Origin of the sequence: Hydrogenophaga sp. T2 (genome assembly GCF_049843535.1) — a bacterium.
Classification (GTDB): Bacteria; Pseudomonadota; Gammaproteobacteria; order Burkholderiales; family Burkholderiaceae_C; genus Hydrogenophaga; species Hydrogenophaga crocea.
This window is the reverse complement of the sequence record NZ_JBBHZJ010000004.1, coordinates 439,674-546,796: the sequence shown is the minus strand read 5'-3', so window position 1 is coordinate 546,796 and position 107,123 is coordinate 439,674. Positions and strand designations below refer to the sequence as shown.

General features: G+C 68.9%; 103 protein-coding genes, 1 tRNA gene and 3 riboswitches (1 of these 107 only partly in view). Of the genes, 51 read left to right on the top strand and 53 right to left on the bottom strand.

The annotated features are described in order from the left end of the window. The 11 genes from WDZ95_RS12835 to WDZ95_RS12785 all read left to right on the top strand — a co-directional run. Positions 1 to 380: DnaB-like helicase C-terminal domain-containing protein (locus tag WDZ95_RS12835; protein WP_425778958.1), on the top strand; the 380-nt coding region annotated here is incomplete at its 5' end. Beyond that, entirely contained in the window at positions 377 to 589 is a 213-nt protein-coding gene (locus WDZ95_RS12830) for a hypothetical protein (protein WP_425778956.1), read from the top strand. The genes WDZ95_RS12835 and WDZ95_RS12830, both read left to right, overlap by 4 nt. Before the next feature lie 14 nt (positions 590 to 603). Beyond that, positions 604 to 1,281, top strand: a complete 678-nt coding sequence (locus WDZ95_RS12825) for a terminase small subunit (RefSeq protein ID WP_425778954.1) — start codon at positions 604 to 606, stop codon at positions 1,279 to 1,281. Next, positions 1,278 to 1,646: a hypothetical protein gene (locus tag WDZ95_RS12820; protein WP_425778952.1), complete on the top strand. Its 369-nt coding sequence runs from the start codon at positions 1,278 to 1,280 to the stop codon at positions 1,644 to 1,646. Before WDZ95_RS12825 ends, WDZ95_RS12820 begins: the two co-directional genes overlap by 4 nt. A gap of 87 nt (positions 1,647 to 1,733) precedes the next feature. After that, positions 1,734 to 4,946, top strand: a complete 3,213-nt coding sequence (locus WDZ95_RS12815) for a helicase-related protein (protein WP_425778950.1) — start codon at positions 1,734 to 1,736, stop codon at positions 4,944 to 4,946. A gap of 20 nt (positions 4,947 to 4,966) precedes the next feature. Next, entirely contained in the window at positions 4,967 to 7,636 is a 2,670-nt protein-coding gene (locus WDZ95_RS12810; RefSeq protein ID WP_425778948.1) for an ATP-binding domain-containing protein, read from the top strand. 32 nt (positions 7,637 to 7,668) lie between these two features. Then, positions 7,669 to 9,456, top strand: coding sequence for a GmrSD restriction endonuclease domain-containing protein (locus WDZ95_RS12805; protein ID WP_425778946.1), 1,788 nt, complete (start codon positions 7,669 to 7,671; stop codon positions 9,454 to 9,456). 5 nt (positions 9,457 to 9,461) lie between these two features. Then, complete coding sequence (locus WDZ95_RS12800) at positions 9,462 to 10,292, top strand: DUF4391 domain-containing protein (RefSeq protein ID WP_425778944.1); 831 nt, start codon at positions 9,462 to 9,464, stop codon at positions 10,290 to 10,292. A 46-nt stretch (positions 10,293 to 10,338) separates the two neighbouring features. Then, positions 10,339 to 12,339, top strand: coding sequence for a site-specific DNA-methyltransferase (locus tag WDZ95_RS12795; RefSeq protein WP_425778942.1), 2,001 nt, complete (start codon positions 10,339 to 10,341; stop codon positions 12,337 to 12,339). Positions 12,340 to 12,349: 10 nt separating this feature from the next. Then, a complete protein-coding gene (locus tag WDZ95_RS12790; protein ID WP_425778940.1) occupies positions 12,350 to 15,358 on the top strand; it encodes a type III restriction-modification system endonuclease in 3,009 nt (1,002 codons plus the stop codon). 270 nt (positions 15,359 to 15,628) lie between these two features. Beyond that, positions 15,629 to 16,372 carry a 16S rRNA pseudouridine(516) synthase gene (locus tag WDZ95_RS12785; RefSeq protein WP_287468306.1) on the top strand — a complete coding sequence of 248 codons (744 nt, stop codon included), beginning with the start codon at positions 15,629 to 15,631 and terminating at the stop codon, positions 16,370 to 16,372. A gap of 21 nt (positions 16,373 to 16,393) precedes the next feature. Here the strand turns inward: WDZ95_RS12785 and WDZ95_RS12780 are convergent, their stop codons facing one another. Next, a complete protein-coding gene (locus WDZ95_RS12780) occupies positions 16,394 to 17,134 on the bottom strand; it encodes a DUF2726 domain-containing protein (RefSeq protein WP_166224869.1) in 741 nt (246 codons plus the stop codon). Between the two features lie 221 nt (positions 17,135 to 17,355). Continuing rightward, positions 17,356 to 18,180, bottom strand: coding sequence for an alpha/beta fold hydrolase (locus WDZ95_RS12775; protein WP_425778937.1), 825 nt, complete (start codon positions 18,178 to 18,180; stop codon positions 17,356 to 17,358). A 62-nt stretch (positions 18,181 to 18,242) separates the two neighbouring features. On the opposite strand from WDZ95_RS12775, the gene WDZ95_RS12770 reads away from it, so the two are divergent. The 6 genes from WDZ95_RS12770 (at position 18,243) to ntrC (ending at position 25,068) form a co-directional block, all read left to right on the top strand. Next, the gene (locus tag WDZ95_RS12770; protein ID WP_425778935.1) at positions 18,243 to 19,157 is read left to right on the top strand and encodes an EI24 domain-containing protein; all 915 of its coding nucleotides are present in this window, start codon (positions 18,243 to 18,245) and stop codon (positions 19,155 to 19,157) included. After that, positions 19,154 to 19,966 carry a competence/damage-inducible protein A gene (locus WDZ95_RS12765; RefSeq protein ID WP_425778934.1) on the top strand — a complete coding sequence of 271 codons (813 nt, stop codon included), beginning with the start codon at positions 19,154 to 19,156 and terminating at the stop codon, positions 19,964 to 19,966. Before WDZ95_RS12770 ends, WDZ95_RS12765 begins: the two co-directional genes overlap by 4 nt. Before the next feature lie 258 nt (positions 19,967 to 20,224). After that, positions 20,225 to 21,640, top strand: a complete 1,416-nt coding sequence (gene glnA, locus WDZ95_RS12760) for a type I glutamate--ammonia ligase (RefSeq protein ID WP_425778932.1) — start codon at positions 20,225 to 20,227, stop codon at positions 21,638 to 21,640. A gap of 201 nt (positions 21,641 to 21,841) precedes the next feature. Further along, the gene (locus WDZ95_RS12755; RefSeq protein ID WP_425778974.1) at positions 21,842 to 22,300 is read left to right on the top strand and encodes a hypothetical protein; all 459 of its coding nucleotides are present in this window, start codon (positions 21,842 to 21,844) and stop codon (positions 22,298 to 22,300) included. A gap of 54 nt (positions 22,301 to 22,354) precedes the next feature. Continuing rightward, positions 22,355 to 23,458 carry a nitrogen regulation protein NR(II) gene (gene glnL / locus WDZ95_RS12750; protein ID WP_425778972.1) on the top strand — a complete coding sequence of 368 codons (1,104 nt, stop codon included), beginning with the start codon at positions 22,355 to 22,357 and terminating at the stop codon, positions 23,456 to 23,458. A 47-nt stretch (positions 23,459 to 23,505) separates the two neighbouring features. Next, on the top strand, positions 23,506 to 25,068 hold the full coding sequence (ntrC, locus tag WDZ95_RS12745) for a nitrogen regulation protein NR(I) (RefSeq protein WP_425778930.1): 1,563 nt from the start codon (positions 23,506 to 23,508) through the stop codon (positions 25,066 to 25,068). 15 nt (positions 25,069 to 25,083) lie between these two features. Here the strand turns inward: ntrC and xth are convergent, their stop codons facing one another. From xth to WDZ95_RS12715, 6 genes are read right to left on the bottom strand one after another with little or no spacing between them, the layout of a single operon-like run. Then, entirely contained in the window at positions 25,084 to 25,848 is a 765-nt protein-coding gene (gene xth, locus WDZ95_RS12740) for an exodeoxyribonuclease III (RefSeq protein ID WP_425778928.1), read from the bottom strand. A 3-nt stretch (positions 25,849 to 25,851) separates the two neighbouring features. Beyond that, positions 25,852 to 26,343: a dihydrofolate reductase gene (locus WDZ95_RS12735; protein WP_425778926.1), complete on the bottom strand. Its 492-nt coding sequence runs from the start codon at positions 26,341 to 26,343 to the stop codon at positions 25,852 to 25,854. Between the two features lie 13 nt (positions 26,344 to 26,356). Then, positions 26,357 to 27,172, bottom strand: a complete 816-nt coding sequence (locus WDZ95_RS12730; protein WP_425778924.1) for a thymidylate synthase — start codon at positions 27,170 to 27,172, stop codon at positions 26,357 to 26,359. Positions 27,173 to 27,223: 51 nt separating this feature from the next. After that, entirely contained in the window at positions 27,224 to 28,174 is a 951-nt protein-coding gene (locus tag WDZ95_RS12725) for a transglycosylase SLT domain-containing protein (RefSeq protein ID WP_425778922.1), read from the bottom strand. Then, positions 28,171 to 29,592, bottom strand: a complete 1,422-nt coding sequence (locus WDZ95_RS12720; protein WP_425778920.1) for an FAD-binding oxidoreductase — start codon at positions 29,590 to 29,592, stop codon at positions 28,171 to 28,173. The genes WDZ95_RS12725 and WDZ95_RS12720 overlap by 4 nt, the downstream gene beginning before the upstream one ends. A gap of 16 nt (positions 29,593 to 29,608) precedes the next feature. Then, a complete protein-coding gene (locus WDZ95_RS12715) occupies positions 29,609 to 30,055 on the bottom strand; it encodes a DUF2069 domain-containing protein (protein ID WP_425778918.1) in 447 nt (148 codons plus the stop codon). A gap of 39 nt (positions 30,056 to 30,094) precedes the next feature. Here WDZ95_RS12715 and WDZ95_RS12710 point away from each other — a divergent pair, with 39 nt between their 5' ends. Next, positions 30,095 to 31,336 (top strand): YihY family inner membrane protein, encoded by a 1,242-nt coding sequence (locus tag WDZ95_RS12710; protein ID WP_425778916.1) that lies wholly within the window; start codon positions 30,095 to 30,097, stop codon positions 31,334 to 31,336. Here WDZ95_RS12710 and WDZ95_RS12705 read toward each other — a convergent pair. From WDZ95_RS12705 to WDZ95_RS12695, 3 genes are read right to left on the bottom strand one after another with little or no spacing between them, the layout of a single operon-like run. After that, a complete protein-coding gene (locus tag WDZ95_RS12705) occupies positions 31,323 to 32,597 on the bottom strand; it encodes a cytochrome P450 (RefSeq protein ID WP_425778914.1) in 1,275 nt (424 codons plus the stop codon). The two genes, WDZ95_RS12710 and WDZ95_RS12705, sit on opposite strands and share 14 nt — an antisense overlap. Further along, positions 32,594 to 33,412 carry an alpha/beta fold hydrolase gene (locus WDZ95_RS12700; protein ID WP_425778913.1) on the bottom strand — a complete coding sequence of 273 codons (819 nt, stop codon included), beginning with the start codon at positions 33,410 to 33,412 and terminating at the stop codon, positions 32,594 to 32,596. The genes WDZ95_RS12705 and WDZ95_RS12700 overlap by 4 nt, the downstream gene beginning before the upstream one ends. Next, complete coding sequence (locus tag WDZ95_RS12695; RefSeq protein ID WP_425778911.1) at positions 33,412 to 34,719, bottom strand: O-acetylhomoserine aminocarboxypropyltransferase; 1,308 nt, start codon at positions 34,717 to 34,719, stop codon at positions 33,412 to 33,414. The genes WDZ95_RS12700 and WDZ95_RS12695 overlap by 1 nt, the downstream gene beginning before the upstream one ends. Before the next feature lie 89 nt (positions 34,720 to 34,808). Here WDZ95_RS12695 and WDZ95_RS12690 point away from each other — a divergent pair, with 89 nt between their 5' ends. Then, the gene (locus WDZ95_RS12690; protein ID WP_425778909.1) at positions 34,809 to 35,273 is read left to right on the top strand and encodes a CBS domain-containing protein; all 465 of its coding nucleotides are present in this window, start codon (positions 34,809 to 34,811) and stop codon (positions 35,271 to 35,273) included. A 9-nt stretch (positions 35,274 to 35,282) separates the two neighbouring features. On the opposite strand, the gene WDZ95_RS12685 is transcribed toward WDZ95_RS12690, so the two are convergent. Beyond that, positions 35,283 to 36,494 (bottom strand): polyhydroxyalkanoate depolymerase, encoded by a 1,212-nt coding sequence (locus WDZ95_RS12685; RefSeq protein WP_425778970.1) that lies wholly within the window; start codon positions 36,492 to 36,494, stop codon positions 35,283 to 35,285. Positions 36,495 to 36,633: 139 nt separating this feature from the next. Here WDZ95_RS12685 and WDZ95_RS12680 point away from each other — a divergent pair, with 139 nt between their 5' ends. Then, positions 36,634 to 37,290, top strand: a complete 657-nt coding sequence (locus tag WDZ95_RS12680) for a glutathione S-transferase (RefSeq protein WP_425778907.1) — start codon at positions 36,634 to 36,636, stop codon at positions 37,288 to 37,290. A gap of 30 nt (positions 37,291 to 37,320) precedes the next feature. Here the strand turns inward: WDZ95_RS12680 and WDZ95_RS12675 are convergent, their stop codons facing one another. Further along, positions 37,321 to 37,746, bottom strand: a complete 426-nt coding sequence (locus tag WDZ95_RS12675) for a cupin domain-containing protein (protein ID WP_425778905.1) — start codon at positions 37,744 to 37,746, stop codon at positions 37,321 to 37,323. 120 nt (positions 37,747 to 37,866) lie between these two features. Between WDZ95_RS12675 and aroC the strand changes: the two genes are divergently transcribed. Then, positions 37,867 to 38,967, top strand: a complete 1,101-nt coding sequence (aroC, locus tag WDZ95_RS12670; RefSeq protein WP_425778903.1) for a chorismate synthase — start codon at positions 37,867 to 37,869, stop codon at positions 38,965 to 38,967. Positions 38,968 to 38,970: 3 nt separating this feature from the next. After that, positions 38,971 to 40,176, top strand: coding sequence for an MFS transporter (locus tag WDZ95_RS12665; protein ID WP_425778901.1), 1,206 nt, complete (start codon positions 38,971 to 38,973; stop codon positions 40,174 to 40,176). Here the strand turns inward: WDZ95_RS12665 and WDZ95_RS12660 are convergent. Genes WDZ95_RS12660 through aroE form a run of 3 tightly spaced genes read right to left on the bottom strand, consistent with a single transcriptional unit; the run spans position 40,133 to position 42,356 of the window. Further along, positions 40,133 to 41,023: a DMT family transporter gene (locus WDZ95_RS12660; RefSeq protein ID WP_425778899.1), complete on the bottom strand. Its 891-nt coding sequence runs from the start codon at positions 41,021 to 41,023 to the stop codon at positions 40,133 to 40,135. The genes WDZ95_RS12665 and WDZ95_RS12660 overlap by 44 nt on opposite strands. Then, on the bottom strand, positions 41,020 to 41,478 hold the full coding sequence (gene aroQ / locus WDZ95_RS12655) for a type II 3-dehydroquinate dehydratase (protein ID WP_425778897.1): 459 nt from the start codon (positions 41,476 to 41,478) through the stop codon (positions 41,020 to 41,022). The genes WDZ95_RS12660 and aroQ overlap by 4 nt, the downstream gene beginning before the upstream one ends. 56 nt (positions 41,479 to 41,534) lie before the next feature. Beyond that, complete coding sequence (gene aroE / locus WDZ95_RS12650; RefSeq protein ID WP_425778895.1) at positions 41,535 to 42,356, bottom strand: shikimate dehydrogenase; 822 nt, start codon at positions 42,354 to 42,356, stop codon at positions 41,535 to 41,537. Between the two features lie 73 nt (positions 42,357 to 42,429). Here aroE and WDZ95_RS12645 point away from each other — a divergent pair, with 73 nt between their 5' ends. Continuing rightward, positions 42,430 to 43,095, top strand: coding sequence for a DsbA family oxidoreductase (locus WDZ95_RS12645; RefSeq protein ID WP_425778893.1), 666 nt, complete (start codon positions 42,430 to 42,432; stop codon positions 43,093 to 43,095). A 6-nt stretch (positions 43,096 to 43,101) separates the two neighbouring features. Here the strand turns inward: WDZ95_RS12645 and WDZ95_RS12640 are convergent, their stop codons facing one another. Next, positions 43,102 to 43,344 (bottom strand): glutaredoxin domain-containing protein, encoded by a 243-nt coding sequence (locus WDZ95_RS12640; RefSeq protein ID WP_425778891.1) that lies wholly within the window; start codon positions 43,342 to 43,344, stop codon positions 43,102 to 43,104. Positions 43,345 to 43,440: 96 nt separating this feature from the next. Between WDZ95_RS12640 and WDZ95_RS12635 the strand changes: the two genes are divergently transcribed. After that, on the top strand, positions 43,441 to 43,731 hold the full coding sequence (locus WDZ95_RS12635) for a hypothetical protein (RefSeq protein ID WP_425778889.1): 291 nt from the start codon (positions 43,441 to 43,443) through the stop codon (positions 43,729 to 43,731). Positions 43,732 to 43,741: 10 nt separating this feature from the next. Here WDZ95_RS12635 and WDZ95_RS12630 read toward each other — a convergent pair whose 3' ends face one another. The 6 genes from WDZ95_RS12630 to WDZ95_RS12605 form a co-directional block, all read right to left on the bottom strand. After that, positions 43,742 to 45,685: a B12-binding domain-containing radical SAM protein gene (locus WDZ95_RS12630; RefSeq protein ID WP_425778887.1), complete on the bottom strand. Its 1,944-nt coding sequence runs from the start codon at positions 45,683 to 45,685 to the stop codon at positions 43,742 to 43,744. A 58-nt stretch (positions 45,686 to 45,743) separates the two neighbouring features. Next, positions 45,744 to 48,653: an aminomethyl-transferring glycine dehydrogenase gene (gene gcvP / locus WDZ95_RS12625; protein WP_425778885.1), complete on the bottom strand. Its 2,910-nt coding sequence runs from the start codon at positions 48,651 to 48,653 to the stop codon at positions 45,744 to 45,746. 28 nt (positions 48,654 to 48,681) lie between these two features. After that, the gene (gene gcvH, locus WDZ95_RS12620) at positions 48,682 to 49,053 is read right to left on the bottom strand and encodes a glycine cleavage system protein GcvH (protein WP_166224955.1); all 372 of its coding nucleotides are present in this window, start codon (positions 49,051 to 49,053) and stop codon (positions 48,682 to 48,684) included. A 31-nt stretch (positions 49,054 to 49,084) separates the two neighbouring features. Further along, a complete protein-coding gene (gcvT, locus tag WDZ95_RS12615) occupies positions 49,085 to 50,209 on the bottom strand; it encodes a glycine cleavage system aminomethyltransferase GcvT (protein WP_425778883.1) in 1,125 nt (374 codons plus the stop codon). A gap of 54 nt (positions 50,210 to 50,263) precedes the next feature. Next, positions 50,264 to 50,367, bottom strand: a riboswitch (glycine riboswitch). A 13-nt stretch (positions 50,368 to 50,380) separates the two neighbouring features. Beyond that, positions 50,381 to 50,476: riboswitch (glycine riboswitch) on the bottom strand. Positions 50,477 to 50,510: 34 nt separating this feature from the next. Then, positions 50,511 to 51,017, bottom strand: a complete 507-nt coding sequence (locus WDZ95_RS12610; protein ID WP_425778881.1) for a hypothetical protein — start codon at positions 51,015 to 51,017, stop codon at positions 50,511 to 50,513. 143 nt (positions 51,018 to 51,160) lie between these two features. Then, positions 51,161 to 52,846: an FAD-dependent oxidoreductase gene (locus WDZ95_RS12605; RefSeq protein ID WP_425778879.1), complete on the bottom strand. Its 1,686-nt coding sequence runs from the start codon at positions 52,844 to 52,846 to the stop codon at positions 51,161 to 51,163. Between the two features lie 136 nt (positions 52,847 to 52,982). Between WDZ95_RS12605 and WDZ95_RS12600 the strand changes: the two genes are divergently transcribed. Genes WDZ95_RS12600 through WDZ95_RS12590 form a run of 3 tightly spaced genes read left to right on the top strand, consistent with a single transcriptional unit; the run spans position 52,983 to position 55,126 of the window. Next, positions 52,983 to 53,765 (top strand): SDR family oxidoreductase, encoded by a 783-nt coding sequence (locus WDZ95_RS12600; protein ID WP_425778877.1) that lies wholly within the window; start codon positions 52,983 to 52,985, stop codon positions 53,763 to 53,765. Next, the gene (locus WDZ95_RS12595; protein ID WP_425778875.1) at positions 53,766 to 54,707 is read left to right on the top strand and encodes an EamA family transporter; all 942 of its coding nucleotides are present in this window, start codon (positions 53,766 to 53,768) and stop codon (positions 54,705 to 54,707) included. After that, entirely contained in the window at positions 54,704 to 55,126 is a 423-nt protein-coding gene (locus WDZ95_RS12590) for an acyl-CoA thioesterase (protein WP_425778873.1), read from the top strand. The genes WDZ95_RS12595 and WDZ95_RS12590 overlap by 4 nt, the downstream gene beginning before the upstream one ends. A gap of 9 nt (positions 55,127 to 55,135) precedes the next feature. Here WDZ95_RS12590 and WDZ95_RS12585 read toward each other — a convergent pair whose 3' ends face one another. Further along, the gene (locus tag WDZ95_RS12585; protein WP_425778871.1) at positions 55,136 to 55,888 is read right to left on the bottom strand and encodes an IclR family transcriptional regulator; all 753 of its coding nucleotides are present in this window, start codon (positions 55,886 to 55,888) and stop codon (positions 55,136 to 55,138) included. Between the two features lie 107 nt (positions 55,889 to 55,995). On the opposite strand from WDZ95_RS12585, the gene WDZ95_RS12580 reads away from it, so the two are divergent. From WDZ95_RS12580 to WDZ95_RS12540, 9 genes are read left to right on the top strand one after another with little or no spacing between them, the layout of a single operon-like run. Then, positions 55,996 to 56,967 carry a Bug family tripartite tricarboxylate transporter substrate binding protein gene (locus WDZ95_RS12580; RefSeq protein WP_420810307.1) on the top strand — a complete coding sequence of 324 codons (972 nt, stop codon included), beginning with the start codon at positions 55,996 to 55,998 and terminating at the stop codon, positions 56,965 to 56,967. Between the two features lie 44 nt (positions 56,968 to 57,011). Then, the gene (locus tag WDZ95_RS12575) at positions 57,012 to 57,695 is read left to right on the top strand and encodes an RraA family protein (protein ID WP_425778868.1); all 684 of its coding nucleotides are present in this window, start codon (positions 57,012 to 57,014) and stop codon (positions 57,693 to 57,695) included. Then, positions 57,692 to 58,624 (top strand): NAD(P)-dependent oxidoreductase, encoded by a 933-nt coding sequence (locus tag WDZ95_RS12570; protein WP_425778866.1) that lies wholly within the window; start codon positions 57,692 to 57,694, stop codon positions 58,622 to 58,624. The genes WDZ95_RS12575 and WDZ95_RS12570 overlap by 4 nt, the downstream gene beginning before the upstream one ends. 6 nt (positions 58,625 to 58,630) lie before the next feature. Continuing rightward, positions 58,631 to 59,704, top strand: coding sequence for a cyclase family protein (locus tag WDZ95_RS12565; RefSeq protein ID WP_425778864.1), 1,074 nt, complete (start codon positions 58,631 to 58,633; stop codon positions 59,702 to 59,704). A gap of 39 nt (positions 59,705 to 59,743) precedes the next feature. After that, positions 59,744 to 60,715 carry a Bug family tripartite tricarboxylate transporter substrate binding protein gene (locus WDZ95_RS12560; RefSeq protein WP_425778862.1) on the top strand — a complete coding sequence of 324 codons (972 nt, stop codon included), beginning with the start codon at positions 59,744 to 59,746 and terminating at the stop codon, positions 60,713 to 60,715. A gap of 23 nt (positions 60,716 to 60,738) precedes the next feature. Beyond that, complete coding sequence (locus tag WDZ95_RS12555) at positions 60,739 to 61,704, top strand: Bug family tripartite tricarboxylate transporter substrate binding protein (RefSeq protein WP_425778860.1); 966 nt, start codon at positions 60,739 to 60,741, stop codon at positions 61,702 to 61,704. Between the two features lie 48 nt (positions 61,705 to 61,752). After that, on the top strand, positions 61,753 to 62,742 hold the full coding sequence (locus tag WDZ95_RS12550) for a Bug family tripartite tricarboxylate transporter substrate binding protein (RefSeq protein WP_425778858.1): 990 nt from the start codon (positions 61,753 to 61,755) through the stop codon (positions 62,740 to 62,742). Between the two features lie 33 nt (positions 62,743 to 62,775). Then, positions 62,776 to 63,777, top strand: coding sequence for an amidohydrolase family protein (locus WDZ95_RS12545; protein ID WP_425778856.1), 1,002 nt, complete (start codon positions 62,776 to 62,778; stop codon positions 63,775 to 63,777). Positions 63,778 to 63,785: 8 nt separating this feature from the next. Continuing rightward, positions 63,786 to 64,706, top strand: a complete 921-nt coding sequence (locus WDZ95_RS12540) for an SMP-30/gluconolactonase/LRE family protein (RefSeq protein ID WP_425778854.1) — start codon at positions 63,786 to 63,788, stop codon at positions 64,704 to 64,706. 21 nt (positions 64,707 to 64,727) lie between these two features. On the opposite strand, the gene WDZ95_RS12535 is transcribed toward WDZ95_RS12540, so the two are convergent. After that, complete coding sequence (locus WDZ95_RS12535) at positions 64,728 to 65,318, bottom strand: peroxidase-related enzyme (RefSeq protein ID WP_425778852.1); 591 nt, start codon at positions 65,316 to 65,318, stop codon at positions 64,728 to 64,730. Positions 65,319 to 65,408: 90 nt separating this feature from the next. Between WDZ95_RS12535 and WDZ95_RS12530 the strand changes: the two genes are divergently transcribed. Continuing rightward, a complete protein-coding gene (locus tag WDZ95_RS12530; RefSeq protein ID WP_166225001.1) occupies positions 65,409 to 65,795 on the top strand; it encodes a carboxymuconolactone decarboxylase family protein in 387 nt (128 codons plus the stop codon). A 37-nt stretch (positions 65,796 to 65,832) separates the two neighbouring features. Beyond that, complete coding sequence (locus tag WDZ95_RS12525; protein WP_425778968.1) at positions 65,833 to 66,801, top strand: Bug family tripartite tricarboxylate transporter substrate binding protein; 969 nt, start codon at positions 65,833 to 65,835, stop codon at positions 66,799 to 66,801. Positions 66,802 to 66,813: 12 nt separating this feature from the next. Here WDZ95_RS12525 and WDZ95_RS12520 read toward each other — a convergent pair whose 3' ends face one another. Then, positions 66,814 to 67,368: a PAS and helix-turn-helix domain-containing protein gene (locus WDZ95_RS12520; RefSeq protein ID WP_166225007.1), complete on the bottom strand. Its 555-nt coding sequence runs from the start codon at positions 67,366 to 67,368 to the stop codon at positions 66,814 to 66,816. An 81-nt stretch (positions 67,369 to 67,449) separates the two neighbouring features. Between WDZ95_RS12520 and WDZ95_RS12515 the strand changes: the two genes are divergently transcribed. The 3 genes from WDZ95_RS12515 to WDZ95_RS12505 all read left to right on the top strand — a co-directional run bounded on the left by WDZ95_RS12515 (position 67,450) and on the right by WDZ95_RS12505 (position 69,577). Continuing rightward, entirely contained in the window at positions 67,450 to 68,157 is a 708-nt protein-coding gene (locus WDZ95_RS12515) for a CoA transferase subunit A (RefSeq protein ID WP_166225010.1), read from the top strand. 2 nt (positions 68,158 to 68,159) lie between these two features. Beyond that, the gene (locus WDZ95_RS12510; RefSeq protein ID WP_425778849.1) at positions 68,160 to 68,798 is read left to right on the top strand and encodes a CoA transferase subunit B; all 639 of its coding nucleotides are present in this window, start codon (positions 68,160 to 68,162) and stop codon (positions 68,796 to 68,798) included. Between the two features lie 29 nt (positions 68,799 to 68,827). Further along, positions 68,828 to 69,006: riboswitch (yybP-ykoY riboswitch) on the top strand. Positions 69,007 to 69,010: 4 nt separating this feature from the next. After that, the gene (locus WDZ95_RS12505; protein ID WP_425778847.1) at positions 69,011 to 69,577 is read left to right on the top strand and encodes a TMEM165/GDT1 family protein; all 567 of its coding nucleotides are present in this window, start codon (positions 69,011 to 69,013) and stop codon (positions 69,575 to 69,577) included. Between the two features lie 37 nt (positions 69,578 to 69,614). On the opposite strand, the gene WDZ95_RS12500 is transcribed toward WDZ95_RS12505, so the two are convergent. Beyond that, positions 69,615 to 69,688 (bottom strand) — tRNA-Gly (locus WDZ95_RS12500). Between the two features lie 38 nt (positions 69,689 to 69,726). Between WDZ95_RS12500 and WDZ95_RS12495 the strand changes: the two genes are divergently transcribed. Further along, on the top strand, positions 69,727 to 71,034 hold the full coding sequence (locus WDZ95_RS12495; RefSeq protein WP_425778845.1) for an Hsp70 family protein: 1,308 nt from the start codon (positions 69,727 to 69,729) through the stop codon (positions 71,032 to 71,034). A gap of 34 nt (positions 71,035 to 71,068) precedes the next feature. Here WDZ95_RS12495 and WDZ95_RS12490 read toward each other — a convergent pair whose 3' ends face one another. Together WDZ95_RS12490 and WDZ95_RS12485 are read right to left on the bottom strand one after the other, a co-directional pair. Then, complete coding sequence (locus WDZ95_RS12490) at positions 71,069 to 72,673, bottom strand: gamma-glutamyltransferase family protein (protein WP_425778843.1); 1,605 nt, start codon at positions 72,671 to 72,673, stop codon at positions 71,069 to 71,071. A gap of 7 nt (positions 72,674 to 72,680) precedes the next feature. Continuing rightward, positions 72,681 to 74,159: an NAD-dependent succinate-semialdehyde dehydrogenase gene (locus WDZ95_RS12485; RefSeq protein ID WP_425778841.1), complete on the bottom strand. Its 1,479-nt coding sequence runs from the start codon at positions 74,157 to 74,159 to the stop codon at positions 72,681 to 72,683. A gap of 249 nt (positions 74,160 to 74,408) precedes the next feature. Here WDZ95_RS12485 and alaS point away from each other — a divergent pair, with 249 nt between their 5' ends. After that, complete coding sequence (alaS, locus tag WDZ95_RS12480; protein WP_425778839.1) at positions 74,409 to 77,087, top strand: alanine--tRNA ligase; 2,679 nt, start codon at positions 74,409 to 74,411, stop codon at positions 77,085 to 77,087. 22 nt (positions 77,088 to 77,109) lie between these two features. On the opposite strand, the gene WDZ95_RS12475 is transcribed toward alaS, so the two are convergent. After that, a complete protein-coding gene (locus tag WDZ95_RS12475; protein ID WP_425778837.1) occupies positions 77,110 to 78,015 on the bottom strand; it encodes a hypothetical protein in 906 nt (301 codons plus the stop codon). Positions 78,016 to 78,246: 231 nt separating this feature from the next. Between WDZ95_RS12475 and WDZ95_RS12470 the strand changes: the two genes are divergently transcribed. Next, complete coding sequence (locus tag WDZ95_RS12470) at positions 78,247 to 79,206, top strand: hypothetical protein (RefSeq protein ID WP_425778835.1); 960 nt, start codon at positions 78,247 to 78,249, stop codon at positions 79,204 to 79,206. Here WDZ95_RS12470 and WDZ95_RS12465 read toward each other — a convergent pair. From WDZ95_RS12465 to WDZ95_RS12445, 5 genes are all read right to left on the bottom strand, one after another. Beyond that, positions 79,152 to 80,102 carry a pseudouridine synthase gene (locus tag WDZ95_RS12465; RefSeq protein ID WP_425778833.1) on the bottom strand — a complete coding sequence of 317 codons (951 nt, stop codon included), beginning with the start codon at positions 80,100 to 80,102 and terminating at the stop codon, positions 79,152 to 79,154. The genes WDZ95_RS12470 and WDZ95_RS12465 overlap by 55 nt on opposite strands. Further along, the gene (trmB, locus tag WDZ95_RS12460; RefSeq protein ID WP_425778831.1) at positions 80,075 to 80,818 is read right to left on the bottom strand and encodes a tRNA (guanosine(46)-N7)-methyltransferase TrmB; all 744 of its coding nucleotides are present in this window, start codon (positions 80,816 to 80,818) and stop codon (positions 80,075 to 80,077) included. Before trmB ends, WDZ95_RS12465 begins: the two co-directional genes overlap by 28 nt. A gap of 28 nt (positions 80,819 to 80,846) precedes the next feature. Further along, the gene (gene gluQRS / locus WDZ95_RS12455; RefSeq protein ID WP_425778829.1) at positions 80,847 to 81,740 is read right to left on the bottom strand and encodes a tRNA glutamyl-Q(34) synthetase GluQRS; all 894 of its coding nucleotides are present in this window, start codon (positions 81,738 to 81,740) and stop codon (positions 80,847 to 80,849) included. A 1-nt stretch (position 81,741) separates the two neighbouring features. Then, entirely contained in the window at positions 81,742 to 82,845 is a 1,104-nt protein-coding gene (locus WDZ95_RS12450) for an NAD(P)/FAD-dependent oxidoreductase (RefSeq protein ID WP_166225045.1), read from the bottom strand. Between the two features lie 64 nt (positions 82,846 to 82,909). After that, complete coding sequence (locus WDZ95_RS12445; RefSeq protein WP_425778827.1) at positions 82,910 to 83,863, bottom strand: LysR family transcriptional regulator; 954 nt, start codon at positions 83,861 to 83,863, stop codon at positions 82,910 to 82,912. Positions 83,864 to 83,999: 136 nt separating this feature from the next. Between WDZ95_RS12445 and WDZ95_RS12440 the strand changes: the two genes are divergently transcribed. From WDZ95_RS12440 to WDZ95_RS12410, 7 genes are all read left to right on the top strand, one after another. Continuing rightward, a complete protein-coding gene (locus WDZ95_RS12440; RefSeq protein WP_166225050.1) occupies positions 84,000 to 84,701 on the top strand; it encodes a pirin family protein in 702 nt (233 codons plus the stop codon). Between the two features lie 53 nt (positions 84,702 to 84,754). Beyond that, the gene (locus WDZ95_RS12435; protein WP_425778825.1) at positions 84,755 to 85,162 is read left to right on the top strand and encodes a DoxX family protein; all 408 of its coding nucleotides are present in this window, start codon (positions 84,755 to 84,757) and stop codon (positions 85,160 to 85,162) included. A 25-nt stretch (positions 85,163 to 85,187) separates the two neighbouring features. Then, positions 85,188 to 85,742 (top strand): flavodoxin family protein, encoded by a 555-nt coding sequence (locus WDZ95_RS12430; protein WP_425778823.1) that lies wholly within the window; start codon positions 85,188 to 85,190, stop codon positions 85,740 to 85,742. Positions 85,743 to 85,865: 123 nt separating this feature from the next. Continuing rightward, positions 85,866 to 86,561, top strand: a complete 696-nt coding sequence (locus WDZ95_RS12425; RefSeq protein ID WP_425778821.1) for a DUF599 domain-containing protein — start codon at positions 85,866 to 85,868, stop codon at positions 86,559 to 86,561. Positions 86,562 to 86,607: 46 nt separating this feature from the next. Continuing rightward, positions 86,608 to 90,189, top strand: a complete 3,582-nt coding sequence (dnaE, locus tag WDZ95_RS12420) for a DNA polymerase III subunit alpha (protein ID WP_425778819.1) — start codon at positions 86,608 to 86,610, stop codon at positions 90,187 to 90,189. Positions 90,190 to 90,244: 55 nt separating this feature from the next. Continuing rightward, positions 90,245 to 90,469 carry an AbrB/MazE/SpoVT family DNA-binding domain-containing protein gene (locus WDZ95_RS12415; protein ID WP_425778817.1) on the top strand — a complete coding sequence of 75 codons (225 nt, stop codon included), beginning with the start codon at positions 90,245 to 90,247 and terminating at the stop codon, positions 90,467 to 90,469. Beyond that, positions 90,466 to 90,870 (top strand): type II toxin-antitoxin system death-on-curing family toxin, encoded by a 405-nt coding sequence (locus WDZ95_RS12410; protein WP_425778815.1) that lies wholly within the window; start codon positions 90,466 to 90,468, stop codon positions 90,868 to 90,870. The genes WDZ95_RS12415 and WDZ95_RS12410 overlap by 4 nt, the downstream gene beginning before the upstream one ends. On the opposite strand, the gene tolA is transcribed toward WDZ95_RS12410, so the two are convergent. The 18 genes from tolA to glyA form a co-directional block, all read right to left on the bottom strand. Further along, positions 90,871 to 91,839, bottom strand: coding sequence for a cell envelope integrity protein TolA (gene tolA, locus WDZ95_RS12405; protein ID WP_425778813.1), 969 nt, complete (start codon positions 91,837 to 91,839; stop codon positions 90,871 to 90,873). Between the two features lie 21 nt (positions 91,840 to 91,860). Further along, positions 91,861 to 92,301, bottom strand: coding sequence for an ExbD/TolR family protein (locus tag WDZ95_RS12400; RefSeq protein ID WP_425778811.1), 441 nt, complete (start codon positions 92,299 to 92,301; stop codon positions 91,861 to 91,863). A 7-nt stretch (positions 92,302 to 92,308) separates the two neighbouring features. Then, entirely contained in the window at positions 92,309 to 93,019 is a 711-nt protein-coding gene (gene tolQ, locus WDZ95_RS12395) for a protein TolQ (protein WP_166225075.1), read from the bottom strand. 78 nt (positions 93,020 to 93,097) lie between these two features. Next, positions 93,098 to 93,541, bottom strand: coding sequence for a tol-pal system-associated acyl-CoA thioesterase (gene ybgC, locus WDZ95_RS12390; protein WP_425778809.1), 444 nt, complete (start codon positions 93,539 to 93,541; stop codon positions 93,098 to 93,100). Then, entirely contained in the window at positions 93,538 to 94,749 is a 1,212-nt protein-coding gene (locus tag WDZ95_RS12385) for a pyridoxal phosphate-dependent aminotransferase (RefSeq protein ID WP_425778807.1), read from the bottom strand. Before WDZ95_RS12385 ends, ybgC begins: the two co-directional genes overlap by 4 nt. Continuing rightward, on the bottom strand, positions 94,746 to 95,231 hold the full coding sequence (gene nusB, locus WDZ95_RS12380; protein WP_166225081.1) for a transcription antitermination factor NusB: 486 nt from the start codon (positions 95,229 to 95,231) through the stop codon (positions 94,746 to 94,748). The genes WDZ95_RS12385 and nusB overlap by 4 nt, the downstream gene beginning before the upstream one ends. A gap of 2 nt (positions 95,232 to 95,233) precedes the next feature. Further along, positions 95,234 to 95,698: a 6,7-dimethyl-8-ribityllumazine synthase gene (ribH, locus tag WDZ95_RS12375; protein ID WP_166225084.1), complete on the bottom strand. Its 465-nt coding sequence runs from the start codon at positions 95,696 to 95,698 to the stop codon at positions 95,234 to 95,236. Positions 95,699 to 95,723: 25 nt separating this feature from the next. After that, positions 95,724 to 96,857 carry a bifunctional 3,4-dihydroxy-2-butanone-4-phosphate synthase/GTP cyclohydrolase II gene (gene ribBA / locus WDZ95_RS12370; protein ID WP_425778804.1) on the bottom strand — a complete coding sequence of 378 codons (1,134 nt, stop codon included), beginning with the start codon at positions 96,855 to 96,857 and terminating at the stop codon, positions 95,724 to 95,726. Then, complete coding sequence (locus tag WDZ95_RS12365) at positions 96,854 to 97,501, bottom strand: riboflavin synthase (RefSeq protein ID WP_425778802.1); 648 nt, start codon at positions 97,499 to 97,501, stop codon at positions 96,854 to 96,856. The genes ribBA and WDZ95_RS12365 overlap by 4 nt, the downstream gene beginning before the upstream one ends. Before the next feature lie 68 nt (positions 97,502 to 97,569). Further along, positions 97,570 to 98,034 carry a type IV pilin protein gene (locus tag WDZ95_RS12360; RefSeq protein ID WP_425778800.1) on the bottom strand — a complete coding sequence of 155 codons (465 nt, stop codon included), beginning with the start codon at positions 98,032 to 98,034 and terminating at the stop codon, positions 97,570 to 97,572. Then, on the bottom strand, positions 98,031 to 101,969 hold the full coding sequence (locus WDZ95_RS12355; RefSeq protein WP_425778798.1) for a pilus assembly protein: 3,939 nt from the start codon (positions 101,967 to 101,969) through the stop codon (positions 98,031 to 98,033). Before WDZ95_RS12355 ends, WDZ95_RS12360 begins: the two co-directional genes overlap by 4 nt. Next, positions 101,962 to 102,570, bottom strand: a complete 609-nt coding sequence (locus tag WDZ95_RS12350) for a pilus assembly PilX family protein (RefSeq protein ID WP_425778796.1) — start codon at positions 102,568 to 102,570, stop codon at positions 101,962 to 101,964. Before WDZ95_RS12350 ends, WDZ95_RS12355 begins: the two co-directional genes overlap by 8 nt. Next, a complete protein-coding gene (locus WDZ95_RS12345) occupies positions 102,567 to 103,523 on the bottom strand; it encodes a PilW family protein (protein WP_425778794.1) in 957 nt (318 codons plus the stop codon). The genes WDZ95_RS12350 and WDZ95_RS12345 overlap by 4 nt, the downstream gene beginning before the upstream one ends. Then, positions 103,520 to 104,086, bottom strand: coding sequence for a type IV pilus modification PilV family protein (locus WDZ95_RS12340; RefSeq protein ID WP_425778792.1), 567 nt, complete (start codon positions 104,084 to 104,086; stop codon positions 103,520 to 103,522). Before WDZ95_RS12340 ends, WDZ95_RS12345 begins: the two co-directional genes overlap by 4 nt. Beyond that, on the bottom strand, positions 104,067 to 104,639 hold the full coding sequence (locus WDZ95_RS12335; protein WP_425778790.1) for a GspH/FimT family protein: 573 nt from the start codon (positions 104,637 to 104,639) through the stop codon (positions 104,067 to 104,069). The genes WDZ95_RS12340 and WDZ95_RS12335 overlap by 20 nt, the downstream gene beginning before the upstream one ends. 110 nt (positions 104,640 to 104,749) lie before the next feature. Next, positions 104,750 to 105,910 (bottom strand): bifunctional diaminohydroxyphosphoribosylaminopyrimidine deaminase/5-amino-6-(5-phosphoribosylamino)uracil reductase RibD, encoded by a 1,161-nt coding sequence (gene ribD / locus WDZ95_RS12330; protein ID WP_425778788.1) that lies wholly within the window; start codon positions 105,908 to 105,910, stop codon positions 104,750 to 104,752. A gap of 9 nt (positions 105,911 to 105,919) precedes the next feature. Next, complete coding sequence (gene nrdR, locus WDZ95_RS12325) at positions 105,920 to 106,369, bottom strand: transcriptional regulator NrdR (RefSeq protein ID WP_166225110.1); 450 nt, start codon at positions 106,367 to 106,369, stop codon at positions 105,920 to 105,922. Between the two features lie 6 nt (positions 106,370 to 106,375). After that, positions 106,376 to 107,123: the 3' portion of a serine hydroxymethyltransferase gene (gene glyA, locus WDZ95_RS12320; protein WP_425778786.1), read on the bottom strand. The gene runs 497 nt beyond the window's last position; only the last 748 of its 1,245 coding nucleotides appear in the window; the start codon falls outside the window, past its right edge; it ends in the stop codon at positions 106,376 to 106,378.

The following is a 107,123-nucleotide window of genomic DNA, read 5'->3' as shown; positions in this document are numbered from 1 at the left end:
GTCACCATCAACTTGAAGAGCTTTCCCGTGGGCTCAAGGCCCTGGCCAAGCAGCTTAACCTCACGGTGATCCTGTTGAGCCAGCTCAACCGGGAGGTCGAAAGGCGGCCTGGATGCAGGCCTGTGTTGGCCGACTTGAAGGAGTCCGGTGCGATCGAGGAAGACGCCGACGTGGTGATGCTGCTGAGCAAGGACGGTGACTTGCCTGACGGCTGCTCGCTGATCCATGCCGAGCTCGCGAAGAATCGCGGCGGCAAACGAGGCGTATTCGTGAAATTTGCGTTCAACGGCGCGCACCAAACCTGGGTCGAAACTGATGAAAGAGCCAGACCTGCATCACCGCAAAGACATGCTGCCAAGCATTTCACTGACGACGTATGACCGAGAAGAACGATCTCCGTGGGGGTGCTTTTGCGCAGCGTTTCGCAACAGATGAAGAATCGCGCGCCACTGAACGACCTTTCCCGCGTGCCGCCGTGAGCGGGGAGCCCCTCTGTCTGTTCTGCCAGGGTCTTGTGAAAACCGTCGCTCATCCGATGATCATGCTGCGCAGCAAGGTGTATCCGGTCCAGAAGGGGTCAGTAAATTGAGCAGACCCGACGGCTTGAACGCCAAACAGACTGCCTTTGTGCATGAGTACCTGGTGGACAAAAACGCGACGCAGGCAGCGATACGCGCCGGGTACTCGGTCAAGACTGCTGCATCCCTGGGCGAACGGCTGTTGAGAAATGTTGAGATCCGTGCGGCCATCGACGAGGGATTGCAGGATCTGGCCAGAAGGGTCGGGCTCACGGCGGAAATGGTGTTGCGTGAGCGCAAGCGTCTCGCCTTTTTCGATCCGCGCAAGTTGTTGGACCGAGAGGGCAACCCATTGCCTTTGCAGGATCTGGACGACGACACGGCCGCAGCGATTGCTGGGCTGGATGTGCTGCAGATGATTGGAGAAGGCCACACATCTGGGATCACCAGCTTCGTCAAGAAGTACAAGCTGGCAGCCAAGGACACCAGCTTGATGGCATTGGAGAAGTACCTTGGACTCAACGAGAAGCGGATCCGTTTCGCCTTGCCCAAGATCGAATGCGCAGACGACTGCACCAAGGCGCACGGCGAGGTGCTGGATGCAGTGGCCGCAGGCCGGCTGGGTGCAAGCGAGGCCAAGCTGATGGCCGATCTCATTGACGGTCAGCGTCGCACGCTGGAGACAAATGAGTTGATGAAGCGCATAGAGGCCATGGAACAGGCCATTGAAGCCTTGATCACCAAAAACGCTAAACGAGCATGAGCGCAGTGTTGAAACGGCGAATCCGGCGGCTTGAGAAGATGGTCAAGGAGGCGGCTTCGCCGGCGCAGCCGCGCACTGTTGTCGTGCTTAACGCACCAGAGGATGAGGCACCGGCGGCTGGGAAAGCCGAGTTCGCAGCGCAGCAGGATGCAGCAATCCGGCAAGGCACTTCTGTCATCGTCATAGTTGGTCCGAACGCGAAGGCGGCCAAGTTGCACCCTAAGGCAATCGCAGCGGACAGCGAGGTGGACGCCATGGGTAGGCGCCTGGCGCTGTTTCCGTCCTCAGATGGTATGCACCGGAACGCACTCCAACAGGTGTTGGGGAGCCTTAGCGGGAACGTGATCGGGGTCGTCGCGCAGTAGCCCCTAGGCATTTTGCCAAGAGACTTGCTGTGGTGACCGATCAGTCGGTTACATTTTTGATTAGTACGTTCTTCCAGGTGAGGCCAAGTGCGTCTGCTAACGAATAGCGGCACAGACCGCGTCATTGATCTGGTGCAGCCGCACCTCAAGCCCGGCAGCCAGTTCGGTTGCGTCACCCCTTCGTTTTCGCTGTTCGCCTTTGCCGAGGTGCGCGATGCCTTGGCCAAGTTGGAACGCGTTCAGCTCATCTTGCCGCCAGAGGATGACACCCTGAACTTCCTCGGTGGAGATGGCGACCGGGCCAATCGCAACAAGCTGCAGGCGCGCTGGCTGGCCAACCAGTGCGCCCAATTGCTGGCGGGCAAAGTAGATCTTCGGCGAGCTCAGGGTCGTGTCCCCCAGGGCGCTGTGGTCATGCGTGACTCTCAAGGTTCACCACAGCAGGTGGTGCTGGGGTCGTTCGCTTTCAGCACGGACGGTTTGGGCCTGACCCCCGGAAACCCGATGAACCTGATCCAGGCTTCCGAATCGGCGGCGGAGGCTGCGCAGCTCGCCCAGTGGTTCGACCACCAGTGGGCCAACCTACGGGCTCAGCCGGAACGGAGGGAGGAACTGATTTCCACCCTGCGGCGGATTGGCGAACACAAAGCCCCGATCACCGTGTACGCGTTGATCCTGAACCACTTGCTCGGTGGGCGGGACGACGCCCTGGACGAGGAGCGCATCGTCCGGTCGGCCACCGGAATCCGCAACACCGTCATCTGGAGGAAGCTGTTCAAGTTCCAGCGCGATGGCGTAGTGGGCGCCATCGATAAGCTGGCCCGTTTCGGCGGCTGCATCATCGCTGACAGCGTCGGACTGGGTAAGACCTTCGAGGCACTGGCCGTCATCAAGTACCATGAACTGCGCAACGACCGGGTGCTGGTGCTGGCACCCAAACGGCTGCGCGACAACTGGACGCTCTACAAGGCCAACGACAAGCGAAACGCCCTGGCGGCTGACCGGTTCAACTACGACGTCCTGAACCACACCGACCTCTCCCGTGACGGTGGCAACTCCGGCGATATTGATCTGAGCCACGTGAACTGGGGCAACTACGACTTGGTGGTCATCGACGAAAGCCACAACTTCCGTAACAAGGCGTCGAACAAGGGCAAGGAAACCCGTTACGACCGCCTCATGCGCAAGATCATCAAGGAGGGTGTCAAGACCCGCGTTTTGATGCTTTCGGCCACACCGGTCAACAACCGGCTCGCTGACCTCAAGAACCAGATCGCCTTCGTCACCGAGGGCGACGACACAGCACTGCTTGAACAGGGTATCGACAGCATCGAACAAACCACGCGCAAGGCGCAGATTCAGTTCAACCGCTGGCTGGATATGCCCGAGGCCGAGCGCACGCCAGGCCACCTAGTGGAGATGCTGGGCTTTGACTACTTCACCCTGCTGGACCACCTCACGATTGCGCGCTCACGCCGGCACATTGAGCGGTACTACGGCACCGACGAAACTGGCAAATTCCCAGGCCGGTTGTCCCCGATCAACATCAAGGCCGATGTGGACCTGGCCGGCCAGTTCCGCGCCATCAAAGAAATAAACCTGGAAATCCGGCGTCTGAACCTGGCCAGCTACGCGCCCCTGCGCTACCTGCTGGCGCACAAGCAGGCCGCCTACGATGCCAAGTACAGCACCGAGATTCGAGGTGGCGAGAGCTTTTTCCGGCAAGCAGATCGTGAGGAGAGTTTGATCCACCTGCTGCGGGTCAACGTGCTCAAGCGCATGGAGAGTGCTGTTTCGTCCTTCTCGCTGACCGTGCACCGTCAGCTCAAGGACGTCGAGGCCGTACTCGCTCACATTGAGGCATTTGCCGCTGGGGCGGCGGGCAGCGAAGGCATGGAGGAGATCGACATCGCCGATGTCGACGTGGACGACCCGGCGTTCGAGACCCTGTTGGTCGGGCGCAAAGTCAAGGTGCTGCTGAGCGATGTGGACCTCATCCGCTGGAAGCAAGACCTCATTGAAGACCGCAACCGCCTCGCTACGCTGTTGGCGGCTGCGCAGCAAGTGGACGCTGCGCGTGACGCCAAGCTGGCCAAGCTGCGGGAAATGATCGAGCAGAAGTGCCGCAACCCCATCAACGCCGGTAACCGCAAAATCATCGTCTTCACCGCGTTTTCAGATACGGCGCAGTACCTGTACTCCAACTTGGCGGAATGGGCCAAAGCCAGCCTGGGCGTCAATGCTGCGCTGGTGACGGGCGGCGCCGGTATCCAGTCCACCTTGCCAGGCTTGCGCAAGAGCATGAGCAGCGTTCTGTCCGCCTTTGCGCCTCGCGCAAAGGAACGACCCGCCGACCTGGCCAGCGAGGGCGAAATCGACCTGCTGATTGCCACCGACTGCATTTCCGAGGGGCAGAACCTTCAGGACTGCGACTGGCTCATCAATTACGACATTCACTGGAACCCAGTTCGCATCATTCAGCGCTTCGGACGTATCGACCGTATCGGCTCACCCAACCAGCACATCCAGTTGGTCAACTTCTGGCCCAACATGGAACTGGAGGAGTACATCGGTCTGGAGCAGCGCGTGAGCGGGCGCATGGTCCTGCTTGATGTCTCGGCCACTGGGGAAGAAAACCTGATCGAGCAACAGTCGGGCAACCCGATGAACGACCTGGAGTACCGCCGCAAGCAGCTGCTCAAGCTGCAGGATCAGGTCATCGACATGGAAGACCTCTCCAGCGGCGTGTCCATTACCGATCTAACCCTGACCGACTTCCGCATTGACCTGGCCCAGTACCTCAAGGAACACCCTGGCCAGCTTGAGGCGCTACCGCTGGGTACGCATGCCGTCACCACCAGCATCGACGCCGACATAGAGCCTGGCGTAATCTTTTGCCTGCGAGCTGAGGGCGCTGTCGCGGTCAAAGGTCAAAAGTCCGATTACCCGCTCGCCCCCATCTACCTGGCCCACGTTGGGGAGGATGGCACCGTGCTGCTTCCGTACCCCCAGGCCAAGCGCATTCTGGACCGCCTCAAGCGCCTGGCCCTTGGGCGGGACCTACCCGATGACGGTGCCTGTGCCAAGTTCGACAAAGCCACCCGCCATGGCGAGGATATGCGTCAAGCGCAGAAGTTACTGGCTGCGGCAGTGGCATCTGTGGTTGGCAAGAACGAAGAGCGCGCTGTCGCCAGCCTCTTTTCGCCTGGCGGAACCCACGCCATGAAGGGCGAGTTCGCGGGTAGCAGTGACTTCGAGGTGCTGGCCTTCATGGTTGTGCTTGCCGATCAAAAAATCTGAACCTGATACGGGAGGAAAGCTTGAACAGTGCAGATCAAAACGCCCTGGCACCGATTGCCGAAGAGGTGCTCGGAAAGCTCCAAGAAGTCGCCACAGCCGCGCGTGCCTGGCTTCAGGACCCGAGAGGCCCCAGTGTTGACACGCTGGTGCCTGGCTCTGTTTCAGACGCTGCACTGCGCAACCTGGATCAAGTCAACCAGCAGAACCGTGCGGCCTACCAGCGGTTGAGCAAGGAGCCAGTGGTCTCCCGTGTCGTTGCTGAAGATGAGAAGGGTGTCCTGCATACCCGTTTCTTTTGCCGTGCTGACCAGGGAATGGCCAAACGTGGGGTCATCAGCTACCTGACGAAATGGGGCCGTCTGGCTTCGATGCCAGTCGGAGATGAGTACATCACTCCCGATCGTGAAACCTGGATCGTCGTCTCTAAAACAGGCCTTCGTCCCGAGGAGGTCAACGGACAATGGGATGCTTTCTCGGTTGTGCAGCGCGAGAACCTGCCCAGCGTCACGATTGATTCACTTCGCGCCCTTTTGCGGGCGGAGCGTCCGATACTCAGCGCACGCAACTTGTTGGAAGAGATCCTCGCTGAAGAAGCCAAGAAGGCGACTGTTGAGGAAGGTATCCGCCGGAGTGTTATCACAAGAATGGGGCTCCGGGATCAACCCATCTTGGACAAGTTTCAGGACGAGGTTTTTCGTCTTCCGCTGTCGCATCAGATCGTTCTGCTGGGGCCACCAGGCACGGGAAAAACCACGACCCTGATTCGTCGCCTCGCTCAAAAGCTGGACCTCCAGTATCTCGATGAAGACGAGCAACGCGTTGTGCAGGAAGTAGCACTCGCTCAAGGGTTGTCACATGAGCGCAGTTGGCTGATGTTCACGCCCACGGAACTGCTCAAGCAGTACTTGAAAGAAGCATTCAACCGCGAGTTGGTACCGGCCTCCGATCAGAACCTTCGGACCTGGGACGACCATCGACGAGAGCTGTGCAGGCAGACCTTCGGCATTCTCAGGACGGCCACCGGTGGCGGTACCTTCGTCCAAAAGGTAGGCCTGAGCAGCTTGCTCGACACCACGATCAGGAACCAAGTCGAATGGTTCACAGACTTTGATGCTTGGCAGGGGCAGAGCTACCTGCAGGAGCTGATAGCTGCCGCCCAGGTCCTCCAGCAATCGAATGTCAGGCAGGCAGGCGAGTTGGGCAAGGTGTTGGCCTTGGTGCTGGGCGAACACCAAAGTTGGCCAGCCACTTTGAGCCAGTTGGCAGAGGAGTTGCCTCGGGTTCAGTCCTTTGTTGCTCAGTTCAGGGAAGAGATTGGCGCGCGACTCGAAGCCGCGTTGATTGCACAGTTGCAAACGAATCGCAACTTCGTGGCCGAGTTCGCCACGTTTCTGGAAACTTTGCAGCAAGCCGAGGCGGACGAGGCCGACGAAGCAGAGGTGGACGACGACGAAGACGCACAAGCGCCGAAGGTGGGCGCACAGGCTGCAACCAACGAGTATTACCAAGCGCTCAGGTCCCTGGCGCGCAGCGCTGCCACCAAGCGTGCCGTGAACAAGGCCAGCCGCAGCGGGAAGATCATCGAATGGTTGGGTGACCGCGTGCTCCCCCAGAGTGACCTCATCGACATCGGGAGCAAGCTGATTCTGCAGTCAGCAGCTCGGCGCTTCGTTACGCCCGTCAGGGGTTACATCAGTGGTATGGGCAAACGCTATCGCGCGTTTCGCCGTGAGCGACAGGGCGACGGCACCTGGTACCAGCCAGTAACGTTTGATCAACGTGACGTTCACCCGCTGGAGCTGGATGCCATCTTGCTGGCTACCCTCAAAGCAGGTAACCAGTTGATTGAACGTCGGAACATCCAGCGCGCCATCGACAGCCCGCAATGGGCTCCATTGAGGAGCGTCATGAGCTGTCACCGACACCAGATTCTGGTGGACGAGGCCACCGACTTTTCGCCACTGCAGCTGGCCTGCATGAATGCGCTGGCTCACCCGAGGACGCGATCAGTTTTCGCGTGTGGTGACTTTAACCAGCGACTGACCACTTGGGGTGTTCGCAGTCCCGAGGCGCTGTCCTGGAGCTTGCCAGGCGTGGAGGTCCGTGAAATCACGGTCGCCTACCGCCAGTCCAGGCAACTCAATGACCTCGCGAAAGACATCATCCGTGCCGTTGGTGGTTCTGAGCCGAACGTCAGCTTGCCTGCAGAAGTGAACAACGAAGTGGCTTCTCCAGTGCTGCTGGAAAACAGCTCTGCACCGCAGACCGTTCAATGGCTTGCAGACCGCATCGTTGACATTGAGCGGTTTGTCGTGCAACAGCTCCCATCCATTGCCGTTTTCGTCAACGGCGAAGAGGAGGTCGAGCCAACAGCAAAGGCACTGGACGCCCTGCTGAGCGAGCACAACATTCCGGTGATGGCATGTCGTGAAGGGCAGGCTGTTGGCCAAGAGAGCAGTGTGCGGGTGTTCGACATCCAGCACATCAAGGGGCTGGAGTTCGAGGCGGTTTTCTTCTTGGGCGTCGACCGCCTGGCAGAACTCCAGCCCGAGCTGTTCGACAAGTACATCTATGTCGGTACCACTCGTGCAGCGGCCTACTTGGGCCTGGCTTGCGAAGGTGGATTGCCAGCCCAGCTGGTACCTGTGCGACATCACTTCGCTGACCATTGGGACAACGTGCGTCAGTAGCCAGTAACAAGGATCCGTTAAAGGCCAATTTCATGAGCTTTCGTACCGCAGAGCCCGCACTGAAGGACGTTCTCGATGGCATTGCCGTTGGGCAGATTCAGCTCCCTGACTTCCAGCGCGGCTGGGTCTGGGACGACAACCACATCCGCTCGTTGATCGCGAGCCTTTCCTTGTCGTACCCAATCGGCGCAGTGATGTTCTTGGAGGCCGGCGGCGTACCGTTCAAGCCGCGGCTATTCGCGGGCGTGCAGCTTCAGCCGGCGCCCAAGCCCAAGATCTTGGTCTTGGATGGCCAGCAGCGCCTGACCTCGATGTACCTGTCGTTGCGTAGCGGCCAACCCGTGTCCACGCGTACCGAGAAGGGGGCGGACATCCGCCGCCTGTACTTCCTGGACATGGCCAAGTGCCTGGACCCGGAGGCTGACCGCGAAGAGGCTGTCATCTCAGTGCCCGAGTCGCTGCAGGTCACCTCGGACTTCGGTCGCAAGATCGACCTCGACGTGAGCACCCCTGAACTGCAGTACGCCCAACGCTTGTTCCCGGTGGCGCTGTTGTTCGACATCCAGGGCTTCATGACCTGGGAGAGTGGTTTCAGTGCCTACCACCAGTTCGGGGCCGACGCCATGCAGTTCATGCAGAAGTTCCGTAACGAGATCTGGCTGCGCTTCCAGCAGTTCAAGGTGCCGGCCATCGAACTGACCCAGGACACGCCGCGTGAGGCGGTGTGCCAGGTCTTCGAGAAGGTCAACACCGGCGGCGTGACGCTGACCGTGTTCGAGCTGATGACCGCCACCTTTGCAGCGGACGAGTTCAATCTGCGCGATGACTGGGACGCCCGGCGCGAACGGTTGACCGCCAAGCACGACGTGCTGGAGGCCGTGGACGGCACGAGCTTCCTGACGGCCGTCACCCTGCTGGCCAGCTACCGGCGGCACCTGACTCAGAAGACAGCAGTGAGCTGCAAGCGTGCCGACGTGCTGAAGCTGGATCTGGCCGACTTCAAGGCGCTGGAGACGGCCCTGGAACAGGGCTTCAAGCGCGCGGCCGAGTTGCTGGCCGAGGAGAAGATCTTCGACGAGCGTAGCCTGCCCTATGCCACGCAGATGATTCCGCTGGCCGCGATCTGCGCCCACCTGGGCGAACGGACAACCCTGCACGGCATCAAGCAGAGCCTGTTGCGTTGGTACTGGAGCGGCGTGCTGGGTGAGCTGTACGGCGGCGCCAACGAAACGCGCTTCGCGATGGACATGCAGGACGTGGTGGCTTGGGTGGACGGCGGCAGCGAACCGCGCACGGTGCGCGACGCCAACTTCGCGCCCACCCGCCTGCTGTCGCTGCAAAGCCGCCTGGCAGCGGCCTACAAGGGCCTGGCGGCCCTGCTGATGAAGCACGGCGGGCGCGACTTCGTCAGCGGCACGCCCATCGACCTGAACTCCTACTTCAACAACGCCATCGACATCCACCACATCTTCCCGCGTGCGTGGTGCGAGAAGCAGAAGCTGCCCAAGGACAAGTGGAACAGCGTGATCAACAAGGCGCCGCTGGCCGCCGGCACCAACCGCTTCATCAGCGGTGACGCCCCCAGCGTCTACCTGGGCCGGATCCAGAAGGCCAAGCAGGTGCCGCAGAGTAGCCTGGACGAGTTCCTGACCTCGCACGTCATCCCCGTGGCCGTACTGCGTGCAGACGACTTTGACGCCTTCATCCGCCTGCGTGCCGGCGCATTGCTGACCCTCATCGAGGCTGCCACCGGCAAGACCGTGTCGGGCCGCGACAGCGAGGACACCGTCAAGGCCTTCGGAGCTGCGCTGACCCCATGACGGCGATGCACCACCTCACCGCCGACGACGTGGTCAAGGCGCTGGCCTTGCCCGAGCGCGCACGGGTGGACCAGCGCGTGCCCAAGAAGATGCTGGCCGAGCACGGCGCGCCGACGGCGGCCGACCGGCGCCTGCTGACCGACGGCATCGAGGAGCTGCAGTGGATCGCTGCGCTGAAGCCCGGCACCGTGGCCGTCCCGGAGCACCGTGCCGACGGGCGCGAGTACCTGGAAGTGGCCGTGCTCAGCGTGCAGGTGCGTGCCACGCATGGCAAGGCATCGCAGTGGATGCGGTTGGCCGAGCTGGTGCACCGGGCGGTGCCCTACCCCGTGCTGCTGATCCAGGCGCTGACGCCGGGCGCCGCAGCAGCGGCCGAGCCCTCGACACCGACGCCGCCGACCCAGCTCGCCCTCAGCCTGGCCCACAAGCGCGCTGCACAGAACGAGGCGGGCAAGACGGTGCTCGATGGTGAGCTGGTCCGCTCCGAGCTGATTGGCCCAGACACCGGCAACGCATCCGTGGCGGGCCCGCTGCTGGAGGCGATGGCCCTTGACCGCCAGCCGCATCAAGACCTGATGGCCCTGTACCAGGGCTGGATGGACTGCCTCACCGCTGCGGATGCCGCCCGTCTGACCGGGAACTTCCGCCTGCCCAGCGACCCCACCGCAGCCGCCGCACAGCGAGAAGCGCTGCGCGCCTACCAACGACTGGAACAAGAAACGGCGCGCCTGCGCGGCCTTGCTTCCAAGGAACGACAGATTGCCAAGCAGGTGGACCTGAACCTGGCGCTGCAGCGCCTGCAGGCCGACCTGAACGAGGCCCGTGCGCGGCTGTGACGCGCGCAACCCGACAAGCAAGAACGACCGAATGAAAGACCCGAAGATGAAGAAGATCGAAGCGGCGAGCCCGGAGGCCCAATCCGCCAACCTGGTGGCCGCCAGCGTGGCCCAGCTGAAGGCCCTGTTCCCGGAGCTGATGACCGAAGGACCGAACGGCCCGGCCGTCAACCTGGACGTGCTGAAGGCACTGGTGGGCGACGCCACGGTGACCGACGCCGAAGAGAAGTACGGCCTGAACTGGCACGGCAAACGCGCTGCGCGGCAATTGGCCTTGACGCCCAGCACCGGCACGCTGCGCCCATGCCCGGACGAAAGCGTGGACTGGGACATCACCAAGAACCTCATGATCGAGGGCGACAACCTCGAAGTGCTGAAGCTGCTGCAGAAGAGCTACGCCGGCAAGGTGAAGCTGATCTACATCGACCCCCCGTACAACACGGGCAAAGACTTCGTGTATCCAGACCGGTTTCAGGACAGCATCACCAACTATCTGGAGTTGACTGGCCAAAGGGAAGGCGGGGCAAGGATCTCAAGCAATAGCGAGACCAGCGGCCGGTTCCACACGGATTGGCTGAACATGATGTTCCCTCGCTTGAAGCTGGCAAGAGACCTGCTCAGGGCGGACGGCACCGTGTTCATTAGCATCGATGACAAGGAGGTTGCCAACCTGCGTTGCCTCTGCGATGAGGTGTTTGGAGCCGAGAACCTAGTCGCCCAGATGGTTTGGGAAGGCGCCAACAAGAACGATGCGAAGCAGATCGGCACGTGTCACGAGTACGTCCTGGTCTACGCGCGAAATCGGGATGCTGTGCCGCGAGAGTGGGGACTCAAGAAGGACGGAGTCGAGCCCGTCCTCAAAGAGGCCAAGCGTCTGCGCGAGGTTCACGGTAGCGACTTCGACGCAGCTTCTGAAGCGCTAGCGGGCTGGTTCCGTGCCATGAAGGCCACTGAGTCGTTCGCGCATAGGCGCTACCGCTTCATCGACGCTCGCGGCGTCTACAAGGAAGAGAACCCGACCGCACCCGGCGGCCGAAAATTCCAGCTCATCGACCCAAGAAACGGGAACAAGATTCGTCTGCGTGAGGGTCGAGGCTGGGCGTTCGATCAAGACCAGTTCAACAAGCTAGTTGAAGAAGGCCGAATCACCTTCGTCACGGATACCAGCATCATGCTCAGGCTCTACCTGCATGAGACGGATTCGATGACGCCGCCGAGCGTGTTCTACCAACCCGCCCGATCTGCCTCTGAGCGACTGTCGAAGCTGATGGGACAGGAGGTCTTCGACTTCCCAAAGGACGAACTGGTTCTGCAGAAGTTCGTCGAGATGGCCACCAGCAAGGACGATCACGACTGCATCGTGATGGACTTCTTCGCTGGCTCAGGAACTACTGCGCATGCTGTGCTGTTGCAGAACGCAACCGACAGCGGTCAACGCAGATTCGTCCTTGTGCAACTACCTGAACCACTTGACCCGAGTTCCAGTGAGCAACGTGATGCAGCTGCGTACTGTGACAAGCTCGGGAAGCCTCGGAACATCGCCGAGTTGACCAAAGAGCGTGTTCGACGCGCAGCCGGTGCGATAAGGGCCGACAACCCTCTGTTTGGCGGTGATTGCGGCTTCCGGGTTCTCAAGCTCGACTCGTCCAATATCCGCGCATGGAATCCGACATCGGAAGCGATGAAGGAGACGCTCTTCAACCACGCCGAGCACCTGCTGTCTGACCGGACCGACGACGACCTACTTACCGAACTGATGCTGAAGCTCGGACTGGACCTTTGTGTTCCGACACAGACCAGAAGTGTCGTTGGCAAGCAGCTGCGCAGCATCGCAGGTGGCGTGCTGATTGCCTGCCTGGATCGCCAGGTTCAACTACAGGACGTTGAGTCGCTAGCTCAGGGCATCGTTGCCTGGCACAAGGAGTTGTCTCCGGCCGGTGATACCACCTGCGTGTTCCGCGACAGTGCCTTCGCCGACGACGTAGCCAAGACCAACATGGCCGCGATCCTGGAGCAGAACGGCATCGCCAACGTGCGCAGTCTGTGAGGCCGATGCGATGAAGCTTCACTTCGAGCCCAACCTGGACTACCAGCTCCAGGCCATTGAGTCGGTCTGCGACCTGTTCCGAGGTCAAGAGATCTGCCGCACCGAGTTCACCGTCACCATGAAGCTGCCCGACCAGCAGCTGACGCTGGGCGTGGCCGACACGGACAAGGGCCTGGGCAACCGCCTGACCCTGGTGGACGACCAACTGCTGGACAACCTGCGCAGCGTGCAGCTGCGCAACGGCCTGGCGCCGTCCAGCACGCTGGCGTCGGGCGACTTCACGGTGGAGATGGAGACCGGCACCGGCAAGACCTACGTCTACCTGCGCACGATCTTCGAGCTGAACAAGCGCTACGGCTTCACCAAGTTCGTCATCGTGGTGCCGTCGGTGGCCATCAAGGAAGGCGTCTACAAGTCGCTGCAGATCACCGAGGAGCACTTCAAGAGCATGTATGCCGGCGTGCCGGTGGACTTCTTCCTGTACGACTCCAGCAAGCTGGGCCAGGTGCGTAACTTCGCCACCAGCGCCACGATCCAAATCATGGTCATGACGGTCCAGTCCATCGTTCGGAAGGACTACGCCGTGGTCTACAAGGACTCTGAGAAGACCGGTGGCGAGAAGCCTATCGACCTCATTCGCGCGACCCGCCCCATCATCATCGTGGACGAGCCTCAGAGCGTGGACGGTGGAGACGACGGGAAGGGTAGGAAGGCGTTGGCCGAGATGCACCCGCTGTGCACCCTGCGCTACTCGGCCACCCACGCCAACAAGCACCACATGGTGTACCGGCTGGATGCCGTGGACGCCTACGAGCGTAAGCTGGTCAAGCAGATCGAGGTGGCAGCGGCCACCATCGAAGACGCCTTCAACAAGCCGTACGTGCGCCTGCTGGAGGTGAGCAACAAAAAGGGCATCTCGGCCAAGGTGGAACTGCACGTGCAGACGGCCACCGGCGCCAAGCCGCAGGTACTGACCGTCAACGACGGTGACGACCTGGAGCAGCTCGCCAAGCGGGCGGTGTACGCCGACTTCCGTGTCGGCGAGATCAACACCGCCAAGGGCGAAGAGTTTATGGAGCTGCGCTACCCCGGCGGCGAGGTCTACCTGGCCCTGGGGCAGGCCCACGGCGAGGTGGATGCCCTGGCCGTGCAGCGCGAGATGATCAGGCGGACCATCAAGGAGCACCTGGAGAAGGAGAAGCTGCTGCGGCCCAAGGGCATCAAGGTGCTGTCGCTGTTCTTCATCGAGTCGGTGGCGCGCTACCGCCAGTACGACAAGGACGGCAACCCGGTGAAGGGCGACTACGCCCGCATTTTCGAGGAAGAGTACCGGCGTGCGGCCAAGCTGCCGGCGTTTCAGAGCCTGTTCGGCGAGGTGGATCTGGCGCAGCAAGCCGCCGCCGTACACGACGGCTACTTCTCCATCGACAAGAAGGGCCGCTGGGCCGATCCCGAACTGGACAAGGAAGGCGGCCTGAAGAACGAGACCAGCCGCGCCGACGCCGAGCGCGGCTACAACCTCATCATGAAGGAGAAGGAGAAGCTGCTCAGCTTCGGCACGCCGCTGAAGTTCATCTTCTCCCACTCGGCCCTGAAGGAGGGCTGGGACAACCCCAACGTCTTCCAGATCTGCGCCCTGCGCGAGATGGGCAGCGAGCGCGAGCGGCGCCAGACCCTGGGCCGGGGACTTCGCCTGTGCGTCAACCAGGACGGGCAGCGCGTCTATGGCCACGACGTGAACCGGCTGACGGTGATTGCCACCGAGTCGTACCAGGAGTTCGCCGACCAGCTGCAGAAGGAGATCGAGGCGGACACAGGCATCCGCTTCGGCATCGTCGAGCAGCACCAGTTCGCCACCATCGCCATCACCACGCCCGACGGCAAGGTGGCTCCGCTGGGCGTGGACCAGTCCAAGGCCCTGTGGGACCACCTGCGCGCTGCCGGACACATCGACGCCAAGGGCAAGGTGCAGGACTCGCTGAAGATCGCGCTGAAGGACGGCAAGCTAGCCCTGCCCGAGGCCTTTGAGCCCTACCGGGGCCAGGTGGCTGAGCTGCTGCGCAAGGTGACCGGCCGCGTGGAGGTGAAGAACCGCGACGACCGCGAGACCGTACCGCTGCGCAAGGGTGCCGACGGCAAGGCCGTGACGCTGAGCGAGGACTTCAAGGCGCTGTGGGACCGCATCAAGCACAAGACCACGTACCGGGTGCAGTTCGACAACGACAAGCTCATCCGCGACTGCACAGCCGCGCTGACCCGTGACCTGCACATCGCCCGCGCCCGGCTGCAATGGCGCAAGGCGGAGATCGGCATCGGCAAGGCCGGTGTGGAGGCACGCGAGAAGGAAGGCGCCTACACCGTGACGCTGGACGAGGCCGACATCCAGTTGCCCGACCTGCTGACCGACCTGCAGGACCGCACGCAGCTGACGCGGCGCACGCTGGTCAAGATCCTGACCGAGTGCGAGCGCCTGGACGACTTCAAGCGCAACCCGCAGCAGTTCATCGAGCAGGCAGCCGAAATCATCAACCGCTGCAAGCGCATGGCCCTGGTGGACGGCATCTGCTACCAGCGCCTGGGCGACGACGCCGTCTGGGCCCAGGAGCTGTTCGAGACCGAGGAACTGACCGGCTACCTGACCAACATGCTGCGCGACACCAAGCGCTCGATCTACGAGCACGTGGTCTACGACTCAGCCACCGAGCGCGACTTCGCCGACGCGCTGGAGAAGGACGACGACGTGGTGCTATACGCCAAGTTGCCCGGCTGGTTCAAGGTGCCCACCCCGCTGGGCAACTACAACCCCGACTGGGCCGTGCTGGTGAACAAGGACGGCACCCGGCGCCTGTACTTCGTGGTCGAGACCAAGAGCAGCCTCTTCACCGACGACCTGCGCAACAAGGAGAGCGCCAAGATCGAGTGTGGCAAGGCGCACTTCAAGGCGCTGGCGGTCGGCGAAAACCCGGCTCAGTACGTTGTGGCCACATCATTTCAGGATGTGCTCAAGACGATGGACTGATGGTCGGCACTTGGTACCAGAATGGCAAGAGGCGCCACTTTTCTCGGCAGTGCCACTGTCGAAGTGATCTCAAAATATTGCGGACGCTGGATCAGACTCTGTAACAGCCACATCTGGACCGGGTAACAATCCGGGTAACTCATTGAGTGAAGACCATCGAAAATTAGGTTTTATGAGGCTTCTCGGCCACTGTTCAACAGACCCCAGCCCACCACATTTTTCTTGCACGAATCCGAAGGCGTCGGGGCCTTCGCGATTCGTTTTGCACCGATGAGGCCTCTCGAAGACCTGTTGTTCTCCCAAGGCTTCGGCACCCGCCGTGTCTGCCGTGGCCTCGTGCAGCAAGGTCGCGTGGCGGTGGGGGATCCGCCGCAACCCTGCCTGGACCCCGATCAGGCTTTCGAAGCAGAAGGCTTGCGTTTCTCGGTCGAGGGCGTGCCCTGGGAGTGGCACGAGCGTGCTTACCTCATGCTTCACAAGCCGGCGGGCTACGAATGCTCGCAGCGCCCGTCGGCACACCCGAGCGTGTACACGCTGTTGCCGGCCCCGCTGCGCCAGCGCGGCGGCGGTGCAGCGGCTGGCGTGCAAGCCGTGGGGCGGCTCGACCAGGACACCACTGGCCTTCTGCTGTTGTCCGATGACGGGGCCTTCATTCACAAGATGACTTCGCCCAAGCACCACGTGCCCAAGGTCTACGAGATCACGTTGCGGCACGCCATGGAGGCCGGCGCCGTTCAGCGCCTGTGCGATGGCGTGGTGCTCGACGACGATCCGAAGCCGGTGCGCGCGCTGGCCGCGGAACTCGTGGCGCCGCTGCACCTGCGGCTCGTGCTGGGAGAGGGCAAATACCACCAGGTCAAACGGATGGTGGCGGCGGTGGGCAATCGGGTGGAGGCCCTGCACCGGTCGGCCTTCGGCGAGCTGCGCTTGCCGCCCGATCTGGCGCCCGGTGGCTGGCGCTGGCTCACACCCCAAGAGGTGCAGGGGTTGCGCGACTTCCGCGCGCGCCGATGACGGGCAATCGCCCGTGCGGCGTCAGAGCAGATCACCCTTGCGGCTGTCCAGCGGCATCAGGAACGAGTTGTTGTCCTGCCACTGCGAGTTGAAATCGCTGCTGCGCGCGTCGGCCGGCACGCTGTTCTGCCAGTTCGACGACAGTGGGTTGAAGTCGCTGTGCGGGCGGCTGCTGCGCTGGCGGTTGATGGCACTGCGCAGGTTGGTCTGGGCCGCGATGATCGCGCGCTCTTCCATCTCGCGCTCGCGCATCGCACGGTTGAATTCGGACTCGCCCAGGAATTCGGCGCGGATCTCGGCCACCGTGGGAAGGCTGTTGGACCGAACCACCCAATAAGGCAGGCCGATCTGGCTGAGCAGCGAATGCTTGAGCGCCCGCGTGCTGCGAGGAATGCCTGCGGGGCCGGGAACGTCGAGGCAGCCCACCACACGCCCGTCGGACTTGCAGATCGTGAAAGTGCAGTACACGCCACCCAGCAGCTTGTACCAGTCCACCCCTTCTTCACGCTGCCGCGGCAGCGTGAAGCGCGTGACCGGCAGCTTGATCATCACGTGGTGGTCGTAGAAGGCGCGCGCGAGCCAGTGCCATACGCGCGCTTCTTCGCTGTTGGCCAGGGGGCGCGCTGCCAGCGGCCAGTGCTTGGGCAGGCGACGCCGCTTCTTGGCCTGGCGTTCCACCCAGATGCGGTGCAGCAACGCACCCACCGCCAGCAGGGCGGGGGTGAGAGCGGCGAGCAGCCAGGGTTGGTTCCAGTCGATCATGGATTCGGGCAGGTGGCCAGATTTGTATCAAAGTGTATAGAAGCCGCCACCGATCCGATGAGGCGTCAAGCCGAAAGCCGGCGAGGTCGTGATTTCCTTGGGATTCGCGCCGGCCGCCTGTGGCGGCCGCACCGCGTTGCCGCGAAATGCTTCTCGGGCTGGACCCGGATTGTCCGCGCGCCGTTCCCCCGAGCCCATCCCTCAATTGCAGGAATGCGTGATCAGACACGCGGATTTGTCACGAACTGCTGCAATAGGCGCGTCAATGCCTCGGGTTGGTCGCGGTGCGGGCTGTGGCCGCAGGCGGGCAGGGCGTGAAGGCCGGCGTGGGGCGCAGCACGGCGGATCGCTTCCAGCTGGTCGAGCGTGCCGTACTCGTCGTTTTCGCCCTGCACCAGCAGCAGCGGGCTGCCGATGCGGCGGCATTCCTCTTCGATGTTGTAGCCGCGGAAGGCCGGGCTGAGCCAGACGTCGTTCCATTGCCAGAAAGCGTTGTCGACGTCGCGGTGGTGCCGGGCCAGCCGCTGGCGGAGGCTGCCGGGGGCGTCCGGGTCTTTCAGGTAGGCGTCGCGCGCCTGGGCGATGGCCTGCACCGATACGTCTTCCACGAACACATGGGGCGCCAGCACCGCACACGCCTCCACGGGGTGGGCGCTCGCGTGGAGCAGGGCGATGGTCGCGCCGTCCGAGTGCCCGACCAGCACGGGCCGCTCGATGCCCAGCTTCGCGAGCAGCGCGGGCAGCACGTCCATCGCTTCGCGGTGCATGTAGTCGGGCTCATGGCGACCGACATGCCAGAAACCCTCGATGCGGGGCTCGCCCCGCACGTCGTCGACCGGGTCTGATTGCCCATAGCCGCGCCGCGAATACAGCCAGCCTGCGCGGCCGGTGGCGCGGCACAGGATTTCGGGCCAGCACTGGCCCCGCTGTGTCCAGAGGGAAACGCTGCCCAGGCCTTCGTGCAGGAACACCAGGGGCGCGCGCGTGTTGTCTCCCGGGATGTGCGCCACTTCCAGCCGCACCCCGTGCACGTCGATATGGGTCATGCGCCGATCGTAGCGGCGTCGCCGGATGCGCGCCGGGTGCGCGGACGGGTATTCTTCGCGCCATGCGATCCATGTTCGATGCTTTCTGGCGCTCGGTCGCCTACTGCCTGCACCCGCGCGTGATCGCGCTCTCCTTCCTGCCGCTGGTGCTGATGGTGGTGCTCTCGTTCGCGCTCGGCTACTTCTTCTGGGACACGGCCGTCAGCGAGGTCGCCGCCTGGTTCGAAGCCTTTGACCTCGTGCAGGCCTTTCTCAGCTGGCTCGAGCGCATGGGGCTCGCTTCCTTGCGTGCGGTGTTCGCGCCGATGGTGGTGCTGGTGCTGGCCACGCCCGTCATCGTGCTGGTCTGCCTGCTCCTGGTGGCCTTGTTCATGACGCCCGCGATGGTGGATCTGGTCGGGCAGCGGCGCTTTGCGCGTCTGGACAAGCGCCACGGCGGCTCCTGGGTGCTCGGCCTGTTCTGGTCGCTCGGCTCCACGCTGGTTGCCGTGCTGGCGCTGCTGCTGTCCATGCCGCTGTGGCTGGTCCCGCCCCTGGTGCTGATCCTGCCGCCGCTGATCTGGGGCTGGCTGACCTACCGCGTGTTCGCCTTCGATGCGCTGGCCACCCACGCCAGTGCCGACGAGCGCCGCCAGCTCATGCGCGAGCACCGCAGCGTGCTGCTGGTGATGGGCGTGCTCAGCGGCTACCTGGGCGCAGCGCCCAGCCTGCTCTGGGCCTCGGGGGCCATGTTCATCGCCCTGGCGCCGCTGCTGGTGCCGGTCGCGATCTGGATCTACACCCTGGTCTTCGCGTTCGCCTCGCTCTGGTTCGCCCACTACCTGCTTGCCGCGCTCGAGCGTTTGCGCGCCACGGCCGCGGTCGAGGTGGTGGACCCGGCCCCTGCGACGCCGGTGTCCGAAGCCTCGGTCACCCCCCCGAATGGCCTGCCGCCGGCCGACCCGCTTCCTCTGCCCCCCGGACCGCACCAACCATGAGCCCTGCTTTCGGCCTGATCATCGTCGGCGACGAAATCCTCTCCGGCAAACGCCAGGACAAGCACCTGCCCAAAGTGGCCGAGCTCCTGGGCGCGCGCGGCCTGTCGCTGGCCTGGGCGCGCGTGGTGGGCGACGACCGCGAGCGCATCACCGACGCCTTGCGCAGCGCGTTCGCCGGCCGCGACGTGGTGTTCTGCTGCGGCGGCATCGGCGCCACGCCCGACGACCACACGCGCCAGTGCGCCGCGGCTGCCCTGGGCGTGGAACTGCAGTTGCACCCCGAGGCCGCCCGCCTCATCGAGGAGCGCATGCGCGACGTGGCGGCCGAGCAGGGCCTTCCCTTCGACCCGCAGCGGCCCGACAACGTGCACCGCTACAACATGGGGGTGTTCCCTGCCGGCGCGCGTATCGTGCCCAACCCGTACAACAAGATCCCCGGCTTCTCGTGCATCGGGCCCGGGGGCGCGGAGCTGCATTTCGTGCCGGGCTTTCCCGTCATGGCCTGGCCGATGATCGAGAACCTGCTCGATCAGCGCTACGCCCATCTGCACCGCGCGAACGCCTGGCAGGAGCGCTCGGTGATCGTCATGGGGGCCATGGAGGCCGCCCTCACCCCGCTCATGGAACGCATCGAAGCCGGCCACCCCGTGAAGGTGTTCAGCCTGCCCAGCGTGGACCACCCGACCTACGGGCGGCACATCGAACTGGGCGTCAAGGGCGCGGTGGAGGCCGTGGCGGCGGCGTTCACCGATCTGCTCGCGGGCCTGCAGGCCCAGGGGGCCGAGCTGGGCCCCGAAGTGGTGCGCTGACCGTTTGCACTGTGTTGGTGCCTTAATGTCTTCTTGTGGTGCATCGGCGGTGTTGGACTGCCGCTTACCCGCGCAAAGGCGCCAGGAGCCGGCGCCATGCCCCGACATGGAACCGTTCTGGCGCACCGGCCGCGGGCCATAATCGCCGCTTCGCCCCACGGATGAGCTCGGGCGACATGCCCAGTGGCATGGAACCTGCATACCCCCCAGCCGTCGCTTTTCTTTTTCCCACCCCTTCCAGAGACACAGGAGCATTTGATGGCCAAGACCGTCGCAGACGTGATGCAGATGGTGAAGGACAACGAAGTCAAGTTCGTTGATTTCCGTTTCACCGACACCCGCGGCAAAGAGCAGCACGTCACCGTGCCGATTTCGGCGTTCGACGAAGACAAGTTTTCTTCGGGCCATGCTTTCGACGGCTCGTCGATCGCTGGCTGGAAGGGCATCGAGGCCTCGGACATGCAACTCATGCCCGACCCGAACACCGCCAACATCGACCCGTTCTTCGAAGAAACCACGCTGTTCCTGCAGTGCGACGTGGTCGAGCCCAGCGACGGCAAGGCCTATGACCGCGACCCGCGCTCGATCGCCAAGCGCGCCGAGGCCTACCTGAAGGCGTCCGGCCTGGGCGACACCGCCTACTTCGGACCGGAACCCGAGTTCTTCATCTTCGACGGCGTTCGCTACAGCAACGAACCCGGTCGCGTGTTCTTCGAGATCGAAGAGTACGAAGCCCCCTGGAACAGCGGCGCCAAGCTCGAAGGCGGCAACCGCGGTCACCGTCCCACCGTCAAGGGCGGCTACTTCCCCGTGCCCCCGGTCGACAGCACGCAAGACATGCGCGCCGAGATGTCTCTGATCCTCGAATCGCTGGGCATCCCCGTCGAGGTGTTCCACCACGAAGTGGCGGGTGCCGGCCAGAACGAGATCGGCACCAAGTTCTCCACCTTGGTGGAGCGCGCCGACTGGACCCAGGTGCTCAAGTACGTGGTGTGGAACGTGGCCAATGCCTACGGCAAGACCGCCACCTTCATGCCCAAGCCCTACGCCGGCGACAACGGCTCGGGCATGCACGTGCACCAGTCGATCTGGAAAGACGGCAAGAACCTGTTCGCCGGTGACGGCTACGCCGGCCTGAGCGACTTCGCGCTGTACTACATCGGCGGCATCATCAAGCATGCCCGCGCGCTCAACGCCATCACCAACCCCGGCACCAACAGCTACAAGCGCCTGGTGCCCGGCTTCGAAGCGCCCGTGAAGCTGGCCTACAGTTCGCGCAACCGCTCGGCGTCGATCCGCATCCCGCACGTGGCGAACCCCAAGGGCCGCCGCATCGAGGCGCGCTTCCCCGATCCTTCGGCCAACCCCTACCTGGCCTTCTCGGCCCTGATGATGGCGGGTCTGGACGGCGTGGAAAACAAGATCCATCCGGGCGAAGCCGCCACCAAAGACCTGTACCACCTGCCGCCCGAAGAGGACAAGCTGGTCCCCACCGTGTGCAGCAGCCTCGACCAGGCCCTCGAGTACCTCGACAAGGACCGCGCCTTCCTGACCAAGGGCGGCGTGTTCACCGACTCGATGCTCGACGCCTACATCGAGCTCAAGATGGGCGAGGTGACGCGCTTCCGCATGGCGCCGCACCCCGTCGAGTACGAGATGTACTACAGCCTGTGATCCGGCACCCGCTTGCGCGGGTACGGTGAATGCAGAGGGACGGCTCCGGCCGTCCCTTTTTCTTGGGCGAACGTCTCCGCAGGGTTCGCCTGAGGCACTTTCGCCGGGCAATTCGGTCATACTGCCCGCCGAAAAAACCGCCTTGGAGTGCCTGTGTCCGTTGCCCTGTCCTTTCCGGTTCGTCGCCTGCTGCCCCTGCTCATGCTGACGGGCGCCTTGCCGGTGTTCGCCCAGGACACCATCTACCGCTGCGGCAACGAGTACATCAACAACGCGGCGATCGCCAAGCAACGCGGCTGCGTGCCGCTGCAGGGCGGCAACGTCACGGTCATCGAAGGCACCCGCCCTTCGCCCGCAAGCACCGCCCCGGCGCCGCGCGGAAACGGCGCGGTTCAGGGCAGCGGCCCGCGCGTGGACAGCGCGGCCCAGCGCCAGCGCGACGCCGACGCCCGCGCCACGCTCGAGGCCGAGCTGCGCAAGGCCGAAGAGCGGCTGGCCGAGGCGCAGAAGGCCTATGCCAACGGCGAGCCCGAAAAGCAGGGCATCGAAGGCCGCAACCACCAGCGCTACCTCGACCGCGTGGCCAGCCTCAAGGACGCCGTGACCCGCGCCGAGAACGATGTCGCCAGCATCCGCCGCGAACTGCAGCGCCTGAACTGAGCCTGTCGCACAATCGGCGGCTTGAACAAGTCAGACGCCCTCTCCCTCTTCAAACTGGTCACGCGGCGCGGCGGTGAACGCGATGCCGCGCGGCCCAACGCCGCCGCCGCTTCGCGGTTCCAGGCCCTCGACCTGCTCGCCACGCTCGTGGCAGTGGTCGACACCGAAGGCCAGGTGCTCTACGCGAACGCCGCGCTCGAAGACGCGCTGGGCATCTCCCGGCGCAGCATCGCGGCCGTGCGGCTGCAAGACTGCTTCACCGAGCCCGTGCTGCTCGACAACGCCTTGCAGGGCGCGCGCAGCAACGAGTTCGCGGCGCTGCGCTACGACGCCTTCCTGCACCGCCTCAACCACGAGCCGATGCCGGTGCACGTGGTGGTGGCGCAAACCGAGCAGACCGGCGAGGTGGTGGTGGAGATGCTGCCGCAGGAACAGCAGACCCGGCAGGAGCGCGAAGAGCGCCTGCTCGACCAGGCGCAGGCCAACAAGGAGCTGATCCGCAACCTCGCGCACGAGATCAAGAACCCGCTGGGCGGCATCCGCGGTGCGGCGCAACTGCTGCAGATGGAGCTGCAGAGCAAAGAGCTCATCGAGTACACGCAGGTGATCGTGCACGAGGCCGACCGCCTGCAATCGCTGGTCGACCGCCTGCTCGCACCGCACCGCCGGCCGCACGTGGTGGGCGATGTGAACATCCACGAGGTCTGCGAGCGCGTGCGCTCGCTCATCGTGGTCGAGTTCCCCAAGGGGCTGAAGGTCGTGCGCGACTACGACACCTCCATCCCCGAGTTCCGTGGCGACCGCGAGCAACTGATCCAGGCGCTGCTCAACATCGTTCACAACGCGGCGCTGGCGCTCAGCGAGCGCATCGAAGCGGGCGATGCGCGCATCACCCTCAAGACGCGGGTGGGCCGTCAGGTGACCTTCGGCAAACAGCGCTATCGGCTGGCACTGGAATTGCATGTCATCGACAACGGGCCCGGCGTGCCGGACTCGATCAAGGACCGCATCTTCTTTCCCCTGGTCTCGGGGCGCGACGGTGGGTCCGGCCTGGGGCTGACGCTGGCGCAAACCTTCGTGCAGCAACACCATGGCCTGATCGAGTGCGAGAGCGAGCCGGGCCGGACGGACTTCAAGATCCTGATTCCGTTGCCTTGACCATCACGCACCACGCTCGCCGAGCCACCTGAAGGGACGACCGATAAATGAAGCCGATCTGGATAGTGGATGACGACCAGTCCATCCGCTTCGTGCTCGAGAAGGCTTTGCTCCGCGAAAACCTGCCCACGCGCAGCTTCACCAACGCCACCGAAGTCCTCAAGGCCCTGAGCGACACCCCCGAGAGCGAGGGCCCGCAAATCCTCGTGAGCGACATCCGCATGCCTGGCGGTTCGGGCCTGGACCTGCTCGAGAAGGTCAAGCAGCGCTACCCCGCGCTGCCCGTCATCATCATGACGGCCTTCTCCGACCTCGACAGCGCGGTCTCGGCCTTCCAGGGCGGGGCCTTCGAGTACCTGCCCAAGCCCTTCGACCTGACCAAGGCGGTGGAGCTGATCCGCCGCGCGGTGGACGAGAGCCAGCGCGAGGAAGTGTCCGAAGAGCGCCTGAGCGCCATGCCCGAAATGCTGGGCCAGGCGCCCGCCATGCAGGACGTATTCCGCGCCATCGGCCGCCTGAGCCAGAGCCAGGTCACCGTGCTGATCACGGGCGAATCGGGTTCGGGCAAGGAGCTCGTGGCGCGCGCATTGCACAAGCACTCGCCGCGCGCGAGCGGGCCTTTCGTGGCCATCAACACCGCCGCGATCCCGAAAGACCTGCTGGAAAGCGAACTGTTCGGCCACGAGCGCGGCGCCTTCACGGGCGCGCAGACCATGCGCCGCGGCCGCTTCGAGCAGGCCGATGGCGGCACACTGTTTCTCGACGAGATCGGCGACATGCCCTTCGATCTGCAGACGCGCCTGCTGCGTGTGCTGTCCGACGGCCAGTTCTACCGCGTCGGTGGCCACAGCGCCGTGCGCGCCAATGTGCGCGTGATCGCCGCCACCCACCAGAACCTCGAGCAGCGCGTCAAAGAGGGCGTGTTCCGCGAAGACCTGTTCCACCGCCTCAACGTGATCCGCCTGCGCCTGCCCGCGCTGCGCGAGCGCCGCGAAGACGTGCCCATGCTCACGCGCTTCTTCCTGCAGCAGAGCGCCAAGCAGCTCGGCGTGGAGCCCAAGCGCATTTCGGACGCCGCGCTCAAGCTGCTCGGCAGCTTCGATTTCCCGGGCAACGTGCGCCAGCTCGAAAACGTGTGCCACTGGCTGACCGTGATGGCGCCCGCGCAGGTGATCGAGACCAAGGACCTGCCGCCCGAGGTGCTGGGCGCCGTGGGCAGCCCCGAGATGGTCGCCGCGGCCAGCACGGCCCTGCCGGCCTCGCTGGCGCCGGTCGCGGCGCCGGCGGCGTTCGCCAGCCCGGCCGCGGCAGAGACCGCGCGCGAAGCGCTTGCGCCCGCCACCGCGCCGGTGGTGGCCGTGCCCGCGCCCATGACCGCCGATGCGCCCGCCGCGCCGTCTTCGTGGGAAGCGGGCCTTCAGGCCGAGGCCCTGGCCCTGCTCGAAACCGGCCGCACCGACGTGTGGGACGTGCTCACGCGCCGCTTTGAAACGCGGCTGATCCAGACCGCGCTGGCCAACACGCGTGGCCGCCGCATCGAGGCCGCGCACAAGCTCGGCATCGGCCGCAACACCATCACGCGCAAGATCCAGGAACTGGGGATGGAGTGACCGCCCGGGCGGTGCTCACGCCAGCGTGAGCACCACCGGCGCGTGATCGCTCGGGCGCTCGTTCTTGCGCGGCAGCTTGTCCACCGCGCAGGCCGTGGCGCGGGCCTTGAGCGCCTCGCTCACCAGGATGTGGTCGATGCGCAGGCCGCGGTTGCGGCGGAAGGCGAGGTCGCGGTAATCCCACCAGGAGTAGTTTTTCTCGGGCTGGGGGAACAGGCGCACGCTGTCGGTCAGGCCCAGGCCGATCAGCGCCTGCAGCTGCGCGCGCTCCTCGGTCGTGCAGTGGATGGTTTCGCGCAGGCCCACCGGGTCCCACACGTCGAGGTCGTCGAAGGTGATGTTGTAGTCGCCCATGAGCACCAGCGACGGGTGTGCCGCGAGCTCGCCGCGCACCCACTCGCGCAGCGCGTCGAGCCAGCGCATCTTGTAGGCGAACTTGTCGCTGCCCGGCGCCTGGCCGTTGGGAAAGTAGCCCCCGATCACGCGGATGCCGTCGACCGTGCCCGCGATCACGCGCGCGTGGTCGTCCTCGAAGCCCGGGATGTTCTTCACCACGTCGGTGGCCGGCGACTTGCTCAGCAGCGCCACGCCGTTGTAGGTCTTCTGCCCGTGCCACTGCGCGTGGTAGCCCGCATCGGTGAAGGCCTGCGCGGGGAACTTGTCGTCGGTGAGCTTGAGCTCCTGCAGCACCAGCACCTCGACCGGGTTGGCCGCGAGCCAGTCGAGCACCTGCGGCAGGCGGATGGACAGCGAGTTGACGTTCCAGGTGGCAAGGCGCATGGATCAGGGCTTTCGCACGTAGGTCACGAAGGCGAACGGCAGGCCGTTCGCCGCGGTATGGGCCTCGCGCGTGGTCTCGGTCCATTCGGGGCCGAGCGCGGGCATGAAGGCGTCGCCCTCGAAGGCCTGCGCGATCTCGGTCACGACCGCGCGCTGGGCGTGGGGCAGCGCTTCGCGGTAAAGCTCGGCGCCGCCGATCACCCAGATCTCGGGCGCGTCGCCGCACAGGGCCAGCGCCTCGGGCAAGGAGCCCGCGCGCTGCGCGCCCTCGGCCCGCCATTGCGCGTCGCGCGTGAGCACGGTGTTCTGACGGCCCGGCAGCGGCCGAAAACGCGGGGGCAGCGAGTCCCAGGTCTTGCGGCCCATGAGCACGGGGGCGCCCAGCGTGTGGCGCTTGAAGTGTGCAAGGTCTTCGGGCAGGTGCCAGGGCAGGGCGTTGTCCTTGCCGATCACGCCGTTGGCGGCGCGCGCGTAGATGAGGTTCAGGCGGGGCATGGCTCGGGCCTTTTCAGACCGCCACGGGCGCCTTGATCACCGGGTGGTGCTGGTAGTCGAGGATCTCGAAGTCGTCGAGCTCGTAGTCGAAGATCGAGGCCGGACGGCGCTTGATGCGCAGCGTGGGATAGGGGTAGGGCGTGCGCGAGAGTTGCAGCTCGACCTGTTCGCGGTGGTTGCTGTAGATGTGGCAGTCGCCGCCGGTCCAGATGAACTCGCCCACCTGCAGGTCGCACTGCTGAGCCAGCATGTGGGTGAGCAGCGCGTAGCTCGCGATGTTGAAGGGCACGCCGAGAAAGATGTCGGCGCTGCGCTGGTAGAGCTGGCAGCTCAGCTTGCCCTCGGCCACGTAGAACTGGAAGAAGGCGTGGCAGGGCATGAGCGCCATCTTGTTCAGGTCGGCCACGTTCCAGGCGCTCACGATGATGCGGCGCGAGTCGGGGTTGGTCTTGAGCTGCTTGACCACCTCGGCGATCTGGTCGATGTGCTGGCCGTCGGGCGTGGGCCAGTTGCGCCACTGCACGCCGTACACCGGGCCGAGGTCGCCGTCTTCGCGCGCCCATTCGTCCCAGATGGTGCAGCCGCGCTCCTGCAGCCATTTCACATTGCTGTCGCCGCGCAGGAACCACAGCAGCTCCACGATGATGGCCTTGGTGAACACCTTCTTGGTGGTCACGAGTGGGAAGCCTTCGTTGAGGTCGAAGCGCATCTGGTGGCCGAACACGCTGACCGTGCCGGTGCCCGTGCGGTCCGTTTTGGGCACGCCCGTGGTGTACACGTGGCGCATGAAATCTTCGTACTGGGAGCGGACGGGGCGGGCGGTGGTCATGGCGGCGGCAAATGGCAAGCCGGCATTTTGCACCGCCATGGCGCGCGGTCTTCAGGGCCGCGCCGAAACCGTTTGCGCGAGCAGGGGCGAGGCGGGGGCGATGGTGGGGTCGAACGGGTGCTCGGTGAGCGCGTAGAAGCGCTGGATGCGGCGCACGTAGTCGCGCGTCTCGGCGAACGGCGGGATGCCGCCGTGTTTGTCGACCGCGCCCTCGCCCGCGTTGTAGGCCGCCACCGCCAGGGGCACCTGGCCACGGAAGTACGACAGCAGCCAGCGCAGGTAGCTCATGCCGCCGCGGATGTTCTGCTCGGCGTCGAAGGGCTTGCTGATCGCGAAGCGCGCCGCGGTCTCGGGAATGAGCTGCATCAGCCCCTGCGCGTTCTTGTCGGACACCGCGTGCACGTTGAAGTTGGACTCGGCGCGGATCACCGCGTACACCAGGCCCGGCTCGAGCCCATAGCGCGGCGCGAGCCTGTAGACGATCTTCATGATGCGCTGCTGCTCGGCCCCGTCCACATGGGCGCGGTAGGCCGTGGCCAGTGCGGCCTTGCGTTCGGCCTCGCGCTGCTGTTCGGCGCGTTCGGCCTGTTCGCTGGCCGCGCGCGCCTCGCGCCGTTCGGCCTCGCGCACGCAGTCGGGCTTTTCGGCGGCCACGCCCAGGCGCTTGAACATCTCGGCCGCACGTTCGTCGCCGAGCAGCGCGGCGCGCGCGAACCAGTGCGCCGCGAGCGCGTCGTTGCGCGACAGGCCGCGGCCGTTGGCGTGCATCCAGCCCAGGTTGAAGGCCGACACCGCGTCGCCCGCGAGCGCGGCCTGGCAGTACAGGCGGACCGCCTGTGCCGCGTCGCGCGGCACGCCCTCGCCATGCTCGTACGCGATCGCCTGTTCGCGCCATTGCTGGCGCAGCGCGCCGTCCACCGGCTGCACCGCCTGCGCCGCGCCCACGAACGCGCCCAGGCCGATGGCCAGGGCGGGCAGCGTGCGGCGAAGCAGCGGGTTCATGGCGTCAGGACGCGGCCGGGGTTGAAGCGGTTGTGGGGGTCGAGCGCCGCCTTGATGCGGCGCATCAGCGCGAGTGCCACCGGGTCCTTGAAGTGCGGCAGGTGGCCGGCCTTGAGGCTGCCCACGCCGTGCTCGGCGCTGATCGAACCATGGTAACGGGCCACCGTGTCGAACACCAGTTGGTTCACGCGGCTTTCCTGCGTTTGCAGGAAGTATTTGGCATCGGCGCCGGCCGGCGCCTGCACGTTGTAGTGCAGGTTGCCGTCGCCCAGGTGGCCGAAGTTCACCAGCCGCACGCCGGGGATTTCGCGCTGCAGCAGCGCATCGGCTTCGTCGCAGAAGGCCGGGATGCGCGACACCGGGAGGCTGATGTCGTGCTTGATGTTCAGGCCTTCCTGCGCTTGCGCGAGCGGGATGCTCTCGCGGATGTGCCAGAGCGCATGGGCCTGTGCGATCGATTCGGCCACCACCGCGTCGCTCACCAGCCCGTGTTCCATCGCGGCCTCGAGCAGGCCCTCGAACTGGGCGCGGGCGTGGTCTTCGCCTTCGCTGTCGCTGTTCTCGAGCAGCACGCAATAGGGCGTTTCCTGCCACAGCGGCACGCGCAGCTGCGGCATGTGGCGCGCCACCAGCGAGAGCGCGAACTGGCCCATCACCTCGAAGCCCGTGAGTCCGGCGGCCAGACGCTGCTGCGCCAGGCCCAGCAGATCGACCGCGGCCTGCAGCGAGGGCACCGCGGCCCAGGCCGTGAGCGTGGCCGCGGGTTGCGGGAAGAGCTTGAGCGTGGCCGCGGTGATGATGCCCAGTGTGCCTTCGCTGCCCACGAACAGGTCGCGCAGGTCGTAGCCGGTGTTGTCCTTGCGCAGGCCCGAGAGGCCATGCCACACCTCGCCCTCGGGCGTCACCACCTCAAGGCCCAGGCAGAGCTCGCGCGCATTGCCGTAGCGCAGCACCTGCGTGCCGCCCGCGTTGGTGGCCAGGTTGCCGCCGATGGTGCAACTGCCCTCGGCCGCGAGGCTCAGCGGGAACAGCAGGCCCTCGGCCTCGGCCGCCTGCTGCACCGCCTGCAGCACGCAGCCGGCCTCCACCGTCATGGTGAGGTTGGCGCGATCGATCGCGCGCACCGCGTTCAGGCGCTGCAGGCTCAGCACCACCTGGGTGCCGCTGTCGTCGGGCACCGAGCCCACGACCAGGCCGGTGTTGCCGCCCTGGGGCACCAGGCTCGCGCCGTGCGCGGCGCAGGCGCGCACCGCCGCGGCCACTTCGTCGGTGCTGCCGGGCCGCACCACGGCCAGGGCGCGGCCATGCGCGCGCTGGCGCCAGTCGCGCTCGTAGGCTTCGAGGTCGTGGGTGTCGCGCGTGAGCACCTGGGCGGGGCCCAGGGCGGTACGCAGGGCGTTCAGCAGGTCGGCATTCATGGCAGGCACCGGGGCATCAGGGTTCGCGCGCCACCGCACGCTCGGCCGCGGCATTGGCCGCGGCCACGTCGGCCGCCACCGCCTCGGGACCGGCCGCGCGCAGGCGCAGCCGCACATGCAGGGCGCAGGCCACGAACAGCGTGATGCACAGCAGGGTCTGCAGCGCGGCCATGAGCGTGGACAGGCCGCTCTCGCCGCTGGTGGCGCGCACCACGCCCTCGGTGAAGTACAGCCAGACCAGCAGGCTCACCCAGCGGTAGGTGTACATGCGGTTCTTGAGCAGGCCGGCCAGCGGCAGCGCCAGCGGCAGCACCTTGATGGCCCACCACGAGCCGCCCTCGCGCAGCGGCGCGAGCCAAAGCTCCCAGGCCAGGCCGACGGCGATCAGGCCCACCAGGCTCGCGACGGCCAGGCGCCGCGTGAAGGCCACGCGCGTGGCCGGATCGGAAGAGAGGAACGACATGCGGGCCCGGCGAAAAAACGAGGCTGGCATGATACCGGCATGACCTTGTCCGAGCGGCTCGACACCCTGCGTCCCCTGGCGCGCGACCTGTGGCGCAACGCGCTGAATTTCCCGTGGCGCACCACCGCGCTCACGCTGCAGGAGCGCTTCCGCGAAGACCGCCTGGGCCTCACCGCCAGCAGCCTCACCTTCACCACCACGATCTCGCTGGTGCCGCTGTTCGCGCTGGCGCTGGCCATCTTCAGCGCCTTCCCCATGTTCGACCGGCTGCAGCGCGGCCTGCAGCGCAGCCTGGTGGAAAGCCTGGTGCCCGAGAGCATCGCGCGCCCGGTGCTGATGTACCTCAACCAGTTCGCGGCCAAGGCCACGCAGATGGGCTGGGCCGGCGCGCTGGCGCTGCTGGTCACGGCGCTCGCGCTCATCCTCACCATCGACCGCAAGCTCAACGACATCTGGCGCGTGCGCCAGGCACGGCCGGTGACGCAGCGCATCCTGGTGTACTGGGCGGTGCTCACGCTGGGGCCGCTGCTGCTGGCGGCGAGCGCGGCGGCCACCACCTACGCCTTCGGCGGCGCGCGCGGCCTCGCGGGCCTGCCGGGGCCGCTGCGCCTGCTGATCGATTCGCTGCAATTGCTGCTGGTGACCGCGGGCATGGCCGCGCTGTACCGCTACGTGCCCAACACGCGCGTGCGCTGGAGCCATGCGCTCGTGGGCGGCCTGTTCACCGCGGTGGGCCTGGAGGTGGCCAAGCAGGTGCTGGCCTGGTACCTCAAGCAGGTGCCCACCTTTTCGGTGCTCTACGGCACCTTCGCCACCGTGCCCATCCTGCTGGTGTGGATCTACCTGGGCTGGGTGATCGTGCTGCTGGGCGCGGTGATCGCGGCCTACCTGCCGAGCCTGCTGCGCGGCGTGGCGCGGCGCGGTGACGTGCCGGGCTGGAGCTTCCAGCTCGCGCTCGAACTGCTGGCCCAGCTCGCCGTGGCGCGCGCCGGGCAGCCGCGCGGCCAGAACCTGGAAGCGATCGCGGCCGCGCTGCGCGTGGAGGCGCTGCAGCTCGAAGAGCCGGTGGCCGCGCTGGTGGCGCTCGACTGGCTGGGCCGGCTCGACGAAGAGGGCGAGCGCTACGTGCTGCTGATCGACCCGGCCACGACCGCCCTGGGCCCGCTCATGGAGCAGCTGCTGCTGTCGCGGCACAGCGCCACGGCGCGCCTGTGGGAGCGCAGCCATTGGGCCGGCATGACCGTGGCCGAGGCCTTGCCCGAGCCGCTCATGCCGCGCTGAAGGGCGCGGCCAGGAAACCGCGGAATCGCGCCCGCCCGCCGCGCGTGGGCGCGGCCGTGAGCCGGTAGGCCGGAAAGCGCCGCAGGAAGCGGCCGATGGCGATGCGCCCTTCGAGCCGCGCCAGGCTCAGCCCCGCGCACTGGTGGATGCCGAAGCCGAAGGCCAGGTGCTTGTTGGGCTCGCGCGCGATGTCCAGCGTTTCCGGGTCGGTGAACTGCGCCGGGTCGCGGTTGGCCGCGCCGATGCACAGCGTCACCAGCGTGCCCGCGGGCAGGTCGAGTTCGCCGATGCGCGTGTCTTTCACGGCGCGGCGGTTGCCCAGCTGGTTCGACGACTCGTAGCGCAGGAACTCGTCGACCGCGCGGTCGAGCACGGCCACCTCGTCGCCGCTGGCCATGCGCTGCAGCAGTTGCGCGCGCACGGCCGGGTGTTCGTGCAGCGCCACCAGCGCGTTGCCGATCAGGTTGGTGGTCGTCTCGTGGCCCGCGTTGAGCAGGAAGATGCAGTTCTGCAGCAGCTCGACCTCGCTCAGCTGCTCGCCGTCGGCCTCGCCCTGGATCAGGCGCGTGAGCACGTCGCGCTCCGGGTCGCCGGGGGCCAGGCGCCGCGCGGCCACCAGGGTGCGCAGGTAGTCGCACATCTCGGTCACGGCGCGGTGGCCGCGCTCGGCCTGCGCGGGCGTCACCACGGGTTCGAGGGCGCCCAGGATGGCGAGCGACCATTCGCGCAGCGGCCCGCGATCGGCGTGCGGCACGCCCAGCAGGTTGCCGATGATCTCCACCGGGATGGCGGCCGCGAAGTCTTCGATCAGGTCGCCGCCTTCGTGCGCCGCGATGCCGTCGAGCAGGCGGTCGACCAGTTCCACCAGGCCGGCCTCCATGTCGGCGATGGCGCGGCGCGTGAGCGCACCCATGATCAGGCGGCGCACGCGCGTGTGCAGCGGCGGGTCATTGAACACCAGACTGGTGGTGTGGTGCTCGAACAGCGGCGTGCCCCGGCCGTACTTGGGCGCGAACTCCACCTGCTTGTCCGAGCTGAAGGCCTGGGCGTCGCGGTACACGGCCACCAGGTCGGCCCAGCGCGTGAGGAAGACCGAGCCGTCGGGCATGCGGCGGATCGGCTCGCGCTCGCGCAGCGCGCGGTAGACCGGGTAGGGGTTGGCGAAGAAATCGGGCGGCAGGGCGCGCAGGTCGAAGGCCTGCGCAATGGCCTGGGCGCGCTCGGGCGCCATCGGTGGGGTGATGAGCTCGGCGGTGATCATGCGCGCAGGAAATCGCGGATCGCGAACAAGGTGGCGTCAGGGGTTTCGGTCATCTGGTGGTGGCCGACCGGCAGCGTGACCACCCGGTGCGACTTGCCCGTGGCCTTTGCGGTGTCGATCAGCGTCTTCGCGGCCCTGGCCTGCGTCATCTGGTCGAGTGCGCCGAGCACGAAGAGCACGGGGCAGGTCAAGGCCTGCATGGCGGCCTCGCCGTTGGCGTAGCGGTCGCAGGCCACGAAGCCGCGGTGGAACACGTTGACCTCGGGGTTGCTGCGCAGCACGCGCCGGCCCAGCGCCATGCCCGCGCCGTAGACCCAGGTGCCCGGGCCCAGCGCCGAGGGCGGCGCGGCCAGGGTGCTGCGGCTGAACACGTTGACCATGCGCAGCGCCTTCTCGGGTTCGTTGAGCGAAGACTCGATGAGCGCGGGCGAGACCTTCATGGGGTAGGCCGTGCCCACGAGCACCGCGTGCGTCACCCGGTCTTTGAGGCGGGCCGCGGCCTCGAGCGCGATCAGCGAGCCCCAGCTGTGCCCCACCAGCGCGGCGCGCGGCACGCCCGCGGCGTCGAGCAGGGCGGCGATGAAATCGGCGGCTTCCTCGACGCTGGATGGCGCTTCGCCCGCGCTGCGGGCGTGGCCCGGCAGATCGATCGCGAGCACGTTGAAGCCGTGGTTGGCCAGGTAGCGGCTCTGCAGGATCCACACGCTGTGGTCGTTGAGCACGCCGTGGATGAACACCACCGTGGGCTTGGCCGGATCGAGCGCCTTGCCGCCGGTGTAGCAGTAGGTGCGGGCGCCGTTGACGAGCAGTTCCATCACGCGGCCTTTTCTGCGGCCTTGAGCGCGCGCTTGAGGTCGTCGATCAGGTCGTCGGCGTCTTCGAGGCCGATGGACAGGCGGATGGTGCCGGGGCCGATGCCCGCGCCCGCGAGCGCTTCGTCGCTCATGCGGAAGTGGGTCGTGCTCGCGGGGTGGATCACCAGCGAACGGCAGTCGCCCACGTTGGCGAGGTGGCTGAACAGCTTGAGCGCCTCGATGAAGGCGCGGCCCTGGGCGCGCGAGCCTTTGATGTCGAAGCTGAACACCGAGCCCGCGCCGCGCGCGCCGAAGCGCAGCAGCTTCTCGGCCAGCGCGTGGCTGGGGTGCGATTCGATCAGCGGGTGGCCCACGCGGCCCACCAGCGGGTGGCTCGCGAGGAACTGCACCACCTTCTCGGTGTTGGCCATGTGGCGGTCCATGCGCAGCGACAGCGTCTCGATGCCCTGCAGGATCAACCAGGCCGAGTGCGGGCTCATGCAGGCGCCGAAGTCGCGCAGGCCCTCGCGGCGCGCGCGCAGCAGGAAGGCGCCCACGGTGCTTTCCTCGGTGAACACCATGTTGTGAAAGCCCTCGTAGGGCTCGCTGAACTCGGGGTAGTGGCCCGCGGCGTCCCAGTCGAAGCTGCCGCCGTCGACCACCACACCGCCGATGACGGTGCCGTGGCCGCTGAGGAATTTGGTGGCCGAGTGGTAGACCAGATCGGCGCCGAGCTCGAGCGGCTTGACCAGGTAGGGCGTGGTCAGGGTGGAATCGACCAGCAGCGGCACCTTGGCCTCGTGCGCGATCTGCGCCACGGTGGGGATGTCGAGCACGTCCAGCCCGGGGTTGCCCACGGTTTCGCCGAAGAAGAGTTTGGTGTTGGGCCGCACCGCGGCGCGCCAGCCGTCGATGTCGCCGGGCTTGACGAAGGTGGTGTCTATGCCGAAGCGGCGCAGCGTGTAGTGCAGCAGGTTCTGGCTGCCGCCGTAGAGCGCGGTGCTGGCCACGATGTGCGAGCCCGCGCCCATGAGCGTGGCCACCGCCAGGTGCAGCGCGGCCTGGCCGCTGGCCGTGGCGATGGCGCCGATGCCGCCTTCGAGCGCGGCCATGCGCTGCTCGAACACCGCGTTGGTGGGGTTGCTGATGCGGCTGTACACGTGGCCCGCGCGCTCCAGGTTGAACAGGGCCGCGGCGTGCTCGCTCGACTCGAAGACGAACGAAGTGCTCAGGTGGATGGGCACGGCGCGGGCGCCGGTGGCGGGGTCGGGGCTGGCGCCCGCGTGCAGCGCGAGCGTGTCGAAGCCGGGGTCGGCATGGCCTGCCATGGGTGTCGTCTCCAGGGTGTTTTTCGGCGGATTGTGGGCTATATTGGCCGCCAGTCTCGCCTGCAGGCGACACATCCCGAGGAGCACACATGAAAGTCAGCGACATCCTGCGCGTCAAGGGCGGCACGCTCTACACCGTTTCCCCGGACGAACGCCTTGAAACCGCGGTGCAGACCATGGCGCAGTACGACATCGGCTCGCTGGCCGTGATGGAGCACGGCGAGCTCGTGGGCATGCTGACCTTCCGCGAACTCATCGAGACCCTGGCCGACAACGGCGGCCAGCTCGGCAACCGCACCGTGCGCTCGGTGATGGACGATCACCCCATGACCTGCACGCCCGAGACCGAGCTCGAACAGGTGCGGCCCATGATGCTCGAGAAGCACACGCGCTACATGCCGGTCATGGAGAGCCGCATGCTCATGGGCGTGATCAGCTTCTACGACGTGGCCAAGGCCGTGGTGGACAGCCAGAACTTCGAGAACAAGATGCTCAAGGCCTACATCCGCGACTGGCCCGAGGAAGAAGCTGCGCAAGACCCGCAGCCGCGCTGAGCCCCGCGCTCAGCCCAGGCTGGCGTGGATGTGCTCGCGCACGCGCGGGTAGATCTGCGCCTGCCAGCGCCGCCCGCTGAACACGCCGTAGTGGCCCACCCCCGTCTGGATGTGGTGCGTCTTGCGGTAGGGCCGGATGCCCGGGCACAGGTCCTGGGCCGCCACGGTCTGGCCGATGGCGCAGATGTCGTCGCGCTCGCCCTCCACCGTCATCAGCGCCGTGCGCCGGATCGCCGCGGTGTTCACGCGCCGGCCGCGCCACATCAGCTCGCCGCGCGCGAGGTCGAAGGTCTGGAACACCTTGGCCACCGTCTCCAGGTAGAACTCGGCCGGCAGGTCGTTCACGGCCAGGTATTCCTCGTAGAAGTCCTGGATGGTGCGGGCCTCGTCCACGCGGCCGTCCACCAGGTGATCGACCATGGTGCGAAACGACTGCTGGTGCCGCTCGGGGTTCATGCTCATGAAGGCCGTGAGCTGCACGAAACCGGGGTACACGCGGCGCAGGTGGCCCGCGTGCGGCAGCGGCACGTGGCTGATGAGGTTCTGCTCGAACCACTCGATGGGCTTGCTGGTGGCCAACCGGTTCACCTCGGTGGGGTTCACGCGGCAGTCCACCGGGCCCGCCATGAGCGTGAGGCTGACGGGTGCGGCGGGGTCTCCGTTCTCGGCCATGAGCGCCGTGGCGGCGAGCGCCGCCACGCAGGGCTGGCACACCGCCACCATGTGCGCGCCCGGGCCCAGGTGCGCGGTGAAGCGCATCAGGTAGTCGATGTAGTCGTCGAGCCCGAAGGCGCCGTGGCGCAGGTGCACGTCGCGCGCGTTGTGCCAGTCGGTGATGTAGACGTCGTGGTCCTGCAGCAGGGTGCGCGCGGTTTCGCGCAGCAGCGTGGCGAAGTGGCCCGAGAGCGGCGCCACGAGCAGCACCGGCGGGCCGGGGTCGGCCGCGCGCTTCTGGAAGTGCAGCAGGCTGCCAAAGGGCAGCTGCAGCGCCACGGTTTCGTCCACCGCCACCGGCTCGCCGTTCACCTGCACCTCGCCGATGCCATAGGGCGGGCGGCTGTGGGTGAGGCGCAGGCGGCCCACGAGGTCGCAGGCGGCCGCGAGCTGGCGCAGCCAGGTGCGCTCCGTGCGCGGCACCCACAGCGCCGAGGCCAGCGACTGGGCGGCCAGCCGCCAGGGTGAGAGCAGGTCGGACTGGGTCTGGTAGGCCTGATAGAGCAGCATGGTGTGCCTCTCGGGGAGGGATGCGCGGCATGCAGGCAAGTCCTGCGCCAGCCCGGCCGTGCACCGTGGCGGTGCCTCGCGCCGGCCCGCGCATGGCACAGGCTTTGCTGCGGCCGTGCATCCACAGGAGACGCCCATGGCCACGGCAGAACTCACCATCAGCAGCAAGAACTACGGGGCCTGGGCCCTGCGCGGCTGGCTCATGTGCAAGCTCGCGGGCCTGAAGTTCACCGAGAAGGTGATCCCGCCCGACGACCCTTCGGTGCGCGCCGAGATGCTGCTGCTCTCGTCGTCCATGCGCGTGCCCTCGCTGGTGCACGAGGGCGTCACGGTGTGGGACGTGCTGGCCATCGGCGAGTACCTCAACGAGATCAAGCCCGATGCCGGCCTGCTGCCGGCCGACCGCGCGGCGCGCGCGCACTGCCGTGCGATCTGCGGCGAGATGCACTCGGGCTTCACGGCGCTGCGCTCGTCGCTGCCCATGAACATCAAGGCCCACTTCCCGGGCTTCAAGCTCTGGAGCCGCGCGCAGACCGACATCGACCGCATCGAGGCGATCTGGACCGAGTGCCTCGCCAGCTACGGTGGCCCCTGGCTGTTCGGCGCCCGGCCCTGTATCGCCGACGCCATGTTCGCGCCGGTGGTGACGCGCTTCATCACCTACGCGGTGCCGCTGGACCCGGTGTGCGTGGCCTACTGCGACACGGTCATGGGGCTGCCGGCGATGCAGGAATGGGTGGCCGCGGCCGAGGCCGAGCCGGACGAGATCGACGAGTTGGATGCGGAGTTCTGACGCCCGCCGATCCAGCGGGCGAGAAAGGCCTCACGCCGGCCAAGGCGTCGGCTTCGGGATTTCGCACACCGGGTCCACGTCCACCGTCTTGAAATCGGCGGGCGAGACGATTTCCAGGTACTCCATGTCGGGCGAGTAGTCGAACAGGTAGTGCCGCACCCCGGGCCGCTGGTGCACGCAGTCGCCGGCCTCCACCAGCGTCACCTGGTCCTCGTACATGAAGCGCGCCCAGCCCTTGAGCATGATCACGATCTGGAAATCGGCCTCGTGCCGGTGCCAGCCGGTGCCGCCCTCGGGCGGCAGGTTGGCCTTCACCAGGTGCGCGATCACCTTGCCGTGCGTGGCCTTGGCGATGCCCAGGTCGCGGTAGAGGAAGAAGTCGCGCAGGCCGCCGCCCTGGTAGGGCGTGTCGGCGGGCTTGACGTGCGAAAACAGGGTTCCGGTGCGATCCAGCATGTGACGCTCCTTTCTGGGGCATGGCAGCCGCGGCTGGGCTGCTATGCAAGCCGAAGCACGAAGCATTCCGGAACCAGCCCTGGCCGGCCCGTGCCGGGCACTCGCCGATAATCGGCGCCCATGAGCGGCAACACCCTAGGCACCCTGTTCCGGGTCACGAACTTCGGCGAATCCCACGGCCCGGCCATCGGCTGCGTCATCGACGGCTGCCCCCCGGGCATGGACCTGTCCGAGGCCGATATCCAGGGCGACCTCGACCGCCGCCGCCCCGGCACCAGCAAGTTCGTCACCCAGCGCAACGAGCCCGACGCGGTCGAGATCCTCAGCGGCGTGTACGAGGGCAAGACCACCGGCACGCCCATCTGCCTGCTGATCCGCAACACCGACCAGCGCAGCAAGGACTACAGCGAGATCGCGCGCAGCTTCCGCCCCGGCCACGCCGACTACACCTACTGGCAGAAATTCGGCATCCGCGACCCGCGCGGTGGCGGTCGCTCCTCGGCCCGGCTCACCGCGCCCACCGTGGCCGCCGGCGCGGTGGCCAAGAAGTGGCTGGCGCAGAAGTTCGGCACCACCTTCCGCGGCTGCATGGTGCAGATCGGCGAGCTCGCCATTCCTTTCGAGGGCTGGGAGCACGTGCCGAACAACCCCTTCTTCGCGCCCGTGGCCGACGTGTCCGCGCTCGAGGACTACATGGGCGCGCTGCGCAAGCGCGGCGACTCTTGCGGCGCGCGGCTGCGCGTCACGGCCAGCGGCATGCCCGTGGGCCTGGGCGAGCCGCTGTACGACCGGCTCGACGCCGACATCGCCCACGCCATGATGGGCCTGAACGCCGTCAAGGGCGTGGAGATCGGCGCGGGCTTTGCGAGCGTGGCCGATTTCGGCAGCACCCACGGCGACAGCCTCACGCCCGAGGGCTTCGCGGCCAACAAGGCCGGCGGCGTGCTCGGCGGCATCAGCACCGGCCAGGACCTGGAGGTGCAGATCGCCATCAAGCCCACGAGCTCCATCCTGGTGCCGCGCGAGAGCATCGACATCACCGGCGCGAGCACCGAGGTCATCACCAAGGGCCGCCACGACCCCTGCGTGGGCATCCGGGCCACGCCCATCGCCGAGGCGCTGCTCGCGCTGGTGGTGATGGACCACGCGCTGCGCCACCGCGCGCAGTGCGGCGACGTGGTCACCGACACGCCCGACATCGCCGCGCGCTCGCGGGGCTGAGGCTTGGCTCCGGCGACGACCCGCGCGGGGGCCGAGCGCGGCGGCTCCGTGCTGGCCTTCTGCGCACTGTCGGCGAGCTACTTCGCCCACATCGGCTTCTTCAACCCCTACCTGCCGCTGTGGCTCAAGGACATGGGCTTCGGCCTGCTGGCCATCAGCGTGCTCACCTCGGTGCAATCGGCCACGCGGCTGTTCGCGCCCTACGGCTGGGGCTGGCTCAGCGACCACACGGGCGAGCGCGTGCGCCTGCTGCGCCTGGGCTCGGCGATCGCGCTGCTGTTCTCGCTCGGGCTGTGGTTTCCGCTCAGCGGGCCGCTGCTGTTCGCGGTGCTGCTGGGCATGTTCACCCACACCAGCGGCATGATGCCCATGAGCGAGGCCGTGCTCGCGCAGATCGTGAGCCGCGACGGCCGATTCGACCCGCGGCGCTATGGCCGCGTGCGCGTGTGGGGCTCGATCGGCTTCCTGCTGACGGTGCTGCTCGCGGGCGCCTGGTTCGACGCCTTCGGCATGGGCAGCTTCGCGGCCTGGACCTCGCTCACGCTCGCGGCCGTGGCCCTGAGCACCTGGTGGCTGCCCGACCACCGCGAGCCCGCCGCGCACGAGCAGCGCCCCGAGCCCATCGGCCCGGTGCTGCGCCAGCCGCGCGTGCGCTGGTTCTTCGCGGCGGTGTTCTTCCACGTGCTGGCCCACGTGTTCGTCTACGTGTTCTTCTCGCTGCACCTCGATGCGCAGGGCTACGCCAAATCGGCCATCGGCCTGTTCTGGGCGATCTCGGTGCTGATCGAGATCGGCTGGTTCTTCACCCAGGGCCGTTGGCTGCCCGCGCTGCGGCTGCCGGGCTGGCTGGTGCTCGCGGGCGTGCTCATGGGGCTGCGCATGGCGGTCACCGCCACGCTGCCCGCGGTGTGGCCAGTGCTGGCGCTCGCGCAGCTGCTGCACGCCATCACCTTCGCGGCCCACCACACGGTGTGCATCGCCTGGATCAGCGAGCACTTTCCAGGCCGCCTGCGCGGGCGCGGGCAGGCGCTGTACGCGGTGATCGGCTATGGCCTGTCGGGCGTGAGCGGCGGGGTGCTGGGCGGGCTGGTGTCGAGCCGCTTCGGCCTGTCCAGCGTGTTCTGGCTCGCCAGCGCCTGCGGTTTTGCCGCGGCGCTGTGCGCGCTCAGGGTGCGGGCGTTGACGCGAGCCAGCGGCGCAAGGGGTTGAAGCCCGTGACGAGCGCGGTGGCCACCAGCACCAGCGCGCCGCCCACGAAGATCCCGCTGGAGAGTTCTTCGCCCAGGAACAGGTGGCCCCAGGTGACGCCGAACACCGGGATCATGAAGGCCGGGCTGATGGCCGCCACGGGCGAGACCTGGCGGATGATGCGCAGGTGGATCCAGTAGGCCACGCCCGAGGTGACCACGCCCAGCACCAGCACCGAGAGCATCGCCGCGGGCGTGAACTGCGCCTGTGGCAGGGCCCAGAGCGCGCCCGGCGCGAGCACCACCAGCGCGGCCAGATGCAGGCCGCCGGCAATGGCCAGCGGCTCCATGCGCGTGGTGGCGCGTTTCATGAGCGGGGTGGACGCGCCGTAGCAGGCCGAGGCCACGATGCAGGCCAGCACGGCGAGCACCGTGGGACCGTCGAGCCGCACCGGGCCAAGCTGCACGATCAGTGCCACGCCCGCGAAGCCCACGGCGCAGCCGAGCAGCTTGCGCACGGTGAGCGTGTCTTCCTTGAACCAGGCCGCGGCCAGGGTGCCGAACAGCACCGCCGTGGTGTTGAGCAGCGCGCTGTAGCCTGCCGGCAGGCGCAGCGAGGCCCAGGAGTACAGCAGGAAGGGCAGGGCCACGGTGAGCATGCCCAGCAGCCCGAGTTCGCGCCAGTGCCGCCAGGGCCAGGGCTGGCGCAGCGCGCGCATGATGCACATCAGCGCCACGATGGCCAGCGACACGCGCAGGCCGGCCAGCGTGAGCGGCCCCAGCAGCGGGGCCGCGATGCGCAGGAACAGGAACGAGCTGCCCCACAGGGCCGACAGGCCCACGAGCTGCGCGAAGTGGCGCGTCTTCACCGCGCAGCGGACTTGCGGACCAGCCCCTCGATGGCGAGCTCGTAGCCCGCGATGCCCATGCCCACCACGATGCCCGCGGCCACGGGCGAGATGTACGAGTGGTGGCGGAAGGCTTCGCGCGCGTGCACGTTGGAGATGTGCACCTCCATCACGGGCAGCGGCGCCACGCCGGCGATCGCGTCGTGCAGCGCGATGGAGGTGTGGGTGTAGGCGCCCGGGTTCATCACCACGCCCAGCAGCTCGCCGGCCTTGAAGCGTCGGCCCGCGGCATGGATGGCGTCGATCAGCGCGCCTTCGTGGTTGCTCTGCAGGGCCTCGAGCGTGTGGCCATGGCGCGCGGCGGCGGCACGGCAGTTGGCCTCGACGTCGGCCAGCGTGGCCGCGCCGTAGGTGCCGGGTTCGCGCGTGCCGAGCAGGTTGAGGTTGGGACCGTTGAGCAGCAGGATGGCGGGCATGGGTGGTGTCTCCTCGGGAATCGATCAAGCTTAAACCAGCGGGGCCCGCGGCCGGCTCAGGCCAGCGGCACCGTGAGCGCTTCGATCACCGCTTTGGTGGATGGGCGCACACCGCGCCACCACAGAAAAGCCTCGGCCGCCTGCTCCACCAACATGCCCACGCCATCGGCCAGGGTCTGCACGCCGGCCTCGCGCGCCTGGCGCAGGAACGGGGTGAGCCCCTTGCCGTACACCATGTCGTAGGCCAGCGCGCCGGGTGCGAACAGGCCCGCGGGCAGCGGCAGCGCCTCGCCCGCGAGGCCGGCCGAGGTGGCATTGATCACCACGTCGAAGGCCTCGCCCGCGAGGTCGGCGTAGCCACCGCTCTGCAGCGCGGCGTGGGCCGCGAAATCGGCGCGCAGCGCGTGCGCCTTGTCGGCGCTGCGGTTGGCCACGGCCAGCAGCGCCGGGCCCTGCTGCGCGATCGGCAGCAGCGCGCCGCGCGTGGCGCCACCGGCGCCCAGCAGCAGCACGCGCCGGCCTTTCAGGGACCGGCCGAGGTTGACCTGCAGGTCGTTCACCAGGCCGATGCCGTCGAAGTTCTCGCCCAGGATGCGATGGCCCTCGAACCTGAGCGCGTTGGCCGCGCCGGCCAGGCGCGCGGCCTCGCTCGGATGGGTGGCGAGCTCGCAGGCCTGCAGCTTGAAGGGCAGGGTCACGTTGACGCCGCGGCCGCCCTCGCGGCGGAAGGCCTCGACCGTGGCGGCGAAGCCGTCGAGCGGGGCTTCGATGGCCGTGTACGTGAGCGACTGCCCCGTGGCCTGGGCGAAGGCGGTGTGGATCTGCGGCGATTTGCTGTGCGAGATCGGGTGGCCGATGACGGCGTAGCGGTCGGTCATGAAGGCTTTCGGGGGGCAGGGTCTTGGGCGAACCCGCCATTGTCACGCAGCGCACGGCCGGACAATCGCGCCCATGAACACCCCACGCCTCAAGATCGATTTCGTCTCCGACGTGTCCTGCCCCTGGTGCGCCATCGGCCTGGGCGGGCTGGAGCAGGCCCTGCAGCGGCTGGACGGCGAGATCGGCGCCGACATCACCTTCCAGCCCTTCGAGCTCAACCCGCAGATGGCACCCGAAGGCCAGGACATCGGCGAGCACCTGGCGCAGAAGTACGGCAGCACGCCCGAGCAGCAGGCGCAGATCCGCGAGACCATTCGCGCGCGCGGCGCCGAGGTGGGCTTTGCCTTCAACCCCGCGGGTCGCGGGCGCATCTGGAACACCTTCGACGCGCACCGCCTGCTGCACTGGGCCGCTGAAGAAGGCCAGGCCGGCCAGCAGACCGCCTTGAAGAAGGCGCTGCTCGCGGCCTGCCACACGCGCAGCGAGGCCATGGGCCACCCCGAGGTGCTGCTGGCCTGTGTGCGCGAGGCGGGGCTCGACGAAGCGCGGGCCCAGACCATCCTGGCCAGCGACGAATTCGCCGCCGAGGTGCGCGAGCGCGAGCAGTTCTACCTGTCGCACGGCATCCACTCGGTGCCCGCGGTGATCATCAACGACCGCCACCTGATCTCGGGCGGCCAGCCCGCGGCGGTGTTCGAGCAGGCGCTGCGGCAGATCGCCGCTGGCCAGGTGGGCTGACGCCGCTCAGCGCCCCAGCTGCGTCAGCGCCGCCTGCAGGCCCGCGAGGCCGCCCACGCGCTGGTCGTTGATGAAGATCTGGGGCATCTGCCGCACCGAGGGACCGCACTTGGCGTAGAAGGCCAGGCGCTCGGCCTCGTCGTCGATTCGGATCTCCTCGAAGTCCAGCGAGCGGGACTTGAGCAGCATCTTGGCGGAATCGCACTGCGGGCAGGCGGACTTGGAGTAGACGGTGATCTTGAGGCTCATGGCGCACGAGTGTAGAGCGCTGGCGCCGGCCCCACGGGGCGTATGGGGGCGAATCCGGGTAGGCACGCGGCGGGTCGGCCCGCACAATCGCGGCCCATGAAAATCAAGCCCACCCCCCTGACCGCTGCCGTGGCGGGCGCCGCTGCCGCGCTCGCCTGGCCCCTGATCGCATCGCACTCGGGCACGCCCGGCGGCTCGTGGGGCATCGATCTCATCGTGCTCACGCTGCTGGCCATCGCGCTGCCGGCGCACCTGCTGGTGGTGGGCTTCGACCGCCCCGCGCCCGGCGCCGAGCGCAAGGTGGACACGGCGCTGCTCAAGCGCATCGCGGTGTGGCTGGCGGTGGCGCTGGGGGTGACGCTGCTGCGGTCGGCGATGGGGGGGTGAAGCGCCGGGCTCAGGCGGTCTCGCGCTGGGCCAGGGCGCGCGCGATCCGGTGCTTCTTCACCGTCGGCCGCGGCACCGGGTAGGGCAGGTGCTCGAACCAGGCGCGCACGTCTTCGTCGAGCCCGGTGCCGTGCATGTAGTTGTAGAGCGCCTTGCGCAAACCGATGCCCAGCGCGTCGTGGTCCACGCCGGTGGGGTCGATGAATCCGATGTCGTTCTTGGCGAACGTCACCTCGGGCAGCGGGATCAGCTCGATGCCATAGGCCTTGGGGTCCAGCCCCACCGGCGAATGCACGGTGCACGAGAAGCGGTGGAAGAAGCCGCTCTGGATGCAGCCGTTCTGGAACAGCTGGCGCACGTATTCGAGCGCGTCCACCGTGTCCTGCACGGTCTGGGTGGGAAAGCCGTACATCAGGTAGGCGTGCACCAGGATGCCGGCGTCGCTGAAGCCCTTGGTGACGCGCGCCACCTGGTCCACGGTCACGCCCTTTTTCATGAGCGCGAGCAGCCGGTCGCTGGCGACTTCGAGGCCGCCGCTCATGGCGATGCAGCCGCTGTCGGCGAGCAACTGCGCGAGCTCGGGCGTGAAGGTTTTTTCGAAGCGGATGTTGCCCCACCAGCTGATGGGCAGTTCGCGCCGCAGCAGCTCTTCGGCCAGGGCCTTGAGCGACTTGGGCGGTGCGGCCTCGTCGACGAAGTGAAAGCCCGTCTGGCCGGTTTCTTCGACGATGCGCTCGATGCGGTCGGCCAGGGTGCGGGCCTCGGCGGTCTCGTAGCGGCCGATGTAGTCGAGCCCGACGTCGCAGAAGCTGCATTTCTTCCAGTAGCAGCCGTGCGCCACGGTGAGCTTGTTCCAGCGCCCGTCGCTCCAGAGCCGGTGCATGGGGTTGAGCATGTCGAGCAGGCTCAGGTAGTCGTGCAGCGGCAGGCCGTCCCAGGTGGGCGTGCCCACGTCTTCGAAGGGCACATCGGGCTCGGCGAGGTTCACGTACTTCACCGCGCCTTCGGCGTCGCGCACGAAGCTGCGCACCAGGCGCTGCGGGCCGCGGCGGCCCTGCAGGTGTTCGATGAGTGCGAGCAGCGGGCGCTCGCCGGCGTCCAGGGTCACGACGTCGACGAAATCGAACAGGCGCGGCTCTTTGAGCTCGCGCAGCTCGGTGTTCACATAACCGCCGCCGAGCGCGATGGGCAGCTGCGGCCAGCGCGCCTTGATGGCCTGGGCGATGCGCAGCGCGCCATAGACCGCGCCCGGGAAAGGCACCGAGAGCAGCACGAGCTGCGGCGCGTGGCGCTCCAGGGCCTCGAGGGTGAGCGATTGCAGCAGCGTGTCGATCAGCGTGGGCGGTGCGGCCAGGGCCTGGGCGAGCGGCTCGAAGCTGGGCTGGCTGCTGGCCAGCGATTCGCCATAGCGCACGAAGGCGAAGCGCTCGTCCACCGCGTCGCGCACCACGTCGGCGAGGTCGTCGAGGAACAGGGTGGCGATGTGGCGCGCGCGGTCTTGCGTGCCCAGGGCGCCGAAGGCCCAGCCCAGCGGATCGCCGCTGCCATCGCCGTCGTCGCCGCTGAGGTGGCCGTACTGCTCGAGCGCCGCGAAGCGCGGGCCTTCGGGCAGCAGCTCGCGCGCGGCGATGCGGTGCGCGAGCGTGCCGTCGCGGCCCTGCAGAAACGCGATGGTGGGCGCGATGCTGCGGCGGTAGCGCGCGAACTGGTCGAGGAAGGCGTGCACGCTGGCCGTGCGCTGCACCTCGGGCAGGGCGAGCGCGCGCTCGCGCACGGCGTCGAGTCCGGCGGGCGTGAACAGGCGCAGCACCAGGGCCAGCGCGAGGTCGGTCTGCACGGCGTCGATGCCGCGCGAGCGCAGAAAGCCCGTGAGGTAGGCGGTGGAGGGGTAGGGCGTGTTGAGTTGCGTCATCGGCGGGATGACGCTCAACACCCGAAAGGCGGGCGCGTTCATGGCAGGCAGGGCGAGGGCGGCAGTGTACGGCCGCCCCGCCGCGCCCGCGCGCCCCGGGTCAATCGGCGAGCTCGCCCACGGGCACGCAGCTGCAGAACAGGTTGCGGTCGCCGTAGACGTTGTCGACCCGGCCCACGGGCGGCCAGTACTTGTTGTGGCCGCGCGCGTCGAGCGACGCCGCACCGACCTCGCGGCCGTAGGCGTGGGCCCAGTCGCCCTTGAGCAGGCTGGCCGCGGTGTGCGGCGCGTTCTTGAGCGGGTTGTCGTCCTGCGGCCATTCGCCCTGCTCGATGCGCGCGATCTCGCCGCGGATGGCGATCATGGCGTCGATGAAGCGGTCGAGCTCTTCGAGCGTTTCGCTCTCGGTGGGTTCGACCATGAGCGTGTTGGCCACCGGGAAGGACAGCGTGGGCGCGTGGAAGCCGTAGTCGATCAGGCGCTTGGCCACGTCTTCGGCCATCACGCCGCTGCTGTCTTTCAGGTCGCGCAGGTCGAGGATGCACTCGTGCGCCACGTGGCCGTTCGCGCTCGCGTACAGCGTGGGGAAGTGGTCTTTGAGGCGCGCGCTGATGTAGTTGGCCGAAAGGATGGCCGCCTCGGTGGCGCGCTGCAGGCCCTCGGCGCCCATCATGCGGATGTACATCCACGAGATCGGCAGCACCGCCGCGTTGCCCAGCGGCGCCGCGGAAATGGCGCCCACGCCGTTCACCGGCAGGCCGCCGGCCGCGTGGCCGGGCAGGAAGGGCACGAGGTCTTCGACCACGCACACCGGACCCACGCCCGGGCCACCGCCGCCGTGCGGGATGCAGAAGGTCTTGTGCAGGTTGAGGTGGCTCACGTCGCCGCCGAACTCGCCGGGCGCGGCCACGCCCACCAGGGCGTTCATGTTGGCGCCGTCGACATACACGCGCCCGCCGTGGCGGTGCACCAGCGCACACAGCTCTTTCACCTGGGTCTCGAACACGCCGTGCGTGCTGGGGTAGGTGATCATCACCGCGGCCAGGTTCGCGCTGTGCTGTTCGCACTTGGCCTGCAGGTCGGCCAGGTCCACGTTGCCGTTGGCGTCGCACTTGGTGACCACCACCTGCATGCCCACCATCTGCGCGCTCGCGGGGTTGGTGCCGTGCGCGCTGCTGGGGATCAGGCAGACGTTGCGGTGGCCTTCACCGCGCGCGCGGTGGTAGGCCTGGATCACCAGCAGGCCCGCGTACTCGCCCTGCGAACCCGCGTTGGGCTGCAGGCTGATGCCCGCGTAGCCCGTGGCCTCGCACAGCCACTGGCGCAGCTGCTGGTCGAGCAGCGCGTAGCCCTGGCGCTGGTCGGCCGGCGCGAAGGGGTGCACGTGCGCGAACTCGGGCCAGGTGATGGGGATCATCTCGCTGGTCGCGTTGAGCTTCATGGTGCACGAGCCGAGCGGGATCATGCTGCGGTCGAGCGCGAGGTCTTTGTCGGACAGCGCGCGGATGTAGCGCAGCATGCCGGTCTCGCTGTGGTGGCTGTTGAACACCGGGTGCGTGAGGAAGTCGCTGGTGCGGCGCAGTTCGGCGGGGATCAGCGGCTCCACGCCCTTCTCGAAGGCCTCGAAGTCGGGCAGGGCCTGGCCGTCCTTGGCGAAGATGGTCCACAGCAGCGCGATGTCTTCGCGCGTGGTGGTTTCGTCGAGCGTGGCCATCACGTACTCGCCCCAGGCGCGGCGCAGGTTCACACCGTGCGCCACCGCGCGCGCCATGAGCGCCTCGGCCTCGGCCGCGCCCACGTGCAGGCACACGGTGTCGAACACACCCTGCTCGCCATGGTGGGTGTTGGCGTGGCCGAGCTGCGCCAGTCCGCGCGCCAGCACCGCGGTGTAGGCGGCCACGCGCTGCGCGATGCGCTTCAAGCCCTGAGGGCCGTGGTACACGGCGTACATGCTCGCGATCACGGCGGGCAGCACCTGCGCGGTGCAGATGTTGCTCGTGGCCTTCTCGCGGCGGATGTGCTGCTCGCGCGTCTGCAGCGCCAGGCGGTAGGCGGGGTTGCCGTGCGCGTCCACGCTCACGCCCACCAGGCGGCCGGGCAGGCTGCGCTTGTACTCGTCGCGGCAGGCCATGAAGGCCGCGTGCGGGCCGCCATTGCCCATGGGCATGCCGAAGCGCTGCGTGGTGCCGACCACGATGTCGGCGCCCATCTCGGCCGGCGTCTTGAGCAGCGTGAGCGCGAGCAGGTCGGCGGCCATGATGAAGGCCGCGTGTTTGCCGTGCACGGTGGCCGCGTCCTGCGTCCAGTCGTGCAGCCAGCCGCTGGAGGCGGGGTACTGCGCGAGGGCCGCGAAGTAGTCGTCGGCGGCAAGCAGGCGGTCCCATTCCTCGCCCGACATGGCCACGCGCACCTCCAGGCCCAGCGGTGCGGCGCGGGTCTGGATCACCTCGATGGTCTGCGGGTGCGTGTCGCCCGAGACCACGATGGCGTTGCCGCGCGCCTTCACCGAGCGCTTGGCCAGGGTCATGGCCTCGGCCGCGGCGGTGGCCTCGTCGAGCATGGACGCGTTGGCGATGGCCATGCCCGTGAGGTCGGTGACCATGGTCTGGAAGTTCACCAGCGCTTCCATGCGGCCCTGCGAGATCTCGGCCTGGTAGGGCGTGTAGGCGGTGTACCAGGCCGGGTTCTCGAGGATGTTGCGCAGGATCACGCCCGGCGTGTGGGTGCCGTGGTAGCCCTGGCCGATGAAGCTCTTGAGCAGCTTGTTCTGCTGCGCAATGGCCTTGAGCTCCGCCAGCGCCGCGGCCTCGGTCACGGGCGCGGGCAGCTTCATGCCCTGGCTGCGCGCGATGCTGCGCGGCACGATGCTGTCGATCAGCGCGCGGCGCGAGGCCTCGCCGATCACCGACAGCATGTGGGCCTCGTCGGCCTCGGTGAGGCCGATGTGGCGGGCGACGAACTCGCTGGCGTTCTCGAGTTCACCCAGGGGTTTGACGGCGGGCATGAGCATGGCTCGGGCTTTCAGGCAGGGGCGGTGGTCAGTTGTTCGCGGCGAAGGCGTCGTAGGCGGTCTTGTCGAGCAGCGCGTCCACCTGCGAGGCGTCGCTGAGCTGCACCTTGAAGAACCAGCCGGCGCCCAGCGGGTCGCTGTTGGCGAGCGCCGGGTCGGCGCGCAGGGCTTCGTTGACCTCGGTGACGGTACCGCTCACGGGCATGTAGACGTCGGCCGCGGCCTTCACCGACTCGACCACGCCGGCCACGTCTTTCTGGGCAAAGGCCTTGCCCACCTCGGGCAGTTCGACGAAGACCACGTCGCCGAGCGCGTCCTGCGCGTGGTGGGTGATGCCGACCGTGGCGACGTTGCCGTCCACGGTGATCCATTCATGGTCTTCGGTGTACTTGGTGGTCATGAGGAAAGCTCCTGGGGGATGAGGGGAAGGATCAGCCGCGGTGGTAGCGGTTGGGCACGAAGGGCATGGGCGCCACCACCATGGGCACGGCCTTGCCGCGCACCAGCGCGTTCACGCGGGTGCCGGGGGCGGCGAACGCCGGCGGCAGGTAGCCCATGGCGATGGGCTGGTTGATGGTAGGGCCGAGCAGGCCGCTGGTGACTTCGCCCAGTCGCTCGCCCGCTTCGCTCTGCAGTTCGGTGTGCTCGCGCACCGGCACGCGCTCCTGCGCGATCAGGCCCACGCGCACGCGCTCGGGCGGGGCGGTGCCGTCGAGCTGGGCGAGCACGCGCGCAGCGCCCGGGAAGCCGCCCGCGCGCGCGCCGCCGCTGCGGCGCACCTTCTGCATGGCCCAATTCAGGCCGGCTTCCACGGGCGTGGTGGTGGTGTCGATGTCGTTGCCATAGAGGCACAGGCCGGCTTCGAGGCGCAGCGAGTTGCGCGCGCCCAGGCCGATGGGCTGCACCTCGGGCTGCGCGAGCAGCGCGCGCGCGAAGGCCTCGGTGTCGGCCGCGGCCAGCGAGAGCTCGAAGCCGTCTTCGCCGGTGTAGCCGCTGCGCGTGACGAACAGCGGCCGGCCCTGCCATTCGAAGGCCGCGCCGGTCATGAACACCAGCTTTTCCACGCCGGGCAGCAGGCGCTGCAGCGCGGTCACGGCCTGCGGGCCCTGCAGCGCGAGCAGGCCGCGGTCGAATTGGGGTTCGATGGTGCAGCGCTGGCCGATGCGCTGCTGCATGTGCGCGAGGTCGCCGTGCTTGCAGGCGCCGTTGACGATCACGAACAGGTGGTCCTCGCGGTTCACGAACATCAGGTCGTCGACGATGGTGCCCTCGTCGGTGAGCAGCAGGCCGTAGCGCTGCTTGCCCGGCGCCAGGCCGATCACGTCGACCGGCATCAGGCTTTCGAAGGCGGCCGCGGCCTCGGGGCCCGACAGGCGCAGCTGGCCCATGTGCGACACGTCGAACAGGCCGGCGGCGTTGCGCGTGTGCTGGTGCTCTGCCATGAGGCCCGCGGGGTACTGCACCGGCATGCTGTAGCCCGCGAAGGGCACCATGCGCGCACCGAGTTCGAGGTGCAGTGCGTGCAGCGGGGTCTGGAGAAGTTCGGTGGAGGACAAGGCGGACTCGCTGGCAGGGCAGGCCCCTCGCGGGGCGAAACACGGCGTGCCGTGTGCTGCCCCGCTGTCCGCTTTACCTGAGAGATTCACGCGGGCGATGCCGCGCTTGCTCCTTCGGTGGGCCGCATCGTGTGGGGCCTCTCTCCAGGGGGGATCGCCTGCCTTGCGGCGGGCGTTTGCCAGTCCTTTTGCCTGAGCGTTCGGGGCCGTTGCGGCCTCCTGCGCCTTCGGCGGCTCCACGCGGGAGCTCTCTCCTGAGCAACGCCGCGGATTCTAGTGCAGTCGACGCGGGTGGCGTTGCTCAGACCCCGAGCGGGGCCGATTCCGGCAGCAGTTTGGCCAGCCGCGCGCTGACCGCCAGCGCCCGCTCGCGGCCTGCGACGCGCTCGATCTCGGCCAGCATCTCGCGGCCCACGGCGACCATGCTCGGGGCGTCGCGCGCTTCACGGAGTGCGTCGCGCAGGCGCTCGGCCATCTGCCGGTCGCGCGGCGCGAACATGCGGTCCGAGAGATCGAACAGGAACATGCGCGCGCTGGCCAGCGAGCGCGGGCCGCTGAAATCGTCGACCGAGCCCTGCACCGCGAGGCCCGGTGACGGGGCCGGGGCGGGCGGCGGGCGGTCGTCCAGCAGGTAGCCGCCCGCGATCAGCGATTCGACGATGGCCTTGCCGTCGCCGTGGAAGAGGGCATGCAGCGAGGCGGTGGATTTGCGGCCGTCGGCCACGAGCAGGATCGCGCGCTCGCGCTGGCCCAGGGTGCGCTGGCCGGGTTGCAGCTCGGCCCGGCCCTTGTCGGTCTTGTTGAGCATGGGTGTGGCAGGGAGTGCTACGGATGACGCAGCACTCTGCGCAGGCCGCATGACGTTCGCGTGTCATGCGGGCGCAAAAAAGCCGCCCGCAGGCGGCTTTCGCGGAGGGATGTGAACGAACGCACATCCCGCGCCGCGGCGCGTCACATCCCCGCGTAGTTCGGCCCGCCCCCGCCCTCGGGCGTGACCCACACGATGTTCTGCGTCGGGTCCTTGATGTCGCAGGTCTTGCAGTGCACGCAGTTCTGCGCGTTGATCTGCAGCCGGTCGGCGCCGTCCTCGGTCTTGACGTACTCGTACACGCCCGCGGGGCAGTAGCGGCTCTCGGGGCCCGCGTACTTGGCGAGGTTGATCTTCACCGGCACGCCCGCGTCCTTGAGCGTGAGGTGGGCGGGCTGCTGTTCTTCGTGGTTGGTGTTGCTCACGAACACGCTGCTCAGGCGGTCGAAGGTGAGCTTGCCGTCGGGCTTGGGGTAGGCGATCTTTTCGCACTCGGCCGCGGGTTTGAGGTACAGGTGGTCGGCCTTCTCGCGGTGCAGCGACCACGGCGGGCTCTTGAAGCCCAGGCGCGGCAGCAGCCAGTGCTCGATGCCCACCATGAGGCCGCCGATGAGGTTGCCGTACTTGAACCAGCTCTTGAAGTTGCGCGAGCTCTCGAGCTCTTCGCGCAGCCAGCTCCGGTCGAAGGCCGCGGGGTAGGCGGCCAGTTCGTCGTGCTGGCGGCCGGCCTGCACGGCCTCGAAGGCGGCTTCGGCGCAGAGCATGCCGCTCTTGATCGCCGCGTGGCTGCCCTTGATGCGTGCGCCGTTGAGGTAGCCCGCGTCGCAGCCCACCAGCGCGCCACCCGGGAACACCGACTTGGGCAGGCTCATGAGGCCGCCCGTGGTGATGGCGCGCGCGCCGTAGCTCAGGCGCTTGCCGCCTTCGAGGAACTGGCGGATGCGCGGGTGCGTCTTCCAGCGCTGCATTTCCTCGAACGGGCTCAGCCAGGGGTTGCTGTAGTTCAGGCCGGTCACCAGGCCCAGCGTGACCTTGTTGTCCTCGAGGTGGTAGAGGAAGCCACCGCCGTAGGTGTCGTTCTTCATGGGCCAGCCCGCGGTGTGCACCACCAGGCCGGGCTTGTGCTTGGCCGGGTCGATCTCCCAGAGCTCCTTCACGCCGATGGCATAGGCCTGCGGGTCCTTGCCTTCGTCGAGGTGGAACTTGGCGATCAGCTGCTTGCCCAGGTGGCCGCGCGCGCCCTCGGCGAACACGGTGTACTTCGCGTGCAGCTCCATGCCGAGCTGGAAGTTCTCGTTGGGCTGGCCGTCCTTGCCCACGCCCAGGTTGCCGGTGGCCACGCCCTTGACCGAGCCGTCTTCGTTGTAGAGCACTTCGGCGGCCGCGAAGCCGGGGAAGATCTCCACGCCCAGGGCCTCGGCCTGCTGGCCCAGCCAGCGCACCACGTTGCCCAGGCTGATCACGTAGTTGCCGTCGTTGTGGAAGTTGTTCGGGATCAGGAATTTCGGGGTGTCGAAGGCGCCCGTCTCGGTGAGCCAGAGCAGCTGGTCGTCGCTCACGGGCTGGTTCAGCGGCGCGCCATCGGCCTTCCAGTTGGGCAGCAGCTCGGTGAGGGCCCGGGGATCCATCACGGCGCCCGAGAGGATGTGCGCGCCGGGCTCGGAGCCCTTCTCGAGCACGCAGACGTTGACCTCGGCGCCCTTCTCGGCAGCCAGTTGTTTCAGCCGGATCGCGGTGGACAGGCCGGCCGGGCCGCCGCCGACGATCACCACGTCGTATTCCATGGCTTCGCGGGGGCCGTACTGGGCCAGGATCTCGTCTTGCGTCATGGGGTCTCGCTCATAATGGTTGGCACACCCCCCGGATGCCCGCCTTTGCGGCGGCGTTCGTGTGTCCGGGGAGCGCGCATTTTATGCGGCGATGCAATAAATCGAACGGTCGTTCGCATTCCAGAGAGACCTCCCCATGGCGTACACCCTCGACCTGTCCGGCCGCGTGGCCCTGATCACCGGCGCGTCCAGCGGCCTGGGCGCCCAGTTCGCCAAGACGCTGGCGCGCGCCGGCGCGGCCGTGGTGCTGGCCAGCCGCCGCACCGACCGCCTCATGAACCTGCGCGCGCACATCGAGGCCGAGGGCGGCGCGGCGCACGTGGTGGCGCTCGACGTGACCGACCTGGCCTCGATCCGAGCCGCGGTGGCGCACGCCGAGACCGAGGTCGGCCCGATCGACATCCTCATCAACAACTCGGGCGTGAGCACCACGCAGCGCCTGCAGGACGTGGCCGAGGCCGATTACGACTTCGTCTTCGACACCAACACCAAGGGCGCCTTCTTCGTGGCGCAAGAGGTGGGCAAGCGCATGATCGCGCGCGCCAAGGGCGCGGCCCCGGGCAGCTTCGTGGGCGGGCGCATCGTGAACGTCGCGTCCATGGCCGGGCTCAAGGTGCTGCCGCAGATCGGCGTGTACTGCATGAGCAAGGCCGCCGTGGTCCACATGACCAAGGCCATGGCGGTGGAGTGGGGCCGCTTCGGCATCAACGTGAACGCCATCTGCCCGGGCTACATCGATACCGAGATCAACCACGCGCACTGGCAGACCGAGCAGGGCCGCAAGCTGGTGGACATGCTGCCGCGCAAGCGCGTGGGCCAGCCGGCCGACCTCGACGCGCTGCTGGTGATGCTGTGCGCGAACGAAAGCCATTTCGTGAACGGTGCGGTGATCGCGGCCGACGACGGCTTCGGGGTCTGAATGACCGCGCTGGTGGTGCAGCGGCCGGGCGGCCTGCCGCCCGGCATGGTGACGGGTCTGGCCGCGGGCCTGGGCGCGGGCGCCTTCTGGGGTTCGGCCTTCATCGCGCCCGTGATCGTGCCCGAGTTCGGTTCGGTCGACGTCACCGTGGGCCGCTTCCTGGCCTGCGGGCTGCTCTCGCTCCTGCTGCTGCTCTGGGGCGCGCTGCGCGGTGAGGCGCGCTGGCCCACGGCGCCCCAGGCGCGCGCCGCGCTGGGCCTGAGCGTGCTGGGCTACACCGGCTACTACCTGCTGCTGGTGATCGCGATCCAGGCCGCGGGCGCGGCGCTGCCGGTGCTGATCATCGGCACCATCCCGGTGTGGATCATGCTGCTGGGCAAGCCGCAGGGCCTGCGCTGGCGCAGCCTGTTGCCGGGCCTGGTGCTCACGGCCGCGGGCATTGCGCTCATGGTGCGCGCCGACGCGCACGGTGCGGCGGGTGGCGGGGTGGGGTTGTGGCTGGGCGTGCTGTTCGCCGCGCTCGCCGCCGCCGCCTGGACCGCCTTCGGCCTGCTCAACGCGCGCTGGCTCACGCGCCACCCCGAGGTCAATTCCACCGTGTGGGCCAACTGGCTCGGGCTGGCCGCGGGCCTGGGTGCGCTGGCCATCTGGGCGGTGGCGGGCAGCCCGCTCGCCACGCTGCTGGCGCAGCCGCGCCTGGGCCTGTTCGTGGCCGTATGCGCGGTCACCGGCATCGGCTCGGCCTGGATCGCCTCGGTGCTCTGGAACATGGCGAGCCGGCGCCTGAGCGCCAGCCTCGCGGGCCAGCTCATCGTGAGCGAGACCGTGTTCGGCCTGCTCTACAACTTCGTCTGGAACGGGCAGTGGCCCGTGGCCCTGCAGTGGGCCGCGTGCGCGCTGTTCGTTGCCGGCATCCTCGCGTCCATCCGAGCCCACCGATGAAATTCGAACTGCCCGAGAAGAAGAAAGCCGTTCACACCATGCGCATCCCCATCCGCTGGGGCGACATGGACGCCATGGGCCACGTGAACAACACGGTGTACTTCCGCTACCTCGAAACCATCCGCATCGAGTGGATGCGCTCCATCGGCTGCCAGCCCGACCCGCAGGGCGAGGGGCCGGTGATCATCAACGCCTTCTGCACCTTCCACAAACAGCTCGAGTTCCCGGGCGAGGTGGTGGCGACCATGTTCGTGAGCGACGTGGGCCGAAGCAGCTTCGAGAGCTGGTGCACGCTCGAACGCGCCGACGTGCCGGGCGTGGTCTATGCGTCGGGCGGGGCGACCACGGTGTGGGTGGATTTCCCGAAACAGAAGTCGGCCCCCATTCCCGACAGCCTGCGCCAGCATCTGGTTGACTGAGGCGCCCCTTCAGGGGTGCCAGTTCGACAGCACCGGCGGCGTGTTGGCCGATCGGCTGCCCGCGAGCGCGTACGACAGCGCGTTGGCCGCGCGGATCACGTGCTGGGCGTGCTGGTCGAGCTTGCGTTTGGGCAGGCGCGAACTCGGGCCCGAGATGCACATCGAGCCCAGCAGCCGCCAGCCCAGGCCGAACACCGGCGCGGCCACGCTCGACACCTCGGGCTCTCGCTCGCCCAGCGAGAGGTGGTAGCCGCGCTGGCGGATGCCTTCGTAGGGCTCGCCGCGTTCGCCGCTGAAGGCCAGGATCACGCGGCCCGGCGCGCCCTTGTCGAGCGGCAGCCGCTCGCCGATGCGCACGTGGTGCCGCACCGAGTGCGGGCCTTCCACGCGTGAGATGCAGGCGCGGATGCTGCCTTCGCGCACATAGAACGACGCGCTTTCGCCGGTGAGCGCGACCAGCTCGCGCAGCACCGGCTCCACCACCAGGTTGACGTCGAAGCCGCGCTGGTAGCGCGCGCCCAGCCAACCCGTGGCCGGGCCCAGGCGCCACTGGCCGTCGTCTTCCTGAACCATGTAGTGCGACAGCGCGAGCGTGCGCGCCAGGCGCAGCACCGTGGTCTTGTGGATGCCCGTGCGCCGGCTCAGCTCGGCCAGCGAGAGCGTGGATTCGCCGGCCTGGAAGGCCTCCATCAGCGAGAGTGCGCGCGTCACCGCGGTGACGCCTTCGGCGGGTTCGGGCTCGGCCGGGGCAGGGTTTCGCATGTCGCACCTTGGTTCACTGAGTGAAACGGCATTGTACGCAGTGCAACCTTTGCCCAGAATCCGGCGCACAGCGAAGCGGTTCGCTGCACAACGATGGAGACAAGCCAGTGAACATTTCCCGCCGCCTTCTGACGGGCCTTGCCCTCGCCACCGCCTTCGTGGGCCTGTCCCATGCCCAGGCCTGGCCCAACAAGCCGATCCGCCTCGTGGTGCCGTTCCCCGCGGGCGGCGGCACCGACCTGATCGGGCGCGAACTCACGCAGAAGATCACCGAAGCCACCAAGTGGAACTTCGTGGTCGACAACCGCCCCGGCTCGGGCGGCAACATCGGCATCGATAACGTGGTGAAGTCGCCCGCCGACGGCTACAACCTGGTGCTGGGCCAGACCAGCAACCTCGCGATCAACGCCACGCTCTACGAGAAGCTGCCCTACGACCCGGTGAAAGACCTCACCCCGGTGTCGCTGGTGGCGAGCGCGCCGCTCACGCTGGTGGTGGCCACGAACTCCAAGTTCCGAACCCTGGCCGACGTGATCGCGGCCTCCAAGGCCAAGCCCGGCTCGATCAACTTCGCCACCTCGGGCAACGGCACCGTGGCCCACCTGGCCATGGAGCTGTTCCAGCGCGAGGCCGGCATCAAGCTCATGCACATCCCCTACAAGGGCGCGGCCCAGGGCATCAACGACGTGATGAGCGAGCGTGTCGAGGTTTATGTCTCGTCCATTCCCACGCTGCTGGGCCACATCAAGAACGGCAAGCTGCGTCCGCTCGCGGTCACCTCGCTCAAGCGCGTGGACGACCTGCCCGACGCGCCCACCATCGCCGAGTCCGGCTACAAGGGCTTCGAGGCCGTCACCTGGTTCGGCGTGCTCGGCCCGGCCAACCTGCCCAAGGACGTGGTGGCCCGCCTCAACACCGAGATCAACAAGGCCCTGCAGACGCCCGCGCTGCAGAAGCAGCTGAGCGATCAGGGCGCCGACGTGCTCGGCAGCACGCCCGAGGCCTTCGGCAAGCTGGTCCGTGACGACATCGTCCGCTGGGGCAAGGTCGTCAAGGAGTCCGGCGCCAAGATCGACTGAGGCCTGCCCGGTCCCCTCCTTTTCTCCCACCCCAGGAAACCACCGTGTCCCTTCCCGACATCGTGCGCGACTTCGATCGCGTGTCCCCCGAACTCGTGCAACAGGCCGGTGCCTACCAGGCCGCGATCCTGGCCGACGTGAACGGCCGCCGCGGCGCGCTGCACGGCCGCATCGCCGCGCTGCGCCCGTCCATGAAGGTGGCCGGCACCGCGTTCACCGTGGAGGTGCGCCCGGGCGACAACCTCATGATCCATGCCGCCATGTCGCTCGCGAAACCGGGCGACGTGCTGGTCATCGACGGCAAGGGCGACCAGACCGCCGCGCTCATGGGCACCATCATGATGACCGCCTGCCGCAAGCTCGGCATCGCGGGCGTGGTGGTCGACGCCGCGGTGCGCGACTCGCTCGAGATCGAGGAGATGGGCTTTCCGGTGTTCAGCGTGGGCACCAACCCCAACGGCCCGACCAAGCAGGTGGGCGGGCGCATCGGCCACCCGGTGTCGGTGGGCGGTGTCACCGTGCACCCGGGCGACCTGGTGGTGGGCGACGCCGACGGCGTGGTGGTGGTCGAGCGCGCCCGCGTGGCCGCGCTGATCCCGCTGGCCGAGAAGAAGGTGAAGGACGAGGCCGCGCGCATCGCCGCCATCGGCCAGGGCGACACCGCCGCCAAATGGCTCGATGCGGCCCTGCGCACCGCGGGCGTGTTGAAAGAAGGGGAGCGCCTGTGAGCAACGCCGTCGCCCTCAAACCCGCGCTGCTCGTCACCGCGGCCGACCTCGCCCCGCAGGCCCTGGCCCTGTTGACCGATTTCGAGATCGTCTACGCGGGCAAGACGCCCACCGACGACGACATCGTGGCCCTGTGCAAGGCGCACAACCCCGAGGCCATCATCGTGCGCTACGGCAAGGTGGGCGCGGCCGCGATGGACGCGGCCCCCGCGCTGCGCGTGATCTCCAAGCACGGCAGCGGCACCGACACCATCGACAAGGTGGCGGCGCAGGCCCGCCACATCGAGGTGCGCGCCGCCGTGGGCGCCAATGCCGCGGCCGTGGCCGAGCAGGCCCTGGCCTTGCTGCTGGCGTGCGCCAAGTCCGTGCCCAAGCTCAACGCGCGCATGCAGGCCGGCTTCTGGGACAAGGCCACGCACAAGAGCGTCGAGCTCGCGGGCCGCACCGTGGGCCTGATCGGCCTGGGCGCCATCGGCCAGCGTTTCGCCCGCATGGCCCTGGCCATGGACATGCGCGTGATCGGCTTCGACCCGTTCGCGAAAAGCCTGCCCGCCGGCATCGAAGCCGTGGACCTGGCCACGCTGTGGCGCGAGTCCGACGCGATCTCGCTGCACTGCCCGCTGACCGAGGACAACCGCGGCCTGCTCAACGCCGAAACCCTGGCGCAGTGCAAGCGCGGCGTGATCGTGGTGAACACCGCACGCGGCGGCCTGATCGACGAGGCCGCGCTGCTGGCGGCGGTGCGCTCGGGCCAGGTGGGCAGCGCCGGGCTCGACAGCTTCGCGGTCGAACCCATGACCGCGGGCCATCCCTTCCAGGGCGAAGAGCGCATCATCCTGAGCCCGCACATCGGCGGCGTGACCGCCGACGCCTTCGTGAAGATGGGCGTGGGCGCGGCCGAGAACGTGCTCTCGGTGCTGCACGCCTGATCCGCCATGGCCCCGCGTTGGAAACACTCGCCCGACGGGGCGCGCTGGGGCGAGTTCGGCCCGGACGATCAGCGCGGCCGCATGAACCTGGTGACGCGCGAGAAGGTGCTGCAGGGCGTGGCCGAGGTGCGCGAGGGCCTGAGCTTTTGCCTCTCGCTGCCGCTCGACGTGCCCGGCGGCGCCCGCATGAACCCGCGCCGCCAGCCGCCGCAGCGCTACTCGGTGATCCGCAACGGCCCCAGCGCGGGGCAGCAGGGCTTTTGCTGGTCCTACGCGTCGGAAGACCCCGAGCTCACCGACGTGGTCAACGACGACGTGGCCCTGCTCAGCCTGCAGTACTCCACGCAATGGGACAGCCTGGCCCACATGGGCAGCCTGTTCGACGCCGATGGCGATGGCGTGGCCGAGGCGGTGTTCTACAACGGCTACCGCGCGGGCGAACACATCCGCCCCGGCACCGAAGACCCGCAGGCCACGCAGGCTTTCGCGCGCTTCCCTGGTCCGCAGGCCGATGCCTTGGGCATCGAACACCTCGCGGAGCACGGCGCGCAGGGCCGGGGCGTGATGATCGACCTCGAACACCACCTGGGTCGCCGCCGCCAGGCCGTGGGCTACGACGCGCTCATGCGCATCCTCGAGGCCGACGGCATCGCGGTGGAAAGCGGTGACATGGTGTGCCTGCACACCGGCTTTGCCGACACCCTGCTGGCCATGAACCGCCGGCCCGACCTGGAGACCCTGCACGCCACCGGCAGCGGGCTCGACGGCTGGGACGACCGGCTGCTCAACTGGATCGTCGACGTGAAGCTGGCCTGCCTGCTCGCCGACAACCCCGCGGTGGAGCTGGTGGTGCCCAAGCTGGCCCGGCCCGCGGGCGGCCCCGCGCTGCGCCAGCCGCGCCTGCCCCTGCACGAGCACTGCCTGTTCAAGAACGGCATTCACCTGGGCGAGCTCTGGTACCTCACCGAACTCGCCCGCTGGCTGCGCGCGCACGGGCGCAGCCGCTTCCTGCTCACGGCGCCGCCGCTGCGCCTGCCGGGCGCGGTGGGGTCGCCCGCCACGCCCATCGCCACGGTCTGAATCCCCGGACCCCCGGCCGTTCACCCCAAGGAGACACCCATGAGACAAGGCCTCAAGACCCTGCTGGCCGCCTGCTTCGCGGTCGCCGCGTTGACGCCGCACCTGGCCCAGGCGGCCTGGCCCGAGAAACCGATCCGCTTCGTGGTGCCCTATACGGCCGGCGGGGCAGCCGATGCGCTGGCGCGCACCGTGGCCACCGAACTCACGCAGCGCCTGAAGCAGTCGGTAATCGTGGAAAACCGGCCCGGCGCGGGCGGCACCATCGGTGCGATGGCCGTGGCCACGGCGCCCGCCGACGGCTACACCTTCCTCTACGACGCCACGGCCTTTGCCGTGAATCCGTCGCTCTATCCCAAGCTCACCTTCAGCTACGAGAAAGACTTCGTGCCCATCTCGATGGTGGCGCGCATCCCGACCCTGCTGGTGGTGCCGGCCAACTCGCGCTTCAACAGCGTGGCCGACCTGGTGAAGCACGCCAAGGCCAACCCCGGCAAGCTCTCGTACGCCTCGGCGGGCAACGGCGGGGCCGCGCACCTGAGCGGCGAGCTTTTCAAGCAGGGCCACGGCCTGGCCATCGTGCACATTCCCTACCGCGGCGGCGCGCCCGCGCTCACCGATCTGTCGGGCGGCATGGTCGACCTGATGTTCAGCGCCGTGACCGCGTCGGGCCCGCTGGTGAAGGCGGGTCGGCTCAAGGTGCTGGCCACCGCCTTCGACAAGCGCCTGGACAGCATGCCCGAGACGCCGACCATCGCCGAGACCGGCCTCAAAGGCTTCAGCGCCTACGAGTGGAACGCCATCTTCGCGCCCGTGGGCATGCCGCCCGACATCGTCAAGCGCATGGAAGCCGAGATGCGCGAGGTGCTGTCCTCGCCCGCCGTGCGCGAACGCCTGCAAGGGCAGGGCGCGCTGCCCGCCGCCGGCGGTGCCAAGGAACTCGAGGACTTCGTGAACGCAGAGGCCGCCAAGTGGGCCCGCGTGATCAAGGCCTCCCGCATCACCATCGATTGACCCTCGCTCACAGGAGACACCGCATGACCAAGACCTTCTCCCTCCTCGCCGCCGGCCTGCTGCTGGCCTGCGCCGGTGCCAGCCAGGCCGAGACCTGGCCCGCGCGACCGGTCAAGATCATCGTGCCCTACGCACCGGGCGGCGCGGTGGACGTGGTGACGCGCAAGATGGCCGCCAAGCTGCAGGAGCAGACCGGGCAGAGCTTCATCGTCGACAACCGGCCCGGCGCCACCGGCACCATCGGTGTGTCCACGGCGGCGCGGTCGGCGCCCGATGGCTACACCCTGGTGGCCAACGACACCACCTTCGCGCTGCTGCCGCACATCTTCAAGAAGCTGCCCTTCGACCACGACAAGGACCTCGAGCCCGTGGGGGCGTTCGTGTTCGCGCCCATGGCGGTCGCGGTGCGCGCCGAGTCGCCGTACAAGACCCTTGACGAGATGCTGCGCGCCGCCAAGGCCGAGCCGAACAAGCTCACCTACGGCACCGGCGGCCCCGGCACCATGCCGCACTTCGCCAGCGAGGCGCTGGGCATCGCCACCGGCGCGCGCTTCCTGCACGTGCCCTTCAAGGGCGCGGGCGAGGCCACGCAGGCGCTGCTCACCGCCACCATCGACTACCAGATCGCGTCCACGCCCGGCGTGATCGGCCCGGTCAAGGGCAACCGTGTCCGCCTGCTCGCCATCAGCGGCGACAAGCGCCTGCCGGCGCTGCCGCAGGTGCCCACCTTCGCCGAGGCCGGCGTGAAGGACTTCAGCGTGGTCAACTTCACCGGCTTGTGGGCCCCCAAGGGCACGCCGCACGAGGTGATCGAGCGGCTGCAGAAAGAGATCGCCACCGCCATGGCCGCGGCCGACATGAAGGCCTACGCCGAAGGCATCGCCGCCGAGCCTGGCCACTGGGACGCACCCACCTTCGCGCGCAACCTCAAGGAGCGCACCGCGTACTGGGGCAAGATCGCGGCCAACTCTGCCTTCGAGAAGCAGTAAGCCACGCCAGGGGCGCCTGAGGACGCCTTGCTTCCTGAGGAGACAAACATGCAGAGACAACGGGGGCGCGTTCGCGTCCTGGCCCCGCTCGGCCTGGCTGCCTTGATGATGGGCCTGGGCGGTGCCCGGGCCCAGACGCCCGCTTGGCCGGCCAAGCCGGTGCGGCTGGTGGTGGGCTTCGCTGCCGGCGGCCCCACCGATGTGGTGGCCCGCGGATTCGCCGAGCAGGCGGGCCGGGGCCTGGGGCAACCGGTGGTGGTGGACAACCGGCCGGGGGCCAACACCATCATCGCGGCCGAGGCCGTGGCCAGCGCCAGCGATGGCCACACCTTGCTGATGGCCGCGACCAACCACACCATGATCCCGGCGCTCTACAGCGCGCGGATCAAGTTCGACGCCGTGCGCTCGTTCAAACCGGTGTGTCGCATCGCCAGCGCGCCCACGGTGCTGGTGGTCGGCCCTGCGCTGGCGGTCAAGAGCCTGGGTGAGTTCGTCGAACGCGCCAAGGCCACGCCGCTGGGCATCACCTACGCCACGCCGGGCATCGGCAGTTCGGTGCATTTCGCCAGCGAGCTGTTCGCCCGGCAGGCGGGCCTGAAGCTCACCCACGTGCCCTACAAGGGCGCCGCACCCGCCGTGGCCGACGTGCTGTCCGGTCAGGTCGATGCCTCGTTCGCCACGCTCGGGTCGGTGCTGCCGCTGATCAAGTCCGGCCAGCTCACCGCGCTGGCGCTGGCGCACCCGCAGCGATCGCCGCAGTTGCCGGGCGTGCCCACCTTCGCCGAGGCCGGCTTCAAGGACTATGCGGCCGACGCCTGGTACGGCCTGCTGGCACCGGCCAGCACACCCGAGCCGGTGATGGCCTTGCTGCAGCGTGAAGCGCGCGCCTACGCAACCTCGACCACGGGCGGTGACAAGCTGCGCTCGCTGGGCATGGAGCCCCAGGTGCAGTGCGGTGAAGCCTTCGCGCGCGACGTGGCCCGCGAGACGGCGCTGTGGACGCAGATGGCGCAGCAACTCAAGCTCAAGGTCGATTGAGACCTGCCGGCCCACCCGACACAGGAGACTCGCATGAAAACCTTCCCCCTGGATACCGCGCGCCGACGCCTGGTGGTGGCCCTGGGCGGCGCCGCTTCACTGGCCGGGCTGGGTGGCCTGGGTGGTTGCGCCACGGGGGGCGCGCCCGCGGCTGCGGCAACGCCCGCCACGCCGCCCCAGCCCGCGCCGACCACCGTGCCGCATTCCGCCGGCAGCGCCGTGCCGCGCTCGGCCATGCCCGCACTCGCCTGCGACTGCCATCACCACATCTACGACCGGCGCTACCCCGCGCACCCCTCGGCCACGCTGTTGCCCGATGACGCCAGCGTGGCCGACTACCGCCTGTTGCAGCAGCGCCTGGGCCTGCAGCGCCATGTGGTGGTCCAGCCCTCGACCTATGGCACGGACAACCGCCTGCTGGTCGACGCGCTCAAGGCCTTCGGGCCGACTGCGCGCGGCGTGGCCGTGGTGGACACCAGCGTCACCGACGCCCAACTGCGCGACCTGCACGCCGCCGGCGTGCGGGGCATCCGCTTCAACCTGAGTTTCCTGGTCGGCATCGGTCCGGAGATGATGGAGCCCCTGGCCCGCCGCATCGCGCCCCTGGGCTGGCACCTGCAGGTCAACGGCAGCGCCGACCGGCTGCTGGCGGCGGCCGACACGCTGCAGCGCCTGGCCTGCCCGGTGGTGTTCGACCACATGGGGCAACTGCCCCAACCGCAAGGCCTCAAGCACCCGGCCTTCGCCCTCTACGCGCGCCTGCTCGACGCCGACAAGGCCTGGTTCAAGCTCTCGGGCCCGTACCTCACCAGCAAGAAGTCCGACCTGTCCGACGTGGGTGTTGTCGCGCGCGCCCTGATCGGTCTGGCGCCGGAGCGCATGGTTTGGGGAAGCGACTGGCCGCACCCGACCAAGAAGGCCAACGAAAAGCCCGACGATGCGGCGCTGCTCAACCTGCTCGATGATTGGGCGCCCACCGCTGCGATCCGCCAGCGCATCCTGGTCGACAACCCGGCCCAGCTCTACGCCTTCTGAGACCCGCCATGCTGCTGTTGAACCCGCCCGACATCCGTTCGCTCGACGTCTTCACGGTCTTGCCCGAGCGCTTCCGACAGCGCCGGCGCACGGCGTGGAGCGACGCCAACCTGGGCGGGCGCGAGGTCGACTCGTTCCTGGAAGGACCGGTGTTCGACGACGCCGGCAACCTCTACGTCACCGACATTCCGTTCGGCCGCGTGTTCCGCATCGACCCGCAAGGCGAGTGGGCACTGGTGGCGCAGTGGGACGGCGAGCCCAACGGCATGAAGTTCCTCAACAGCACCGAGCTGCTGGTGACCGACTACCGCAACGGCCTGATGGTGGTGGACAGCCGCAGCGGCGCGGTACGGCCTTACCTGGGCCGGCGCAACACCGAGGCGTTCAAAGGGCTCAACGACCTGACCTTCGACAGCCAGGGCAACCTCTACTTCACCGACCAGGGCCAAACCGGTCTGCACGACCCCACGGGCCGCGTTTACCGGCTCAGCCCGTCGGGCCGGCTCGACCCGTTGCTGGTCAATGTGCCCAGCCCCAACGGCATCGTGCTCTCGCCCGACGAGAGGTTTTTGTTCGTCGCGGCCACGCGCGGCAACTGCGTGTGGCGCATGCCCTTGCTCGCCGATGGTGGCGTGGCCAAGGCGGGTCAGTTCTTCACCTCCTACGGCCCCAGCGGGCCCGATGGCCTGGCCATGGACCAGGGGGGCCGGCTGCTGGTGGCCAATCCCGGGCTGGCCTATGTGTGGGTGCTCAATCACCGGGCCGAGCCGGTTGAGGTGTTGCGCACCGACACCGGTGCCTCACTGACCAACCTGGCCTTCGGCGGGCCCGATCGCAAGACGCTCTACTGCACCGAGTCGGTGAGCGGCTCGATCCTGCGCATCGGCATGGACCAACCCGGACTGCCGGTGGCGCGCGGGCCGGGCTGAGCCGGTGCAGCGCGCCCGCGCTCAGGCCGCGGGCCTGGCCTTGGGCACGCGGCCCAGCAGGTAGAACTCGGGGTTGGGCAGCATGCCGGTGACGTTGGCCATGCGGTTGGACAGGCCGAAGAACGCGGTGATGGCCGTGATGTCCCAGATGTCCTCGTCGTCGAAGCCGTGCGCGTGCAGCGCGTCCATGTCGGCGTCTTCCACCTCGTGCGAGGCCAGGCAGACCTTCATCGCGAAGTCGAGCATGGCGCGCTGGCGCGGCGGGATGTCGGCCTTGCGGTGGTTCACCGCCACCTGGTCGGCCAGCAGCGGCTTCTTCTCGTAGATGCGCAGGATCGCGCCGTGCGCCACCACGCAGTACAGGCAGTGGTTGGCCGCGCTGGTGGCGGTCACGATCATTTCGCGCTCGCCCTTGGTGAGGCTGCCGGTCTCCTTGAGCATGAGCGCGTCGTGGTAGGCGAAGAAGGCGCGCCACTCGGCAGGCCGGCGCGCGAGCGCCAGGAACACGTTGGGAATGAAGCCCGATTTCTCCTGCACTTCGAGGATGCGGGCCTGGATGTCCTGGGGCAGGGCGTTGAGGTCGGGCAGGGGGTAGCGGTTCTTCTGGGCCATGGGGTGTCTCCGGGTTGAGGCGCCCGCCAGTATCGGCGAGGCCTGCGGTATCGTTGCGCCCGTCCGCGACAACCCCTGCCCACCACCGCCATGAACCTGCCCGACGATCCCGAATTCCAGCGCGGCCTGGCCGCCCGCACCGAAGTCATGGGCGAAAGCTTCGTTGCCAATGCCTTTGGCAACATGACGCCTTTCACCGAGCCCATGCAGCACCACATCACGCGCCGCGCCTGGGGCGACGTGTGGCAGCGCGGTGTGCTCGACCGCAAGACCCGCAGCCTGATCACCGTGGCCATGCTCACTGCGCTGGGCCGCCAGCACGAGCTCAAGGGCCACGTGCGCGGCGCGCTCAACAACGGCGCCACGGCCCAGGAATTGCAGGAGGTGCTGCTGCACGCCGCCGTGTACTGCGGCATTCCCACCGCGGTGGACGCGTTCCGCACCGCCGCGAGCGTGGTCGACGGCGAGTCCGCCTGATCGTTTTTTTCTTGTTCCCGAACGGAGGTTTCCGATGATGCGTTCTTTCTCCCTCAGCCGCCGCGCGGCGGTGCTGGCCGCGCTGGCGCTGGGTACCGGCCTGGCGCAGGCCCAGTCCGCCACCACCCGCATCCTGGTGGGCTTTCCGCCCGGCGGCGGCACCGACGCCATCGCGCGCATCCTGGCCGAGAAGCTGCAGCCCGAGCTGGGCCACCCGGTGGTGGTGGACAACAAGCCCGGTGCGGGCGGCCAGCTCGCGGGCCAGGCACTCAAGGCCGCACCGGCCGATGGCGCCACGGTGTTCCTGAGCCACGACCACAGCGTGTCCATCCTGCCGCTGACCATGAAGAACCCGGGCTTCGACCCGTCCAAGGACTTCGTGCCCGTGGCCGGCTTCGCCACCTTCGTGAACGCGGTGGCGCTGTCGGGCGGCACGCCCGCGCGCGACCTCAAGGCCTGGATCGACAGCGTGAAGGCCGCGGGCGGCAAGAGCACCGTGGGCATCCCCGCGCCCGCGTCCACGCCGCAGTTCGCGGTGCAGGTGATCGGCAAGCAGTTCGGGCTCGACCTGGTGGCCGCGCCCTACCGCGGCAGCGCGCCCATGATGAGCGACATGCTGGGCAACCAGATTCCGGCCGGCGTGGGCTCGGTGCCCGACTTCATCGAGAACCACAAGTCGGGCAAGCTGCGCGTGGTGGCCGTGATGGGCACCCAGCGCCAGGCCGCGCTGCCCGACGTGCCGACCTTCACCGAGCTCGGCATCAAGGGCTTCGAGGACGTGCCGTACTACGGCATCTTCGCGCCCGCGGGCACGCCGCAGGCCGCCATCGACCGCCTAGCGGCCGGCGTGCAGAAGGTGATCGCCCAGCCCGACGTGCGCGAGAAGCTCGCGGCCATGGGCCTGACCGTGGGCTACATGAGCGGCGCCGAACTGGGCAAGCGCGAGGTCGCCTACCGCAGCGTGTGGGCGCGCATCATCAAGGACAGCGGCTTCCAGCCGCAGTGAGGCCCGCGGGCCTCAGCCGGCCATGAGCCGGTGCACCAGGTCGGGCGTGCTGTGGGCCTGGTACTTGCGCATCAGCCGCGCGCGGTGCACCTCCACCGTGCGGTGGCTGATGGCCAGCAGCTTGCCGATCTGCTTGCTCGTGAGGCCGTCCATGATGAGCGCGGCCACCTCGCGCTCGCGCGCGGTGAGCTCGGCGCGCACCGGGCGGTGCGAGCTCAGGTCTTCGAAGCTCCAGATGCCGGCCGCGTGCGGCGCGCTGCGGTCCACGGCGCGGCCGGTCACGTGGCACCAGAAGGTCTCGCCGGCGTGCCGGCCGCCCACCCGCTTCATGATGCGGTTGTCGGCGTAGGTGCCGCTGCGCCCGAGCAGCGGGGCCATGCGCGCGCCCAGGCGCTCGTACTCGTCGGCGCTGGGGTAGAGGATCTGGAAGCTCTGGCCCACGAGCTGTTCGCGCGTGGCGCCGAACATGTCGCACAGCGCCTGATTGCAGTCGACCATGGTGCGCTCGCGCGACAGCGCCAGGCCCACCGGGGCGAGGTCGAACGCGAGCCGGTAGTCGATGTCCATCGGGTTGCCCTTTACGAAATACTACGTAATGCGCTACGTAGTATCGTTGCGCTTTCCCCCAGACCCAACGGAGGCAAACCCGTGAACAAGATCTACCCCAGCGCGGCCGCCGCGCTCCAGGGCGTGGTCGCCGATGGCCAGCTCATGGCCGTGGGCGGTTTCGGCCTGTGCGGCATTCCCGAAGCGCTCATCGACGCGCTGCGCGACAGCGGCGTGAAGAACCTCACCGTCATCTCCAACAACGCGGGCGTGGACGGCTTCGGCCTGGGCAAGCTGCTCGACACGCGCCAGATCAAGAAGATGATCAGCAGCTACGTGGGCGAGAACAAGGAGTTCGAGCGCCAGTACCTCGCCGGTGAGCTCGAGCTCGAGTTCACGCCGCAGGGCACGCTGGCCGAGAAGCTGCGCGCCGGCGGCGCGGGCATTCCGGCCTTCTTCACCAAGACCGGCGTCGGCACCATCGTGGCCGAAGGCAAGGAACTGCGCGAGTTCGACGGCGAAACCTACGTGATGGAGCGCTCGCTGGTGCCTGCGGTCTCGCTCGTGAAGGCGCACCGCGCCGACAAGAGCGGCAACCTGCAGTTCCGCTACACCGCGCGCAACTTCAACCCCGCCGTGGCCATGGCCGGCAAGGTCTGCATCGTCGAGGTCGAGGAGATCGTCGAGACCGGCGAACTGCACCCCGACCAGGTCCACCTGCCGGGCATCTACGTGCACCGCATCGTGCTCAATGCCTCGCCCGAGAAGCGCATCGAGAAACGCACCATCACCGAAAAGGCAGGAGTCTGACCATGCCCTGGACCCAGGACCAGATGGCCGCGCGCGCGGCCCAGGAACTCGAAGACGGCTTCTACGTGAACCTCGGCATCGGCATTCCCACGCTGGTGGCCAACCACGTGCCCAGCACCAAAGAGGTCTGGCTGCAGAGCGAGAACGGCATGCTGGGCATCGGCCCGTTCCCCACGGAAGACGAGGTCGACGCCGACCTCATCAACGCCGGCAAGCAGACCGTGACCACCATCAAGGGCTCGTCGATCTTCGGCAGCCACGACAGCTTCGCGATGATCCGCGGCGGCAAGATCAACCTGTCCATCCTCGGCGCCATGCAGGTGAGCGAGCACGGTGACCTCGCCAACTGGATGATCCCGGGCAAGATGGTCAAGGGCATGGGCGGCGCCATGGACCTCGTGGCCGGCGTGCCTCGCGTGATCGTGCTCATGGAGCACGTGGCGAAGAAGAAGGACGGCACCGAGGATCTCAAGATCCTGCCCAAGTGCACGCTGCCGCTCACGGGCGTGGGCGTGGTCGACCGCATCATCACCGACCTCGGCGTGATGGACGTGACGCCGCAGGGCCTCAAGCTCGTCGAGACGGCCCCGGGCGTCACGCGCGAGTTCATCCAGAGCAAGACCGGCGTCACGCTGATCTGATCGACACCCCGGCGGGTATACTCGCCGCTTCACCCGTCATTGGGGAGTAGCCGCCCGGCGTTCCAAGCGCCGGGGTTCGCGTCAACAGACTTGGCCCGCAGGCCATGGCGCGAACAGCCTCCAGCCTGGCAAGACCTTTGACCACACCGCCTCCGCATGTGCCGGGGAGGCGGCGTGGTCTTTTGGTTTTTCGCCGGCCATCGGAGTTTTCCTTGGAAGCCTTCCTCATTTCCACCGGCATCGTCGCGCTCGCCGAAATGGGCGACAAGACGCAGCTGCTCTCGCTCGTGCTCGCGGCGCGTTTCAAGCGGCCCTGGCCGATCGTGGCGGGCATCTTCGTGGCCACCATCCTCAACCACGCACTCGCGGGCGCGGCGGGCGCCTGGATCATGGCGGCCGTGGGCCCGACGGTGATGCGCTGGGTGCTGGGCCTGTCCTTCATCGCGATGGCGGTGTGGATGCTGATTCCCGACAAGCTCGACGAAGGCGAGGTCAAGGCCAGCCGCGGCCTGGGCGTGTTCGCGGCCACCACCTGGGCCTTTTTCCTGGCCGAGATGGGCGACAAGACGCAGATCGCCACCATCGCGCTGGGCGCGCAGTACGCGCCGCTGTTCGCGGTGGTGATCGGCACCACGCTGGGCATGATGCTGGCCAACGCGCCGGTGGTGTTCTTCGGCGACGCGATCACGCGCCGGGTGCCGATCAAGGTGGTGCACACGGTTGCTGCGCTGATCTTTGCGGTGCTGGGCGTGATGGCGCTGCTGGGCGTGGGGGCCTGAAAAAGAAACAGGCCCCGGAAGGGGCCTGTGGCGTGTGTGGAGCGGGTGAAGGGAATCGAACCCTCGTATGAAGCTTGGGAAGCTGCCGTTCTGCCATTGAACTACACCCGCATCGGGCACCGATTCTACTGGCTAGAATCCGCGCCCCCATGACCGCATCCGCCCCCCACCGTCCCTTCTGCGCCATCGACTTCGGCACCTCCAACTCGGCCATCGCGCTGTCCTCGCCCGGGGGCGGCGCGGCCCTGATCCCGGTCGAGGGCGCCGAGCGCACCATGCCCACCGCGGTGTTCTACGGCGTCGAGGGCCTGGCGCCGCACGAGCCGCCACAACGCCTGTTCGGCCGCCAGGCGCTGGCCGCGTACGTCGAGGGTCACGAGGGCCGGCTGATGCGCTCGATGAAGAGCGTGCTCGGATCGCCGCTGGCCGAGCAGAGCACCGACGTGGGTGAAGGCCGCTCGGTGCGGTACCTGGACGTGGTGTCGGGCTACCTGCAGCACCTCAAGTCGCTCGCCGAACGGCGCGCGGGTGCGCCGCTGGAGCGCGCCGTGCTGGGCCGGCCGGTGTTCTTCGTCGACGGCGATCCGGCGCGCGATGCGCAGGCGCAGCACACGCTCGAACAGGCGGCGCGTTCGGTGGGCCTGCGCGAGCTGAGCTTCCAGTACGAGCCGATCGCCGCCGCGCTCGACCACGAGCAGGGCATCGACCGCGAACAGCTCGTGCTGGTGGCCGACATCGGCGGCGGCACCTCGGACTTCTCGCTGGTGCGTGTGGGGCCCGAGCGCCGCCGCCGCGCGGACCGCAAGGACGACATCCTGGCCAACCACGGCGTGCACACCGCGGGCACCGACTTCGACCGCCAGGTCGAGCTCGCGGCCATCCTGCCGGTCTGCGGTTACCGCGGCCTGGGCCCGGCGCGCGCCGACGGGCCGCCGCGCGAGGTGCCCAGCCGTGTGTACTTCGACCTCGCCACCTGGCACCTCATCAACACCGTCTACAGCGCGCCGCGCGTGGCCGAGCTGCGCCGCATGCGCGATTTCTACGGCGACCCGCGCCAGCACCAGCGGCTGATGCGCGTGGTGGACGAGCGCCTGGGCCATGGCCTGCTGGGCCTGGCCGAAGCGGCCAAGATCGCGGTGGCGCAGGGCGGCGACACGGTCATCGACCTGTCGCGGCTCGAGGCCGGGCTGCGGGCGGGCTTCGACGAAGCGGCGGCACTCGAGGCGCTCGACGCGGAACTGCAGCGCATCGAAGCCGCGGCCGACGAAACCCTGGCCCTCGCGGGCGTGAACGCCGGCGCGGTGGACGCGGTGTACTTCACCGGCGGCTCCACCGGCTTTCGCCCGCTCACCGAGCGCATCGCCGCGCGCGTGCCCGCAGCGCAGGCCCTGCACGGCGACCGCAACGCCAGCGTGGCCCAGGGGCTGGGCGTGCACGCCCAGCGGGTGTTCGCCTGAGGCGGCGGGCCTTGGGCCCACGCGCCAGCGGCGCTCAGAACCCCACGGCCTGCCCGTCGCGGCGCGCATCGCTCGCGGCCACGTAGCCGTCGGCGAGGTCGTCGCTCAGGCGCGCGATGAACTGGCCGCTGCCGAAGTCGAGGTAACTGTCGGCCGCGGGTTCGAAGCGGTGGCCCAGGGCCTTCAGGCCGTCGCGCAGCGCCGGGTCCATGGTGGATTCGAAGTCCACGTTCAGGCCCTGGCCCCATTTCCAGCGCGGCGCGTCGCACGCGGCCTGCGGCTGCTGGCCGTGCACCAGCATGCGCACCAGTGTCTGCACATGGCCTTGCGGCTGCATGTTCGCGCCCATCACGCCAAAGCCCATCACGGGCTGGCCGTGGCGCGTGAGGAAGCCCGGGATGATGGTGTGGAAGGGTCGCTTGCCCGGCGCCACCTGGTTGGGGTGGCCGTCCTGTAGCGTGAAACCGTGGCCGCGGTTTTGCAGGCTGATGCCCCAGCCCGGCACCACCACGCCGCTGCCGAAACCCAGGTAGTTCGACTGGATGAAGCTCACCATGCGGCCCTGCGCGTCGGCCGCGGTGAGGTAGATGGTGCCGCCGCGTGGGGGCTGGCCCGGACCGGGGTCGATCGCGCGTGTCGGGTCGATCAGGCGCGCGCGCTCGCGCAGGTAGGCCGGGTCGAGCAGGTCCTGCGGGCGCACCTCGGTCATGTAGCGCTCGTCGCCCACCCAGCGGTAGGTGTCGGCGAAGGCGAGCTTGATGGCCTCGATCTGCAGGTGCTGGCCTTCGACGCTGTCGGGCCCGAAGCGGCCGATGTCGAGCTGTTCGAGCATGCCCAGCGCCATCAGCGCGGCGATGCCCTGGCCGTTGGGCGGCAGCTCGTGCACCGTGTGGCCCGCAAAGCCCATTTCGATCGGCCTGACCCACTGCGGGGTGTGGGCCGCGAGGTCGCTCGCGCGCAGCTGCGCGCCGTGCTCGCGCGCGAAGGCCTCGATGGCCTGCGCGATCTCGCCGCGGTAGAAGGCCTCGCCGCGCGTGGCCGCGATGGCGCGCAGCGCACGGCCCGCGTCGGCGAAGACGAAGCGCTCACCCGTGGCGGGCGCGCGCCCGCGCGGCAGGAAGGCCTGCGCGAAGCCGGGCTGGTTCTGCAGCAGCGGCACGGCGCGGGCCCATTTGTCGGCCACGATGCCGCCCACCGCGTGGCCGCGCTCGGCGAGCTCGATCGCGGGCTCCATCAGGTCGGCGAAGGGCAGGGCGCCGAAGCGCTCGGACAACGCGACCCAGCCCGCGACCGCGCCGGGCACGGTCACGGCGTCGAAGCCGCGCAGCGGGATCTGGCCGTGCTTGTCGCGGAAGTAGGCCGGGCTCCAGCCCGCGGGCGCCTGGCCCGAGGAGTTCATGCCGTGCAGGCCCTGGCCGTCCCACACGATGGCGAAGTTGTCGCTGCCCAGGCCGTTGGACACCGGCTCGACGACGGTGAGCGCGGCCGCGGCCGCAATGGCCGCGTCGATCGCGTTGCCGCCCTTGAGCAGCATGCGCAGGCCGGCCTGCGCCGCCAGCGGCTGCGAGGTGGCGACCACGTTCCTCGCCATCACGGGCGAGCGCAGGGTGGGGTAGGGGTTGGTCCAGTCGAACTTCATCGCGACGTCACTTGAGCACGTCGCCCAGGCACAGGTATTTGATCTCCACGTAGTCGTCCATGCCGTGGTGCGAGCCCTCGCGGCCCAGGCCCGACTGCTTCACGCCGCCGAAGGGCACGTGTTCGGTGGCCAGGATGCCCACGTTGATGCCCACCATGCCGTACTCGAGCGCCTCGCTCACGCGGAAGATGCGACCGACATCGCGGCTGTAGAAGTAGCTCGCGAGGCCGAACTCCGTGTTGTTCGCGGCGGCGATGGCTTCCTGCTCGGTCTCGAACTTGAAGACCGGCGCGAAGGGGCCGAAGGTTTCTTCGCGCGCGCACAGCATGTCGGCCGTGGCGTCGGCCACCACCGTGGGCTCGAAGAACTGGCCCTGCAGCTTCTTGCCGCCGGTGAGCACGCGGCCGCCCTTGGCCACGGCGTCCTGCACGTGGCGCTGCACCTTCTCCACCGCCGCGTCCTCGATCAGCGGGCCCTGCACCACGCCGTCCTCGAAGCCGTTGCCCACCTTGAAGGCCTTGACCTTGGCGGCGAACTTCTGCACGAACTGCTCGTACACGCCGGCCTGCACGTAGAGGCGGTTGGCGCACACGCAGGTCTGGCCCGCGTTGCGGTACTTGCTCGCGATCGCGCCTTCCACGGCCGAGTCGATGTCGGCGTCGTCGAAGACGATGAAGGGCGCGTTGCCGCCGAGCTCCAGGCTGAGCTTCTTCACCGTGGGGGCGCACTGCGCCATCAGGATGCGGCCGACCTCGGTGGAGCCGGTGAAGCTCAGGTGGCGCACGGTGTCGCTCGCGCACAGCACCTTGCCCACGGCGATGCTCTGCTGCGCGTCGGCCGTGATCACGTTGAGCACGCCGGCCGGAATGCCCGCGCGCACCGCGAGCTCGGCCGCGGCGAGCGCGGTCAGCGGCGTGAGCTCGGCCGGCTTGATCACCACCGGGCAGCCCGCGGCCAGCGCAGGCGCGACCTTGCGCGTAATCATGGCCAGGGGGAAGTTCCACGGCGTGATGGCCGCGCACACGCCGATGGGCTGCTTGAGCACCAGCAGGCGGCGGTTGGGGTCGAAGGTGGGCAGGGTTTCGCCGTTGACGCGCTTGGCCTCTTCGGCGAACCACTCGACGAAGCTCGCCCCGTAGGCGATTTCGCCCTTGCCCTCGGCAAAGGGCTTGCCCTGCTCGGCGGTGAGGATGCGGCCCAGGTCTTCCTGGTTCGCCATCAGCAGGTCGTACCACTTGCGCAGGATGCCCGCGCGTTCCTTGGCGGTCTTGGCGCGCCAGGCCGGCCAGGCCTTGTCGGCCGCGGCGATGGCGGCTTCGGCGTCGGCCGGGCCGAGGTTGGCCACGTCGGCCAGCTTCAGGCCGGTGGCGGGGTCGTGCACGTCGAAGCGCGCGCCGCCCTTGGTCCACTGGCCATTGATGAGGCCGTCGGTCTTGAGCAGGGTCGGGTCCTTGAGCAGGGCCAGGGGGGAGGTTTTCATGTCCATGGGCGTCGTCTCCGTCGGTTCGCGAGCTGGGTAAATTGGGTAAATATTTAACTTGTTAAATATTTCGGGCGCCATTGTGCCGGCATTGCGCCCACGAGCATAGCCCCCGACCCGCGCCGGGGCGTTGCCAGCGGCGACTGCCCGCCCGGTGCCCGTGGTTTTCCCCGGGCTGGCCGGGCCCGCCCCGCATGTTGGAAAATAGCGGGTTCGCGTGCGCGGCACGCGCCCCTTCCGATCCCAAAGGCCCCCATGACCCGTCCCGTCTCCGTCGCCGACATCCGCAAGAGCTTTCTGGACTTCTTCGCTTCCAAGGGCCACACCGTGGTCGCGTCCAGCCCGCTGGTGCCGGGCAACGACCCCACGCTGATGTTCACGAACTCGGGCATGGTGCAGTTCAAGGACGTGTTCCTGGGCACCGACAAGCGCCCCTACGTGCGCGCGGCCTCGGTGCAGGCCTGCCTGCGCGCCGGCGGCAAGCACAACGACCTCGAGAACGTGGGCTACACCGCGCGCCACCACACCTTCTTCGAGATGCTGGGCAACTGGAGCTTCGGCGACTACTTCAAGCGCGAGTCGCTCAAGTGGGGCTGGGAGCTGCTCACCGAGGTCTATGGCCTGCCCAAGGAACGCCTGCTGGCCACCGTCTACATCGACGACGACGAGGCGTACGACATCTGGACGAAAGAGATCGGCCTGCCGCCCGAGCGCGTGATCCGCATCGGCGACAACAAGGGCGGCAAGTACAAGAGCGACAACTTCTGGATGATGGCCGACACCGGCCCCTGCGGCCCCTGCTCGGAGATCTTCTACGACCACGGCCCGCACATCCCCGGCGGCCCCCCGGGCAGCCCCGAGGAAGACGGCGACCGCTTCATCGAGATCTGGAACCACGTGTTCATGCAGTTCGACATGAAGGAAGACGGCAGCGTGGTGAAGCTGCCCGCGCCCTGCGTGGACACCGGCATGGGCCTGGAGCGCCTGGCCGCCATCCTGCAGCACGTGCACAGCAACTACGAGATCGACATCTTCGACGCGCTGATCAAGGCCGCCGCGCGCGAGACGAACACCGCCGACCTCGCCAACCCCTCGCTCAAGGTCATCGCCGACCACATCCGCGCCACCAGCTTCCTGGTCAGCGACGGCGTGATCCCGAGCAACGAGGGCCGCGGCTACGTGCAGCGGCGCATCATCCGCCGCGCCATCCGCCACGGCTACAAGCTGGGCCAGAAGACGCCGTTCTTCCACAAGCTGGTGCCGGTGCTGGTCGAGCTCATGGGCGCGGCCTACCCCAACCTGGCCCGGCAGGCCCAGCGCATCACCGAGGTGCTCAAGACCGAAGAGGAGCGCTTCTACGAGACCCTGGCCAACGGCATGGAGATTTTGGAAGGGGAATTCCGACGTATCGCTGAAGCGCAGCCACGCGACGGTGTTCTTGAAATCAACCCGAAGGCTGCTGAGCTCAGGCGGCAGCTGCCCGGCGACGTGGCCTTCAAGCTGCACGACACCTACGGCTTCCCGCTCGACCTCACCAACGACGTCTGCCGCGAGCGCGGCGTGACGGTGGACGAGGCGGGCTTCCAGGCCGCCATGGAGCGCCAGAAGGCGCAGGCGCGCGCGGCCGGCAAGTTCAAGATGGACAAGGCGCTCGAGTACACGGGCGCGGGCAACCGCTTCGTGGGCTATGAAACGCTCGAATCGCCGGCCCAGGTGGTGGCGCTCTACCACGAGGGCACGCCGGTGCAGCAGCTCACGGCGGGCCAGGGCGGGGTGGTGGTGCTGGGCACCACGCCCTTCTACGCCGAGAGCGGCGGCCAGGTGGGCGACCAGGGCGAGATCGCCGCGGCTGGCGTGCGCTTCGAGGTGGCCGACACCCAGAAGATCAAGGCCGACGTGTTCGGCCACCACGGCAGCGTGGCCGAGGGCACGCTCAAGGTGGGCGACGCCGTGACCGCGCGCGTGGACACCGCGCTGCGCGCCGCCACGGTGCGCAACCACAGCGCCACCCACCTCATGCACAAGGCGCTGCGCGAGGTGCTGGGCGACCATGTGCAGCAGAAGGGCTCGCTCGTGAACGCCGAGCGCACGCGCTTCGACTTCGCGCACAACGCGCCGCTCACCGACGAGCAGATCCGCCGCATCGAGGCGATCGTGAACGCCGAGATCCTGGCCAACCCGGCCACCGAGGCGCGCCTGATGGACATCGAGTCGGCCCAGAAGACCGGCGCCATGATGCTGTTCGGCGAGAAGTACGGCGAGACCGTGCGCGTGCTCGACATCGGCAGCAGCCGCGAGCTCTGCGGCGGCACCCACGTGCAGCGCACCGGCGACATCGGCCTGTTCAAGGTGGTGGCCGAGGGCGGCGTGGCCGCGGGCGTGCGCCGCATCGAGGCCGTGACGGGCGAGAACGCGCTGGCCTACCTGCAGTCGCTCGAGCGCACCGTGGCCCAGGCCGCGGGCGCGCTCAAGGCGCCGGTGGCCGAGCTCACCACGCGCGTGGGCCAGACGCTGGAGCAGATCAAGGCGCTCGAGAAAGAGATCGCCGCGCTCAAGGGCAAGCTGGCGTCGAGCCAGGGCGACGAGCTCTTGGGCCAGGCGGTGGACGTCAAGGGCATCAAGGTGCTGGCCGCCACGCTCGACGGCGCCGACGCCAAGACCCTGCGCGACACGCTGGACAAGCTCAAGGACAAGCTCAAGACCGCGGCCATCGTGCTGGCGGCCGTGGACGGCGGCAAGGTGCAGCTGGCCGCGGGCGTCACGGCCGACAGCGTGGGCCGCGTGAAGGCCGGCGAGCTCGTGAACTTCGTGGCCCAGCAGGTGGGCGGCAAGGGCGGCGGCAAGGCCGACATGGCCATGGCCGGCGGCACCGACCCGAGCGGCCTGGCCAAGGCCCTGGCCTCGGTGCAGGGCTGGGTGGCCGAGAAGGCCTGAGCCCCCAGGCCGGCCTGGCTGGTCAGCCGGGCTGGCCGATCGAATCGCGCAGGTCGGCCGGGCGCGAAGTCGCGAAGCCCAGGCGCCCGATCAGGAACAGCACATTGCGCAGCAGCCGCGCGAGCTGCGCGCGCGCCTCGCGCGAGTGCGCGGGCGCGCTGAGCTGGATCGAGGGCATGCGCGTTTCCACGGCGTCCTCGTCGCTGACGGCGCTGCCGTAGTGCAGCAGCGGGTCTTTGCGCAGGGCCAGGCGGGCCTCCACGAGTTCCACCGCGCGTTCGAGCTTGCGCATGTCCTCGAAGCCGATGTCCCAGCACACCTGGCGGCCTTCGAGACGCTCCACCACGCTGCAGCCCATGGGCAGCTCCCAGCGCTTGGGTTCCTGGCGGCCCGAGAAGAAGCGCCGTGCCTGCTCCCAGAGCGAACCGGTGTCGGCGGCGAAGTGTTCGAGCGTCTGGCGGATCTCCACCGCAAGGTCGCCCTGCGAGCCGGGGCCGGGCACCACCACCACGCCGTCGTTGTCCAGGCGCGCGCCGTCGACCGTGACGCGCTGAGGGTGCCAGCCCGCGGCCACCGACTGCGCCACGCCGCGCACCATCTCGCGCGCGCTCCAGGGCGCGAGCATGAGCGTGACGCCGCCGGCCTGCAGCCAGCGCAGGCCCACGGCCGCGTCGCTGCCGTCGCCGAGCAGGCGCTGCAGGGCCGTGGCCGCTTCGCGCTGGTCGTGGCGGCTGGCGCCCATGAGCACCACCACCACCAGCGCCTCGTTGCCCTTCATGGCCGGGGCGTTGCACACCATGCAGCGCACCTTGGCATCGGTGCGCGAGAACACGTCGCAGGTGGTTCGGGGGGGAAGTACCGCGCCGTCGTTGTTGAGCGTTTGCAGAACGGCGGCGGGGGTGTCGGTGTTGAGGCGGGGCATGGACATCGGGCGAGCGGCTCGCAGCGGGCCCCGACATCTTGGCTTGCGCGGCCGCGGGGCCGTTCGCGGGCGGTTCGTGCGGACGGTGGGGGCGACTGCCGGTCGCGCGCCGGGCGGCGCCGGGGCGGCGCCTGAGTCCTTAGTGTTCAGGTGCCCGTCAGGGCATCGTCATCGCGGGCCGGAACCGCCCCGCCGGGGCCCGGACTCAGGCGGTTCCTTCCACTCCCCCCTGTACCCATGAACGCTATCAGCCTGGGCGGCACCGGCCGCACGCAAGGCCAGGTGCCGGCAACGGCCGCTTCCTTTGCCCATGACCGCAACGGCGCCGAGACCGCCGGCACGGCGGTGCCGCAGCCGCTGGCCGCCGGTGATCTGTCGGGCCAGATCGAGCGCATCGACCAGTCCCTGCGCCAGGCCGGCCGCTGCGCCGAGGAAGCGGGCCACACCGTGGCCCGGCTGGCGGCGAGGCTCGGTGTCCTGCGCGAGCAGCAATCGGCGGCGCGCGCGGCCCGCGGGCGCGACAAGGACCAGCGGGACTATCTGCGACTGCAGATCGGCCTGTGCGAGCAGCAACTGAGCGAGGCCGAGCGCGACATCGTGGTGGCCCGCGCGTCCATGGAGGCCTTCGAAGCGCAACGGCACGCATGTGTCGCGGCGCTCGAACAGGCCCGGGCGCGCGCGCGTTCGCGCGCATCGGCGCCGGCGATCCGTCCTGTGCAGCCGCGGGATGCGGGGGGCGGGCCCGCCGCCGCCCGGCCCCACGTGCTGCGGGCCGCGCGCGCGCGGACGAAGGCGGTGGCCGAAGCGCACGCCTCGGACGTCGCCGACAAGGGCAAGGACCGCATGGACCCCGTGTCCCCGACGCCGGTGATGCCGGTCGACGCGCCCCGCGACGAGGTGCGTTTCATGGCCGCGACCGCGCTGGGGGCGCTCGCCTTGGGCTTGATCGGCGTGTTGGTCGACCGCTCCGTGGGGCTGAAGATCGGCGAAGCGCACAGCATTGCGCCCACCTTTGCCCACCTCGGTGCCATGGGCAGCCTGAGCGCGCTGGTGGCCCGCGGGGAGCGCCTGGACACGCCGCTGCGCGTCACGGTGCTCGCGCTGATGGTGGGGCTCACCGCGCTGTTGATCGCGCAGGGGCTTCAGTCGGCGTCCGATGCCGCCGGTGCCGGCCAGTCCAGGCCCAGCCCGCTCTGAAAGCGCCGCGCCTGCCCCGTGACCGGGTCGGTGAAGGCGATGCCCCGCGCGAGCAGGCGCAGCGGCTCGGCGAAGTCCTCGGCCTCGTCGGGGCCGCGGCGCACGCGCGGGTAGAACCGGTCGCCGGCAATGGGCAGGCCCAGCGCGTCGAGGTGCACGCGCAGCTGGTGGCGCTTGCCGGTCAGGGGCTCGAGCGCGTAGCGCGCCCAGTCGCCGCGCACCTCGAGCCGCTCGATGCGCGTTTCGCTGTTGGCCTCGCCTTCGGTCTCGACCATGCGGAAGAAGGCCTCCACGTCTTCTTCGATGCGGCTGCGGCGCGTCTGCGGAAAGGCCTGCGCGGGGTCGTGCGGCGCGATCGCCTCGTAGCGTTTGTGCACCTGTCGGTCGCGGAACAGCGCGTGGTAGGCGTTGCGGTCTTGTGGCCGCAGGTTGAACACCACCAGGCCCGCGGTCTCGCGGTCGATGCGGTGGATGGGGTTGAGCGTGTCGATGCCGGTGCGCCGCTTGAGCCGCACCATGAGGCTGTGGCGCACGTATCGGCCCGTGGGGGTCACGGGCATGAAGTGCGGCTTGTCGGCCACCAGCAGGTGCTCGTCCTGGAACACGATGCGTTCCTCGAACGGGATCGCGGCCTCGCCCTCGATCTCGCGCCAGTAGTACAGGCGCGCGCCCGGCACGCAGGGCGCGTCGGCCGCCACGGGCCGGCCCTCGTCGTCGAGCACGTCGCCCTGGGCCAGGCGCTGCGCCCAGGCCAGCGGCGCCACCACGGGCAGCCGCTCGCTCAGGAACTGCAGCACCGAGCCCCAGGGCACAGGCTTGGCGAAGGGGATCGCGACGCAGCTCGGCGAGAGGCCCTCGCGCGTGGGGATCAGGGGGTTTTTGGGGCGGTGCGCCATACCAGGTCCCACACACCGTGGCCGAGCTTCAGGCCGCGATTCTCGAACTTGGTGAGGGGGCGGTAGTCGGGCTTGGGCGCGTAGCCGCCGTGTTCGTCGGACACCGTGTTGTGCAGCAGCGGCTCGGCGCGCAGCACCTCGAGCATCTGCTCGGCGTAGGGCTGCCAGTCGGTGGCCAGGTGCAGGTAGCCGCCGGGCTTGAGCTTTCTGGCCAGCCGGTTCACGAACGGCCCCTGGATCAGGCGGCGCTTGTGGTGCTTGGTCTTGTGCCAGGGGTCGGGGAAGAAGATGTGCACGCCGTCCAGGCTGGCCTCGCCGAGCATGTGGTCGAGCACCTCGACCGCGTCGTGCCGCACGATGCGGATGTTGTCCAGGCCGCCGTCGCCCGCGAGCTTGAGCAGCGCGCCCACGCCGGGCTCGTGCACCTCGCAGCACAGGAAGTTGTCTTCGGGCCGCACGCTGGCGATGTGCGCGGTGGCGCCACCCATGCCGAAGCCGATCTCGAGCACCAGCGGCGCATCGCGGCCGAAGGCGGCGCGCGCGTCGAAGGGGCGCTCTTTGTCGAAGGGCAGCAGCAGGCGCGGGCCGTACTGCTCGTAGGCCTTGGCCTGGGCGGCGGTGGTGCGGCCGGCGCGCAGCACGTAGCTCTTGACCTGGCGCAGGTAGGGCACGTCGGTGGGCGGGGTGCGCGGCTGCGCGTGGCGGGGATCGGTCATGGGAAGGCGGCCTTGAAGGGCCGCGATTTTAGGCGGGCCGGCGCTGCGCCCAGGCCGCGGTCCAGGCGGCGGTCCAGCTGGCCAGGGCATCGGGCAGCGCGCCGCTGGCCGCGGGCAGGCCCAGGGCCTGCGCGGCCGCGTTCAGCGCGGCCAGCGGCTCGCGCAGGTCGAGCGGCTGGGCGCCGTTCTGCTTGCTCAGCTTTTCGCCGTTGTCGCCCAGCACCAGCGGCGTGTGCAGGTACGCGGGCGTGGGCAGGCCGAGCGCGCGCTGCAGCAGGATCTGGCGCGGCGTGTTGTCGGCCAGGTCTTCGCCGCGCACCACGTGGGTGATGCCCTGGTCGGCGTCGTCGACCACCACCGCGAGCTGGTAGGCCCAGAGGCCGTCGGCGCGCCGCACGATGAAGTCGCCGACGGCGCGCGCCACGTCCTGCGTCTGCGGGCCCAGGCGGCGGTCGGTCCAGGCCACCTCGGCCTGCGCCGGCGCCCGAAAGCGCCAGGCGCGTGCGGGCCGCCCGGCCAGGCCGCCGCGTTCGGGCCGGCAGGTGCCGGGGTAGGGCGCTGCGGCGTGGCGCTCGCGCGGCGTGCCCGCGGCCTGCAGCGCGCGTTCGATGTCCTGGCGCGTGCAGGCGCAGGCGAAGGCGTCGCCCTGGGCCAGCAGGCGATCGAGCGCGGCCTGGTAGGCGGCACCGCGCGCCGATTGCCAGCGCACCGGCTCGTCGCTCACGAGGCCGCAGGCGGCGAGCTGTTCGAGGATGCGCGTGTCGGCGCCGGGCACGCAGCGCGGGCCGTCCACGTCTTCGATGCGGACCAGCCAGGCACCGCGGTGGGCGCGGGCGTCGAGCCAGCTCGCGAGGGCGGCCACCAGCGAGCCCGCGTGCAGCGCGCCCGTGGGCGAAGGGGCGAAGCGGCCGCGGTAGGACACCTCAGGCCAGGGCCAGCGCGAGCTCCAGGCCCGAGACGAAGGCGTCTTCGACGCGGTGGCCCAGGCACCAGTCGCCGCACAGGCCGATGCCCAGCGCCGCGTCGAGCAGGTGGCTGCGGCCCAGCGGGGTCTGGGTCTGCGCGTAGCGCCAGCGGTGCACCACGGCGTGCGGCGGCGTGGCGCGGATGCCCGTGATCTCGGCAAAGCCCTTGAGCAGCTTGGCCTTCACGCGCTCGGGGTCGTCTTCGAGGTGCTTGGTCGACCAGGCCGGGCTGGCCTGCACGGTCCAGCGCTCGATCGGGTCGCGCCCGGGCTTGCTCGATTCGCGCGCCAGCCAGCTGATGCGGTGGTGCGTGCTGCGCGCCGCGCTCCACTGCGGGCCCAGGTGGGCCAGGCCGGGTTGCATGGCCTGCGGGAAAGCGACCATGAGCGTCCAGCACGGCGCCACGTGCACGGGCGTGAGCGCCTGGCGCAGCGCGGGCGCGACGCCCGAGGCGAGCAGCAGGTCGTGCGCCTGCGGGTGCGGGATGGCGAGCAGCACGCGGTCGAAGCCGCCGAGCACACGTTGGCCGCCGTCGCCGCCCGTGCTGTCTTCGCAGCGCAGCTGCCACTGGCCGGGGTGCAGGGCGTCGGCTTCGATGCGGCTCACGCGGGTGTTGAGCAGGGTCTGCGCGGGCAGGCCGCCGTGCTGCTCGGGGTGCAGCAGCGGCTGGGCCCAGAGCGTGACCAGCGCGTTCATGCCCGGCGCGGCCACGAAGTGCGGCTCGGTGGGCGGCGGCGCGCTGGCCAGCACGTGGCCGAAGGCGTCGAGCACGCGCACGGTGCTGGCGCTCCAGGCGCGCACCGCGCTGGTGGCGGTGGCGCGCAGCACGCGCTCGAAGCGCTCGTCGCGGACGGTGAAGTACTGCACACCGTGGTCGAAGCCGCCGAACTCGGTGCGGCGCGTGGCCATGCGGCCACCGAAGCCGCGGCTTTTTTCGAGCAGCGTGACGCGGTGGCCTGCCTGCAGCAGGGTGCGCGCGCAGGCCACGCCGGCCATGCCGGCGCCCACCACGGCGAAATGGAGCGATTCGGAAGCGCGAGCGGTCGGGCTGGATCGTTTCATGGTGTTGGGCGTGCGAGGGTGGGGCGACTGTAGCAGCGCGCTCCGGCGCGCCGCCATGGGACCTTCACTGCTGGTGGTGGCGGTTGAGCAGCGCGTCGCGCGTGCGCTCGTGCTTGAGCTGGTCGAGCCACCAGCGCAGCGCGCGGCCGCTGTCGCCGGCCACGCGCGTGCTGTGCCAGCCATAGGCCACGCGGATCTGGCGCTCGGTCTGCTGCACCGGCTTCACCACCAGCCGGCCCGCTGCGATGTAGGGCTGGGCCAGCGGCAGCGGCAGAAAGCCCGAGCCCAGGCCGCGCAGCTGGGCCTCGAGCTTGTGGTGCATGGTGGGCACGGTGAGCACGTCCTGTCCGGGCAGCAGGTTGTGGCTCATGCCGCGGCCGCGCTGCGTGCTGTCGGCCACGGCCACGGCGCGGTGGGGGCGGATGTCCTGCTCGCTCAGGCTGCCTTCCACCGCGGCCAGCGGGTGGTGCGGCGCCACGGCGTAGACGAAGCTCACGCTGCCCAGCGTGGCCGACTGCAGGCCGGGCGAGGAGATCTGCGCCGCGATGCCCAGGGCGAGGTCGGCCAGACCGTTCTGCAGCACCTCGAGCGTGCCCGACAGGGTTTCCGAGCGGATGCGCAGCTGCGTGGGTGCGCCGGTGGCGTAGAAGGCTTCGCAGAGCTCGAACAGGGTGTCGCGCGCGATCAAGGCGTCGGCCGCGATGGTGAGCTGCGGCTCCCAGCCCGTGGCCACGCGCTTGACGCGCTGGGCCACGGCGTCGAGCTCGTTGAGCAGGTACTCGCCCGCGCGCAGCAGCTCGGCGCCGGCCGGCGTGAGCACGGCGCGCCGGGCGCTGCGGTCGAACAGCAGCACGTCGAGCGCGTCCTCGATCTGGCGCACGCGGTAGGTGAGGGCGCTGGGCACCATGCCCAGTTCGCGCGCCGCCGCGGCCATGCTGCCCAGGCGCGACACGGCTTCGATCAGGGCCAGGTTGTCGGCCGACAGGGCGCTGCGCGGGATGGTGCCGGAGGTGGGCATGGCGGGTTCAATCATTCAAATGATTTGAATGATGCCATCAAATCGCTGCGAACCCGGTGCGGGGGCGCACGCCCAGAATTCATCCCCATGCCGGTCCCGTACCGGACCGTTCAACCCCTCACCAGGAGCCCCAGCCATGATGCAGATCCGCCGTTCCGACGCCCGTGGTTACGCCGACCACGGCTGGCTCAAGAGCTACCACTCGTTCTCCTTCGCCAACTACTTCGACCCGGCGTGGATGGGCTGGGGCAACCTGCGCGTGATCAACGAGGACCGCATCGCCCCGGGCACCGGCTTCGGCACGCACGGCCACCGCGACATGGAGATCATCAGCTACGTGCTGCACGGCAACCTCGCGCACAAGGACAGCATGGGCAACGTCAAGGGCATTCCGCCCGGCGACGTGCAGCGCATGAGCGCCGGCAGCGGCGTGATGCACAGCGAGTTCAACCACGCGCCCAACGACACCACGCATTTCCTGCAGATCTGGATCGAGCCGAACCAGCGCGGCATTGCCCCGAGCTACGAGCAAAAGGGCTTTGCCGAGGCCGAGAAGCGCGGCCGCCTGCGCCTGGTGGCCTCGCCCGACGGCGCCGAGGGCTCGGTGAAGATCCACGCCGATGCCGCGATGTACGCCGGCCTGTTCGACGGCGCCGAGCAGGCCTCGCTCGAACTGAACCCGGCCCGCAAGGCCTACGTGCACCTGGTGCGCGGCGCGCTCGAGGTCAATGGCGAGCAACTCTCGGCGGGCGATGCCGCCGTGATGGACGGCGAAGCCGCGCTGCACCTGGCCAAGGGCCGCGACGCCGAAGTGCTGGTGTTCGACCTCGCACGCTGATTGCTTTTTCCCGGTCCCCTTTTTTCTTTTCACCCCTTCTCAAGGACTCCGCCATGAACGCACTGCAAAACCCCCTGTCCCTGATCGGCCGCATCCTGCTGGCCATCCTGTTCGTGCCCGCGGGCTTCAGCAAGATCGGCGGCTTCGCCGGCACCGTGGGCTACGCCACGGCCATGGGCCTGCCGCTGCCCACCGTGGGCGTGGCCGCCGCGCTCGTGATCGAACTGTTCGGCGGCCTGGCGCTGCTGATCGGCTACCGCACCCGCGTGGCCGCCATCGCGCTGGCCGTGTTCACGCTGGTGGCGAGCTTCTTCTTCCACGCCTACTGGGCCGTGCCGGCCGAGCAGCAGATGGTGCAGCAGCTGATGTTCTTCAAGAACATCGCCATCGTCGGCGGCCTGCTGGCCTTCGCGGCCTTCGGCGCCGGCGGCTTCAGCCTCGACGCCAAGCGTGGCCAGTGATTTCCCTCAACCCTGGAGCCATTCCATGACCAAAGTTGTTGTTGTCTACCACTCGGGCTACGGCCACACCCAGCGCATGGCGCAATCGGTGGCCGAAGGCGCCGGTGCCGAACTGATCGCGATCGACGCCGATGGCAACCTGCCGGCCGGCGGCTGGGAAGCCCTGGACGCGGCCGACGCCATCGTGTTCGGTTCGCCGACCTACATGGGCACCGTGAGCTGGCAGTTCAAGAAGTTCGCCGATGCCTCCAGCAAGGCCTGGTTCTCGCAGACCTGGAAAGACAAGGTCTTCGCCGGCTTCACCAACAGCGCCACCATGAACGGCGACAAGCTGTCCACGCTGCACTACCTGTTCACGCTGGCCATGCAGCACAGCGGCGTGTGGGTCGGCACCGGCCTGATGCCCAGCAACAGCAAGGCCGCGCAGCGCAACGACGTGAACTACGTCGGCTCGTTCAGCGGCGCCATGGCGCAAAGCCCCTCGGACGCCGGCGCCAACGAGATGCTGCCGGGCGACCTCGAAACCGCCCGCCTGTTCGGCGAGCGCGTGGCGGCGATCGCGAAGAAATTCAAGGGCTGACAGCGCCCATGGCCCGGTGGCGGCAGAAGCCGATCCGCCGCCGGGCCGCCCCAAGGCGGATCAGCCCCCTCGGGGGGGCAGCGACCCGCGCAGCGGTGGAGCGTGGGGGTTAACATCCGCCGCGTGAAAATACTGACCATCCTCCCCTGGGCAGACTGGCTCGCGCTGGTCTGCTTTTTTTCGTTGTGGGTGGGCTACGCGGTGTTCGCCAAGACCTGGGCGCGGCAGCGGCCCTCGCTGCTGGCCACCACCAACCGCTACCGGCGCTACTGGATGGAGCAGGCCATCGCGCGCGACCCGCGCATGCTCGACGGCCTGATCACGCAGAACCTCTCGACCACGCCCGCGTTCTTCTCGTCCACCTCGATCCTGGTCATCGGTGCGCTGTTCGCGCTGCTCGGCACCACCGACAAGGCCAGCGAGCTCATGAGCGAGATCCCGTTCGCGCAGGCCACCACGCTGCTGGTGTTCGAGTTCAAGATCCTGGTGCTGATCGCGATCTTCGTGTACTCGTTCTTCCGCTTTTCCTGGTCCATGCGGCAATACACCTTCGTGGCGCTGGTGATCGGCTCGATGCCGGCGCCCGAACGCTTCGAATCGGGCGAGTTCGACCGCCGCGCCTACGCCGACCGCGCGGCCGCGCTCGTGGCCTCCGCGGCCGAAACCATGAACGACGGCTTGCGCGCGTACTACTTTTCGTTCGCTCTGCTGGGCTGGTTCGTGTCGCCGCTGGCCATGGTGATCGCCACCACGGTGGTGGTCGCCATCCTCTACAGCCGCGAGTTCCGCTCCGAGGTGTTGCACATCCTGCGGGACTGATCGGTTGGCGCCGGATCGGGCGCCACGGCCTCCTAAAATCGGCGCGATGTTCGTACACCTGCGCCTGCACACCGAGTTCTCCGTCGTCGACGGCACCAACCGCATCGACGACGTGATCGCCGCCGCCGCGGCCGACCACCAGCCCGCGCTGGCCATCACCGACCTCAACAACCTGTTCGGCGCCGTCAAGTTCTACAAGGCGGGCCGCGACAAGGGCGTCAAGCCCGTGATCGGCGCCGAGGTGCTGCTGCAGGGCTTCAGCGAAGAAACCCCCAACGCCATGCCGGGCGCGCACCAGCCGCCGCTGCCGCGCGTGCTGCTGCTGGTGCAGGACAAGCAGGGTTACCTCAACCTGTGCGAGCTGCTCGCGCGCGCCTGGACGCGCAACGTGGTGCGCGACCAGGCCGTGATCAAACGCGAGTGGCTCGAAGAACTCAACGCCGGCCTGATCCTGCTGTCGGGCGCGCAGGCGGGCCCCGTGGGCCAGGCGCTGCTGGCCGGTGACGCGCAGCGCGCGGGCGAGCTCGCGCTGCAACTGGCCTCGCTGTTTCCGCACCGCTTCTACCTGGAGCTGCAACGCGCCGGCCGTGCCGACGACGAGCGCCACGTGGTGGCCGCGGTGCAACTGGCCGCGCGGCTGCACCTGCCGGTGGTGGCCACGCACCCGGTGCAATTCCTCACCGCCGACGACTACGAGTCGCACGAGGCGCGCGTGTGCATCGCCGAGGGCGAGATCCTGGCCAACAACCGGCGCGTGCGCCGCTTCACGCGCGAGCAGTGGTTCAAGCCCGCGGCCGACATGGCCGCGCTGTTCGCCGACCTGCCTTCGGCCGTGGCCAACACGGTGGAAATCGCCCGCCGCTGCAACCTCACGCTGGTGCTGGGCAAGCCGCAGCTGCCCAACTTCCCCACGCCGCTGATCGACGGTGTGCCCATGCCCATGGCCGACTTCTTCCGCCAGTCCTCGTACGAAGGCCTGGAGGAACGCCTGGCCCACCTGTACCCCGATCCGGCGGTGCGCGACCAGCAGCGCCCGCGCTACGTGCAGCGGCTCGAGTTCGAGATCGGCACCATCCTCAAGATGGGCTTCCCGGGCTACTTCCTGATCGTGGGCGACTTCATCAACTGGGCCAAGAACAACGGCTGCCCCGTGGGCCCGGGCCGCGGCTCGGGCGCGGGCTCGCTGGTGGCCTACGCGCTCAAGATCACCGACCTCGACCCGCTGCAATACAACCTGCTGTTCGAGCGCTTCCTCAACCCCGAGCGGGTGTCCATGCCCGACTTCGACATCGACTTCTGCCAGGGCAACCGCGACCGCGTCATCGAGTACGTGAAGCAGAAGTACGGCAAGGAGGCGGTGAGCCAGATCGCCACCTTCGGCACCATGGCCGCGCGCGCGGCCATCCGCGACGTGGGACGCGTGCTCGACCTCTCGTACGGCTTCTGCGACGGCATCTCCAAGCTCGTGCCCAACAAGCCCGGCATGAGCGTGACCCTGCAGTACCCGCCGGTGCCCAAGAAAGAGGGCGACAAGAACAACTACGCGCTCGAGATGGAGCCGGTGCTGGCCGAGCGCGTGCAGAAGGAAGAAGACGTCAAGACCCTGATCGAGCTCGCGCAAAAGCTCGAGGGCATGACGCGCAACGTGGGCATGCACGCCGGCGGCGTGCTGATCGCCCCGGGCAAGCTGACCGACTTCTGCCCGCTCTACGCGCAGCCGGGCAGCGATTCGGCCGTGAGCCAGTACGACAAGGACGACGTCGAGGCCATCGGCCTGGTGAAGTTCGACTTCCTGGGCCTGGCCACGCTGACCATCCTGGAGATCGCGCGCGAGTTCATCGTCAAGCGCCACAAGGGCCGCGAGAACTTCCGCTTCGAGGACGTGCCGCTCGACGACCCCAAGGTGTATGCGCTGTTCGCGCGCGGCCAGACCGAGGCCGTGTTCCAGTTTGAAAGCCGCGGCATGCAGGGCATGCTGCGCGACGCCAAGCCCACGCGGCTCGAAGACCTGATCGCGCTCAACGCGCTGTACCGGCCAGGCCCGATGGACCTGATCCCCAGCTTCGTGGCGCGCAAGCACGGCCGCGAAGAGGTGGTGTACCCGCACCCCGCGGTGGCCGACATGCTCAGCGAGACCTACGGGATCATGGTCTACCAGGAGCAGGTGATGCAGACCGCGCAGATCCTGGGCGGCTACTCGCTCGGCGGCGCCGACCTGCTGCGCCGCGCGATGGGCAAGAAGAAGGCCGAGGAGATGGCCGAGCACCGCGAGAAATTCCGCGCCGGTGCGCTCGCCACCCACGGCATCGATCAGGACAAGGCCGACGAGATCTTCGACCTGATGGAGAAGTTCGCGGGCTACGGCTTCAACAAGTCGCACGCCGCCGCGTACTCGCTGCTCGCGTACCACACAGGCTGGCTCAAGGTTCATTACACGGCCGAGTTCTTCTGCGCGAACATGACCGTGGAAATGGACGACACCGACAAGCTCAAGGTGTTGTTCGAGGACGCGCAGAAGATGGGCATGGCCTTCGAGCCGCCCGACGTCAACCGCGGCGGCTACCGCTTCGAGCCCGTCACCGACAAGCTGATCCGCTACGGCCTGGGGGCCATCAAGGGCACGGGCCAGCAGGCCATCGAGGCCATCGTGGCCGCGCGCGAAGGCCGCGGCGAAGGCCCGAACGGCAACGAAAGCGGCCCGTTCCGCAGCCTGTTCGACTTCTGCCTGCGCGTGGACCGCTCGCGCATCAACAAGCGCACGGTCGAGGCGCTGATCAAGGCCGGGGCCTTCGACACCCTGCACCTCAACCGCGCCGAACTGCTGGCCTCGCTGGACATCGCTTTCGAGTACGCCGCGACCACGCAGGCCAACGCCCACCAGGGCGGCCTGTTCGACATGCTCGGCGGCCCGGACGGTGAAGCGGGCCATGGATCGAGCACGCAGGAGCCCGACCTGGTGCGCGTGACGCCCTGGGGCGTGAAGGAAAAGCTCACCAACGAGAAGAGCGCCATCGGCTACTACTTCTCGGGCCATCTGTTCGACGAGGTCGAGCGCGAGGTGCGGCGCTTCGCGCGCACGCGTCTGGTCGACGTGGTGGACAGCCGCGACCCGGTGATCCTCGCGGGCATCGTCACCGACTTCCGCGTCATCAACGGCCAGCGCGGCAAGCTCGCGCTGTTCAAGATCGACGACAAGACCGCGGTGCTCGAGACCAGCGCCGACGAGAACCTGATCCACCAGCACCGTGCGCTGCTCAAGGACGACGAGCTCATCGTGGTGCAGGCCGTGGCCCAGCCTGACCGCTTCTCGGGCGGCCTGCGCCTGAAGCTGCAGCAGATCTGGGACCTGGCCACGGCGCGCTGCCGCTTCGGCAAGTACCTGCGTGTGGCGGTCAACGGCCACGCGCCGGCCATTGCCCAACTGGTGCGCGAATTCCCGCCCAAGCGCGAGGAGACCGAGCAGGGCGAGCTGGTGCGCGGCTTGCCGGTGAGGCTGGCGCTGCAGCGCGCGGGCGCGCAGTGCGAACTGCAGCTCGACGACCGCGCGCTGTTCTTCCCCACCGACGCGGCGCTCGCGAGCTGGACCGCGCAGGCGCACGAGCAGCGCGCGGAGATCGTGTTCGATTGACCTGATGGCGCGGCGCCGCTTAGTATTACGCCCGTTATAACGACGAGGCGCCGCCATGCACACGCTCAAACTCACCCAGATCGGCAATTCCGTGGGCGTGATCCTGCCCAAGGAGGTGCTGGCCAAACTGCAACTGGAGAAGGGAGACGAGGTGTATCTCACCGATTCTCCGGATGGCCTGCGTCTGACGGTGCACAACCCCGATTTCGAGGCCCAGATGGCCTTGGCGCGCGACATCATGAAGAAGCGCCGCAACGTTCTGCGTGAACTCGCGAAATGAAAGCCTGGGTCTGGCTTCAGCCGGACGTGCTGCTGGCCATCCATGAGGCGCAGTTGGCCGAGCATGGCGGTGCAGCCGGCGTGCGTGACATGGGCTTGTTCGAATCGGCGGTGGCCCGCCCGCAGCACCTCGATGCCTATGGCCTGCCGGATGGATCTCGTCCCGACGTGGCCTCACTGGCTGCGGCCTATGGGTACGGGCTGTCGCGCAACCACCCGTTCATCGATGGCAACAAGCGAACCGGCTTCGTGGCCACGGAGTTGTTCCTCGTGCTCAACGGGTGGGAACTGGTGGCAGACGATGGGGCCTGCGTGCTGACGATGCTGGCCGTTGCCTCGGGGGAGCTCAGCGAAGCGGGGTTTGCGGCCTGGCTGCGGGCGCACACCGCCCACGCCACCTGATCAGTCTTCCGGTCGCAGCCCCAGCAGCATCGAAGGCGGCACGCGGCCGTCGATGTCGCGCGGCAGCGTGCCCGTGCGGTCGATGGCGCGCAGCACCGCTTCGTCCCAGGCCGGGTTGCCGCTGCTCTTGGCGAGGCGGCGGCCCGTGATGGCGCCGTCGGGCGCGACCTTCACCTCCACTTCGGCGCGCGGGTTGCCCGGCGCCAGCTCGGTGAACACGATGTTGGGCTTGATGCGCGCCACCACCTTGCCCGCATAGCTCGACGACGGCCCGCTCGACTGCTGCGCCGTGCCCGTGCTCTGCGGGCCGCCGCTCGCGCCGGCCTGGCCCATCATGCGGGCCAGCTGTTCCTTGCGCAGCTGTTCCTGCACCTGGGCCTGGCGGCGCTCGTCGGCGGCCTTCTTCTCGGCCGCGCGCTTCTCTTCGGCCAGGCGCTGCTGTCGCTCGCGCTCGGCCTGGGCCTTCTTCTCGGCGGCGGCTTTTTCGGCGGCCGCTTTTTTCTCCGCCGCGGCCTTTTTCTCGGCCGCCGCTTTCTTCTCGGCCAGCTCGCGTTCGCGCTCGCGCTTTTCTTCGGCCAGCCGGCGTTGCTCGCGCTCGCGCGCGGCGGCTTCGGCCTTGGCCTTGGCTTGCTGGGTCGCGATGTCGGGCTGCGCGGGCGCGGGGGCCGGGGCCGGTGGGGGCGGGGGCGGCGCCGGTTGCGGCGCGGGGGCCGGCGGGGGTGGCGGAGCCGGGGGCGTCGGGGCCGGCGGCGGTGGCGGCGGTTCGACGGCGCGGGGCGCGGCCTCTTGCGGCAGACGCGACCAGATCTCGGCCTCGACCGCGGGCGTGACGGCGTCGCGGCGCCAGCTCACGCCCCAGGTGAGCGCGGCGATGAGCAGCGCGTGCACGACGACGGCCTTGCCGACGGCGCCACCCCAACGGCCGGTGGGCGGCGGGGCGAGGTCGAGGTGGTCGGCGGTGGATCGCATGGGGTCTGACAACGGCGTCGATCAGCGGCCGGTCTGCACCGCGAGGCCCACGCGCTGCACACCGTTCTTCTGCAACGTGTCCATCACCCTGACCACGGACTCGTAGCGCACGGTCTTGTCGGCGCTGATGATCACCGGCACGGTCGCCGGGTCGCTGCCCTCGGCGCTTTGCAACTCTCGCACGCGCAGCGCGAGCAGGTTCAGGGGCACCGGCACGCCCTCGGCGCTCGCGCGGCCTTCGACCACGCGCAGCTCTTCGTTCTTGTCGATCACCACCTGCACGAAGCGGTCGGGCTGGCGCTGGGCCTGGCCCACGCTGGGCAGCGCGATCTGGCTCGGCGTGATCAGCGGCGCCGTGACCATGAAGATGATCAGCAGCACCAACATCACGTCGATGAACGGGACCATGTTGATCTCGTTGACGGTGCGGCGGCCGCGGCCGCGGGGAGCGAGCTTGGCCATGGCGGGTTCAGAAGCTCGATGCGCTGGCGCTGGGGTGGGCCGGTTGCACGCCGAGGTTGCGCTGCAGGATGTTGGAGAACTCCTCCATGAAGGTCTCCAGGCCGTTGGCCACGCGGTCGATGTCGTGCGTGAAGCGGTTGTAGGCGACCACCGCGGGGATGGCCGCGAACAGGCCGATGGCCGTGGCCACGAGCGCTTCGGCGATGCCCGGCGCCACCGTGGCCAGTGTCACCTGGGCCAGCGAGGCCAGGCCGGTGAAGGCGTGCATGATGCCCCAGACCGTTCCGAACAGGCCCACATAGGGCGCGACCGAGCCCACCGTGCCCAGGAACGAGAGATTGGCTTCGAGCACGTCGAGCTCGCGCTGGAAGCTCGCGCGCATGGCGCGGCGCGCGCCATCGAGCAGGGCGCCGCTGTCGGTGATGCGGCGCTCGCGCAGCTTCTGGTACTCGCGCATGCCGCTGGCGAAGATGCGTTCCATGGGGCCGCCCTGGCGCGCGTTCTGCGTGGCCGCCGCGTAGAGCTCGTTGAGGTTGGCGCCCGACCAGAACTCGCGCTCGAATTCGTCGTTCTTGCCTTTCACGCGCTTGAGCGTGCCCAGCTTGCGGAAGATCGCGGCCCAGCTGAGCAGCGACATCAGCACGAGCAGCAGCACCACGGCCTGGACCACCCAGGTCGCGTGGAGCATGAGCTGGACGATGGAGAGATCAGGGGTCATGGCGTCAGGGATCGCGGTAGAGACAAAAGGTTTCTGAACGTGCCGGCTGTGAGGGGTTCCTCGGGCGCGGCGCTGCGGTCAGCCCAGGCCTGTGCCCAGGCCCAGGGCGCGCAGCAGTTCGGAGGGCATGCGGCGCGGCGCCAAGGTGGTGGCGTCGACCCAGCCGATGCGGATGGTGCCTTCGCACAGCAGTTCACCCCCCGGGGCGTCGCGGCGCGCGGTCTGCGCGATTGTCAGGGACGCGCGGCCCGCTTCCGTCACGTCGGCGGTAACCAGAAGCAAATCATCGAGCCGGGCCGGGCGGTGGTAGCGCAGCTCGGTGCCGCTCACCACGAACAGGCCGCCGGCCGTTTCGCGCAGGCGCTGCTGTTCGACGCCGCGCGCGCGCAGCCACTCGGTGCGCGCGCGTTCGAAGAACTTGAGGTAGTTGGCGTAGAAGACGATGCCGCCCGCGTCGGTGTCTTCCCAGTAGACGCGCACGCGCCAGGCGAACGGGGGCTGGCCGCCGGGCGTGGCGCTCACAGCGCGGCCTCCAGTCGGGCGACCGCCTCCTGGAGCTGCTCCAGGGAGCTGGCGGTGGAAAAACGCAGGTAGCGGCCCGGGTCGGCCTGCGCGAAGTCGCGGCCCGGCGTGGCCGCGATCTGGCAGCGGCGCAGCAGCTCGAAGGCGAAGCGCCAGCTCTGCGCGTCTTCGGGCCGTGCGCCACCGGGCGCCAGGCCCCAGCGGGCGGCGGCCGCGCGGATGTCGGCCCAGGCGTAGAAGGCGCCGTCGGGCACCACGGGCACGTGCAGACCGAGGCGGTTGAGCTCGGGAATGAAGACATCGCGCCGCGCCTGGAAGGCCGCGCGGCGGCGCTCGTACTCGTGCAGGCTCTCGGGCTCGAAGCAGGCGAGCGCGGCATGCTGCGCGATCGCGCTCGCGCAGATGAAGAGGTTTTGCGCCAGCCGCTCCACCGCGGGCACCAGCGCGGGCGGCAGCACCAGCCAGCCCAGACGCCAGCCCGTCATGTTGAAGTACTTGCTGAAGCTGTTGACGCTGATCACCGACTCGCCCAGGCCGTCGGGCAGCGAGAGCGCGGTCTGGCCGAAGGCGGTGTCGTAGCTCAGGCCCAGGTAGATCTCGTCGATCAGCGTGATGCCGTCGCGCGCGCGCACCTCGGCGGCGATGCGCTGCAGCTCGTCGCGCGCGATCGAGGTGCCCGTGGGGTTGGAGGGCGAGGCCAGCAGCACGCCGCGCGTGCGCGCGCCCCACTGGCTGCGCACCTGCTCGGCGCTGAGCTGGAAGCGCTGCTCGGGGCCGCAGGGCACCATCACCGCGCGGCCCTCGGCCGCCTGCACGAACTGGCGGTTGCAGGGGTAGCTCGGGTCGGGCATGAGCACTTCGTCGCCCGCGTCGATGAGCGCGAGGCAGGCCAGCTGCAGCGCGGCCGACGCGCCAGCGGTGACCACGATGCGCGAGGGATCGACCCGGTGGCCCCAGCGCGTGAAGTACCAGCCCGCGATGGCCTCGCGCAGCGCGGGCAGGCCCAGGGCGTTGGTGTACTGGCTGCGGCCGTCGCGGATGGCGCGCTCGGCGGCCTGCTGCACCAGCGGCGGCGCGGTGAAATCGGGCTCCCCGATGTTGAGCGCGATCACGGGGCGGGCCGCGCTCGCGGCCTCGCGCGCGGCCGCCTTGGCCACTTCCATGACGTAGAAGGGATCGACGCGCTGGGCGCGGGCCGAGATCTTCATCGGCGCGTGCCCGCGCGCGGAGCGGCGGCGACCTCGGCCGGGCGCAGCTGCTCGGCCAGCGGGTGCAGCACGCCGTTGACGAACTTGTGGCCGTCGGTGCCGCCGAAGGACTTGGCGAGTTCGATGCACTCGTTGAGCACCACGCGCCAGGGCACATCGGGGCAGTGCTGGAATTCGTACACGCCGATCCAGAGCACGCCGTGCTCGATGGGCGAGAGCTCGGCCAGCGGGCGGTCCAGGCGCGGCGCGATCAGCGCGTCGAGCTCGGCGCCCTGCGCGGTGCAGCCGCGCACCAGCGCGTCGAAGTGCAGGCTGTCGCACTTGTGGAAGCCCGAGAGGTCGCGCGTGAAGGCGTCGATCGCGTCCACCGGGTTGCGGCCCACCAGGTGCTGGTAGAGCGCCTGCAGCGCGAACTCGCGTGCGCGCGTGCGCGCCGACTTGTCGGTGGCCTTGCGGTGGGCGGCGTTGTCTTGCGTGCTCATGCTCAGCCGATCTGCTCCAGAACCAGGGCCATCTCGACCGCGACGCGCGCCGCGTCGCGGCCCTTGTCGACCTGGCGCGCCAGGGCCTGGGCCTCGTTCTCGGTGGTGAGGATGGCGTTGGCGATCGGCAACTGGTGGTCGAGCGCCACGCGCGTGACACCGGCGCCCGACTCGTTGGCCACGAGCTCGAAGTGGTAGGTCTCGCCGCGGATGATGCAGCCCAGCGCGATCAGCGCGTCGTACTCCTCGCGCTCGGCCATGGCCTGCAGCACCACGGGCACCTCGAGCGCGCCCGGCACCTTCACGTGAGCGATGTTTTTCTCCTGCACGCCCAGGGCGAGCAGCTCGGCGTGACAGGCCTGGAAGAGGGCGTCGGTGATGGCCTCGTTGAAGCGGGCCTGCACGATGCCGATGTGCAGGCGCTTGCCGTCGAGCGCGCCTGCCGTGCCTTTGTCTGCACCAAACATGGGGATTGCCTTGTGTTCTTGAAAATCAGTTCGGGCGGCCGATGAAGCCGACGATCTCGAGGCCGTGGCCCTGCATGCTGGGCATGCGCCGCGGGTTGCCCATGAGCTCCATGCGCGCCACGCCGCATTCGCGCAGGATCTGCGCGCCCACGCCGTAGGTGCGCAGGTCCATGCGGCCGCGCTCGGGCGCCTGGGCCGCGCGGGCCGTGCCCTCGAACTGCGCGAGCAGTTGATCGGCCGACTCGCCGCAGTTGAGCAGCACTGCGACGCCGCGGCCCTTGTCGGCCAGGAAGCGCAGGCTCTGCTCGAGGCTCCAGCTGTGCATGGCACGGCCCACCTCGAGCGCGTCGAGCACCGACAGCGGTTCGTGCACGCGCACGGGCACCACGTCCTGCGGGCCCCACTGGCCTTTGACCAGCGCCAGGTGCACGGCGCCGCTGGGCTGGTCGCGGAAGGCGTGGGCGGTGAATTCGCCGAAGGCGGTGTTGAGCGCGCGCACGCCCACCTTCTGCACCAGGCATTCGGTGCGGCTGCGGTATTCGATGAGGTCGGCGATGGTGCCGATCTTGATGCCGTGCTCGGCCGCGAAGAGCTGCAGGTCGGGCAGGCGGGCCATGGTGCCGTCGTCCTTCATGACCTCGCAGATCACGGCGGCGGGCGTGCAGCCGGCCATGGCGGCCAGGTCGCAGCCGGCTTCGGTGTGGCCGGCGCGCATGAGCACGCCGCCCTCGACGGCCTGCAGCGGGAAGATGTGGCCGGGCTGCACCAGGTCGCTGGCCTTGGCATTGGGCGCCACGGCGGCCTGCACGGTGCGCGCGCGGTCGGCGGCCGAGATGCCGGTGGTCACGCCCTCGGCGGCCTCGATGGAGGCCGTGAAGGCCGTGCCCATCTTGGTGCCGTTGCGCGGCACCATGGGCGGCAGGTTCAGGCGCTCGCAGCGCTCCTTGGTGAGCGTGAGGCAGATCAGGCCGCGGCCGTAGCGCGCCATGAAGTTGATGGCCTCGGGCGTGACGTGGTCGGCCGCGAGCACGAGGTCGCCTTCGTTCTCGCGGTCTTCCTCGTCGACCAGGATCACCATGCGCCCGGCGCGGATGTCGGCCACGATGGCCTCGACCGGTGAAATGGCCACGGGGGTCAGGATCTGTTCGGGTGCGTTCATGTGGGCTCCGGGGTGGGGGCCAGCACGCCAGCCGAGAGCATGCGCTCGACGTAACGGGCCACGGTGTCGATTTCGAGGTTCACGGTGCTGCCGGCGGCGAGGTCGCCGAGCGTGGTGTGTTGCACCGTGTGGGGAATGAGGTTGATGCTGAACCCGCAGCCCTCGGGCTGGTCGTCCACGCGGTTGACGGTGAGGCTCACGCCATTGACCGTGATCGAGCCTTTGTAGGCCAGGTACTTGCCGAGTTCGGCCGGGGCGCGCACGCGCAGCTCCCAGCTCTCGCCCACGGGCGCGAAATGGGTCACGGTGCCGATGCCGTCCACGTGCCCGGACACGATGTGCCCGCCCAGGCGGTCGTGCGCGCGCAGGGCCTTTTCGAGGTTGACGCGCGGGCCGACCGCGCCCAGGCCGGTGGTGCGGGCCAGCGATTCGGCGGAGATGTCGATGGTGAAGCGGTGCGCCGGCAGGTCGAGCGAGGTGACCGTCATGCAGGCGCCGTTGAGCGCGATGCTGTCGCCCAGAGCGACGTCGTCGAGATAGCCCGGTGGCGCTTCGATGGTGAGGCGCCGCCCGTGCTGCAAAGAACCGCCCAGCGCATGGGAGTCGGCGATGCGCCCCACGCCGGTGATGATGCCGGTGAACATGCCGGCATTTTCGCAGGGTTTGGACGACCGCCCGGCGGATCGCTCGACAGCCCCCGGGCGGGCAGGGGTCAGCCGCCCTTGAAGCAGGCGGCCAGCGACGCGCCGGCGGCTGCGTTGAGCAGGCGGCGCGCCCCGGTGTGGGTGAGTTCGAGGTCGCCGCAGCGGTCGTCGGCCATGCCGCCGGTGCGCAGCGCGCGCAGCGTGTAGGCCTGGGCCGCGGTGAGCGTGGCCACCACCGCGTTGTTCTCGACCAGCACGATCCGGTAGGCCGGCGCGCCTTCGCGCGGCGTTTGCTGCAGGCTCGCGGGCAGGCTCGCGCCCACGTGGGTGTCCATGCTGCCGTAGCGCCGGCGCAGGAACTGGCTGGCCTCTTCGAGCGCGCGCTGGGCGTCGGCGCGCCGGCTCGCGTGCACGTGCTCGGTGTAGCTCGGGTAGGTGATGGTGGCGAGGATGGCGATGATCGCGCAGGTGATCATCAGCTCGAGCAGGGTGAAGCCGCGGTGGCGGCCGCCGGGTGTGCGCGGGCGGCTCATTGCGGCAGCCTCGTGAGCGTGTACTGCTGGCGGCTCCAGCGGCCGGGGCAGTTGACGCCGCTGTCGAGGGCGCCACCCAGGCCGACGATGCTCCAGCGCCCGCCAAGGCAGGACGTGTTCTCGGGCGGCGCTTCGCCGTCCCGGCCCGCCACTCGGGTCAGGCCCTTTTGGGCGGCGTTCATTTCCGAAGGGGCCAGCCGATTGACGAAGCCGCTGCCGCGGCCGAAGCCGCCGGTGGTGGAGAACACCGCGGACACCGCGTCGAGCCGCCCGTCGTGGTCGACGTCGAAGGCCGGCTTGCCTTCGCCATCGAGGGCGTTGAACACGTACACCGCGCTGAGCGGCGTGGCCGGGGCCTCGCAGTTTTCGGCGCTGGTGCCGTTCTGGTTGATCACCACCGTGGTCAGCACCACGCTCGAGCCCGCGTTCACCACCTGGGCGATCGAGCGTTCGCCGGGATAGCGCCCGCCGAGCATGAACTTCCAGCCGCGGTAGGCGGGCGGGTTGGCGTTCCAGTCGATTTTGCGGCGCGTGAGCTGGTAGAAGCTGTTGGCGCCCGCCACGGCCTGTTGCTGCACCACGTCCTGCTGCAGCAGTTGATCGGCGGTGACGGGCACGAAGTCCGGGGCGGGCGCGCCGTCCTGGCGCGAGGTGGGGTCCCAGATGCCGTAGACGCTTTCGCGCTGCGCGGTGTCGCCCGGGTCGCTGTCGTCGAGCAGCATGCCGGTGCCCACCACGACGATGGTGCCGCCCCCGGGGTGGGCCTGCCACGCGGGGGCACCGTAGATGGGGCGGTGGTTCTCGGTGGTGAACAGCGGTTGGCCGTAGGCCACCTTCCAGTTGGCCGGCGCGCCGCGCAGATCGAAGCGCCACAGCTGGCCGTTGGCGTCGCCCGCGTAGGCCGCGACGATGCGCCAGCGGGTGTCGCGCACCAGGGTCACGCCGCCGAGGCCGCGTCCCGCCGGGTAGGCCGGGGGCAAGGCGATCGTGCGGATCACGGCGCCGGTCAGGGCGTTGAGCACGACGAGCCCGTGCCGGCTGCCATCGGCCTGGCCGTTGTGGTGGCCGCTGCCGAGCACCACGACCCAGTCGCCCGAGTCGGTCTGGCCGCTGCGCGCGGGCGTGGTCATGTGGCCGCTCGCAAACGGCGTGTTGTCGCCGTCGTAGGCCGTGTCCATGGCGTCGGGGCCGGTCTCCCACAGGAAGTTGGCGGCCGTGAGCGGGTCTGTTTCTGGCGCGCCCCGGGGGGCGCGCAGCCCGTAGACCAGGGGTTCGCCGCGGCCGCCGGTGCCCACCACGAGCTGCGTCCACGAGCGGCCGTCGTAGACGTCGTTGAGGGACAGCGGGCCGTCGAGCACGTAGCGGAACGGGCGGTCGCTGTCGGCCTGGTCGAGCAGGCGCTTCATGCTGCGCCGGGGCATGTAGGCGGCCCGCTCGCTGCCGTGGGCGGCGTCGAGGGCGTGCACCACACCGGCGTTGGTCGCCACGAACAGGGTGTCGCTCAGCGGGCTGGTTTGCGCGAGAAAGCCGGCGTAGGCGGTTTTGCCGCTCACCGTGCTCGCGGGATCGTCGTAGCCCAGGTGCTGGGCCGCGCTCTGAAGCACCGGCGGGCTGTTGACGATCGCGCCCATGCGCGAGCTGCCGCGCAAGCGGTACAGCTGGTTGGCCGTGTCGACCACCGGGTCCTTGCCGCGCAGGTAGTCGACGAAGCCCGAGCCGCCGGGCAGGTAGGCGGCGCGGGCGCCCGCCTGAAGATTCGCCCGCACGCCCGCGGGCAGGTTGGTCAAAAGGCCCTTGAATTCGAAGCCGCTGCCGTTGTCGTCGAGGCTGTAGACCTTGCGCAGATCGGGCGGGGGCAGCAAGGCCTGGGCCGACCAGTAGGTGGTGCTCGGGGGGCTGAGCGTCTGGCCGCTCGCGTTCGTGTCGAGCAGCACCGGCGCGCCCTTGTCGTCGAGCCGCATGGCGGTCACGTCGCCGGCGTTGTCGTTGGTGCGGTAGGTCACGCCGTATTTCAGGCGCGTGGCCAGCGCCCCGGCGACCGAGCCCGCGGACGTGGTGCCCAGCGCGACGCCCGCGTCGTTGCCCGAGGTGTTGAGGATGTCGGCCAGGATGGCGTTGAAGACGGTCAGCAGCTCTTCGGTCTTGTAGATGCTGAAGCTGCGCGCGCCGCCCGTGTAGCCGGCCTGGATGAAGTCGTCGATGTGGGCCGGCGGCAGGTCGGCCGCGCCGTTGGTGACCGTGGGCCAGCTCGGGGGCGTGGCGGTGCCCGGGTTCTGCAGGAAATCGGCCCGGTACTTGTCGATCTGCTCGAAGCTGAGGCCGCTGGTGGCCAGGGAGCCGTCGATCCGCCGCATCTTGCCCGAGGGCTGCACCATGTAACCCGCCGTGTAGGTGGTGATGTTCTGCCAGAACGTGGGCTTGCCCGGCTGCGTGGGCACCTCGTTGGCGAGGTTGGGGCGCAGGTCTTCGTTCCAGTGTTGGTGCGCCGTCAGGTCGGCGAGCGTGCCGCTGGAGACCCCGGGGTAGGGGATGTAGAGGTCGCGCGGGTTGTCGGACCCTTTGGGGTTGTAGGCCAGCGCGGGCGGGGGCAGGCCGTTGCGGCCGGTGCCGGTGAAGGTCTTGCCGGCCTGGCTGTCGTCGTCGCTGCCCCCGTTCGTGGCCGTGCCGTTGGACCAGCCGCCATCGGACAGCACGAGGTTGTAGGCCCGGCGGCAGCCCATCTCGGGGTTGGTCGCACTGGCCAGCCTCGCCGGGTCGCGCGCCCAGGGGTTTTCCGAGGCCTCGGCCGGCACGCGCAGGTAGTCGGCGACCTTGTCGAGCGCGTTGTGCAGCGGGGTGCTGCCGAAGGGGGTGCTGAAGTACAGCCAGTCGTAGAAGGTCTGGTTGTCGGCCGACCCCGTTTGCCAGTCGCGCGCGCCGCGCAAGACCTTGGGCTTGTCCACCACGACGCCGGGCCGAAGCCCGATCGCCGATCCGAGGTCGTTGATCGGCAGGTAGCCGATGCGGACCTGCGCGTTGAGGCGGGTGTCGCTCAGCGCCAGACCCAGGGCGGTGGCGGCCGCCGACATGCGGTCGCGGTGGTAGCGGAACCAGTTCAGGATGTTGGCGGTTTCCTGGGCCGTGGTGCAGCTCGTGGGGCCGCAATCGCTGCGGTGGTGGTCGGCCGGCAGGGGAATGCTGGCCAGCGAGCCGTAGACCACGTCGACGGTGGTGCCCGCCTCGCAGAACTGCCCGCCGATGTTCTTGGCGAGATCGGGCCGGTTCAATGGCACGCCCTTGAAGCCCAGCCTGCTGCACACCACGTAGCTGAACACCGGCGGGGCGCCGGTGCGCACGTCGGCCGCCGTGAGCTTGACGTGCCGGGGCACATAGGCGCTGATGGCGCTGTTGGTGAAGGCGCTCCAGAACTGCGTGCTGTCCTGCATCTGCGCGAGGTCGTAAGCCGGGCGGGGCCATTCGTCGCTTCGCACGACCAGGGGGGCGGTGTCGCGCATGGACGCGCGCGAGGGCGCGAACAGGTAGCGCGAATAGCTCGCGTTGTCCTGGTTGCCGACGAACACGAGCTTGTCGTTCACAGGCACCGGCTGGCCCAGCGCGTCCACGCGCGGCCGGTAGGTGAGGCGCGGGTTGTAGTACAGCGGGTTGGCCTCGCTCGAGCGCATGGCCTGCCAGTAGCCGCCGTGCACGATCTGCCCGCCGCTGCCGTAGTCCTGTTGCGTGATGTGGTAGTCGTCCTGCATGGGCAAGGCCATGGACCCCGAGTTGTCGAGCGTGACCATCAGGATCGGCTTGGCCCCCACCGCACCGACCATCAAAGGATGCTCGGCGGGCTGTGCCCGGGCCGCGGCCCCGATCAGCAGCAGCGGCAGCAGCGCGATCAGCCCGTGCAGACCGTGTCGAAACCGGGGCGGGCGTGGCGCATTCGACTCACTCATAACCGGCTCCTGAGGCTGACCGAACGGGAAGGGTGGGCGACACGATGGCCTGCAGCCAGACCTCGCTGCCCGCCAGGCCCACCAGGGCGCCGGTGGCGGAGTCGATGGCGGCGCCCGCCGACAGCCCGCGTGCGGTCACGAGGTAGCGGCTGTGGGTCATGGCCTCGGCCATGCAGGTCGGCGCCGGCGCGCTGGCCGGTTCGGCACTGACCGAGTCCGCCGGCGCGGGCACCTCGATCAGCGAAGCAGCGCCCGGCACCCAGTTGCCGATCGCAGCCCACCGGGCCTGGGCATCGCCGGCATCGCTCAAGGGGGGCGCCGTCACGAGCCTGGCCTTGACGGCGTTGTCGTAGACCGTGCCGTCCTCGACGGCATCGATGACCACCGCCTCGCAGTACCGCAGGGCGCTTTCGGCCGCCAGGCGGGCGACCTCGCCCATGCGGCTGTTGTTGGCGATCTCTTCGACCGTGGCGCTGCGCCGGGCCGCGAACAAACCGGCCAGGGCCAGCACGGTGAGCAGGAACAAGACCACGGGCAGCACAGTGCCGTGCTGCCCGCCCACGGGTGCCGGTCCGCGGCACCGGCTGCGTGAAGGCCTCATGGTGCGAGGCCCGCGTAGGGGTTGGCGACCGATCCGCCGCTGGCCTCGTAGGGCCGGGGGATCGCGGGTCGCGCGTTCGGCAACGGCACCAGGGCCCGGTAGGCTCGGCGCAGGTAGCGGTCGGTCGCCGTTTGGACCGTGCCATCGCACGCGACGTGGCGGGTGAGCTGGGCCAGGGTCTGACCGTCGGCCGCCACGGGCCGGGCCGAGCGCACGAGCACGCAGACCTCGACCGCGGCCACCCGGGCCCAGTCGTCCGCGGTGGCCAGCGCGGAGGCTTCGACGATGCCGGTGACCTGGTGGGGCGCAATGGCGCCGGCGGCCGTGGCCCGGGTGATGGCATAGCGCAGGCGCAGGCGCTCGACATTGGGCACCAGGGCCGCGGTGCCGCGAGCGCCGCCGCCCGTGCCGCCGCGGCAGAACAGCGATGGCGTGTTGTTGACGTCGTTGTCCACGTAGAAGCGGTGGTCGGCCAGGAAGACCCCGGCCGTGTTCGCCGCGATGGCGGTGCCGGTGCAGTTGCCCGGCGCGGGCGGCTGGCCGGGTACGGGCAGCAGCGCCGTGCTGTTGAGCAGGCTGGCTTCGTAGCCGATGGCGATGGCGTCGTTGGACGGGCCGCCGGTGTTGCAGGTGCCTGGCGCGCCGAACGCACCGCCGGTGTCCGCGAAGCCCTTGTCGCACCCCCAGACGGGCAGGTCGGTGAACACGCGCCTGCCCGATGCGTCCAGCGACGAATAGCCGGCCAGCGCGATCTGGCTGCGCAGCACCTGAAGCGCGAGTGCGCCTTCCTCGTTCATCTCGGATGCGAGCGCGCCATAGCGCGCCGCGCTGGCCGTTTGCAGGTAGGTGAGGCTGGCCACCCCGGTGACGAAGAGGCCCAGGGCGAGCGCCACCATCAGCTCCACGAGCGTGAGGCCGCGTTGGCGGTGGGTTCTGCCACACAGCGGCTTCACAGGCCCACCCGCCAGTGCATGCAACTGCGGCCGTTGCGGGCGCTCTCGCTCAGGTCCTTTTTGCAGGCGTGCCGCGCCGCGCCATCCAGGCTGTTGGCCGGATCGATCGATGTGTCGCGCCAGAGCAGCCAGATGTCGAGCTCGCGGGCCTGCGCGCTCGGTCGCGAGACGACTTCGGCCGCGCCGTCCGGCAAGGCGTGGGCCACCAGTTGCAGAAAGGCTTGCCGGTCCGCCGCCGCCACGTTGCGGGCCGCGTCGGTGTCCGGGGCGTCGGCGTCCAGGCCGGGGATGCCGCTGGCGGGCGTGGTCCCGAACGCGATGTCGTAGGCGCCCAGATCGAATCCGTACACGTTCAGGCGAGCGCGTTCGACGTAGTACTGGCCGAGCGAGACGGCGGTCAGGCGCATCTGCGCGGCCTTCTGGTGCAGCAGGGCCGATGCCCCGAGCCGGGCCATGGCGAGCAAACCGAAACTCATGACGGCAATGGCCACCAGCACCTCGATCAGACCTGCGCCCCGTTGCCGGTCGGTTCGGACGCCGCGCTCAGGGGGTCTGGCTGACATAGGACCGCCCGATGGCGTTGAGGGTGACGGTGCGACCTTCCCCGGCCGCGCCGGCAGCGAGCAGGCGCATGGTGAGGCCCTTGCTGCTGTTGAGCGTGCCATTGGGTCGGAAGGAGAGCCGGTTCGCGGCCGGGCCGCTGTGGGTCATGCTCGCGATGCCGCTCTGGGGCCCGCGCTGGGCCACCACGGTGTCGCCGGCGTCGAGCTGGTGGTCGGCGTTGAGGTCGATGAAGACCAGCCAGCCCCGGGCCCAGTTGGTCTGCGTGTCGCAGCCGCCGCTGCCGTTCTGCACGCACACCTCGACGTTGCGCGAGACGCGGGTGGCCGTGCTGCGGGCGAGCCGCATGTCGCCCGCAAAGGCGTCGGTGGCGGCGTCGAGCCGCCACTGGCGCAACAGGCCGGTGAAGGCCGGCACGCCCAGGGTGAGCAGCAGCGCCAGCACCACCAGGCTCACCAGGAGTTCGACGAGCGTGAAGCCGTTGGGGCGCGGGCGCGTGCCAGTGAAGGTACCGGCGCGGGTGCGAGTGCGGATGGGTGGGGGGCTTTGCGTCACCCGCGCATGGTCCACAGCGGCGCCGGGCGGCGAGGGGGCGCAAGGCCCCGGCGGTGGCGCCGTGCGACGAGAGTCGAAAGGCCTACTGACCTTGCACTAGTTCAGGCGTACTAGGCGGACCGATCGGTCGAGGGCGCCGAGAGAAATGCATCACGGCCCCGCACCAGGGCCGTGATGCGCAGGTCGTCGCCGATGGGCTGCAGCGCCTGCCATTGCAGGGCCACACGCTGGTCCAGGCTGTGCAGCGGGCCGAAAGGCGCGATGCCCGCGCCTTGCCCGAGCAGCGCGGGCGCGAGGTACACCAGCAGCTCGTCGACCTGGCCTTCGCGCAGCAGCGAGGCATTGAGCTTGGCGCCCGCTTCGACGTGCACCTCGTTGACTTCGCGGCGCGCCAGGTCGGTGAACACGGCGGCCAGGTCGACCTTGCCGCCGGCGCCGGCAAGCGCCGTGGTTTGTGCGCCGCGGGCCTGCAGGGCGGCCACGCGCTCGGGGGCCGCACCGGCGTGGTAGAGCCAGACGTCGCGCCGGCCCGGCGCGGCGGGCGGCTCGAACAGCCGCGCGTGCGCGGGCGTGTCGAGCCGGCTGTCGATCACCACCAGGTGCGGCTGGCGCACCAGGCCGGGCACACGCGCATCGAGCCGCGGGTCGTCTTCGAGCACGGTGCCCGCGCCCGTGAGCACGGCGCAGGCGCGCGCGCGCCAGTGGTGGCCGTCGTGGCGCGCGGCTTCGCCCGTGATCCATTGGCTCTGGCCATCGGGCAGGGCGGTGATGCCGTCGAGCGAGGCCGCGATCTTCAGGCGCACCCAGGGGCGCTGGCGCAGCATGCGGCTGAAAAAGCCGATGTTGAGGCGGCGCGAGCCCAGGCTCAGCGGGTGCTCGGGTGGCAACAGGTCCACCTGCACGCCCGCCTCGCGCAGGCGGCGCAGGCCGTTGCCCGCGACCTGGGGGTTGGGGTCGGTGGTGGCGACCACCACGCGCGCCACGCCCGCCGCCACGAGCGCGTCGCAGCAGGGCGGTGTGCGGCCGTGGTGCGAACAGGGTTCCAGCGTGACGAACGCGGTGGTCCCGCGCAGGTCGTGGCCGTTGTCGCGCGCCTGGCGCAAGGCCATCACCTCGGCATGGGCCTCGCCCGCGCGCTGGGTGTGGCCTTCGCCGATCACCGTGCCGTCGGCGCGTGCCAGCACGCAGCCCACGCGGGGGTTGGGGTTGCTCAGGGCGAGCGCGCCGTGTGCCAGGTCGAGGGCGCGCTGCAGCAGGGCCTCGTCGTTCATGGCCCGCGCTCAGCGCTTGACTTCATCGACCAGCGCGCGGAACTCGTCGATGTCTTCGAAGCTGCGGTAGACGCTCGCAAAGCGCACATACGCGACCTTGTCGAGCTTCTTGAGTTCGCGCATCACCATCTCGCCGATGCGGTTGGCCGGTACCTCGCGCGCGCCCAGGTTGAGCAGCTTCTCTTCGATGCGTTCGATGGCCGCGTCGACCTGCTCGGTGCTCACGGGGCGCTTGCGCAGCGCCAGCGCGAACGAGGCGCGCAGCTTGCCTGGCACGTAGTCGACGCGGCGGCCGTCCTTCTTCACCACCGCGGGGAAGCTGACCTCGGGCCGTTCGTAGGTGGTGAAGCGCTTGTCGCAGTGCCCGCAACGGCGGCGGCGGCGGATGAAATCCGCCTCTTCGGACACGCGGGTCTCGACGACCTGCGTCTCGAGGTGGCCGCAGAAGGGGCACTTCATCGAGGGTCAGCGGTAGACCGGGAAACGCGCGGTCAGCGCGTTGACCTTGGCGCGCACGGCCTCGATGTTGGCCGGATCGCGCGGGTTGTCGAGCACGTCGGCCACGAGGTTGGCGGTCAGGCGGGCCTCTTCGTCCTTGAAGCCGCGCGTGGTCATGGCCGGCGTGCCGATGCGCACGCCGCTCGTGACCATGGGCTTCTCGGGGTCATTGGGGATCGCGTTCTTGTTGATGGTCATGTGGGCCTGGCCCAGCACGGCCTCGGCCTCTTTGCCGGTGATGCCCTTGGCGCGCAGGTCGACGAGCATCACGTGGCTCTCGGTGCGGCCGCTCACGATGCGCAGGCCGCGCTGCGTGAGCGTCTCGGCCACGATCTGCGCGTTCTTCACCACCTGCTGCTGGTAGGCCTTGAACTCGGGCGCGAGCGCTTCCTTGAAGGCCACGGCCTTGGCCGCGATCACGTGCATGAGCGGGCCGCCCTGCAGGCCCGGGAAGATGGCGCTGTTGATGGCCTTCTCGTGCTCGGCCTTCATGAGGATGATGCCGCCGCGCGGGCCGCGCAGGCTCTTGTGGGTGGTGGAGGTCACCACGTCGGCGTGCGGCACGGGGTTGGGGTACACACCGGCGGCGATCAGGCCCGCGTAGTGCGCCATGTCGACCATGAAGATCGCGCCCACGTCCTTGGCGACCTTGGCGAAACGCGCGAAGTCGATGCGCAGGCTGTAGGCCGAGGCGCCGGCCACGATGAGCTTGGGC

Bases quoted from the DNA above. Each gene is read 5' to 3' on its own strand.
- WDZ95_RS12830 (WP_425778956.1), top strand. From the start codon at position 377: ATGACCGAGAAGAACGATCTCCGTGGGGGTGCTTTTGCGCAGCGTTTC.
- WDZ95_RS12820 (WP_425778952.1), top strand. From the start codon at position 1,278: ATGAGCGCAGTGTTGAAACGGCGAATCCGGCGGCTTGAGAAGATGGTC.
- WDZ95_RS12805 (WP_425778946.1), top strand. From the start codon at position 7,669: ATGAGCTTTCGTACCGCAGAGCCCGCACTGAAGGACGTTCTCGATGGC.
- WDZ95_RS12800 (WP_425778944.1), top strand. From the start codon at position 9,462: ATGCACCACCTCACCGCCGACGACGTGGTCAAGGCGCTGGCCTTGCCC.
- WDZ95_RS12795 (WP_425778942.1), top strand. From the start codon at position 10,339: ATGAAGAAGATCGAAGCGGCGAGCCCGGAGGCCCAATCCGCCAACCTG.
- WDZ95_RS12790 (WP_425778940.1), top strand. From the start codon at position 12,350: ATGAAGCTTCACTTCGAGCCCAACCTGGACTACCAGCTCCAGGCCATT.
- WDZ95_RS12785 (WP_287468306.1), top strand. From the start codon at position 15,629: ATGAGGCCTCTCGAAGACCTGTTGTTCTCCCAAGGCTTCGGCACCCGC.
- WDZ95_RS12780 (WP_166224869.1), bottom strand. From the start codon at position 17,134: ATGATCGACTGGAACCAACCCTGGCTGCTCGCCGCTCTCACCCCCGCC.
- WDZ95_RS12775 (WP_425778937.1), bottom strand. From the start codon at position 18,180: ATGACCCATATCGACGTGCACGGGGTGCGGCTGGAAGTGGCGCACATC.
- WDZ95_RS12770 (WP_425778935.1), top strand. From the start codon at position 18,243: ATGCGATCCATGTTCGATGCTTTCTGGCGCTCGGTCGCCTACTGCCTG.
- WDZ95_RS12765 (WP_425778934.1), top strand. From the start codon at position 19,154: ATGAGCCCTGCTTTCGGCCTGATCATCGTCGGCGACGAAATCCTCTCC.
- glnA (WP_425778932.1), top strand. From the start codon at position 20,225: ATGGCCAAGACCGTCGCAGACGTGATGCAGATGGTGAAGGACAACGAA.
- WDZ95_RS12755 (WP_425778974.1), top strand. From the start codon at position 21,842: ATGCTGACGGGCGCCTTGCCGGTGTTCGCCCAGGACACCATCTACCGC.
- ntrC (WP_425778930.1), top strand. From the start codon at position 23,506: ATGAAGCCGATCTGGATAGTGGATGACGACCAGTCCATCCGCTTCGTG.
- xth (WP_425778928.1), bottom strand. From the start codon at position 25,848: ATGCGCCTTGCCACCTGGAACGTCAACTCGCTGTCCATCCGCCTGCCG.
- WDZ95_RS12735 (WP_425778926.1), bottom strand. From the start codon at position 26,343: ATGCCCCGCCTGAACCTCATCTACGCGCGCGCCGCCAACGGCGTGATC.
- WDZ95_RS12730 (WP_425778924.1), bottom strand. From the start codon at position 27,172: ATGACCACCGCCCGCCCCGTCCGCTCCCAGTACGAAGATTTCATGCGC.
- WDZ95_RS12725 (WP_425778922.1), bottom strand. From the start codon at position 28,174: ATGAACCCGCTGCTTCGCCGCACGCTGCCCGCCCTGGCCATCGGCCTG.
- WDZ95_RS12720 (WP_425778920.1), bottom strand. From the start codon at position 29,592: ATGAATGCCGACCTGCTGAACGCCCTGCGTACCGCCCTGGGCCCCGCC.
- WDZ95_RS12715 (WP_425778918.1), bottom strand. From the start codon at position 30,055: ATGTCGTTCCTCTCTTCCGATCCGGCCACGCGCGTGGCCTTCACGCGG.
- WDZ95_RS12710 (WP_425778916.1), top strand. From the start codon at position 30,095: ATGACCTTGTCCGAGCGGCTCGACACCCTGCGTCCCCTGGCGCGCGAC.
- WDZ95_RS12705 (WP_425778914.1), bottom strand. From the start codon at position 32,597: ATGATCACCGCCGAGCTCATCACCCCACCGATGGCGCCCGAGCGCGCC.
- WDZ95_RS12700 (WP_425778913.1), bottom strand. From the start codon at position 33,412: ATGGAACTGCTCGTCAACGGCGCCCGCACCTACTGCTACACCGGCGGC.
- WDZ95_RS12695 (WP_425778911.1), bottom strand. From the start codon at position 34,719: ATGGCAGGCCATGCCGACCCCGGCTTCGACACGCTCGCGCTGCACGCG.
- WDZ95_RS12690 (WP_425778909.1), top strand. From the start codon at position 34,809: ATGAAAGTCAGCGACATCCTGCGCGTCAAGGGCGGCACGCTCTACACC.
- WDZ95_RS12680 (WP_425778907.1), top strand. From the start codon at position 36,634: ATGGCCACGGCAGAACTCACCATCAGCAGCAAGAACTACGGGGCCTGG.
- WDZ95_RS12675 (WP_425778905.1), bottom strand. From the start codon at position 37,746: ATGCTGGATCGCACCGGAACCCTGTTTTCGCACGTCAAGCCCGCCGAC.
- aroC (WP_425778903.1), top strand. From the start codon at position 37,867: ATGAGCGGCAACACCCTAGGCACCCTGTTCCGGGTCACGAACTTCGGC.
- aroQ (WP_425778897.1), bottom strand. From the start codon at position 41,478: ATGCCCGCCATCCTGCTGCTCAACGGTCCCAACCTCAACCTGCTCGGC.
- aroE (WP_425778895.1), bottom strand. From the start codon at position 42,356: ATGACCGACCGCTACGCCGTCATCGGCCACCCGATCTCGCACAGCAAA.
- WDZ95_RS12645 (WP_425778893.1), top strand. From the start codon at position 42,430: ATGAACACCCCACGCCTCAAGATCGATTTCGTCTCCGACGTGTCCTGC.
- WDZ95_RS12640 (WP_425778891.1), bottom strand. From the start codon at position 43,344: ATGAGCCTCAAGATCACCGTCTACTCCAAGTCCGCCTGCCCGCAGTGC.
- WDZ95_RS12635 (WP_425778889.1), top strand. From the start codon at position 43,441: ATGAAAATCAAGCCCACCCCCCTGACCGCTGCCGTGGCGGGCGCCGCT.
- WDZ95_RS12630 (WP_425778887.1), bottom strand. From the start codon at position 45,685: ATGAACGCGCCCGCCTTTCGGGTGTTGAGCGTCATCCCGCCGATGACG.
- gcvP (WP_425778885.1), bottom strand. From the start codon at position 48,653: ATGCTCATGCCCGCCGTCAAACCCCTGGGTGAACTCGAGAACGCCAGC.
- gcvH (WP_166224955.1), bottom strand. From the start codon at position 49,053: ATGACCACCAAGTACACCGAAGACCATGAATGGATCACCGTGGACGGC.
- WDZ95_RS12610 (WP_425778881.1), bottom strand. From the start codon at position 51,017: ATGCTCAACAAGACCGACAAGGGCCGGGCCGAGCTGCAACCCGGCCAG.
- WDZ95_RS12605 (WP_425778879.1), bottom strand. From the start codon at position 52,846: ATGACGCAAGACGAGATCCTGGCCCAGTACGGCCCCCGCGAAGCCATG.
- WDZ95_RS12600 (WP_425778877.1), top strand. From the start codon at position 52,983: ATGGCGTACACCCTCGACCTGTCCGGCCGCGTGGCCCTGATCACCGGC.
- WDZ95_RS12595 (WP_425778875.1), top strand. From the start codon at position 53,766: ATGACCGCGCTGGTGGTGCAGCGGCCGGGCGGCCTGCCGCCCGGCATG.
- WDZ95_RS12590 (WP_425778873.1), top strand. From the start codon at position 54,704: ATGAAATTCGAACTGCCCGAGAAGAAGAAAGCCGTTCACACCATGCGC.
- WDZ95_RS12585 (WP_425778871.1), bottom strand. From the start codon at position 55,888: ATGCGAAACCCTGCCCCGGCCGAGCCCGAACCCGCCGAAGGCGTCACC.
- WDZ95_RS12565 (WP_425778864.1), top strand. From the start codon at position 58,631: ATGGCCCCGCGTTGGAAACACTCGCCCGACGGGGCGCGCTGGGGCGAG.
- WDZ95_RS12560 (WP_425778862.1), top strand. From the start codon at position 59,744: ATGAGACAAGGCCTCAAGACCCTGCTGGCCGCCTGCTTCGCGGTCGCC.
- WDZ95_RS12555 (WP_425778860.1), top strand. From the start codon at position 60,739: ATGACCAAGACCTTCTCCCTCCTCGCCGCCGGCCTGCTGCTGGCCTGC.
- WDZ95_RS12550 (WP_425778858.1), top strand. From the start codon at position 61,753: ATGCAGAGACAACGGGGGCGCGTTCGCGTCCTGGCCCCGCTCGGCCTG.
- WDZ95_RS12545 (WP_425778856.1), top strand. From the start codon at position 62,776: ATGAAAACCTTCCCCCTGGATACCGCGCGCCGACGCCTGGTGGTGGCC.
- WDZ95_RS12540 (WP_425778854.1), top strand. From the start codon at position 63,786: ATGCTGCTGTTGAACCCGCCCGACATCCGTTCGCTCGACGTCTTCACG.
- WDZ95_RS12535 (WP_425778852.1), bottom strand. From the start codon at position 65,318: ATGGCCCAGAAGAACCGCTACCCCCTGCCCGACCTCAACGCCCTGCCC.
- WDZ95_RS12530 (WP_166225001.1), top strand. From the start codon at position 65,409: ATGAACCTGCCCGACGATCCCGAATTCCAGCGCGGCCTGGCCGCCCGC.
- WDZ95_RS12525 (WP_425778968.1), top strand. From the start codon at position 65,833: ATGCGTTCTTTCTCCCTCAGCCGCCGCGCGGCGGTGCTGGCCGCGCTG.
- WDZ95_RS12520 (WP_166225007.1), bottom strand. From the start codon at position 67,368: ATGGACATCGACTACCGGCTCGCGTTCGACCTCGCCCCGGTGGGCCTG.
- WDZ95_RS12510 (WP_425778849.1), top strand. From the start codon at position 68,160: ATGCCCTGGACCCAGGACCAGATGGCCGCGCGCGCGGCCCAGGAACTC.
- WDZ95_RS12495 (WP_425778845.1), top strand. From the start codon at position 69,727: ATGACCGCATCCGCCCCCCACCGTCCCTTCTGCGCCATCGACTTCGGC.
- WDZ95_RS12490 (WP_425778843.1), bottom strand. From the start codon at position 72,673: ATGAAGTTCGACTGGACCAACCCCTACCCCACCCTGCGCTCGCCCGTG.
- WDZ95_RS12485 (WP_425778841.1), bottom strand. From the start codon at position 74,159: ATGGACATGAAAACCTCCCCCCTGGCCCTGCTCAAGGACCCGACCCTG.
- alaS (WP_425778839.1), top strand. From the start codon at position 74,409: ATGACCCGTCCCGTCTCCGTCGCCGACATCCGCAAGAGCTTTCTGGAC.
- WDZ95_RS12475 (WP_425778837.1), bottom strand. From the start codon at position 78,015: ATGTCCATGCCCCGCCTCAACACCGACACCCCCGCCGCCGTTCTGCAA.
- WDZ95_RS12470 (WP_425778835.1), top strand. From the start codon at position 78,247: ATGAACGCTATCAGCCTGGGCGGCACCGGCCGCACGCAAGGCCAGGTG.
- WDZ95_RS12465 (WP_425778833.1), bottom strand. From the start codon at position 80,102: ATGGCGCACCGCCCCAAAAACCCCCTGATCCCCACGCGCGAGGGCCTC.
- trmB (WP_425778831.1), bottom strand. From the start codon at position 80,818: ATGACCGATCCCCGCCACGCGCAGCCGCGCACCCCGCCCACCGACGTG.
- WDZ95_RS12450 (WP_166225045.1), bottom strand. From the start codon at position 82,845: ATGAAACGATCCAGCCCGACCGCTCGCGCTTCCGAATCGCTCCATTTC.
- WDZ95_RS12445 (WP_425778827.1), bottom strand. From the start codon at position 83,863: ATGCCCACCTCCGGCACCATCCCGCGCAGCGCCCTGTCGGCCGACAAC.
- WDZ95_RS12440 (WP_166225050.1), top strand. From the start codon at position 84,000: ATGATGCAGATCCGCCGTTCCGACGCCCGTGGTTACGCCGACCACGGC.
- WDZ95_RS12435 (WP_425778825.1), top strand. From the start codon at position 84,755: ATGAACGCACTGCAAAACCCCCTGTCCCTGATCGGCCGCATCCTGCTG.
- WDZ95_RS12430 (WP_425778823.1), top strand. From the start codon at position 85,188: ATGACCAAAGTTGTTGTTGTCTACCACTCGGGCTACGGCCACACCCAG.
- dnaE (WP_425778819.1), top strand. From the start codon at position 86,608: ATGTTCGTACACCTGCGCCTGCACACCGAGTTCTCCGTCGTCGACGGC.
- WDZ95_RS12415 (WP_425778817.1), top strand. From the start codon at position 90,245: ATGCACACGCTCAAACTCACCCAGATCGGCAATTCCGTGGGCGTGATC.
- WDZ95_RS12410 (WP_425778815.1), top strand. From the start codon at position 90,466: ATGAAAGCCTGGGTCTGGCTTCAGCCGGACGTGCTGCTGGCCATCCAT.
- tolA (WP_425778813.1), bottom strand. From the start codon at position 91,839: ATGCGATCCACCGCCGACCACCTCGACCTCGCCCCGCCGCCCACCGGC.
- WDZ95_RS12400 (WP_425778811.1), bottom strand. From the start codon at position 92,301: ATGGCCAAGCTCGCTCCCCGCGGCCGCGGCCGCCGCACCGTCAACGAG.
- tolQ (WP_166225075.1), bottom strand. From the start codon at position 93,019: ATGACCCCTGATCTCTCCATCGTCCAGCTCATGCTCCACGCGACCTGG.
- WDZ95_RS12385 (WP_425778807.1), bottom strand. From the start codon at position 94,749: ATGAAGATCTCGGCCCGCGCCCAGCGCGTCGATCCCTTCTACGTCATG.
- nusB (WP_166225081.1), bottom strand. From the start codon at position 95,231: ATGAGCACGCAAGACAACGCCGCCCACCGCAAGGCCACCGACAAGTCG.
- ribH (WP_166225084.1), bottom strand. From the start codon at position 95,698: ATGTTTGGTGCAGACAAAGGCACGGCAGGCGCGCTCGACGGCAAGCGC.
- ribBA (WP_425778804.1), bottom strand. From the start codon at position 96,857: ATGAACGCACCCGAACAGATCCTGACCCCCGTGGCCATTTCACCGGTC.
- WDZ95_RS12365 (WP_425778802.1), bottom strand. From the start codon at position 97,501: ATGTTCACCGGCATCATCACCGGCGTGGGGCGCATCGCCGACTCCCAT.
- WDZ95_RS12360 (WP_425778800.1), bottom strand. From the start codon at position 98,034: ATGAGCCGCCCGCGCACACCCGGCGGCCGCCACCGCGGCTTCACCCTG.
- WDZ95_RS12355 (WP_425778798.1), bottom strand. From the start codon at position 101,969: ATGAGTGAGTCGAATGCGCCACGCCCGCCCCGGTTTCGACACGGTCTG.
- WDZ95_RS12350 (WP_425778796.1), bottom strand. From the start codon at position 102,570: ATGAGGCCTTCACGCAGCCGGTGCCGCGGACCGGCACCCGTGGGCGGG.
- WDZ95_RS12340 (WP_425778792.1), bottom strand. From the start codon at position 104,086: ATGTCAGCCAGACCCCCTGAGCGCGGCGTCCGAACCGACCGGCAACGG.
- ribD (WP_425778788.1), bottom strand. From the start codon at position 105,910: ATGAACGACGAGGCCCTGCTGCAGCGCGCCCTCGACCTGGCACACGGC.
- nrdR (WP_166225110.1), bottom strand. From the start codon at position 106,369: ATGAAGTGCCCCTTCTGCGGCCACCTCGAGACGCAGGTCGTCGAGACC.